Origin of the sequence: Bacillus cereus group sp. BfR-BA-01316, from assembly GCF_022664195.1 — a bacterium.
Taxonomy (GTDB): domain Bacteria; phylum Bacillota; class Bacilli; order Bacillales; family Bacillaceae_G; genus Bacillus_A.
Genome location: NZ_JAKUGX010000007.1, coordinates 57,672 through 152,623, shown reverse-complemented (window position 1 = coordinate 152,623; position 94,952 = coordinate 57,672). Strand labels below are relative to the sequence as shown.

Genomic DNA, 94,952 nt, shown 5'->3' with positions numbered 1-94,952 from the left:
GAAACTCCTAGTATAAGTGCGATAAGTAAACTCATGATTATCCCCCTCTGTTTGCAATATTCTTTTCCTTCTTATTAGTTGTAGTATATCATACGCAAAACAGAATTTTCAAAAAAAGTTCAATAAATGTTCAAAGAATATTGGAAAATACACTTGATAAAGTGGAATTGTGATTGGAGAGGTTATTTATATACAAACGAAAGCAATAAATCATTTTAGTAGATAAAAAACCAGGCTTACTTCATTTTAATGAAATAAGCCTGTTCCATAGGAGGATGTATATATGTAGAGTGAATAAAAGGTTGGAAAAGGGGGTCCAAGCCCTTTTATTCAACTAACTACCTTAATAAATTGGAACCCAGCCTTCTGTTGTAACAAAAATGCGAATAGCTACAACTTGGCGATCATCTTGCAAGGTAAAATAGTGTCTTGCATTTTCAGGTACAGATATAAGATCACCAGGCTCAAGTTCAACGTCAAAGAATCGACCATCTTTTCCTTCAATAGCGAAGATGCCATGACCGCTGACAATAAAGCGAACTTCATCGTCAGTATGATGGTGTTCTTTTTGAAAATTAATTAATAATTCGTCAAGGTTAGGTGTGCTATTTGAAAGTGAAATCACATCATATGCTTTATAACCACGACGATCTGAAACATCAGCAATTTCTTTTGAAAACAACGTTAATATTTCAGCTTTGTTTTCATCTGTTAAGGAGTAATTTTCTTTTAAATGAGTAGGAAGTTTAGAAATATTCCATTTCTCATATAAAACATCTTCTCCCTGCAAAAAGCTTGATACTTCTACTTCATTTTCAATACGAGTATTTTCCTCATGAATACGAATTTGCGCCATTAGAAACGCCTCCTTGAATTGATAATAATTTTATATGAAATTGGAATAAAAACTCATAAGCTTCTAATCTTTTTTTTGCATCAAAGCTATCACGGCCCCATACGGTAATGCCATGGTTTCGAATTAATACTGCTCCTGAATCTCCTTGTATATGCTTTCGAAATTTCTCTCCAAGCGTTGGGATATGAGCATCATTTTCGATAATAGGAATGTTAATCGTTGCACCTTCTTCCCAAATATCAAGAGCTTTAATAATCTCTTGATTTTGAAGGGTGACTTTATCACTATACAAATTTGTGATGACATTATTATCAGTTGTATGAACATGAAGTACGCACCCGGCATTCGTACTGTTATAAATATGTGTATGCAATATTGTTTCTGCTGAAGGGCGTAACTCAGTTTCTAAAACGGGAACTCCTTGATGATTTACTAATAGAAAATCATCTGGAGTGGTTTTTGTTTTATCTTTGCCACTTGCTGTAATAAGAAAAGTAAGGGGATCATGACTGACTTTTATAGAAATATTTCCACTCGTTGCTGGAAACCAATTCCGAGTTGCTAATTCTTTTTTTATTTCACTTAAGTCATACCATTGACGAAAAAGTTGTTTCATGATTTCACCTCCAACAAATGTTGTAATTCGACTTGAATATCGTGAAATGTGTTAAAGGATGTATAAGCAATATGATTTTCTTCACATTTTGTAATAAGGAAGTCACGGGCGAATACTTTATCTGCTTGTTTTGCTGCTTGTAAATCAGTAATGGAATCTCCTATCACAATATGAAAATCATCTTTAGAGCTTAGTTTACGAATTAATGATGATTTACAGAGACCGCAACTATGCTGACATTGCTCGTCACAAGGGTGCGGCCATTTAACTTCAACAAATTCTCCTGAAAAGTCAGTTGCATTACAATAAATTTGTTCTTTAGGGATTATTTCTTGTAAGAGTGGATAGACGAAGAAATCCATTCCACCTGATATAACGTAAAAGGAAATGTTATTTTCATTAATAAATTGTATGAATTCATGAAAACCTGTACGTATTTCAGCAGTTTCTTGTAAAAACTGAATAATATCATCGTGTAGATTAATAGGTATTAATCGGAATAATTGAGAAACACCTTCTTGAATAGAAAGTTCTTGCGATAAAATTTTTTGCTTAATTTCCTCTGCTTCTGGTGGTGCGAATTTTTTCATAATGGACATGATATTATCGTTATTTGTAATCGTACCATCGAAATCACAAAATACTTGAATACTCATAATTTCACCTCATGAGAAGGATTTCCCCATATTTGTAGTGCGCTATGCAAATTTATTTCATCCACTTCATGGAGTGGTTTACCTTGTAAAGTAGCTTCAATTGCAGCGCGGAAAGCTTTGCCACCACCTTGAGCTCCATTTGGATGCCCATGAATCCCGCCGCCGGCATTAATAACGACATCCTTACCAAAATCTCGTAGAATAAAGGGAACGAAACCAGGATGAATTCCAGCAGATGGAACAGAAAAACTTTTCTTGAAATAGTGGTCTTCCTCAGTTAATGCTTCTGTAATGAGAAGAGCTTCCTCTTTTTCTAATGCAACGTTGCCGTATGGTGATGGGAATAAAGAGAAATCAGCACCAGCGTAACGTAGTAATTTTCCAAGTAGTAATAGAGAAGAGAACCCGTATAGTTTCGATGACGAATAAGCGCCACTTACAGCTGGGTGTGCCATAATAGGAATTGGAATTTCATCGTCTTCTACAAGTGATTGCAGTACATCTAATCCATAAGAAAATACATTAAATAAAAGAATGTCTGCTCCAGCTACCACCGCACGTTTCGCGTTCTCTTTTAAATCATAAGTTCGCCCTGTTAAATTTACTGCGTATAAAGTTTTATGTCCGTAAGTTTCGTATACAGATTGTAAAACTTCTTTCCCAGATTCAATTCTTTTTGTAAGTGGTGTTAATGAGTTTTCAAATAAAATTTCATCATCTTTTACAATATCTACGCCTCCAATTGCCTGATCGCGTAGTTGAGTTTTTAAATATCCAATATTCCGTCCTATCATCCCTTTGAAAATACTCATTAGAAGAGGGCGATCTTGAACTTGTAAAAGGTTTCGGATGCCTTCAATTCCAAATTTCGGTCCAGGGAACTGTTTCTTTAATTCGTCTGAGAATGTTAAATCAATTAGTTTAATTTCCCCATCTAACGAAAGTTTTCCAAATGTTGTTGTCAAAATGGCTGGTAAGTCTGGGCTGAAGTTCAGCGATGGATAATGAATTTTAATGATTCCACGTGATACTTTTTTGCCAAGATAAGAGTTAATATGTTCTTGTTCGTCTAACTCTTCAATATGAATGACATTGCCTTTATGTTGTTTTAATTGTTCTTGTAATAAGTGTGGTAAATGAGTCCATGAACCAATTGTTAAACCAATTGCAATTTGTTCCGCTTTCTTTTCTAAGTTGTGAGAATCATCGTGGATTAAATATGTCGCTATAATTCCGCTCATTGTTATAACCTCCTAGTTAAATAAAAAAACCTCTCAGCTAAGGAGAGGTTTTTTTACAACCAGCTCCTTATCTGTCAGCGTAACGCTGCGAGAATTAGCACCGTGTCTACAATTGTAGATCGGTTGCCGGGTTTCGTCGGGCTCGTCCCTCCACCTGCTCTTGATAAGAAGTATTTAGAAATGTTTAAATTTTTAAGATAACTGAATTTTGTCAGATATTTTTTATGTTGTCAATGACTTTTTGAAAAAATTTAATTTATCAATTCGATTAATTGCTTCTCGTAATCTATCTTCTGTATGCAAGAGACCAACACGGACATACCCTTCGCCGTTCTCACCAAATCCAACACCAGGAGCAACTGCAACGTGTGCTTTTTCTAGTAAAATATCAGAAAATTCCTCAGATGTATATCCTTCTGGTACAGGAAGCCATGCAAAGAATGATCCTGTTGGAATGTTTACATTCCAACCAATTGAGTGACAAGCTGAAATAAGAGCGTTTCTCCGAGATTCATAACTATTAACAAGTTCTACCACACAGGACTGCGAGCCTAATAGTGCTTCGCGGGCAGCATCTTGAACTGCACCAAAAATACTAACATACATATGATCTTGTAATAGGTTAATTGTTTCGATGACACTTTCATTCCCCACTGCAAAAGCAATACGCCATCCAGCCATATTGAAAGTTTTCGATAAAGTGTAAATTTCAATTCCTGTATCTTTGGCACCGTCTGCTTGCAAGAAACTAACAGGCTTTTGACCATCAAATCCGATAGCACCGTAAGCAAAATCATGAACAACTAATATGTTATGTTTATTAGCAAAATGAATGGTTTTATCAAAGAATTCTTTTGATGCTGTAGCACCGGTAGGGTTATTTGGATAGTTTAAAAACATTAACTTCGCTCGCTGGGCAACAGAGTCATCAATTTTTGTATAATCCGGTAAAAAATTATTTTCTGCAATAAGCGGCATTGTTTCAAAGTGCGCTTTTGCTAAAGAAACTCCGGATAAATAATCTGGATAGCCTGGATCAGGAACCAGAATGGTATCACCAGGGTTTGTAAAACAAATTGGTAATTCTACTAATCCAGCTTTTCCACCAAACAAAATAGCAACTTCAGTTTTTGGATTTACTACTACATCATATTCACGCTGATAGAAGGCTGCTACGGCTTCTTTTAGGCTTTCGTGTCCGCGAAATGGCGGATATTTATGATGAATGCTCTTTTCGGCAGCATCTTGTAAAGCTTTTACGATATGCTGCGGTGTTGGTTGATCTGGATTACCTTGACCTAGATTAATAACATCGTGACCAGCTGCAACGACTTTGTTAACTTTTGCAACAAGTGAAGCGAAAAATTGTGTTGGCAATGATGTTACTACTTTGGAAGGTTGAAATAATTTCATACTTTCCACCTCTTTTGAAAGTTGTTACAATTCTAGTGACAAATGATATAATCTTTCCAGTATTTTGTAAAGAAAAAATTAAGAATGGGGCGGACAAAATGAAAGTCGCATGTATTCAAATGGATATTATCTTTGGAGATGTAGAAAAAAATATTGAGAATGCTAAAAGTAAAATAAACGAGGCGATGAAGGAAAGACCAGATATTATCGTCTTACCAGAATTATGGACAACAGGATATGATTTAACAAGGCTTTCTGAGATTGCAGATAGGGATGGATTGAAAACGAAAGAAATGTTGAAAGAATGGTCGAAACAATATGGTGTACATATTGTTGGTGGTTCCATAGCAAAGCAAACAGAGCAAGGTGTTACAAATACGATGTATGTTGTAAGCCGCGAAGGACAGCTAGTAAATGAATATAGTAAAGTGCATTTATTTCAGCTTATGGATGAACATAAATATTTAGTAGCGGGTAATGGTACGGGTGAATTTACGCTAGATGATGTAGAGTGCGCTGGCACAATTTGTTATGATATTCGTTTTCCGGAGTGGATGCGTGTTCATACTGCTAAAGGTGCAAAAGTTTTATTTGTTGTAGCAGAATGGCCATTAGTACGTTTAGCGCATTGGCGTTTGCTTTTACAGGCGAGAGCAGTTGAAAACCAGTGTTATGTTGTAGCATGTAATAGAGCCGGAAAGGATCCGAATAATGAGTTTGCAGGTCATTCTTTAATTGTGGATCCTTGGGGAGAAGTTGTAGTAGAGGCAGATGAAGAGGAATCTATTTTATTTGGGGAGCTGAAATTAGAAAAGATTAAAGAAGTTCGTAAAGGAATTCCAGTTTTTGCAGATCGCCGCCCAGAATTATATAAATAAAATATTGACAAGTGATTTTTATTCTTGGTATATTCTTCATCATAAAGTTAAAAATTCGAAAAAATTATACAACTCTTATCAAGAGCAGGTGGAGGGATTTGGCCCGATGAAGCCCAGCAACCGACCGTAATACCATTGTGAAATGGGGCGTTTATTACGCCAAAAGGCACGGTGCTAATTCCAGCAGAAAGTAAACTTTCTGGCAGATAAGAGGGGAGAAGATAAACTTCAAACCTCTTTCTTCGTGGAAAGAGGTTTTTCTGTGCTAGAAAAACCTCTGAATTAAAAGGGGGAGAAGACGATGGGATATTATTCATTAACAGAAGAAACAGCTGTACACTACGCAAAAGAACATGGATACTTTGAAAAGAAAGCGAATGTAATCTGCCATGAAATTGGAGATGGCAATTTAAATTATGTATTCAAATTAGATGATGGAGAGAAGACAATTATAATAAAACAAGCACTTCCATATGCGAAAGTAGTTGGCGAGAGCTGGCCATTGTCAATAAAAAGAGCAACGATTGAAAGTAAAGCACTGCAAATTTTTGCGAAGTATGTACCGGAATACGTTCCAGAAGTATACAGTCATGATGAGGAGTTGGCAGTGACAGTAATAGAAGATTTATCAAGACTAACGATTACAAGAAAAGGATTAATAGATGGAGAAGAGTATCCTCTTCTATCCCAGCATATTGGTCGCTTTCTAGCACATGTTTTATTTTATACTTCAGATTTCGGCGTACGTTCAGAAGAGAAAAGAGTGTTAGATAGTGAATTTGTTAATCCAGATCTTAGTAAAATAACAGAAGATTTAGTGTTTACAGATCCGTTTGGTCATTATGATACGAATGATTATGAGCCAGAGTTACAACTAACGGTTGATGAACTGTGGAGTGACAAAACTTTAAAATTAAAAGTAGCACAGTATAAGTATAAGTTTTTAACGAGAAAAGAAGCGCTCATTCATGGGGATTTACATACTGGTAGTATATTTTCATCGCCTTCTGAAACGAAAGTAATTGATCCAGAATTTGCAACGTACGGTCCATTTGGATTTGATCTTGGTCAATTTATTGCAAATTTATTATTAAATGCGTTATCGCGTGAAGAGGAAAAAAGAATTGTGCTATTTTTCCATATCGAGAAAACATGGAGTTATTTTGTAGAAGCTTTTACAAAGCTATGGATTGGAGAAGGTGTAGAAGTATATACGAAAGAGAAACAATGGTTACCAATTATTTTGCGAAATATTTTTAGTGATATTGTTGGATTTGCTGGATGTGAACTTATTCGTAGAACAATTGGTCTAGCACACGTAGCAGATTTAGATGAAATATCAGATAAAGAAAGAAGAATTCAAGCTAAAAAACAAGCACTTTATTTAGGAAGAGAACTATTAAAATATGAATCAAAGAGTGCAGATATACAACTGTTCCGAACATTATTTCAACATACAATTTCAGGAGGCGTAAAGGCATGAGTACAATCATTACTGTTCCGAGATCAGTAAGTTGGAAAGGAGATGCCATTGCGGTATTAAACCAAACAAAGTTGCCACATGTCACTGAATACAAAACATTAACGAATGTTGAAGATGTATGGAAAAGTATCATTATGTTAGAAGTACGCGGAGCACCTGCAATTGGAATTGTAGCTGCGTTTGGTTTGGCGCTTGCGGCAAAGAAATACGATGCTACAAATATCGATGAATTTCAAAAGAAGTTTAATAGAGATTGTAACTATTTAGGGACATCACGCCCGACGGCAGTCAATTTATTTTGGGCAATTGATCGCATGAGAGAAGCTATACGAGGGATTGCTACAATAAAAGAAGCACAAAAAATATTAGAAGAAGCACTTCGTATTCAGCAAGAGGATGAAAAGGTATGCCGAAGTATTGGAGAACATGCTTTAACATGTTTTAAAGACGGTGATAAAATTTTAACAATTTGTAACGCTGGAAGTATTGCAACTGCTAGATATGGAACAGCATTAGCCCCATTTTATATTGGGAAAGAGAAGGGCGTGCGTTTACATGCGTATGCGTGTGAAACGAGACCGGTTTTACAAGGTGGTCGTTTAACGACATGGGAATTGAAGCAAGCAGACATTGATGTAACGCTTATTACGGATAATACTGCAGCACATGCAATTCGAACGAAAGAAATTAATGCGATTATCGTAGGGGCAGATCGAATCGTTGAAAACGGTGATACTGCTAATAAAATAGGAACATTAAATTTAGCTATATTAGCAAAGTATTTCGGTATCCCATTTTACGTTGCAGCTCCGTTATCTACGTTTGATATTACGAAACAAACAGGTGCTGAAATTGTTATTGAAGAAAGAGATGAAACAGAAGTTACGAAAATTTTTGGGAAACAAGTGGCGCCAATTGGAACGCCTGTATTTAACCCTGCATTTGATGTAACACCGCATGAATTAATTACAGGAATTATAACTGAGAAAGGTATTTTACGTGGAGATTATAAGCAAGAAATTACATCATTATTTGAAAAAACAAGCTAATCACAAATAGCTTGTTTTTTTATGCCTAAGATTCTCTGTTCCTCTTATTTATGTAATGAAGGGAGGAGAGAAGGATGGAAGAGTGGATCTCGATGATAGGTAATGTGGGGTTTCCAATTGTTGTAACAATATATTTACTACATCGTATTGAAAGCAAATTAGACGGAGTAATTGTTGCAATTGAGAAACTCCCTCAACAATTACTAAAGTATGAAGATCCTCGCGATAGAAAGTAAAATAAAGTTTGCTCTTTGTGAGCAAACTTTATTTTTTATTGAGCAGTATATCCACCATCAATAACGACAGCTTGACCAGTAATGCCTTTTGTTTTTTCACTCGCTAAAAACATAGCATAATCAGCAATTTCTTGTACTTGTAATAAGCGCTTTTGTGGTACAAGTGGATAAATAACATCTTCTAAAACATTTTCAAGTGGTACATTTCGTGTAGTAGCTAAATCCTCTAGTTGATTACGTACAAGAGGGGTATCGACATAACCAGGACAAAGGGCATTTACAGTAATACCATGGGTAGCACCTTCTAAGGCCGCAACTTTTGTTAATCCAATTACGCCATGTTTTGCACTATTGTAGGCAGCTTTTCCAGCGAATCCGACAAGACCGTTAATAGAAGCGACGTTAATAATCCGGCCATATTTTTGTTTTTTCATAATGGGAAAAGCATGTTTGATGGCGATAAATGGAGCGATTTGCATAATTTTAATAAGAAGCTCGAATTTCTCAGTTGGAAAATCTTCAATCGGTGAAACATGTTGCATTCCTGCATTGTTAATTAATACATCTAATGAACCGAAATGACTAACTGTTTGAGAAAGTGCTGTTGTAATTTCTTCTTCGGATGTAACGTCACATTTTAAACCGATAGCTTGAAATCCTTCCTTTTGTAATTGTTCAGCAGCTTCTTTTGCACGATCTTCAAGGCGATCACTAATGACAACTTTCGCACCTTCTTTTGCAAAAGCACTACCCATTTCATAACCAATACCGCTCGCAGCACCTGTTAAAAAGACAACTCGATTTGTAACCATGATGAAAAACACTCCTTCATAATAAAAGTTCTCTTATTGCTCTATTTAGAGAGGTGATAATGAAATTCCTGCAAACATTTGGAAAAATATATTTAGCTATCTTGTTTTGCAAAATAGTCTCTGCTATACTATTTTGTAAAGCAAGATACTTATGTTTATCTATCTTGTAAAACAAGATAGTGGGAGGATTTGAATTATGTCGACAAGTCAAATGCTAAAAGGGATTTTAGAAGGTTGCCTCCTTGCTATTATTTCTGAAGGTGAAATATATGGTTATGAAATGAGTGAAAAACTAGCGAAATATGGTTTCACAATGGCAAGTGAGGGGAGTATTTATCCGTTATTAATACGAATGCAAAAGGAAGGATTAATAACAAGTGTAATGAAGGAATCTCCATCTGGCCCAAAGCGAAAATACTATACATTAACAGAAAAAGGCGAAGAAGCACTAGTTGAATTTATGGATCGCTGGGAAGCGATGCAAAGTAGTGTAGAGCGTTTACTTGAAGGGAAGGGGAGAAAAAAATAATGCTATCAAATGAATCGCGAAATTTTTTATTGGATATGAGATTGTTTTTGACGGCAAAGAGTGTGAAAGAAAGTGATATTGAAAGCTTTTTAGAAGATGCAGAGTTGCATTTAATAGAAGGTGAGAGTGAAGGGAAAAGTGTAGAAGATATTTTCGGAAGCTCACCGAAAGAATATGCAAATGAACTTGTAAAAGTAATGGGAAGGGATAGACAGGAAACGTGAAAGCAAATTGGGTTTACGGTAATGAATATCGTTTCGTTTTGGATTATTGCTTCTATTCTAGTAGTCAATAATGGCCTTCTACAGATTTCTCTGATTCAATGTGTTGGATATAGTTTTACTTTGATTCTAGCTATTATTGGTCCGAATGTTTTAATTCGTAAAATGACCTTTTTAACGAGTTTTACAAAAACATGGTTTTCTATGTGGTTTTTAGTCATGATAGCGCCAATGTTTCTGTTAGGAGCAGTTACGATATTAGATGTGATATATCCTACAATGATGTTTACGTTCACTCTAGTTCAAAGTTGTATAATGGCTGGGATAATTTTTGTCATTACTGTAGTTATAAATCTGTATTTTGAAGGATGGTTTAAAAACTTATATTTAATTATTCCGCTTTCTATTATGTTAGTGTTTAAAACATTTACATCGGAAGATCTCGTGCCAATGTTATTTCAAGTTATGTGTTTATACGGAAGTTTATTTATTTTAATTTTCGTTGAAATTATGATGAAGACGAATAGAAGAGAAACGGTTAAATAAGGGAGGGGTTATAATGAAGGTTTCTAAAGAAGGGGAAAAGTTTTTAATCGATACGAAAGTGTATTTAATAACGAAGGGGATTAAAGAAGAAGACGTGGACGCTTTTCTCGAAGATGCAGAACTTCATTTAATAGAAGGTAAGAAAAAGGGGAAGACGGTAAGTGATATATTTGGTGACTCACCAAAAGAGTATGCAGAAGAATTAGCGAATGAGATGGAGAAGGATAAAAGCGGGGGTATAAAAAGTATTTTAGGAATGATTATTGGTATTGGTGGATATTGGTTACTTACAAATATTTTATTTGAAAGCCCAAATCATGAATTTATATTAACGAATGTGCAGTTGATTGGATATCCTATCGTCTTAATAATTACGATTATTGGAACAATTATTGCGTTTAGAATGTCTTCTTTTAAAAGTAAGTTAGTAGAGTTTGGTATTATTTACATAATAGTAATGGTTCCTATTCTATTACTAGTGTTATTAATGTTTATGAATAAATGGTATGGGACACCTGTATTGCAATTAACTACTATGCAAAGTTATATACTAGCTGGAATTGTCTTATTAGTATTGTTAATTGGGGAAGCGTACATACTTGGCTGGATTGGAATATTAGCTGTCATTATACCGCTAATAATTATGTTTGTATTTAAAGAGTTAGGAAAGAAAAACCTGTATTGGGGAATGTTAGAGCCTTTACTTCTGTACGGTAGTTTATACGTATTAATGAGATGGTCTTTAAAAAATGAAGAGAGAAAAAGTGTAAACTAGAAGAATACATGATGAATATTTTAATACTTTATTAGATGATACATCAGGATATGTTTTGTTTTTCGGTTTAATAGGAAAAGGGCTGCTCTGGATATGCAAAAAAGTATTTCCAAAGAAATATTATATAGGGATTTTTAGGGGGATTACGCTTATCTTTAGTTGTATGTTTTTATTTCTCGCAGCCGGTATTTGGTTTGTTGATTGGAATATGTTGTTTTAAACAGTAACAATATCGTTACTGTTTTTTTCTTTGTAATAAAGTGCTTTGTAAAGAGAGCGCTTTTTGTTCATTTGTTAATAATGAATTGATGTGAACTTGATCAGGACGAGGGACTATAGGGTACATAAGGTTTGAGGGAGAAGGGTGGTGTTCAGAACCAGTTGGAGAGTGGGGATCTGCGTGCGTAAGTTTTCCATGAATTCGTCTTGTAAATAAAATATGACCAATTTCGTGAGCGAGGGTGTATATATTTTTCATTGGAGCAGCTGAGTTTGTTAGAACGATGTAACCAGTAAGTTGTTGTTGTTTCGCTAGAGAGTAAGCGCAAGCGATTACTGCGGTTTCTTTGAAATAATCACTGCCAATATAACAAATATAAAGGTCACATTCAGGAGATTCGTTAACACAAGTTTGAAAAAAGGATGATAATTTTTCCTGACTTTGAATGGAGTTTTTATAACTAATTTCCCGATTAGAAAAACGGAAAAGTTCGTTTAGTACAATTACTTCTTTAATTTGAAATGTAATGGGATGCCAAATTGATTCTGCAACTGCTAAATCTTTTGCAATACGGTCGTCAGAAATATCGGCGCCTGGAGTAATGCAAACACATATATTAACGTATGAATCCATAAGGAACACCTCAAATGAAAAAATTCTTTCTATAATATATGTGGGGAAAGATTCTATGTATGGATAAACGCCTTGTTTATCGCACGAATATATATAATACAAGTCGAAAAAATTTCATAGTTCTATAACGTAGTATGGTCATCTTTTTGATATAGTAAAGAAAAGGGGGAGAATATATGTATACATTAAAAATCGTTTCAGACAGAGAAGCTCTTTATCAATTTGCGAGCTATGTAAGAGTTGTGCAAGGGGTTGAAGATGTATATGTAGAGGTGGGAGAACCTTTATATGAACATCCATTAATGAAGTTTTATGTACATATTACAATTGAAGAAACATATGATCAGCATAAAGCGTTACAAGAAATAGCTAGATTAGTAGAATTAGGGCGTTTTACGTATGTCCATTATCGCAATGAGGAAATTGAAGAAGCTTTTGAAGCTGTAAAATACGAAAGTTTTAAGAAATAAAGTGAAACTTTAATCAGTGGGGGTTTTGTCCATCCCGCACTGATTATTAGTTGAACCAATCGGGCTTTTACGGGCAGCCCGACCTCCGCCTAACTTCTTTGCTTTCGCTGAATTTTGAGGTAGGGGTCTTACTGCCCGCAAATAGCGGGATAACGGTAAAAAAAGGAAGCGGAAGCTTCCTTTTTTATTGAAAATTACAGCAACAAAAGGAAGAGAATTTTGTTATGATAAGGAAGGGTGAGGAAAGGAGAGTTTACATATTGGGGTATATTGAAGAGTTACGCAAAGTAGTTGGTACGAGACCACTTATTTTAGTAGGATCAGCAATTATTATATTAAATGATAATCAAGAAGTATTGCTTCAATATCGTTCAGATACATATGATTGGGGTGTGCCTGGCGGGGCAATGGAACTGGGAGAAACGACAGAAGAAACTGCTCGTAGAGAATTATTCGAGGAGACGGGGTTAAGTGCAAAAATAATGCAATTTCTTGGTGTTCTTTCAGGAAAGGAAGTTTATTTCCGTTATCCAAATGGAGATGAAATTTTTAATGTGATTCATCTGTATCAGGCACATCATGTAAGCGGAGAATTAAAGCTCGATCATGAAGGGTTACAACTTCAATATTTTCCAGTAGATAAGTTACCGAAATTGAATGAAACGACAGAGAAGATATTACAAAAATTCCTATACGCGTTGACAGAATAGAAGGTGAATTCCTTCTATTTTTATTATATTAAATATTTTGATTTTTTGGTATGTTTATAGTATGATAACTGTAGACATACATCTTATGGAATTCCATCTAAAAATTTACTAGGGTACATAAGAGAGGGGCAAGTACAAAATGCATAATGTTGTCATTACAGCTGCAGTTCGTTCACCAATTGGAACTTTCGGAGGAGCACTAAAAAATATAACACCAGTAGAATTAGCTGTTCCTGTACTTCAGGAAGCTGTAAAAAGAGGCGGAGTAGAGCCACATGAAGTTGATGAAGTAATTTTAGGTCATTGTATTCAAAGAACTGATGAAGCAAATACGGCAAGAACAGCTGCATTAGCGGCAGGATTTCCTGACACAGTTACTGGTTATACAATTCAACGTCAATGTTCTTCAGGTATGCAAGCAATTATGTCTGCTGCAATGCAAATCCAATTAGGTGTAAGTGATATTGTTGTTGCAGGTGGAGTAGAAGCAATGAGCTCGAGCCCTTATGCATTAAAACAACACCGCTGGGGACAACGTCTACAGCACGGAGAAATTCGTGATACGGTGTGGGAAGTTTTAGAAGATCCGATTCACCATATTATGATGGGTGAAACAGCGGAAAATTTAGTTGAACAATATGAAATTACAAGAGAGGAACAAGATGAAGTTGCGCTTCGTAGTCATACATTAGCGCTGCAAGCGATTGAGTCTGGATACTTTGACGACCAAATTGTTCCTATTACAATAAAAGAACGTAGAAAAGAAGTTGTATTTGCAAAGGATGAACATCCACGTGCAGATATTACAGCTGAAAAATTAGCAGGATTAAAACCAGCTTTCCGTAAAGACGGATCAGTAACTGCAGGGAATTCATCTGGTCTTAATGACGGAAGTGCAGTTTTAGTATTAATGAGTGAGGAAAAAGCGAAAGAAAAAGGTTTACAACCGTTAGCTCGAATTGTTGGATATTCAGTAGCGGGAGTAGATCCGAAAATTATGGGTATTGGACCAGCACCAGCAATTCGCAAAGGATTAGAAAAAGTAGATTGGTCATTAGAAGATGCAGATTTACTTGAAATTAATGAAGCTTTCGCTGCACAATACCTAGCTGTAGAGAAAGAGTTAGGGTTAGACCGTGAGAAAGTGAATGTAAACGGTAGTGGTGTAGGACTTGGACATCCAATTGGTTGTACGGGAGCTCGTATTACGGTAAGTTTAATTCACGAATTAAAAAGACGTGGATTAGAGAAAGGTATTGCCTCTCTATGCGTTGGAGGCGGTATTGGAGTAGCTTTATTTATAGAAGCATTATAAAAAAGAGGCAGCGATTGCTGCCTCTTTTTTTATGACTCAAATAAGTGATGAAATAATCGATCGCGATTTTCAAAGAAAAGTTTCGTCGTTTGGTAATGCTCTGTTTCTTCTAATGTCGATTCGTGAATTCCTTCTTGAGTTAAAGAGTATATAGTAGATTCAGGATAAGCCATTAGAATGGGAGAATGGGTTGCGATAACAAATTGTGAACCTTGTTCAGCTAGCTCGTGCATGCGAATGAGCATTGAAAGTTGCCTCATCGGTGATAAAGCTGCCTCAGGCTCATCTAAAATATATAAACCTTGTCCTGAAAAGCGGTTCATAAATAATGAGAAGAATGATTCTCCATGGGATTGTTTGTGTAGTGAGATACCACCATAGGAATTAATAATTTTTTCCCCAAGTCCTTCTCGATCGTTATCCATTTCATCAATGTAAGAAGCAACATTATAAAATGATTCAGCACGTAGAAAAAAGCCGTCTTTTGGGGTATTAAAACTTTTTGAAATACGAAGGCATTCATGTAAAGATGAATGTGAATCGTACGTGTTAAAACGGAAGTTCTTCGTTCCACCTTCTGCATTAAAACCTAAAGCAACTGCAATAGCTTCGAGTAATGTTGATTTACCTGTTCCGTTTTCTCCAATAATGAATGTTACATTCGGGTGGAAAACGAGTGATTGTAATGTTCGAATGGCGGGTAAACAGTATGGATATGCGGAAAAGCTAGGGATATTTTCTTTTTGTAATGAGACGCTTTTTAAAAAGGGTGTTTCAATCAATATATAAACCTCAATTCATAAAGGATTTTGTTTCTAAAAAAGCAGCGAATACAAGTGTAAGACAGCTTGCTAATAAAGTGAAACTTTAATCAGTGGGGGTTTTGTTCATCTCCCACCTAACTTCTTTGTTCTAGCCAAATTTTGAGGTGGGAGTCTTACTGCCCGTTAATGCGGGATAAAGTTATATATTGAAGTGCACAAAAACCAAGGCCTTCCCAGCCGAAAGACATTCTCTTCCATATAAAAATGAAAAGAACACTTATAAAGCCAACGAGAGCAGGCATATATTTTATAATTTTTAAGTGCTTCCATAGAAAGAAGCCGATGTATGTACTTAAAAACAAGATAAACAGAACAAGAAAAAAGACTAGTGTTAACGACACAGGAACTCCTCCTTATTTTCTGAATATTTCATGTGGATTATAACATTTAAACTATCATATTCCAATGTGAAAATAAATATTGCATAGAGATTGTTCATATCGTTATGATAATATGTATTCTATTGGAAATATGAAAAGGAGTTAAATATGCCATTTACATTCGCGCATCCAGCAGCTGTTCTCCCTTTTGCTAAGAAACATTCTAGTTATATTTCAGTGACGGCTCTTATATTAGGTAGTATGGCACCTGATTTTGAATATTTTTTACATTTTAGGCCATACGGTATTATTGGCCATACATGGGCTGGTTTCTTATATTTGAATTTACCACTCGTTTTTTTATTAGCATATGCATATCATCGTATTTTAAAAGGACCGTTTATAACACATCTACCTAAGCCGTTTGCTACGTACTATAAATATATAGCTGATGAAAAGTGGGGGCTTTATACATGGAAAGATATTTTTGTATTTTGCTATTCTGCTTTATTCGGTATGGTGACGCATGTAGTTTGGGATGCTTTTACCCATAAGACAGGCTATTTTGTTATGAAATTACCGCTGTTACAGCAAGAAGTATATAGTATTCCAATTTATAAATTTTTACAGCATGGGAGTACTTGTTTTGGTCTACTATTACTAGTATATATACTATGGAAATATAGAAGAAGAATGGATAGAGATACTAGTTTAACTTCGGAAAAAAAGAAATATTGGGCTTCATCCATCGTTGTGGCAGCCACTATATTTATCGTTCACGCGTTATTAGACCCCTATTTTCATATTTTCCAAATAGGAGGTATAATAGTATCTGGACTGACAAGTTCGTTTTGTGGACTTCTCATTGTTTCTATAGTTTACAAAACAAGGGACTAATATAATTTTAATGAATGATAGTGTTAGGAGAAATTAAATGATGAAAGCATGGAAAAGTATTTTTGTTTTATGTAGTTTTCTTCTTATGTTAAGTGGTTGCTTCCATCAAGAAGAAAAGAAGGCAGAACCTAAAAAGAAAGAATCTATTCCTGAAACAAAAGAGTATGGTGGGCGTGAGCTTAAAAAAGTAGGGCAAAAGGTGAAAGAAAAAGGATGGGGGACTTTTGAATTAGAACAGATTCATTCTGTGAATCAGACATTTGAAGTAGCCCCAATGAAAATTCACGTACAAGACGTTAAAGTTATCTCATTATCACAAATGAGCAAAGATGCAAAAAATACATTGAAAGTGTATACTGCATTAACTCCTGAAGAAGTAAAGCGTAGATTGGGAGATAAAGTGAGTCAAGAAGATGCTGAATTATATGCATCGTTAAGTGGAACAGAGATTAGCGATACGATTCGGTATGTTGAAATTACATATAAGGTAGAAAATAGTGGGAATAAGAACATGCAATTTTTCTCTATGAATGATGTTATTATTAATGACAAACAGCATTTTAATGTAGCGACTCAAAACTTTTTATATGAAGAAGACACACTTGTAGGCACAAAGAGTGCATCAAGGGAAGATTATAAGCCTGGTGAGACACGAGAAGGAATTATCGGTTTAATACTCGATGATGGAAAAGAGAAGGTAAAGGATATTAAGTTTACAACAGATGATTTAGCAGCGGGAGATACTCATGAAGCTGTTAAAGAGCCACAAACTTTCAATATCTCATTTTCTAAGTAAGGTGTGTATTTAAACGAAAACAGTCAGCATAAAAAGTTATGCTGACTGTTTTTTTAGCTCTTTCACATATGAATCTACACTTTGAAAAGGAACTGTAATTTTAAAAGCATCTTTTTGCTCGTTAAATTGTTTTTCATTATAAGGACCAAATCGTTTATTATGCTTTACATCGATAATCCAATAATGTTCACTTTTTTTATTTGTAATTGCTGCGTCAGGATTATTTGGATCTGATTTTTCCTCAATTTGTTTTGTGATAATGTATTTATCGTCCCAAGCAATTTCTGTAATTTTTGCAGGGATGTATTGTGTAGCATATACAGCATCCTGCGATGGGAAAAGTTCAAATGCATCCCCAGAAGTATGGATGAGTTCGTATTCATCGTTAATTGTATAGGTTAAATGGTTTGTATTGCCTGTGCAACCTGCTAATAAGAGTGCGGCAAATAGGATTATCCATCTTTTCAATATGGGAACCTCCTTTACAATGCTGTTGTAACACATTGTACAAGAAAAGTAAGCGAAACGCCAGTTTACAATGTTTTTTAGAAGTGGTACGATGAAACGGGTAAAGAAGGATATGAAGGAGTCGACACAAAATGAAGTTAAAGATGCATCGTCCAGCGCTTGTAATGAATCGCATAGGTGCTTCCCTTATTGACATGTTTTTAATCTCGGTTACGTACGGTGCAGTAGTAGCTATTATTACCGGAAACTATAGTGCTATTTTCAATCGTTTTAATATAAGTTTAGGTGACTATAGATATGACCTTACACTTGTTTTCGTATTAATGGCTATAAATTTTATTGTGTTACCTTTTCTTTGGAACGGTTCTACACTTGGTAAAAAGGTAACAAGAACAAAAATAATCTCGTTAACAAGTGAAAAACTAACGTTACAAACATTAATAATACGATTTTTTGTATTACTATTACCAAGCATATTATTACTTGGAGTTCCATTAATATGCAATGTATATATGATGTTATTCCGCAAAGATAATTGTGGCTTCCATGATTTAATTGCAAAGACGAAAGTGATGAGTCTTGTATAAGTAATATTTAGATTATACGTGTTACTAATGAAATAAGACTTTTTATTGTTTGTATATAAAAAGTCTTATTTTTAATTTCGTGAAAAATGTCATCATTCTCTTGTTTTTTTGAAAAATTCGATAAATGGAATTGATATAGGGCGGATATCTCCTATATAGTACCCTCCATATTATTGATGGATGTTTAAAGAAGCGGTAGCTAATTCAAACATCCTATTTTCGTTTTAAATAGATTGAAAATTAAGAGAATGATATAATGGATATAAATAATATCGTTATATAACAAAGGGGGATTTAGAATGACGGGAGGTAGCTTAATTTTTTGGGGAATTCTTATTTTTATCGGTTTAACCTTTGATCAATATAATAATAGTAAGAAAAAAGAAGGAGTAAAAAAGTAATCGGTTACAATTTGTAACGTTAACTTTTCCTGCTTGCAGACTAATCTAATAAAGGAGTATACTGAATGACGGTAAGACTTATAGAAGGGGTAATGAAAATGAAGCTTGCAGGAAAAGTTGCCATTGTAACTGGCGGTGGCATCGGTATTGGACGTAGTACAGCTCTTTTGTTGGCTCAGCAAGGCGCAAAAGTAATTGTGACGGACATTGATCAAGAAAGTGGACAAGCAACAGTGGAGGAAATTACGGATCTAGGCGGAGAGGCACTTTTTGTATCCTATGATATGGGAAAGCAAGGAGAGTGGCAACGCGTTATCAGTTTTGCGATGGAAGCATACAGTCGTATTGATATGCTTTTTCAAAATGCTGGTTTATATAAAATAGATTCTATATTTTCTCACCAACAAGAGAACGATTCCAATGCACTTTGTATTAATGACGTTTGGATAGAGATAAAACAATTAACGTCATCTTTTATGAAACAGCAAGAAGAAGTGGTGCTCAGTGACTTACCGATTTTCGGTATTATTAGCACGAAAGGACAATCATTTCATACAATAGAAGCCCTAGTATAATAATGAAAAACCGCCCTCAATATATATGTGGACGGTTTTTTTGTGCTTGTTTTAATTCATCCTAATTTCTTATTGTATAAGTAGTAACTATACAGAATACAAGGGATTTCGAACTCGCTTTTTTCTTTTTTTAATTTAGTATGGGGCAGGAAGAGGGTTTGACCGTTATTATGCATGGCTGGATGCTCTCTGCTACTAAAAAAAGAAGGTTTTGTATTTTGCATTCATATTTAGCGAATGCGTTGTTCAGTTTGGCTATCAAAGAAATGTACTTTATTAATATCAAATGCAAGGTTAATTTGGTCACCATGCGCAAAAGTATGTCTTGCATCAACTCGTGCTGCAAAATCTTGATTTCCAAGTTTCATATATAAAATAGATTCAGCACCTAACAATTCTGCAACTTCGATTTTTGTTGTGAAAGTAGTAGATTGTGAAGCTTCTAAAAATAATAGTTCATCATGAATATCTTCAGGACGAATACCTAAAACGATTTCTTTATTTACATAGCCTTGTTCACGTAATAATTTCATTTTTCCTTCAGATACTTTAATCTTTATTGCATTGTCTATAACGAAATCAGTTTCAGTTAATTTACCACGGAAGAAATTCATTGCTGGTGAGCCGATAAATCCACCAACGAAAATGTTTTCGGGTGTTTCATATACTTCTTTTGGAGTTCCAATTTGTTGAATCTTTCCGTCTTTCATAACAACAAGACGTGAAGCCATTGTCATTGCCTCTGTTTGATCATGTGTTACATAAATTGTTGTCGTTCCAAGGCGGTGGTGTAATTTAGAGATTTCTGAGCGCATTGCAACACGTAGTTTTGCATCTAAGTTTGATAATGGTTCATCCATTAAGAAAACTTTTGCGTCTCGAACGATGGCTCTACCTAATGCAACACGTTGGCGTTGTCCACCTGATAATGCTTTCGGTTTTCGATTTAAATATTCTTCAAGCCCTAAAATTCGAGCTGCATCTTGCACACGGCGATCGATTTCATCTTTTGGTATTTTACGAAGTTTTAATCCAAATGCCATATTATCGTACACACTCATATGAGGATAAAGAGCGTAGTTTTGGAAGACCATTGCGATATCTCGATCTTTTGGAGGAACATCGTTCATTGGCTTACCATCAATTGAAAATTCTCCTTTTGAAATATCTTCAAGTCCAGCTACCATTCGTAATGTTGTAGATTTTCCGCAGCCAGAAGGACCAACGAATACGATAAATTCTTTATCTTGAATGTGTAAATTAAAATCTGTTACGGCTGTTACGTTATTATCATATATTTTATAAATGTTTTCTAATTTTAGTTCTGCCATGATATTTCCCCCTAGAAAAATTATGCAAACGTTTTCTTTGAGTTCATTATAAACGAATAGATTCAAAAAAGAAATAAAAAACACTATAAAAATAAAACGTTTTCATTTTTACTATGGATATATAGTAAGTTCCGTATGTTTTCTTAGAAAAAGAAGAATAAATATTGTAAGCGCTATTTTAAATTAGGATAGAATCTGTTATCATTCATTAATGAAAACGTTTGCGCCTTAAAAAAGAAGAATTAATTATAGATGAAATGGGGTAGCATAATGGAAAAACAATGGTGGAAAGAAAGTGTAGTATATCAAATTTATCCTCGTAGCTTTATGGATAGTAACGGTGATGGTATAGGTGATCTTCGTGGTATTATTTCAAAGCTAGATTATTTAAAAGAATTAGGTATTGATGTAATTTGGTTATCGCCAGTCTATGAATCTCCAAATGATGATAATGGTTACGATATAAGTGATTATTGTAAAATTATGAGTAAGTTCGGAACAATGGAAGATTGGGATAAACTATTACATGAAATGCATGAACGTAATATGAAACTTATGATGGACTTAGTTGTTAATCATACTTCCGATGAACATAATTGGTTTATTGAATCACGTAAATCGCAAGATAATAAATATAGAGACTATTATATATGGCGTCCTGGAAAAGAAGGAAAAGAGCCGAATAACTGGGGAGCCGCTTTTAGTGGATCTGCATGGCAGTATGATGAAATGACAGATGAATATTATTTACATCTATTTTCTAAAAAACAGCCAGATTTAAACTGGGATAATGAAAAGGTAAGACAAGATGTTTATGGAATGATGAAGTTTTGGTTAGAAAAAGGAATTGATGGGTTCCGTATGGATGTTATTAATTTTATTTCTAAAGAAGAAGGCTTACCAGCTGTTGAAACGGATGAAGAGGGATACGTTTCAGGTCATAAACATTTTATGAACGGCCCAAACATTCATAAATATCTGCATGAAATGAATGAAGAAGTATTATCTCATTATGACGTTATGACGGTTGGTGAAATGCCAGGTGTAACGACAGAAGAGGCTAAATTGTATACAGGAGAAGCTAGAAAAGAATTACAAATGGTATTCCAATTTGAACATATGGATTTAGATTCAGGAGAAGGTGGAAAATGGGATGTAAAACCATGCTCACTCCTTACTTTGAAACAAAATTTAACAAAATGGCAAAAGGCATTAGAACAAACAGGATGGAATAGTCTTTATTGGAATAACCATGATCAGCCTCGTGTTGTATCTCGTTTTGGTAATGATGGAACCTATCATACTGAATCAGCGAAAATGTTAGCGACAGTACTTCATATGATGAAGGGAACACCGTATATTTATCAAGGAGAAGAAATCGGAATGACTAATGTTCGATTTGAATCAATTGATGAATATCGAGATATTGAAACACTAAATATGTATAAAGAAAAAGTTATAGACCGTGGCGAAGATAAAGATAAAGTGATGCAATCTATTTATATAAAGGGTCGAGATAATGCTAGAACGCCGATGCAGTGGGATGATAAAGAGCATGCTGGATTCACAACGGGCGAGCCTTGGATTGCGGTAAATCCTAACTACAAAGAGATTAACGTGAAACAAGCAATCCAAGACGAGGAATCAATTTTTTATTACTATAAAAAATTGATTGAGTTACGCAAAAACAATGAAATAGTTGTGTATGGATCATATGATTTAATATTAGAAAATAACCCTTCTATTTTTGCTTATGTAAGAACATATGGAGAAGAAAAGCTTCTTGTGATTGCAAACTTCACTGCAGATGAATGTGTATTTGAATTGCCTGAAGATATTGTTTATAGCAAATCAGAGTTATTAATACACAATTATGACGTGGCAAATGGATCGATAGAAAACATGACACTACGTCCATATGAAGCGATGGTATATAAAGTGAAACTTTAATCTGTGGTGCATTTTCACTGATTATTAGCCCTCACCAATCGGGCTTTTACGGGCAGTCGATCTCCCGCTTACCCTCTTTGCTTTTGCGGACTTTTAAAGTGGGAGTCTTGCTGCCCGTTAAAGCGGGCTAAATTGAAATAAGAAAAAACCTTATGCCTAGGCGGCATAAGGTTTTTTCTATTACCACTTTAATATCGAGAATCCATATGGAGGGAGTGTAACTTGTAATACACTTGCTTCCGCGGAAAATTCTTCATTTGTATATATATTGATTATTTTCTTCCCCGTAATATGAAGCGGGAGTGGAGCTGTAACTTCATTGTTTGTGGGATTTAAAACAAAAAAGATAGTTTCATCTTCATATGTTTTTGTATAAGAAATATAATTATGTTCATCATTTGCTTCAATAAATTGAAAAGTACCATGTCCTCCAAATGCTTTAAATTGTTTCCGTAATGAAATTAATGTTTGTATATGTGTGAATAACAGAGTGTCTTGTTCTTTTTCGTCCCATACCATACATTTACGACAACCAGGGTCCATGTCACCATCCATGCCGATTTCATCACCGTAATAAATACAAGGAGAACCAATGAAAGAAAGGTGGAATACATAGAGTAACTTTAACTTATTTTTATCCCCGTTACATGTCGCTAAAATTCTTGGTGTGTCATGACTGTCTAATAAATGAAATGCCGCTTCATTTACATTCATAGAGTAGGAATGTAAAGAATCTGTAATTTGTTTCATGAATTCACTTGCTTTAATGGAATCGTTAGCAAAGTAAGAAAGTAGAGCATTTGTAACAGGATAGCTCATTACAGCATCAAATTGGTCACCTTGTAGCCATGGGAGTGCATCGTGCCAAATTTCGCCTAAAATATATACTTCAGGATTTAATGCTTTTATTTCACTTCGGAATTCTCTCCAAAAACTGTGATCAACTTCATTTGCTACATCAAGGCGCCAACCATCTATATGGAATTCCCTTACCCAATAACGACCTACTTCAAGTAAATATTCTTTTACATCTGGATGTGCCGTATTTAATTTAGGCATATATGGTGTAAACGCGAAAGTATCGTAATTAGGAAGTGGCTCAGTAATAATCGGAAATTCATGAATATGGAACCACTCTTTATAAGCTGACTGCTCGCCATTTTCTAGTACGTTTTGAAATTTATCAAAGAAGTATCCGCTATGATTAAAAACAGCGTCGAGCATTACTTTTATACCATGTTCATGACACGCCTGAACGAGTTCTTTGAAAGTTTCTTTCGTCCCGAATTGTGGATCAATTTCCATGTAATCGATTGTGTCATATTTATGATTCGAATGAGCTTTGAAAATAGGAGTGAAATATATTCCGGAAATTCCAAGTTTAACAAGGTAATCAAGGTTTTGAATAATACCAGCAAAATCTCCGCCGAAAAAATTAGTTGGAGTTGGTTCAGTACTTCCCCAAGGAAGGGTGTTTTCTGGATTCAGTGTGCGATCCCCATTAGCGAATCGTTCTGGGAAAATTTGATACCAAACTGTGTCTTTAACCCAGGACGGTGCTTTGAATACATCGTTTGCATGAATAAATGGAAAACAGAAAAAGTTACCAACATCATCATTTGGAATGTTAGAAAAAAATCCTCGTTCTGTATAAATAAGAGTTTCTGCATCATTTATTAATTCAAATCCATAACGTAAGCGTTTAAATTGTGGTTCGATGGAAATTGACCAATAATCAAATAACTCAGTAGAACCAGTTTTTTTCATCGGTGTACTCTCTGTAATCCATTTCCCATCTTGCCATTCATAAGGATCACCGTAGATGAGAGCGGCGGTGTGAATATCGTCTCTTCTTGTACGCATCCGGATGTGAATCGTTTTTTCGTCGTAAGCGTATGCATAATTATCTTTTGGCCTATGATAGATCGCTTCTTTAAGCATATAGAAAATCCCCCTTTAATATCTCTATACATATAGTTCCCGTAAACGAAATAATAAAGATTATGTTGCAAACGATTGCCTTCCACATAACTTTAATATTGCTTATAAGAGTAGTATTCATTTTATGTAAAGTCAATGAATAAAGAGTATGATAAGATTATTTTGAAAATTAATATTTGCAAAATGAATAAATGGATGTATAATGATAGACAAATAGTGCAAACGTTTTCATAGATTTAAATATTGTTTGCGCTTCTATTAAACTGTTAAATGCAAACGTTTTCAATTAAAGAGGTACATAGACAATTTAGGGAGGTTTTTGGGATGAAGAAAGCATTATCACTATTAACGATTTCAGCATTGTCAATCGGTATGTTATCTGCATGTGGACCGAAAGATTCAGGGAAAAAAGAAGCAAGTAAAGAGAAGAAAGATTATGATCTTCTCGTTTGGGAAGATGAGAAAAAAGGTGTTGGTCTAGAGCCGGCAGTGAAAAGTTTTGAAAAGAAATATAATGTGAAAGTAAAAGTTGTAGAGGTTCAGATGACGAAACAAATAGAAAAACTTCGTCTCGACGGTCCAGCTGGTACAGGACCAGATGTTGTAACATTACCGCATGATCATATTGGTAATGCGGTAACAGAAGGGCTACTTTCAGAGGTGAAAGTGGATGATACGGTAAAAAATAAATTTACAGATTTATCAATAAAGGCACAAACATACGACGGAAAACTATACGGTTTACCAAAAGCAATTGAAACACCAATCTTTATTTATAATAAAAAATTAATGCCAAAAGCACCAGAAACGATGGATGAGCTGTATAATTTCTCAAAAGACTTTACGAAAGATGACAAGTACGGATTTTTAACATTAGGAGATAACTTCTATTTTGCTAACGCATTTATGGCGGGTATGGGCGGTTATGTATTTGGTGAAAAAGATGGAAAACTGACTCCGACAGATATTGGATTAAATAATAGTGGTGCAGTACAAGGTGCTGAATATATTCAAAAATGGTATAAAGAAAAATTATTACCAAAAGGAATTATTGGTGAATCTGGCGGTTCAGCTGCAGATGGATTATTTAATGAAGGAAAAGCAGCATCTATTTTGAATGGTCCATGGGCATTCCAAGCGATGGAAAAGGCTGGAATTGATTATGGTGTTGCTCCAATGCCGAAATTACCAAATGGTCAACCGATGAAAACATTTGTTGGGGTAAAAGGATGGCATGTAACAAGCTTCTCTAAACAAAATGATTTAGCTACAAAATTCACTGAGTGGGTAACAAATGAAGAAAACGCAAAAATTCGATTTGAGAAGACAAAAGAAATTCCTCCAGTAAAATCAGTAATGGAAGATCCAATTATTAAAGATAATGAGGCTGCAAAAGCAGTTGCGACTCAATCAGAAAATGGAATCCCAATGCCGAATATTCCAGAAATGCAAGAAGTTTGGAAACCAGCTGGAGAGGCGCTTCAATTAGTTGTATCAAATAAACAAGAGCCAAAAGCAGCACTTGATAATGCAGTGAAACAAATTAAAGGTAATATTGAGGCAAACCACAGCAATAAAAAATAAGGTGAAATTCGTGCCTCTAAATATGAGAGGCACGAATTCTCTCCCTTCCAAGTAGGAAGAAAAAAGGGGGAAGGAACATGCAAACATCTATAGAACCAACGAAAGATGTGAACGGTTCAAAGCATAGGAAAATGGCGACCATGTTATCAATCATTCCAGGCATTGGTCAACTATATAATAAACAATACGTAAAAGGTCTTATTTTTCTAGTATTAACAGGCTCATTTATTGTAGCATTTGCTGATTTGTTAAATATAGGATTATGGGGAATTGTAACGCTCGGTACAGAAGTTCCACGTGACCATTCTGTCTTTCTATTAGTAGAAGGGATTTTGGCACTTATTGTTGTCGTGTTTGGACTAGGGGTATATGCATTTAACTTATATGATGCATACCAAAATGGGAAAAAACGCGATATAGGGACACCATTAAACTCAGTAAAAGAGCAATATCGCAATTTATTAGATCAAGGTTTTCCGTATTTAATGGTTTCACCAGGGTTTCTATTACTTATCTTTGTTGTCGTATTTCCAATCATTTTTGTTATCTTAATTGGATTTACAAACTATGACTTATATCACTCTCCTCCAGCTAAATTAGTAGATTGGGTGGGCTTTAAAAACTTTATTGATATTTTCACATTACCAATGTGGAGAGATACATTTTTAAGTGTATTCTCTTGGACTGTCATTTGGACATTCGTTGCAACGACATTACAAGTTGCACTGGGTATTTTTTTAGCGATTATCGTAAACCAGCCTGGGATTAAAGGGAAGGCTGTTATTAGAACAATCTTCATTTTACCGTGGGCTGTTCCAGCATTCGTATCTATTCTTGTATTTGCTGGTATGTTTAATGAAACGTTCGGAGCGATTAACAATCAAGTATTAGCTTTATTCGGGATTGAAAAGGTTGCTTGGATGACTGATCCATTTTGGTCGAAAATCGCTTTAATTATGATTCAAACGTGGCTTGGCTTCCCGTTTGTTTTTGCAATGACAACAGGTATATTGCAATCGATTCCAGGAGAACTGTATGAAGCAGCTACAGTAGATGGTGCAACAGCTTGGCAACAGTTCCGCAAAATTACATTGCCGCTCGTTCTATATGCAACAGCTCCAATTTTAATTACACAATATACGTTTAACTTTAATAATTTTAGTATTATTTATCTATTTAATAACGGGGGACCTGCTGTGTCTGGACAAAATGCAGGTGGAACAGATATTTTAATTTCATGGATCTATAAGTTAACGATGACTTCGGCTCAGTACGGAAAAGCAGCAGCTCTTACAATGATTTTATCGTTAATCGTTATTACAGTTGCGTTATGGCAATTTAAGAGAACAAAATCATTCCAAGAAGAGGATATGATGTAAATGAATATTAAACGACAAAAGATGTTACGTCTTTCATTAAGTTATTTAGTTATCTTCATAATGTGTGCGATTATTTTCTATCCATTACTATGGATAATTGGCTCATCGTTTAATCCAGGAGATAGTTTGTCTGGTTCTAGCATTATTCCGAAAAATGCCACGTTAGATCATTATCGCAAGCTACTTGATCTCGATTCAAGTAATTACTTACTTTGGTATAAAAATACTTTAAAAGTTAGCGTAATGACGATGATTTTTTCTGTGTTAGCCATTAGCTTTACTGCTTATGCATTTTCGAGATATCGTTTTGTTGGAAGAAAGAATGGTTTATTAACATTTTTAATTCTCCAAATGATCCCGAATTTTGCAGCGTTAATCGCGCTATATATATTAGCGCAGTTAACAGGATTAATTGATACACATCTTGCATTAATTTTAATTTATGTGGGCGGAGCAATTCCGATGAATACATGGCTTATGAAAGGGTATTTTGATACGATTCCGAAAGAGTTGGATGAATCAGCTCGAATGGATGGAGCGGGGCATTTCCGTATTTTTTGGCAAATTATTATGCCACTTGCAAAACCAATCGTAGCGGTTGTAGCGTTATTTACTTTCATCGGTCCATTTACAGACTTTATTTTAGCAAGTATTATTTTACGCACACCGGAAAATTATACTTTAGCAGTTGGGTTATATGAAATGGTAGCGAAAAAATTTGGTAATGAATTTACGACGTTTGCAGCGGGTTCAGTATTAATTGCAATACCGATTTCGATTTTATTCCTATCACTACAAAAATATTTTGTTTCCGGTTTAACAGCTGGAGGTACAAAAGGATGAAAAATGGGACATTACGTCCCATTTTTCTTTTCATCTCTCTATAAAAAAATTTATAGAGAGATGAAAAGAGATTTGACATCGCATATGAAAAGAAGTGAAATAAATAGTATATTATAGTATAGGAAAAAAGAGCTATATCCCTTACAATACATGGAGAGGGAGAATATGATAAGTTTTGCAAGATAGAATAAATAAATGAAAGTTTATGACTTCTCCTATTACTTGCACCGATTGCAAGATAATAATATATGAAATATGGCAGAGAAGTGAGAGGGGGGATTTTTATGACAGTTACAATTAAAGATGTGGCGAAGAAGGCGAACGTAGCACCATCAACAGTTTCCCGTGTAATTGCTGATAATCCAAGTATAAGTGAAAAGACAAAGCGCCGTGTTCGAAAAGTAATGAGTGAATTAGGATATCATCCAAATTTAAATGCAAGAAACCTTGCGAACCAAACGACGAAGACACTTGGTCTTGTTATGCCGAGTTCTGCAAGTAAAGCTTTTCAAAATCCGTTTTTCCCAGAAGTTATAAGAGGAATTAGTTCATTTGCACATGTGGAAGGGTATGCGCTTTATATGTCGACTGGTGAAACGGAAGATGAAATTTTTAATGGTGTTGTAAAAATGGTACAAGGGCGTCAAATTGGTGGTATTATTCTTTTATATTCAAGAGAGAACGATCGGATTATTCAATACTTGCATGACCAAAACTTCCCGTTTGTTTTAATTGGAAAACCATATGATCGAAAAGATGAAATTACATATGTAGATAATGACAATTATACAGCTGCAAGAGAAGTGGCAGAATATTTAATTTCACTAGGCCATAAACAAATCGCGTTCATTGGTGGTGGATCAGATTTACTTGTAACGAGAGATCGTTTAGGAGGTATGAGTGATGCTTTAAAATTAGCAGACATCGTATTACCGAAAGAGTACATTTTACATTTTGATTTTTCAAGGGAAAGTGGTCAACAAGCCGTTGAGGAGTTAATGGGACTGAAGCAACCACCGACGGCAATTATGGCAACGGATGATTTAATTGGACTGGGTGTGTTAAGTGCGCTTTCTAAAAAAGGATTCGTTGTACCGAAGGATGTTTCGATTGTAAGCTTTAATAATGCTTTATTATCAGAAATTGCGAGTCCACCGCTTTCGACAGTTGATGTGAATATATATCAGTTAGGATATGAAGCAGCAAAAGCTTTAGTTGATAAGGTGGAGCATTCTGAGTCTACTGCAAAATGTATTATCATTCCACATAAATTATTGAAGCGTCAAACTTGTGATCAGTATGCAACAAAAAGCTAAGAGTTTAACTCTTAGCTTTTTGTTGTAGAAAGGCTTCTAAACGGTCACAGCCTTCTTTTAAAGTTTCGATACTATAAGCATAGGAAAGACGAAGATAACCTTCACCATATTCAGAAAATGCGGTTCCAGGAACAACGGCTAGCCCAGCTTCTTTTACAAGATCAAGTGCAAAATCAAATGATGAAGATGTTAAATGTCCAACATATGGGAATAAATAAAATGCACCTGTTGGCTTCTCAACCGTTAAACCCATTTGAATGAGTCTATTATACACGTAATCACGGCGTTTTTTGTATTGATAGCGCATCATCTTCGGTGCATCTTTAGCAGCTGTTAAAGCTTCGATTGCAGCATATTGAGCAATTGAAGTAGCGCATGTAACATTGTATTGATGAACTTTTAAAATGTGTTTTGCTAAATAACTTGGGGCAAATAAAAGTCCGATACGCCAGCCAGTCATAGAATGTGATTTTGATAAGCCGTTAATGACAATAGTTTTATCACGCATTTCTGGGAAATGAGCGATAGATGTGTGTTTGTCTTCATATACAAGTTCGCTATAAATTTCATCGGAAAGAACGAAAATATTCTTATCTTTTAAGATAGATACAATATCTTCTAATTCTTCTTTTGATAAGGTAACACCAGTTGGATTAGAAGGATACGGTAAAACGACGCATCTTGTTCGTTCTGTAATTGCATTTTGCAGAGCTTCAGCTGTTAAACGAAATCCAGTTTCACGAACATCTATAAAAATAGGAGTTGCACCGCATAGTCGAATAATCGGCTCGTAACCAGGATAAATAGGAGCAGGTAAAATTACTTCCGTTCCTGGTTCTAAAATAGTTCGGAATGCAACATCAATCGCTTCACTAGCGCCGATTGTAACAATGGTTTCGTTTTCAGGTGAATAGTGTAAATCGTAATTATTTTTTACAAAGTTACAAGCCGCCTCGCGTAATTCTAATAAACCAGCGTTGTGTGTATAGCTTGTATAATTTTCTGTAATGGCCCGTTTAGCAGCTTCTTTTACTAAAGAAGGTGTAGGGAAGTCGGGTTGCCCAATTGTTAAAGAGATGAGATTATCATAGTTTTGAATCATGTTAGAGAACTGACGGATTCCAGAAATTTGGATGTCCTTCACTCTAGGGTTAATGAATTGTTCCATTGTATCTCCCTTTCTTCCGTTTGAAAATTAAGTTCATTTTATCATATTTTTCATTATTACGCAGGGAAATCCTACTGATATAAGTTTCACTTTATTTAAGAAGAAAGGTGGTATGTAGTGCATAAAAAAAGCCGCTGAAAGCGACTTTTTAATAACCGTATTCCCAATCTATTTCATCTTCGTTCCAAAGTACGGAAGATACTTTGCCAAGATGGACAACTGATTCATTTACAGCACATGTACAGTCTTCGTCCCCTGCTGTATGTTGCAATTCTTCGTATACTGATTTTTCAACGTTTTCTAGCACAACCAAATTTTCTTCTTTTAAAACAAGCGTAGTACCCGCCATATTTATCTTCCTCCTACTAAAGTAATGATCACTTATTTGTAAACATAGATAGTATGGATTATATGCTATATTTTGCGATAGTTGTCCGTCTAGTGAAGTGTTTTTTATTTTTCTTGTAATCCGTATTCATTGTATACTGCACGAAGGAAATTTGGTACAGGGTTTACAATCATTTCGGAAATTTGTAACATTTATTATTAGTTGTTAACAAATAATTAACAAAAGTGTTAAGAAAAATCAAAATTTTAAAACGAATAGACTTATAAAATGATATAATCATATCAAAATACATATAGGGGATGAGAGGCTATGGAGCTGATTCGTGATTTAATGATCCAAATTGCCATCATTATTTTACCACTATTTTTATATGAAGCGATTCGTTTAAATCGTTATCAAGAAATGCTTCCGAAGCCTAATCGCTACTTTATTATGTTTTTATCTAGCGTTACACTCGTTCTCTCCATGACATACTCTATTTGTTTTGGTACCGTTTGCGGATACAATTTTCATCCAATCCCAATTGTTAGTGGTTTTTTATATGGTGGGATTGTTGGGCTCATCCCTGCCATTATTTTTGTTGCATATGAATGGATTTTTAAGGGTCTCAGTTGGTTACCTATCGTAGAAGTTATATTTCTTTCGATAATTCCATTGTTTTTGTCAAAGAAATGGTCTCTTTTTTCAAGAGATAAGAAGCTAATATTAGCTTTTATGATTGCATCATTTTATGTTCTTGTTTCATTAGTATTCGGGATGTTGAATGTCCTTTTAGAAACAGGTTTTACACCGTACATATCTAATCTATATAGTGGGTATATATTTGCATCACTTATTATGGTTATGACAATGGTATTTCAAGTGTATTTGACTGAGTATTTAAATGAAAATGCATTATTGCGTACAGAAATGCAAAAATCAGAAAAACTTAATATTGTAAGTGAGTTAGCTGCAAGTGTTGCACATGAAGTTCGAAACCCTCTCACTGTTGTACGAGGGTTTATTCAATTGCTAGAGAGTACGGAAGACGTAAAAAACAAAGATTATATGCGTCTCGTATTAGCTGAACTGGATCGTGCTGAACAGATTATTTCAGATTATTTAAATTTAGCAAGGCCTCAAATTGAAAAAAAAGAACATATTTGTTTATCAGCACAATTAATTGAAATGACAACTCTTATGTCATCATTTGCAGCGATGCAGGGCGTTTATTTGCAAGTTGAGATTTCTGAGAGCCTTTATACTATCGGCGATAAGACGAAATTGAAGCAAGCTATTATGAATGTTGTTAAAAACGGTATTGAAGCAATTCAAGGAAACAAAGGGTATTTAAAAGTAACAGCTATTCAAAAAGATGAAATGATAATAATAAGAGTTAAAGATAGTGGTGTTGGAATGACAAAAGAACAGTTAGTAAGGCTTGGACAACCGTATTATTCTTTAAAAGAAAAAGGAACAGGATTAGGTCTTATGGTAACATTTAGTATTTTACAAGCGCATAATGGTACATTGGAATATAAAAGTGAAAGCGGAAAAGGAACTGAAGCTATTATTATATTGCCAGCTGTACGATATAAGGAATAAAAGTTACCGGTAGAAGGTAACTTTTTATTTTATCGTGAATTAGAAAAATATACAAAATTTCATTCATTTATTTTTTCTTGTTTTGTTCGAACGAATAAACTTTTAAATGATTGAAAGAAGCTTTGCTCTTTTGAGGCGGCGACTAATCTTTTTGTTTCTTGAATTTCGCGAATAACTTGCATAAGTTGTGCATCACGGTTGCTGTCTTTATTGTAAATTTGATTGAAAAGTTTATTCATTTTTTCTTCTTGTTTGGATTCTCGCTTATACATATGATTCATTAATAAGTCCATCTTTTCTTTTTGGAGTGCATCTGTTTCGGCGGCATGAACAACTAGCTCTTGTAACATTTTTTCCTGAGAGCCTTCTTTTACATAAACTTGTTGCATTAGTTCATCTAATTTCTCGTCTTTTAAACGATTTTGTGTAATGAGAGTAGAGTTTTGATGAATAATTGCTTCATTTAATTGAGCAAGCATTTCAAGTTTTAACATGAACTCCTCAAAGTTACGCCCATCTTCTTTTGGTTGTATCTCTTGTTTATCTTGAATAACAGGTACAGGTGGGGCCTCTTTTTCTTTTAAAATAATAGGTATTGTTTCTGAAATATCTTCTTGTAATGTAGCAGCTCTTTCATGTATAGATTTCAATAGTTTTAAATCATCCAATTTATAAATACGAGCATCAGCTGTTTTTGAAATGATATAACCGTGTTCCTCTAAGAGTTGGCTATATTTTCGGACTATATGTTTTGGGATACCTGTTTTATTTGTAACATCTTTCGTTTTATAAATAGCTTCCATGATAGTTCCTCCCCAAAAAGTATCGTATATATCATTTCAACCTTTTATGAGGACTTCCTTTGAAAAAGAATGTCGGAGGGTTATTAGTTTTCTACAGCATTAGTGAAAAGATGAGGAAAAATGAATGTTTTTGGCGGAATGGAGAGGAAGAGCTAAAATAATGTCTGAAAACATACATAGAAGAAGTTTGTTATAATAACTGAGGAAAAGAAATTGGTAGGAACACGGAGGTACACATGAAGCAATTTAAAGGTATTATCATTTCAATTATTGCAATTCTTTCTCTTTTGGTAGCGGTATATGAAGTACTTGTGCCAGAGGAGACAAGTACTAAAAAAACAACTACGTATGATCAAATTCTAGAGTTCCCGAAAGAACGATATCCAGAGACCGGGAAACATATAACGAATGCTATAAAAGAAGGGCATTCAGAAATGTGTACAATTGATCGTAATGGTGCAGCGGATAGAAGGAAATTATCGTTAGCGCCATATCCGACGAAGAAAGGTTATGATCGTGATGAATGGCCGATGGCGATGTGTAAGGAAGGCGGAAAAGGAGCTCATATTGAATATATAAGTCCAGCGGATAACCGCGGTGCAGGTTCTTGGGTAGGGAATAAGCTAGACAAATATCCAGATGGTACGCGTGTGAAATTTGAAGTGAAATAGTAATTGGCATACATTTCATAGTGGAGGAGAGGGATAGTTATGGAATTAACAATTTCATATTCGCAATTAATGATAATGAACTATGATGGTCAGCAGCCTTATGTAGATTGGACTCCTGAAGATTTTGAAAGAGGCTATGCTGAGGTGGATGGAGCTATTATTTTTGAGGCAATCTCTGACTATACTTGTGAAGTGGAAGTTACTTGTGGAAATCATATTGAGAAAGAAGAAGTGGTTAGAACGATATCAGTTCCTTTCACAGTGAAGAATGAAGAAGTATATATAACAAGTATTCTTTCTAATAAATTTCATATTCCTATTCCGAACGGGGAATATATGATAGTCTTGCAGACAACTCCTCTTGAAGAGCCAACAGACGATGAATTGTATAAAGTACAATACGACTTCTATTTTGAGAGTGTAGAATAAAAAAACGTGTTATCCTTTTTGAAGGATAACACGTTTTTTATTATGAGTTTGTTTTTAGGAGAGAACGAGCGTCTTTTGCTGCCTGAACCATGTGCTCTAAAGCAGGTATAACTTCCTCAGTTCTTCGTGTTTTTAAACCACAGTCTGGATTAATCCAGAAATATTTAGGATCACATACTTGTAAAGATTGTTCTACGATTGTGAACATTTCATCTTTACTTGGGACACGTGGGCTATGAATATCATATACACCTAGACCAATTCCCTTTTCATATGTTGTATGTTTTAATGTATTAATAAATTCTCCATGACTTCTTGATGTTTCGATAGAAATAACATCTGCGTCTAACGCTCGAATTGCATCTACAATGTCTTCGAAGTTACTGTAACACATATGAGTATGAATTTGTGTTTCATTTTCTACAGAAGATGTTGCTAAAAGGAATGATTGAACTGCCCATGTAATGTATGCATCCCAATCTTTTTCTTTTAACGGCATTCCTTCACGAAGTGCAGGCTCATCGACTTGGATTACTCTAATTCCGGAAGATTCAAGTAATTCAATTTCATGACGAAGTGCTAATGCAATTTGATATGAAACTTCTTTTCTTGAAATATCATTTCGAACGAATGACCAATTTAAAATAGTGACAGGTCCAGTGAGCATACCTTTTACTACTTTCTCTGTTAAGCTTTGTGCATATACAGTTTCTTTAATAGTCATTCCACTTATAAAGGCAACATCACCATAAATAACAGGTGGTTTTACGCAGCGAGAACCGTATGATTGTACCCATCCGTTTTTAGTAAATGAGAAACCAGCAAGTCTTTCTCCAAAATATTCCACCATGTCAGTTCTTTCGAATTCACCATGTACTAGTACATCAAGACCAATATCTTCTTGGTAACGAATCCACTTTGCAGTTTCTTTTTCAATGAATTGATTATATTGTTCATTTGTAATATCGCCGTTACGCCACTGTTTACGTGTTTGACGAACTTCAGATGTTTGCGGGAAGCTACCGATAGTTGTTGTTGGTAACAACGGTAATTGTAAAGCTACTTGCTGTAGTTCATATCGTTTTTCAAATGGAAGAGGACGTGAAAAATCATCTTCTTTAAGTGATGTACGTGCCCCTTTTACATCTTCACGATTACGTGCAGCTGATGAGCGGATTGCATGATGTGCATTACGATATGTTGTCAAATCGCTACTGATGCTTTCTACACCTTTAGTAAGAGCAGAATGGATAAGGACTAGTTCTTCTAATTTTTGATTAGCAAATGCAAGTGCATCAAATAATTCAGTTGCTAAGTGCGTTTCTTCCGTTTTATCAATTGGAGTATGCAATAAGCTACAAGAAGGTTGAACAATTAAACCTTTTGCTGTGATTTGATTTTGTAATGTTGTAAATAAAGAAAGTACATCATCAAGATCAGCTCTCCAAATGTTACGGCCATCTATACAACCGATAGCTAAAATTTTATCAGCTGGGAATCCGTATTTTGAAATAGCATTTACATTACCTTCTTTGCCATGAACAAAGTCTAATCCAATACCAGAAACAGGGAATGTAATAATTTCTTCATAGTTCTCTTCTACACTATCAAAATATGTTTGTAGAAGAAGATTAGCATTTGGAACCTCTTTATGAATAGCTTCGTAAAGTTCTTTCGCTTGATTAATTTCATCTTTTGTTAAAGATGCGAAGATTGGTTCGTCAACTTGAATAATTTGTGCTCCAGCTGCGTGTAATTCAGAGAATAATTGTACATAAGGTGCAACTAGCTCTTTTAAAATAGTGGCAAATTGCTCTTCGTTATAACCTTTTGCTAGTTTTAGGAATGTATAAGGGCCTAAAATAACTGGTTTTCCATCAACGCCTAACTCTTTTTTCGCTTCTTCATATAAACGAAGAGGACGATTGTCTTTTAAAGAGATTTGTAATCCTTCTTCATATTCAGGAACAATGTAATGATAGTTTGTGTTAAACCATTTTGTCATTTCAGAAGCAACGTGATCTTTAGAGCCGCGTGCCATTGCAAAATATACATCAAGGTAAGAGGTAAACTCTGAAAAACGTGACGGGATGAATCCTAACATGTAGGCCGTATCCAGAACGTGGTCATAATATGTAAAATCGCCAACTGGAATTAATTCAATTCCTTTTTCTTGCTGTACTTTGACGTGTTGAAGGCGAATTTCTTTCATTGTCGTTAAAAATTGTTCTTCATCAATTTTATTGGACCAAAAAGCTTCCAATGTTTTTTTCCACTTTCGTTGTAGTCCGATACGTGGATAACCTAAGTTACTTGTTTGAATTGCCATTTTAAATTCCTCCCTAATTGAAAGTAAGCATTTCCGTTTACTCGGAAATACCTATAACAAAAAGCATAAAGGCATAGAAAAATAAGCCTTCCTTTTTGTTCTTAACACCTCATCATCATCCGTGAGTCTATCAGTGTTGTTAAAATAGGCAGGTCTCCTGACTTATACTTCATATAATTTCTTCCACCTTCCCGTTTTCACAGTGGCACAAAAAAGAAATCTCAGCATTTACAGTGGCGGGACCGTGTTGGAGTTTCACCAAACTTCCCTTTTAAACACGAAGTGAAATATTCGTGTACCTATTTTCCTTTTGAAAGGAATTTAACAAGCGATATGATATTGAAATAAATTCTAACACAATTTTCGGAATTTTGTCCACTGTTTTAAAATAAGAAAATTCCAAAGTTTTTTTATTTATTTTTATTCAGAAAATAAAGAGTTTTTAACGGTTATTTATTATTAAAATGAGGGTGTTTTGAGTTGCGAAGAATAATTATAGTGTTAAGTTTTTCTAAAAGAGGAGGCACCTCTTTTAGAAAAACTTAATCATTATCTACACCTATTTCTGAAAGACGACCTGCAGTTGCATCTTGTAAGAGTGTGTTTAGCCAACGTAATTCAACATTAATATGCTCAATGACGCTTTGCAGAATATATAGTTGAGCACGAGGAACTAGTTGTTTATTATGATCGTATATCGTTTGCATTGTATGTAAATATAGCATTGTATCATCTCTCTTTTTTTCCAAAATAGGAACTAGTGCTTGTTCGTCGCTAAAGTGAGCGAAAGAGAGCGCTGAATAAATAGGTTTATATATTTGATTTTTCGCTTCAAATTGTTTTAATAATAAGGTGTGGAAAAGGGCTTTTCCTTCCTCTGTTATATGGAAGATTGTTTTATCTGGTCTATTCGTATCTCGGACAATATTGGTAACGCTAATCGCACCTTGTTTTTCTAATTGCTCGAAGGCGTAGTATAGCGATCCCTTGGCATATTTAATATAACAATCCATTTGTCTTTCTTTCATTATGTGCTGCACTTCATATGGATGTTTATCTCCTTCGAGTAACAAGCCGAGAATGACTAACTTCATGCTCATGCTGTCTCAACTCCTGTATATAGAAACTTTATATATATTATAAACGGTATATCCTCTTTCATAAAGGGATATACCGTTTCGTTTTTCTATATTAGCTTACTTGTTTTTGTTTTTGCTTTGTTTTTGGTCCTGTTAAAAGACGTTCATTTCCCATAAGTAAAATACAAATTATACTTAGCGTAGCTGGGATAAGTGCCCAGAAAAATGTATTCGCAATAGATGTTGCAAGAGCCTCTTTAATTCCGCTCAGTACTTCAGGAGGTAGCTTTTCAGTAGCATTTGGTGATAATAAAAAGCTTGTGTCTCCACCTTTAGGAGCCATTTTTTCTAGTTCAGGAGGGAAGACTGCTTTTAATTTATCAGTGAAAACATGATTTTGAATCGTACCGAAAATCGTGACGCCAAGGGTCATTCCAAGTGAACGGAAGAATGAGTTCGTGGATGTAGCAGAACCGCGATCTCTCATTTCTAGTTTGTGGATAGATGCCATACTTAAAACTGAGAAGGAGAATCCAACTCCAAGTCCAGCAAGCACCATAAACATTGTTACGAGTGTACGAGGTGTTTCCATAGTTAAAGTACTTAGTAAATAAATACCAAGAACGAAGAAAACTCCAGATACTATCATGATGTTACGATAACTTGTTCGTGAAGCTAATTGTCCACCAGTTTGACTTCCAATTACAGATCCTACCATCATAGGTGTCAAAATTAATCCAGCATTTGAGGCGGAACCACCGAGAACACCTTGAACGAAGATTGGAATATAAACTGTACAGATGATAAAAGCTGCGCCATAGAAAAAGGCAACACCTTGGCTAGCTGCAAATAAAGGTTTTTTGAATAAATGGAAAGAAATAATAGGCTCGGTTGCGTTTCTTTCTACGAAGAAGAAAATAATAAGCATAATAATAACAGTTGAAAATAAACCAATAATCACATTAGAGTCCCATGCATATTCCTTACCGCCAAGTTCTAGGGCAAACATTAAGCAAATGATACTAATGACAAGTGTAATGGCACCAGCCCAGTCAATTTTTTGTTTTCGATATTCTAGAGACTCGTTATAGTATTTAGTAATGAAGAAGAAGGAAATAAGTCCTAATGGAATATTAATATAGAAGACCCAGTGCCAACTTATATAATCTGTAATGTAAGCACCTAATAAAGGTCCAAAAACACTAGATGTTCCGAAAACAGCACCAAATAGTCCGGTCATTTTTCCGCGTTTTTCAGGCGGGAATATATCATACATAATTGTAAATGCGATAGGCATAAGAGCGCCGCCACCAATTCCTTGAATGGCTCTATAAATACTTAGTTGTTCAATACTTGATGCTGTCCCGCAAAGTGCAGAACCAAATAAGAAGAGAATTAATCCGCCAATATAAAAGCGTTTCCGTCCGTACATATCAGACAGCTTACCGAAAATAGGCATTCCGGCCATTGTTGCTACCATGTAGGCAGATGTGACCCAAACGAACTTGTCGAACCCTCCTAAGTCTCCGACAATCGTTGCCATCGCAGTTGCGACGATTGTGTTATCCATTGCTGCCATTAGAATACCAAGTAGTAAACCGGCAACAACAAATTTTGTTTTACTTGAGTCGTTTTTTGATAGTTGTGCTTCCAAGAGTAGCCCTCCTTTAATAAAAATTAAACTAACTTAAGTTTTTAGATGTAGTGCATAAAAACCTTTGTGTACAGTTTGTTTCGTTCCCTCTTTATTTACAAAAATTAATCCTACATGATATAAAGATTGGAAATCATAGAATATATTATAGTCAAATTTGACTAAAAGGTAAATGTTTTCTTACGCCAAAGTATTTTATTATATTAACCAAAAGAGAGAGTAAGAATTTATTTTTTATGTAATCAAGGAAGGAAATTGTAAAAAAATATTTAATAAAGAATAACCTGTGTCAACCTATTAAAAATGGTTTTTTCTTTATATTGTCGAATAGGATAAAAGGAAAAGAAAAATTTAAGATGGTTTGTAACAAGCTCAATATTTTTTCTAAGTGTAGTTTATTGCATCGAGAGGCAGAATACAGTTGTATAGATGATACATCTGGAATGAGGTGAATATATTATGAAAATATGGAAACGAATTTCGGATCAAGGAAGGTATTCTATACCGTTACAGCCGGTTTTGTGGATTGATGGTTCTAAAAAGGCTACGGAAGCATCCAATGTAGCAGTCACATTGCAAATCCGTAGTATGTATAAAGAAAAATTTTTATATGAGATGATCTATGATGTTAATGACATACTAATTATTCGACTTGAAGTTGAAAATAAAGGCGTTGAAATGATTTCGCGAGTAGTTGTAAGTCATATGATTCGTGATTATTTCGCATATATCCCAAACTCTTTAAAAGCAGATAAGGGAATAAGTGAGTTTTTATTTCAGCTTGTAAGGTGGCGAATCGATAATTTATCGCCGAGTGAAAAGGTAGAATTAATTTGTCAAATAAAAGCAAATAAAGATAAAGCCCCTCCCAATTCATTATTTCAGGCTACATATACATTTCAATATAAAGGAGTATCATATGGACCGCTACAAACAAATGAAGTGGTTGTCAGAAAATGATAAGAAGGAACCTGTGCGAAAGGTTCCTTCTTTAATGAAGATTGTGCTTCTTGAGTAATTTCTTTTGTTCCACTCCCTTTTTTCCAACATAGTTATTTTTGTATCCAAAATATAGAATGAATAGAAATGAAATAACATTTACTATAGCGTCAATTTGATCGTTTGTAATGAAGTTTATTCCGAAAGAGTTAAATAGTAATTTTAATGATAACAAAAAGCCAGCTAGTAAGCGCATAATATCTGATAGATTTTCTTTTTGAGGCATATAGGTCACTCCTTCCTGAAAACGATATATAGTATATATATGAAATAGAATAGAAAAGGTATACAAGCTTAAGTAGAAGTGTACATTAAATATGTACATTTTTTATTTTGTAGAAAAACATTATTGTTATAGAAACATATATTGGTATAAAAAGGGGGAGAGTATGAAACATAAAGGGAAAATTAGTGGATTATTACTTGGGAACACAGTTGCGGTTACAGAATGGATTGCACTTCAGGATGTAATTGCTAAGCTAGATTCGCGATCATTTTTTACCGTCTTTATTATTTATATATTGCAAATGATACTAAGCTATTATTTTGGACATTGGTACGATAAAAGAGCGAATACGCGTGTAAATATTGAAGTAGGAGGAATGAAGAATAACGATTTTGTCGTTGATTTTTTTGGGAAAGTAGCTGCTTTATCAGAAAGAGATTCTCGTAATATTACAGTGTATATTCTTTCCGTAAAAGAATGGGATGTATTAAAAGACACAGTGCAAGAAAAAAAGTTAGATGATCTAGTCCAAAGAGTAGAAGGTACAATTGTAAAGACAGTTCGAAAAGGCGATGTAGTTACGAGGTGGGATGAAAATAAATATGTTATCGTAGCTGTTGATAATGGCTATGAAAAGTCAACAATAACAAATCGATTAATCAAAAATATTCAAAATGAAATAGCGAATGATTTATTAAGTGTCACACTATTATTTGGGGCTGCAAGTTATCCGATAGAAGGGAAAACTTTTGAAGAGTTGTTTAGAAAGGCACAAAATCAATTGTATAATTATAGAAACTTGAAAAGTCATGAATGAAACTTTGATTTGAAGAAGTATGATATAAAGAATTTTTTGTAACATTTTTTTGTCTTTTGTTACAAGAAAACTTTTTTTTGTAACAAAAGTCTTTAAAAATATATGAAATCAGCATATAATTGTGTGTGGATGTGTCAATGCATTTTGCACAATGTTTTCAGTTTAAAAGTGTAGAGGAAAACATGCTCTACACTTTTCCTTTTTAAGAAATTAAAAGAATCTTTGTAAGAGTTGCGAGGTCACCTTTGCACTATGTAAAATGGACAAAGAGGTTATTTGATAGAAAGTGAGAAAGGGAATGATAGACGTGAAAGGTCAATGATCATCTTTTATCAGGTGAAACATTATAGTGTTTCTTGCAGTAGGTAAGATTAAGGTAAATACCTTTATGTTTTAAGACATTACATAATTTCAAGTGCGAAAATTGTACAAGCAGTATAAATAATTATTGATGATCTTCGTAAAAAAGATGCGAGCGTGAAATAGATAAAGAAGTTACATGTTTTTCATGGAATTTTTGGCACGATGGTCGTTTATTAATAGGAGGAAAAGATGTTGAAATATAATAAATTAGCAATTGTAACTGCATTATCAATGACTTTACTAGCTGGTTGTTTCGGCCCAAAACCAGAAGAGGAGCTATATGTTGCATTTGAAAATGCTGCCAAGCAAGAAAAAACAATGTTTGAAGATGCGAAAAAATTAGAGTCATTAGAGAAAGAGGGGCAAGTATTATATAATCAAATTGTCCAAGAAGGAAAAGATAATAATCAGGCTGTTAAGGATAAGCTTGATCAAGCGGTGAAAAATACAGCTGAACGAGAAAAAGTTCTTATTAAAGAAAAAGAGGCGTTAAATAAAGCGCAAGAAGAAGTGAAGTCAGCTGATAAGCATGTGAAGAAAATTGAAGATAATAAATTAAAAGACCAGGCGGATAAAGTAAAGAGTACTTATGAGAAACGACATGATTCATTCCAAAAGATGTACGATAGCTATAATAAATCTTTAAAGCAAGAAAAAGAATTATATACAATGCTACAAGATAAAGGTACAAAATTAAAAGATATTAGCGAGAAAGTAAAGTTAGTAAACCAAGCATATAAAGATATTGAGACAGAAAAAGATAAGTTTAATGAATATACGAAATCATATAATGCAGAAAAAGTTGAATTCTATAAACAAGCGAATATTAAAATTAAGGAAGATAAAAAATAAAACAGTTTGGCCTAATATGGGCCAAACTGTTTTATTTTTTTGTATAGGTACGGCTATACCATGGAACTGGTTCGCTTAATTTTTTTTCTTGTTTTAATGCTTCAGGACCAATATAATCTTGAAGTGTTTTTTTTGCTATTGTTAAAGATAAGGTTGTTTTCGGATTTCGATAGGAGGATTCAAGGTGACCAAGATGTGGTAGGGTGCGAAAATCATCTTTCGTAGGAGGGATATGGAAAAAATAATCACCTAAACGTATAAGAACATCGGATTGTTGTTGACTAAAACGTGGATTTCTAGAAAAATGTAATCCTTCTTTGATAGCCTTTTTTTCAGTAATTAAGCGTTCTAAAGCAGTCTTTTTTAACCAATATAAGTACTTAGGATTAGTTGCAGCTTTAGCATGACGATTCACAACGAAAATAGATTGAGCTAGTCTATTAATAGAATGTTGATTATGTAATTGAGATTGTGGTTGTGAAGGTTTCATATTGAATCTCCTTTCAAGTTTTCCTTATTATAGCATAAATAAAATGGGTTTTTATTATATGCAAAAAGTAATTGTATATATTTTCAATATTAAAGCAATATTGTTATAAAAAACAACTATTTTGTATAATAGTGATAGAATATGTTTCAGAAATTTGATAATGAAAGAGTGAGAAGTTTGAAAGAAATATTAAAACTACAATATGCCATTATAGACATTGGTTCTAATACAATGCGTTTAGTTATTTATGAAAAACAAAGCGGGGGTTTTTATAAAGAGATTGAAAATACGAAAGTGGTCGCTAGGTTAAGAAATTATTTAGTAAATGGTGTATTAAGTGAAGAAGGAATAGAAGTATTATTACAAACATTATTTCAATTTCAAGAAAGTACACGATTCCATAAGTTACATCATGTACTTTGTGTTGCAACGGCAACAATTAGACAGGCTGAGAATCAAGATGAAATTAAAAAACTTGTTGAAGGGCAAACAGATTTTACTCTTAGAGTCTTATCAGAATATGAAGAAGCGCGTTACGGTTATTTAGCAGTTATGAATTCTACCTCGTTTTCAGAAGGAATTACAGTTGATATTGGTGGGGGGAGTACAGAAGTTACATATTTCCGAAATAGAGAAATTTTAGAATACCATAGCTTTCCTTTTGGAGCACTTTCTTTAAAGCAACAATTTATTCAAGGTGATATTCCTACTATAGAGGAGTTAGATGAGATTAAAAGGTATTTATGGTATCAATTTCGAACATTACCATGGTTAATCGATAAAAAATTGCCTCTTATCGCAATTGGAGGTAGTGCGAGGAACATGGTGAAAATCCATCAAAATTTAATTTGTTATCCTATAGCTGGATTACATTTATACAAAATGAAAGAAGAAGATATTAAAAATGTAAAAGATGAATTAAAAGAATTGTCGTTCATAGAACTGCAAAAATTGGAAGGGTTAGCAAAAGATCGAGCAGATACAATTATTCCAGCAGTCGAAGTATTTCATATGCTTGTGAACGTGATAGGGGCACCAGCATTTGTGTTGAGTAAAAAAGGATTAAGAGAAGGTGTTTTCTATGAAGAATTAACGAAAGATTTGGGGATTTCATACTATCCGAACGTAATAGAAGAAAATTTACATTTGTTAGCACATGAATACGAAATGGATATGGAATTTGTTATTCAACTTATTAAACAAGGAACATTAATTTGCAAACAACTTGAAGGAGCTGGACTCATTTCTATGCCAGAAAAAGACTGGGAAATATTCCATCAAGCAGCAAAAGTATTTAATATTGGGAAATATATAGATGAAGAAGCAAGCCGATTACATACATTTTATTTACTAGCAAATAAAACAATTGATGGTATGATGCATAAAGATCGAATTAGATTGGCACTTATCGCTTCTTATAAATCAAAAATGTTATTTAAGCAACATTCGTCCCCATTTGAAGGTTGGTTTGATAAAAATGAACAAAAGAACATTCGGTTATTAGGGGCTGTTTTACAATTTTCAGCCGCTTTAAATGTGAGACAAAGATCGCTTATTGAAACGATATATATTACGGAAAGCAAAGAAGGCTTAACGTTTAAAATTTTATGTGAACAATCGGCATTAGCTGAAAAAGTCCAAGCGGAAAAACAAAAAAAACAACTAGAAAGAGTATTAAAAACGAATATTAACTTAGTATTTGAATTAAAACAATAAGTGGTACGGATGTCTTTACGGAAAATTAACACTTTGGAATATTGTAATTTGATAAAATAAAAGCAACTAAATTATATTAAAAAAGTTTCAAGGGGAAGTGTGAAGAGAATGGAATTGCTAAAGGGGAATTTAGTAAATTTAAATGATACAGCTTATTATAATAATCGTGAATTAAGCTGGCTAGCGTTTAACGAACGTGTACTACAAGAAGCACAAGATGAAAATAATCCACTTTTAGAAAGACTAAAGTTTATTAGTATTTTTAGTTCAAATTTAGATGAATTTTTCATGGTGCGCGTAGCAGGTTTGAAAGATCAAGTAAGTGCCGGATTTAACCAACCAGAAAATAAAGCCGGTTTAACACCCAAAAAGCAGTTAAATAATATTGCGATAAAATCCCATGAGCTAATGACTGTACAATATGAGACGTTTAATAATTATGTATTGCCAGCACTTGAGCTAGAGGGGATTGAGCGTTTAACATTCCATGATTTGACGAAAGAGCAGCGGGAGTTTATCGAAGAGTATTTCGATGAAAAAATTTTTCCAGTTTTAACTCCTGTAGCAATCGATGCGTATCGTCCATTTCCGATGTTATTAAATAAAAGTTTGAACTTAGCTACTATTTTATATGATGAGAAGCAAGCTGAGGAAGAAAATCGTACGAAGTTAGGAATTGTACAAGTACCTTCTTTACTAGAGCGTTTCATATTTTTACCGAGTGAAGGACAAAGGCATAAATTTATTTTATTAGAAGATGTAATTAGTGGCTTTACCCATAAATTATTCACAGGATATAAAGTATCATCTGTTACTCGTTTCCGTATTACACGTAATGCAGATTTAACAATTCATGAAGAAGGTGCACGCGATTTATTAAAAGTAATTGAAAAAGAATTGAAAAAGCGTAAGTGGGGTGCTGCCGTTCGTTTAGAAATTGGTAAAGAACACATCGATGAAAGAGTATTGGCTTTATTGTATGAGGTGTTGGAAGTAAAAGATGAAGATGTGTACATGATGGATGGACCGTTAGATTTAACATGTTTATTCTCTTTATATAAAAAATTAGCACCTTTATATGAGCACCTTGTATATCCGGCGCTTATTCCTCAGCCTCCTCAAGATTTAGGAGATGAGGAAGATGTATTTGAAAAAGCGATAGAACATGATATTTTATTACACCATCCCTTTGAGTCATTTCAGCCAGTTGTTGATTTTGTTCGTGATGCGGCAGATGACTCGAATGTACTTGCGATCAAACAAACGTTATATCGTGTAAGTGGGGATTCTCCAATAATTCAGGCGTTGAAGGTAGCAGCTGAAAAAGGAAAACAAGTGACGGTATTGGTTGAGTTAAAGGCGAGGTTTGATGAAGAGAATAATGTTCATTGGGCTAAAGAATTGGAACAGGCCGGATGTCACGTTATTTACGGAGTAAGTCACTTGAAAACGCATAGTAAAATTACGTTAGTTGTAAGAAGAAGAAACGGAAAAATTGAAAGGTTTGTACATCTTGGAACCGGAAATTATAATGATGCAACAGCGAAGTTATATACCGATTTTGGATATATTACATCGCGAAAAGACTTTGGTATAGATGCAACAAATTTCTTTAATTATTTGAGTGGCTATACAACGAAACCGCATTTTCATCATTTATCTGTTGCACCATTTGATATAAGAGAGCAATTTATGGATTTAATAGATGAGGAAATCCGTTACCATAGACAATATGGAAATGGATATATTATCGCTAAGATGAATTCGTTAACAGATAAACCGTTAATAAAAAAAATGTATGAAGCATCGCAAGCTGGGGTAAGGGTAGAGCTCATCGTTAGAGGGACATGTTGTTTAAGACCTGGGATTCCAAATGTAAGTGAAAATATTCGTGTAGTTAGTGTTGTGGGAAGATATTTAGAACATAGTCGGATTTATTATTTCCATCATAATGGAGATGAGAAAATATACTTATCTTCAGCTGATTTGATGACGCGAAATATGGAAAAACGAGTAGAAATATCCTTCCCAATTTTAGATATTGAAATGAAAGCGAGAATAAATTCAATTTTACAGCTTATTTTAGCTGATAATGTGAAAACACGTGAACAAAATAAAGATGGTGACTATTATTATATAATTAATAGTAGTACACAAGAAATTGATAGCCAATTGAATTTATTTAAGATGGCGTATCAAAATACAGACGCTGAATAATGGAAATATAGTAAAAACCTCTTATTGAAATTAAGAGGTTTTTACATTTTTCTCTAAATCATATGTTCCGCAAATGGAAGAATGAATAGAGAGAATAGTTTTTATCATAGGCGTGTGATGATTCGGTTAATTGCGAGAATAATATTGGAAGAATCGTTGTTTTAATTAGTAATAGAATGGTTGTTGACAAGGTCCTCCGTAACAAGGATAAGGTGCTGGTGGTGGATAAGGTGGATAGAAGGGTCTAGGACCGAAAGCTAATGCTCCACCGAGCAATCCTCCAGCAATTCCAGCTAGAAATGGAACGCCGAAAAATGGAAAGAAGCGTGAGTCGCCTACTGGGCCAATAGGTACTGAACGAACTGGGATTGGTTGATAATATGGATACATGAACAAACCTCCTTTATTGGACTCACTTTTATCATATGGTGGACCAAGTGTGGATGAGCGCGTACAAGAAAGGATATGTACGAAAATAGGCAAATACATGTTACGAATTTTGTAGGGTAAAAAGCGTAATTTCAGGTTTAGCCATAAAGCGGAATGGGACGCGTGTTCTTCCAAGACCTCGATTGACATAGAGAGTCAAATCTCGAATAGTATAGAACCCCTCAATGTAGTGTTTTGCAAGAGCTGGGGTAATAATGGCACCTAAAAAAGGAAGTTGTACTTGTCCGCCGTGGCTATGACCAGAAAGCTGGAGATTGATTGGGTATTTAGCAATTTGTGGTGCGATATCTGGTTCGTGAACAAGGACAATTGTATAAATATTTTGCTGTGCACGTCGTAACGTTTCCTCTATTTTTGGTTTGCCGAGTAATATATCATCGATTCCAAAAATGGAAATTTCGCTATTATCTAGTAAACGAATTCGTTTTTCTTTATTTTTTAAAAGTTGAAATCCAGATTCAAGCATGATGTGATCGTAGTATTCAGTTCCATATCCACCATGGTCATGGTTTCCATAAATGGAGAATTTCCCGAAAGGCGCTTCTATATTTCGTAAAATGGATGCGACAAAAGGGGTCTCAGTATATGTTTGGTAATTATCAATGAGGTCACCAGTAAAAAGGACAATATCTGGTTTTTCGGCATTGATTTTGAAAACAATTTGAGATAAGTGTTGAAGAGAAAAATAGTAACCTAGATGTAAGTCGCTAAATTGAATGATTTTCATACCATGAAAACTTTTTGGTATGAGTGGTGATTTGAGTGTGTGTTGCACAACAGAGAGACAATGTGGCTCTATATATTTCGCATAATAGTAGCCGATGCTAGTGGTTATAAGTGTATAGAGACAAGTGCGTATTCCAGTCTTTAAAAAATTTCTTCTTGTCATTTGCTTCATAGAAATGTGAGTACACCTATTAGACCTATATCAAATATATTTGTCCTATATACAGGTTACTCGAATCTCCTTTCAGTATATTTTTAAAAATATATTTTAGAGTATAAAAAAGTAGTATAGATTACGAAAAATATGAGAAAAAAATTTCTTCACACTAAAATATCAGAAAAGTTTAAAAATATAAAGATTTCTATCAAATAAAATGATAAAATGAACGTGTATTCATTTTTAGGAGGGGATGTATTTGAAAGAAAAGGTAGTTATTATAACAGGTGGATCGAGTGGAATGGGAAAAGGAATGGCGACTCGTTTTGCAAAAGAAGGGGCACGTGTTGTCATTACAGGGCGTACTAAAGAAAAGCTAGAAGAAACAAAGCTAGAGATCGAGCAGTTTCCAGGGCAAGTATTACCTGTGCAAATGGATGTGCGAAATACTGATGATATTCAGAGAATGATTGAACATATTGATGAGAAGTTTGGACGAATTGATATTTTAATAAATAATGCAGCTGGAAATTTTATTTGTCCAGCAGAGGATTTATCTGTGAATGGCTGGAATTCGGTCATTAATATTGTATTAAATGGGACGTTTTATTGTAGCCACGCTGTAGGGAAATATTGGATTGAGAAAGGTATAAAAGGAAATATCATTAATATGGTAGCAACGTATGCATGGGATGCAGGCCCAGGGGTTATCCATTCAGCTGCAGCGAAAGCTGGTGTATTAGCGATGACGAAAACTCTTGCTGTTGAGTGGGGACGTAAATATGGGATACGAGTTAACGCTATCGCACCAGGACCAATTGAACGTACAGGTGGTGCCGATAAATTATGGATTTCAGAAGAAATGGCTAAGCGTACAATACAAAGTGTCCCACTTGGTAGGCTAGGGACACCAGAAGAAATTGCGGGTCTAGCTTATTATTTATGTTCAGATGAAGCTGCATACATAAATGGAACTTGTATGACAATGGATGGTGGCCAGCATTTGCACCAATATCCATTTTAAAAGGGATGAAAAATGAATGATTTATTAATTTTTCTTTGGTTAAATGTGACGAAGCTGTGACATGTGATAGAAATGTGTTTACAAAGGGGAATATATACGTTATATTTAAGACCTCTTTTTTCTTCATAGTAGAATTGCTAATTCCCCTTAGCATTTTACCCCTCTAATCCCTTCAGGAAAACTGAAGGGATTTTTTATTATTTTTCCGTAAATATCGTGTTATAATTTTTGAAAAGTAAAGGGAGGGAAGCACGTTGATAGATGCATTAGATGTAATGAGTAACTTGGATAAAGTCCTTCCTTATTATCAAGCTATTTTTAGTGCTGATGAGCATACAGTAATTGGATATGAAGTTGTAGGACGTATTCAAACAGAAGAGGGCATACAAAGTTTAGCATCTTTCTTCCATGATGATTCTATTCCGAGTGAGTTCCAACTTGAAGCGGATAACATCATTGTAGAAAAAGCGTTAAATAGGTATTTAGAAACGGATCAAAAATTATTATTATTTATACATCGGAATGCTAATGTATTAATGAATGATGAAGATGAAAGTTTACTTCAACTTTTGCTGATGTATGAAGAACAAGGTTTGAACTTACAACGCATTGTTCTGGAAATAACAGAACATGAATGTAAAGAAGATATAGAACAATTTAATCATTTACTTATGTATTATCGTACATATGGTATTCAAATTTCGATTAATAAAGTCGGAACGGGTACAAGTAATTTAGAGCGTATTAGCGTGTTAGCACCGGATATTTTAAAAGTAGATTTAACAAATTTAAGGCAAACTGCACTTTTACAATCTTATCAAGATATTTTATATTCCTTATCTTTACTTGCTAGAAGAATTGGTGCGACATTGTTATATGAAGAAATTGATGCTTTTTATCAACTACAATATGCTTGGAAAAACGGTGGTAGATATTATCAAGGTAATTATTTGAAAGAATGTTTACCTGATTTTATTGAAACGAATGTTTTAAAAGAGCGACTTGGTAATGAATGTCATCAATTTATTCTGCATGAGAAGAAGAAGTTGCAAAAAATTTATAATTTAACAGAGATGTTACGTGATCGAATTGGTGATGTTCTGTCAAAACAAAAAAAGAATGAAGATATAAATGATTGGTTATTACAATTTAGCCAAAGCATATCACAATATAGTTTTCGGATATTTATTTGTAATGAAGATGGTTTTCAACAATCTGGTAATATTATGAAAAAAGATGGTGAATGGATCATTATGCCAGAGTATTATATGAAGAACTGGAGCTGGCGCCCGTATTTTCTAGAAAATATAATGAAAATGCGTTTTGAGAATAAGGCAAGACTTTCAGATTTATATGCTGATATCGAAACTGGTGAAATGGTACGAACATTTTCATTCCCGATTGATGATGAAAACTTTTTATTTATAGATTTATCGTACGAATATTTATATGAAGAAGATGTTTTATTTTAATGCACGAAGAGATTCGTGCATTTTTTTTGTTTGTTTTTATCATAAATTGGTAATAGTGAAAATGATGATGAAAATGCTGTCTATCGTTGTAAAGATTTTACGAACGAAATCATCCCTTTCTTTGCATAATCATTGTTACAATGAATACTACAAAGACAAGCTCTTTTAAAAGGAAGGTGAAAAAATGAAGAAATATGGAATATGGTTTGTTCTATTTATATGTGTTGCCTTTCTAGTTAGCTATAGTGTCACAACTGTTTTAGGAAAAGAAGAAGTGAAAGTGGATCGGAAAGAAGTGTTTACAACGATACAAAAAGGTTATGAGACGCAATTTTCAATTCGCGGGAAGCAAATATCTATGAATAAGATGATAGAGACGTTATCACCATATTTTACAAATAATTTCCTTCAAGTTTTTACAGATGAAAACAGTAGAAATGAAAAACAAAGTGGTGAATATTTACTTCCAGCAAAAGAAGCCCCGTTTTCTTTTAATTCAGAAACAAAAATGTCTTATGATGAAGAACATAAAAATTTATATGTCTACGAGCGGGCAAAGAGTGGACAATATCAAATTGTGACATTGCAAAAGGATAATGGAAAATGGAAATTAGCAGGGTATCATGAAAGTCAGGAACTATTGACTGAAATAAAAAGGTTACAACAATTATGAGAATAGGAATAGGTGTCCCCTATTCCTATTCTATACCGAGTAGCTGTTGTAATTTTTCAATTTGAAAACCTGCGACAACTTCTCCGTCAATTACAACTGTTGGAGTTGAATAGGATTCATAGTCATATAAAAGACGATTGCGTGCAGCAGCGTCTTTTTTTATGTCAAATTCTTCATATACAACGTTATTATGTTTCAAAAATTCTTTTACAATGGTACAAGGTGGACAATCGGGTTGTGTATAAACCTCAATTTTTTTCATTGTAATTCCTCCCTTTTTCTGTTTTTTATTATATTCTGCTAGTATAAAAAGCGCAATAAAGAAGTAAAAAGATGCTCTTTCATCTTTTTACTTCGTATTTCGACAAATTTTAGTTGAGTTTCTGGCCAAGAACCTTTATCCTAGATTGTGGAACGTTTTTTCTGTTATGACGGATAGAATGAGTATAGCTGTAAAACCTATTGGTAGGAAGATCAGAGAAAGGAGAGATTTCATGTCTCTACTCCAAGGAATTTTAACTCGACTTGTTAGTCTACAAGAACAAGCTGAAAGCGGTGAAGTAGCACAACGCTATTTTGAAGTGAACGGTGAGCGCAAATGTAGCGTGAAATTTTTCGATAAAAGTGAAATGTATGAGTTAGAAGTGTATCAACAAGGTGAAAAACCTCAAGTGTATCAATTCGATAACATCGATATGGTTGCAATTGAGATTTACGATATCATTTCTTGATACATATAAAAAAGGTACTGCCAAATGGCGGTACCTTTTTTAGTTATATTAATTAATGGGCTATATAGGTAGTAGAAGTTGTAATTTAAGTCGCGATTAAATAAAAGAGTTTTTACAAATGTATATGTATAGGAATTTTTCATTTTTCCTACAATGATAGTAAATATTAATAGGAGGTGCAAAGGATGGAACGCTTACCGATTGTTATTTGTCCTAATTGTCACAGTCATGCTGAAATTAATCATGTATTAACCGCCCAGTCTAATCAAAATGTAATTTATACATGTAAGTTTTGTAATTATGTAATTCGAAATATTGAAACGAATAAAGGGTAGTAAGTTATAATTTTTGTTTTTGTCCCATACAATGAGAATACGAAAAGTCTGTCTAATTGAAAGGACGTGACTATGTGGACGGTGAGTATACATTTTATAATGTTTCAGAGAGACATTTGAATTTTGATATGGTATTTAACCGTATTTGTAGTTTCATTGAAAAGGATCCACGAAATTTATATCGATTATCTATTGGGACAGACTCACAAGCGCATCAAAAGGATACGAGGTTTATTACAGCGATACATATTCATCGGGTTGGAAAAGGAGCATGGGGATGTTTGCATCATAAATCAGTGAAAAATAAGCCAGCAACGTTGCGAGAGAAAATATATTTAGAAACACAGTTTAGTCAAGAAATCGCCTATCTATTTACTCCCAATCATATACAAGCAATATGGGATTTATTGCACCCATACGCTCAAGATGGAGCAGGATTCATAATGGAAATTCATTTAGATATCGGGAATGATGGTTTAACAAAAGAATTTATTTTAGATATGACGATGAAAATTCAAGCAATGGGATTAACAGCAAAAATTAAACCAGATGCTTATGCGGCATTTAGTTATGCGAACAGATATACGAAATAATGTGAAATGATGTCTATATATTCGCAGTCGTTAAGTATTTTTAACAAAAACTGAATATTACATCTATCAAATAAGCTGAAAATTTTATATGATGCGAGTGCAAGGAGAGGAGCATATGGAAAAGGAATTTGTTTTAACAAGAGAAGAAGAAAATTTATTGTTGGATATTCTGTTTCAGCAAAATTACGCGAGCGAAATTTTAGCGGTGGAGCTTACAGACATTGAGAATGGTTTAAAACAGACAGATGTGACGCAATATAAAAAAATCACAAGATTGTTTTACCGATTAAAAAATAAAGGGTATTAAGCGCTACCGGAATGGTAGTCTTTTTTTTATGTTGTATGCTAAAATAGCTGTGTATCTTTATTTTTATTAGAAGAATGTTAGGACAAAATAATAATATGAAAACGCCATCATAAAATGTGGATAGGATTGGAGAATATAAGCAGGGGAAATGGGGGATGTAACATGATTAGTATTCCGAAAGATGAGTTTCAACAAATTCTTGTGAAGGATTTAATGATTTCATCAGAAAAAGTAGCACATGTCCAAATAGGGAATGGTTTAGAACATGCTTTACTCGTTCTTGTGAAATCTGGATATTCGGCGATTCCTGTTTTAGACCCTATGTATAAATTACATGGGTTAATTAGTACTGCTATGATTTTAGATGGTATTTTAGGATTAGAGCGCATTGAGTTTGAAAGACTTGAGAATATGAAAGTGGAACAAGTGATGAAGGAAGAGATTCCAGTTCTTATGTTAGAAGATTCTTTTGCAAAAGCTTTGGAAATGACAATTGATCATCCTTTTATTTGCGCTGTCAATGAAGAAGGTTACTTCGAGGGTATTTTAACACGTCGGGCTATTTTAAAATTGTTGAATAAAAAAGTGAGACAGCATAATCGATAACGTAGGGAAAGTGACTTCACAGAAAAGGCGAAGTCACTTTTTTTCGTGCATATCAGTTGTGTATGTATTATATTTAAAAAGACATGAAACATAAGAAAAGTTTGAACTAACAAACCGTTCTAATGTATAAAAGTATTCAATTAAATTAAGGATGAAATGCTTATTAAAATTAGGTGTATGGAAGCTAAGGAAAGAGGGAAAAAGTTGCAAATTGATGATTTTCAAATGATGGTTGTGTTAGCTCAGGAATCAAATATGAGAAAAGCGGCGGAACGTTTATTTGTTTCCCAACCTGCGCTTAGTCAACGATTACAATCTATGGAGAAACAATGGGGAATGAAATTTTTTATTCGTTCACAAAAAGGATTAACAATTACACCTGAAGGGGAAAAAGTTGCAAATTATGCAAAAGAAATATTACAACGGGAAGAGGATATTAAAAGTGAACTGGCTCTTTTTAGAACGGAAACATACGGTACGTTAAAAATAGCTGTTGCATCAGTCATTGGGCAATATTGGCTTCCGCCTGTTTTGAAAAAATTTGTGCATAAGTATCCTTCTGTGAAGATATCTCTGTTTACTGGCTGGAGTAGTGAAGTGCAAAAGCAATTTTATGAAGGAGACGTTCATGTCGCCATATTAAGAGGAACACAAGAATATAAAGGTCAGAAGCAACAATTATTTGAAGATGAATTATATTTAGTTGATAAAGAAATAAAAGATATTTCGATGTTAAAAGAGACAAATAGACCATTTATTCAATTTAAAAGTGATTCGACCTACTATGGACAAATACAAAATTGGTGGTATGGATTATTTTCAAATCCACCTAAGCGAACGATTGTAGTTGACCAAATTGAAACGTGCAAACAGCTTGTTTTAAATGGAATAGGTTATGCTCTTTTACCTTCTACTGTTTTAAAAGAAGTGCAGGGAAATATGTATAAAACACCTGTTCAATTAACGAGAGAAACATGGTTATTGACGAGTGACTCGGCAAGGCAGTTGAAGCAAGTGCAAGCATTTTTAGAGATTATAGAAGAAATTCAAATGGAAAAATAAGATTATTGTCTTGCTACTCGCTCTATCGTTTGGTAGAGTAACATTATAAATGGATTTAGGAGGCAACAAGAATGAAAATGATGGACGCTAACGAAATTATTTCGTTTATTCAAAACAGTGAAAAGAAAACTCCTGTAAAGGTATACATAAAAGGGGATTTAAAAGAAGTAACATTCCCTGAAACAGTACAAGCATTTGTAAATAAAAAATCTGGTGTATTATTCGGAGAATGGTCTGAAATTAAGACAATTCTTGATGAAAATAACACGCACATTGTTGACTATGTAGTTGAGAACGACCGTCGTAATTCTGCAATTCCAATGCTTGATTTAAAAGGTATTAAAGCTCGTATTGAGCCAGGCGCGATTATTCGTGACCATGTAGAAATTGGTGACAACGCTGTTATCATGATGAATGCAACAATTAACATCGGTGCTGTAATTGGTGAAGGTACTATGATCGACATGAACGCAGTGCTTGGTGGACGTGCAACAGTTGGTAAGAACTGTCACGTAGGTGCAGGTGCTGTACTTGCAGGTGTTATTGAGCCACCTTCTGCAAAACCAGTTATCGTTGAAGATGATGTTGTAATTGGTGCAAATGTAGTTGTTCTAGAAGGCGTTACAGTAGGTAAAGGTGCAGTTGTAGCAGCAGGAGCTGTTGTAACAGAAGATGTGCCTCCATATACAGTTGTTGCGGGAACTCCGGCACGTGTAATTAAAGAAATTGATGAGAAGACAAAAGCAAAAACTGAAATTAAACAAGAGCTTCGTCAATTAAACCCAGAGAAATAAAAAATAAAAAGCGTAAGAGCACGAATGTGCTCTTACGCTTTTTATAGATAGAGGTGCAAAAATGACAGTAAGCAAATTTGTTCAAGTTCGTAGAGAGTTACATAAAATTCCGGAAATCGGATTTAAAGAGTGGAAAACACAACAGTATATTTTAGATTATATAGGAACGCTTCCTAATGAATATTTGGAAGTGAAAACATGGAAAACAGGTGTAATTGTTAAAGTAAATGGAAAAAATCCAGAAAAAATAATAGGTTATCGTGCAGATATAGACGGTCTACCAATTACAGAGGAAACGGGATATGAATTCTCTTCTGTCCATGAAGGAATGATGCATGCATGTGGGCATGATTTGCATACAACAATCGGTTTAGGACTTCTAACAGCGGCTGTAAGCGAAAGAATAGATGATGATCTTGTGTTTATATTCCAACCAGCTGAAGAAGGTCCAGGTGGTGCACTTCCTATGTTAGAAAGCGATGAGTTAAAAGAATGGAAGCCTAATATGATTCTTGGACTTCATATTGCGCCTGAGTACTCTGTGGGAACAATTGCTACAAAAGAAGGTTTATTATTTGCGAATACATCAGAGTTATACGTTGATTTAAAAGGAAAAGGTGGACATGCTGCATATCCGCATACAGCAAATGATATGATTGTTGCAGCGAGTCATCTCGTTACACAACTTCAATCAGTTATTAGTCGTAATGTGAACCCTCTTGACAGTGCGGTAATTACAATTGGGAAGATTACAGGTGGTACAGTTCAAAACATTATCGCAGAAAAGTCTCGTTTAGAAGGAACAATTCGAACGCTATCAGTGGAATCAATGAAACGTGTTAAAAGCCGAGTTGAGGCAATTGTTGCGGGAATAGAAGCTTCTTTTCAATGTGAAGCTGTTATTGACTACGGAGCGATGTATCATCAAGTGTATAACCATGAAGAGTTAACGAGAGAGTTTATGCAATTTACACGTGAACAAACGAATATGGACGTAATTACATGTACGGAGGCAATGACAGGTGAAGACTTTGGTTATATGCTTCGAGAGATACCTGGATTTATGTTTTGGCTTGGAGTAAATTCAGAATATGGTTTACATCATGCGAAATTAAAACCAGACGAAGAGGTTATTGAGAAAGCAATTGTATTTTTAAATCAATATGTGAAGTGGAAGGGAAATAGAAAGTGAATTTACTCGCTAATTGTGCAACAGTTTAGAGTGAGGACTTCTTAGTTCAGAGACGAAAACATCTTTCGTATTTGTTAGTGTTAGACATCTTCATACAAATGAGTAAAGTTAAATTTGACGTATTAATAATGAGCAGGGGGTTTTTAGCCACTGCTCATTATTAATTATTGCTAATAGGGAAGATAATTATTTAACTACCCTATATATGTTTACTTTTAGTATGAAAAGTGTGTAAAATCAATGTGATACATAGAAAAAAGGGTGGGGAATTACGTGCAAATTAGCAGTGCGATTTTATGTTTCGTCTTATATGCATATGTTATTATTGCGGCGGTTTATTTTGGGATAAGTTTTTACGCCTATCGTTTAGCAAATAATAGTGAATATGAAGAAACATACAAATGGGTGAAAAGATATTTGTCACCTGTACTAGAAATTATGAATGGATTTGTTCTTTTTTTATTTATTGGATTAATTGCTTTCTCAACGAGTTTAGTAGGGAATAAGACTACATTATTTGTACTAGGTATCATTATTTTTATGCTATTAGGAATTCGGATTGGTAATACGGTGTTTTGGAACGAAAGAAAAATAGATGGTTGGACAGGGATGTTTATTCCATGTATGTTAGCTGCAATCGTGACGAATATAGAACATGAATATTATCAATTACATTTTTGGCTTATCATTGTTTTAACAATCCTCTCTGTTTTGTATATAAGTACTGTCGTGCTAACATACATTGCAAATGAAAAAGGAGATGCAAAAGGTGCGCGCTTCTTTAGAGGGCGTGCATTATTATGGAGTGTACCGACGATGGCAGTTATAGGAATTATTGCGATATTAGTAAATGGATATCAATTTACTAATTGGCAACTGTTTTTAGAAACTTGGTGGATTTTTATTGTTTCGCTTATAGCTTTTTTAGGCGCAACACATTATTTATTCCATCAACATCATTACATATTGGCACTGTTATTCGCATTTACACAACTTTTATTTGCTTTTTTCGGACAAGAAACGCTATTGTTCGTTTTTGAAACATTTAGTTCATTTGGAAATATATTTGTATTTGGTATGTTAATTTTCGGTATCGCGTTTTATTTACAACAGTATTTTTATATGCAAAAACAAAAATAAGAATTATATACGGGTTTTTGTAGCAAATCTAAAGTATGTTACAATAAAAGTACATAGTACTTGATGTTATTGGAGGAATTCCTGTGGGCGAAAAAGAGAAAGAATTTGCTGTTATTGGGCTTGGCCGTTTTGGTGGAAGTATTTGCCGTGAATTAGCTCAATTAGGTATGGAAGTAATGGCAATTGATTCAGATGAGGATAAAATTAATGAGTTTGCAAATATAGCTTCGCATGCTGTAATTGCAGATTCAACAGATGAGATGGTATTAAAAAGTCTTGGTATTCGTAATTTTGATCATGTAGTCGTTGCTATTGGAGATAATTTGAATTCAAGTATTTTAACAACGTTAATTTTGAAAGAATTAGGTGTGAAAAATATTACTGTGAAAGCTCAAAATGACTATCATGAAAAAGTGTTAAGTAAAATAGGGGCAGATCATATTGTGCATCCAGAACGAGATATGGGAAAAAGGATTGCTAATAATATCGCATCAAGTAATGTGTTAGATTACCTAGAGCTTTCAGATGAGCATAGTATTGTAGAGATTATCGCAAATAAAAAAATTGATGGGCACTCTTTAATTGAATTAGATATTCGTGCGAAGTTTGGTTTGAACATTGTAGCAATTAAACGTGGGAAAGAAGTTATCGTATCTCCTCGAGCTACAGAAAACATTCAGGCGGGAGATATATTAATTGTAATTGGTCATGACGATGAAGTAGATCGTTTTAAGCATTTTTTAAGATAAGAGAAAAGGACAATGCCGAGGAGGCATTGTCCTTTTTCTTATATTTCCATAATGATTGGTAAAATCATTGGACGACGTTTCGTTTTTTCGTATAGGAATGGTGCTAATGTGTCTGTAATCTCATTTTTAATTTCAGACCATTGTGTTGTTTTTCGCTCCATTACTTTTTCTAAATGTGTTGTAATTAATGTTTGAGCATCGTTGATTAAATCGCTGCTTTCACGCATATAAACGAAACCACGCGAGATGATATCAGGTCCTGCTGCAACTTTAAATTCTTTCATATCAATGCTTACAACTACAATAACAAGTCCTTCTTCAGAAAGAATGCGACGATCACGTAATACGATATTACCGATATCTCCAATACCATTTCCATCGATATAGACAGAGCCAGATGGGATTTTCCCAGCTACGCTTGCTTCATCTGAACGTAAAGCAAGAACATCTCCATTATCCATGGTGAAACAGTTTTCTTCTGGAATACCACAATCATTCGCTAATTTCATATGCATACGTTGCATACGATACTCACCATGAATTGGCATGAAATACTTCGGTTTCATTAGACGTAGCATTAGTTTTTGCTCTTCTTGTCCACCGTGTCCACTCGTATGAATATTTGAGAGTTTACCATGGATTACATCAGCGCCAGCACGATACAACATGTTAATTGTACGGCTTACACTAATTGTATTGCCTGGGATTGGTGAAGAAGAGAAAACAACTGTATCGCCAGGGATAATTTGAATTTGACGATGTGTACCATTGGCAATACGTGAAAGTGCTGCCATTGGCTCCCCTTGACTACCTGTACATAAAATAACAACTTTATTAGTTGGTAGGCGGTTTAGCTGAGATGTGTCTATGAATGTATCCTTTGGACACCGGATATAACCAAGGTTTTGTCCGATTTCAATAGCTGCCTCCATACTGCGACCGAATACAGCTACTTTACGATTGTTTTCAACAGCAGCCTCAACGACTTGTTGTAAACGATGGATATTCGATGCAAAGGTTGCGAATATAATACGACCGTCTACTTTGCGGAATACATCTTGAATACTATCACCAACGCGGCGCTCAGACATCGTAAAGTTTGGCACTTCACTGTTTGTACTATCAGATAAGAGACAAAGTACACCGTCTTTTCCGATTTCGGCCATTTTTGTTAAATCTGCTGGCTCACCGACTGGTGTGAAATCAAATTTGAAATCACCTGTATGAACGACTTGTCCTTGAGGTGTTTTCACAACAACTCCGTATGAATCCGGAATACTGTGAGTTGTACGGAAGAAGGAAACAGATGTCTTTTTAAATTTAATAACATCATCTTCTTGAATTTCATAAAGTTTTGCTTTACGAAGTAATCCGTGCTCTTCTAATTTGTTTTTTATTAGGGCAATTGCTAATTTTCCGCCGTAAATTGGAATGTTTACTTGACGTAATAGATAAGGAATTCCACCGATATGATCTTCGTGACCATGTGTAATGAATAACCCTTTAATTTTATCTTCGTTTCGCACAAAATAAGTGTAATCTGGTATTACATAATCGATCCCGAGGAGTTCGTCTTCTGGAAATTTAATTCCAGCGTCAATTATAATAATTTCATCTTGAAATTGAACAGCATATGTATTTTTACCGATTTCACCAAGACCACCGAGAGCAAAAACGGCAACTTGATCATTTTTTAGGAATTTCATATGACTATACGATCTCCGCTAATATTAAATCAGCGTTTTGTTTTTCATATTCAAGATGAGCTCCAGTAACAGACTGAACGAACTCGATATTATATGCGAACTTCTGTAATTTTTTACGAACATCCTTTTGAGACGTAGCCTCTAAATATAAAACTTTTGTATTTTCACGTACTGGGACCTCAGTTAATTTTTCTTGATAAAATACTTTAAAAATCATTGGGGAAACCTCTCCTTGTCTATGTTTTGCATTATCTGTTACTTATTATAAAGCAAACAGTCACGATTTTCATGTTTTTTCGAATGAGAATGAAGAAAAAGCCCGAAATGGGCACAATTTAAGCGATAGTCTTCTTACGGACTAAATCGTTTAAATAACGCTTGAGCTTTTTCTTCAGCTTCTTCAGCATGATTACTCCTTCCTTTCCTTATTTTAAACATGCATATTACTAATGATAACTCCGTCTCCCGTATAAGAAAGAAGATTAGAAGTGAATAGTGAATCTTGTTCTTTTTAGTATAGTGTAAGTTATCCTATAGTAACGATTAGTAGCCGTTAGTTATAGATATAGTATGAGGAAGAATAGAAAAGAAAATTCATCCGAACAAGTATCCACATTTTTTTACTAATAGTATATGCACATTTCATAAATAAGGTCAGAAAGTGAACGCTTTCTTCACAGATGTTTAATATGTTATACTTTTTTTTGAAATTTGAAAAGTGATAATCAAAATAGGAATATAGAGTGCCAGAAAGGATTTTGACAAATGAATGATAAAATTGTCTTTTTTGATATTGATGGAACATTATTAGATCATGATAAAAAAATTCCGCAATCTACAAGAGATGCAGTAAGAGACTTACAAGAAAAAGGTGTGCATGTAGCGATTGCGACAGGGCGTGCGCCATTTATGTTTGAAGATATTCGTGAGGAACTCAATATACATAATTATGTTAGTTTTAACGGACAGTATGTTGTATTTGAAGATGAGGTAATATTTAATAATCCGTTACACCCAGCTGCTCTACATAAGTTTACTCAGTTTGCAAAACAAGAAGGATATCCACTTGTATATCTTGACCATCAAGAAATGAGAGCGTCAGTGGAATATCATGATTATGTAAAAGAAGGTTTTGGAAGCTTACAATTCGAGCACCCGGCATATGAACCTGATTTTTATGAGAAACGCGATATTTATCAAACGCTTCTTTTTTGTGAAGTAAACGAAGAAGAAAAGTTTATTCATCATTATCCAGATTTTCATTTTATACGCTGGCATGCATATTCAATGGATATTATTCCTAATGGTGGTTCTAAGGCAAAAGGGATTGAGAAGTTTATTGAGAAAATAGGATTTAATCGTGAACAAGTATATGCATTTGGGGATGGATTAAATGATTTAGAAATGATTGGAGCAGTAGGAACGGGTATTGTGATGGGGAATGGTCATGAGGATTTGAAAAAACTTGCTAATTATGTGACAAAAGATGTTAATGAAGATGGTATTTATCACGGATTAAAGTGGGCTGGCTTGTTATAAGTAAGTGTGGAACCCATTTCATATAATAAAAAGGCGGAAGGTTAACTTCCGCCTTTTTATTATTATCGCTCTAGAGGTTTTGAATCATCGGGAGCCACAAATGGATTGTCTTTATTAATATGATCATAGAACATAACACCGTTTAAATGGTCGATTTCATGTTGGAATACAATTGCTGGTAAACCTTTTAATCGCAGTTTTACGTCTTCACCGTTAATCGTTGTTGCCTTTACTGTAATTCTTGTGTAACGAGGGACATAACCAGGTACTTCACGGTCTACAGATAGACAGCCTTCACCATTTTGTAAATATGTACGTTCAACAGAATGACTAATGATTTTTGGGTTAAATAATGCGTAGCTATATAACGTACCGTTCGTATCAGTTACATGAACCGCAATCATTTTCTTTGAAATACCGATTTGTGGAGCCGCTAATCCGATTCCGGGGCGTAAATTATATTTTTCAGCCATTTCAGGGTCCTGGCTATTTATTACAAATTCAATCATTTCTTTAAGGGTATTTGTATCTTCCTCGCTAGCAGGTAAGGAGACCTCTTCTGCGACGTCGCGCAAAATAGGATTTCCTTCACGAATTACCTCATTCATTGTAAGCATATGTAATCTCTCCTTTCTTCTTTAGTCTACCAAAGGAGATAAAAAAAGTCATCGGCAAGTAAGGAAGAGCTACTTGGAAACAAATCTTCTACAGATAAGTTATGTACTAAAAAGAAAAGACGGCAAAGCCGTCTGTTTCTTTCCATAGTTGTTTCATTTTACATTAATTAGCGAATGCAAGCAGCGCCAACGATAATTAAAAGGATAAACAACACAACGATTAAGGCGAAGCCGCTTCCAGATCCGCCATAAGAACCGCCATAACCGTAGGAAGGATATGAACAAGTTGTTGGATAGCAATATGAGTATCCGTACATGAGATGACCTCCTTTATCATTTCCCGCTAATACTGCGGTTACTATAATGTATGGAGGAATGATCAGAAATGTATAGGTATTTACCTAAAAAAGGAAGAAGTGTTTGTATAATTTTATTGAGAAGAGAGAAAAACTAAAGAGAATTAAATCGTTTACATATTATTCTAAGAGAAAAAACAAGTTAAAAAGGGAATAATATAACAGTAGGTTATTGCTTACTAATACAGATGTGAAAAATAAAAACACGTTTGTGTAGAGGAAACCTGCATATTATTTATAAAAAAACGTATTCAAAGTAATTGACATCGTAATTAGAATAGTTGTAAACTAAAAAACGTGATCAAGATTGTATTAATATGTTTTTGAAAAAACATTAGTACAGATTGTTAGGTACACAAAATTATTCTCAACCGACAGACAAATTTGTTGGTTTACATTGTTGCGCTTTCAGTCTAGTTAATAGATAGTGAAAGCGTTTCAGAATATGGTTCAAGAGAGGAAGAGGTGAACGGAATGGGTACTAAAACAAAAAAGACCCTATTTAATGTTGATGAGCAAATGAAAGCTATCGCAGCTCAATTTGAAACATTACAAATTTTAAATGAAAAAGGCGAAGTTGTGAATGAAGCAGCTATGCCTGAATTATCTGATGATCAATTAAAAGAATTAATGCGCCGTATGGTGTATACTCGCGTACTAGATCAACGTTCTATTTCTTTAAACCGTCAAGGACGTTTAGGTTTCTACGCACCAACTGCTGGACAAGAGGCTTCTCAATTAGCAAGTCATTTCGCACTTGAAGCAGAAGATTTCATCTTACCAGGATATCGTGATGTTCCACAATTAGTGTGGCACGGTCTACCGTTATATCAAGCATTCTTATTCTCTCGTGGACATTTCATGGGTAACCAAATGCCTGAGAATGTAAATGCACTTGCTCCACAAATCATTATCGGTGCGCAAATCATCCAAACTGCTGGTGTTGCGTTAGGTATGAAACTACGTGGTAAAAAATCTGTTGCAATTACTTACACTGGTGACGGTGGTGCTTCACAAGGTGACTTCTACGAAGGTATGAACTTTGCGGGCGCATTCAAAGCTCCAGCAATCTTCGTTGTACAAAACAACCGTTATGCAATCTCTACTCCAGTAGAAAAGCAATCTGCAGCTAAAACTGTAGCACAAAAAGCAGTAGCAGCAGGTATTTACGGAATTCAAGTAGACGGTATGGATCCATTAGCTGTATACGCAGCAACTGCATTCGCTCGTGAGCGCGCAGTAAACGGCGAAGGCCCTACTTTAATCGAGACTTTAACATTCCGTTATGGTCCACATACAATGGCTGGTGATGATCCAACTCGTTACCGTACAAAAGATATCGAAAACGAATGGGAACAAAAAGATCCAATCGTACGCTTCCGTACATTCTTAGAAAACAAAGGCCTGTGGTCTCAAGAAGTAGAAGAGAAAGTAATCGAAGAAGCAAAAGAAGATATCAAACAAGCAATTGCTAAGGCTGACCAAGCTCCAAAACAAAAAGTTACTGATTTAATGGAAATCATGTACGAAAAAATGCCTTACAACTTAGCTGAACAATATGAAATTTACAAAGAAAAGGAGTCGAAGTAAGCCATGGCTCAAATGACAATGATTCAAGCAATCACTGATGCTTTACGCGTTGAAATGAAAAATGACCCTAACGTACTTGTGTTTGGTGAAGACGTTGGTGTAAACGGCGGAGTATTCCGTGCTACTGAAGGTTTACAAGCTGAATTCGGTGAAGATCGTGTAATGGACACGCCACTTGCAGAGTCTGGTATTGGTGGACTTGCAGTTGGACTTGCACTTGAAGGCTTCCGTCCAGTTCCAGAAATCCAATTCTTCGGTTTCATTTATGAAGTAATGGATTCAGTTTCTGGTCAATTAGCTCGTATGCGTTACCGTTCTGGTGGACGTTGGACTGCTCCAGTAACAATTCGTTCTCCATTCGGTGGTGGCGTTCATACTCCAGAACTACATGCTGATAGCTTAGAAGGATTAGTGGCTCAACAACCTGGTCTAAAAGTTGTTATTCCATCTACTCCATACGATGCAAAAGGTCTTTTAATCTCTGCGATTCGTGACAACGATCCAGTTATCTACTTAGAGCATATGAAATTGTACCGTTCATTCCGTCAAGATGTACCAGAAGGCGAATACACAATTGATTTAGGTAAAGCTGATATCAAACGTGAAGGTACAGATGTATCTGTTATCGCTTATGGTGCTATGGTTCATGCTGCATTAAAAGCTGCTGAAGAACTTGAAAAAGAAGGTATCTCTTTAGAGGTTGTTGACTTACGTACAGTTCAACCATTAGATATCGAAACAATCATCGCTTCTGTTGAAAAAACAGGCCGCGTAGTTGTAGTTCAAGAAGCTCAAAAACAAGCTGGTATTGCAGCTAACGTTGTAGCGGAAATTAACGACCGTGCAATCTTAAACTTAGAAGCTCCAGTTGTACGTGTTGCAGCTGCTGATACAGTATTCCCATTCTCTCAAGCTGAGAGCGTATGGTTACCAAACCATAAAGATATTGTTGAAGCTGTTAACAAAGTAATGAACTTCTAATTTTTAGTTTTTCATGTGCAGAAGAAATCAGCACATGCTGGTTTCTTTTGTACATATTCCATAATAATGAAATGAATCAGGGGGCTGAATTCCGTGGCATTTGAATTTAAACTACCAGATATCGGTGAAGGTATCCACGAAGGTGAAATCGTAAAATGGTTTATTAAACCAGGCGATGAAGTTAATGAAGACGATGTACTTCTTGAAGTGCAAAATGATAAAGCAGTAGTAGAAATACCTTCTCCTGTTAAAGGTAAAGTACTTGAAGTACTTGTAGAAGAAGGAACAGTTGCAATAGTAGGAGATACATTAATTAAATTTGATGCTCCTGGATACGAAAACCTTAAATTTAAAGGTGACGATCACGATGAAGCTCCAAAAGCTGAAGAAGCAGCAGTAGAAGCTCCAGCAGCAGCTACTCCAGCAGCAGCAACTGCAGAAGTAGTAAATGAGCGCGTAATCGCTATGCCATCTGTTCGTAAATATGCTCGTGAAAAAGGTGTAGATATTCATAAAGTAGCTGGTTCTGGTAAGAACGGCCGTGTTGTGAAAACTGACATCGATGCATTTGCAAATGGTGGACAACCAGTAGCAGCAACTGAGGCTCCAGCAGCAGTAGAAGCTACTCCAGCAGCAGCGAAAGAAGAAGCACCAAAAGCACAACCAATCCCAGCTGGTGAATATCCAGAAACTCGTGAGAAAATGAGTGGTATCCGTAAAGCGATTGCGAAAGCAATGGTTAACTCTAAGCATACAGCTCCTCACGTAACATTAATGGACGAAGTAGATGTAACAGAACTTGTTGCTCACCGTAAGAAGTTCAAAGCTGTTGCAGCTGACAAAGGTATTAAATTAACTTACCTTCCATACGTTGTAAAAGCTTTAACGTCTGCATTACGTGAATTCCCAATGTTGAATACTGCTTTAGACGATGCTTCTCAAGAAATCGTTCATAAACATTACTTCAACATCGGTATCGCAGCTGATACAGACAAAGGTCTATTAGTACCAGTTGTTAAAGATACAGATCGTAAATCTATCTTTACTATCTCTAACGAGATCAATGAACTTGCTGGTAAAGCACGTGACGGTCGTTTAGCTCCAACTGAAATGAAAGGTGCTTCTTGCACAATTACAAACATTGGTTCTGCAGGTGGACAATGGTTCACTCCAGTTATCAATCACCCAGAAGTAGCAATCCTTGGTATCGGCCGTATCGCTGAGAAACCAGTTGTGAAAAACGGTGAAATCGTTGCAGCTCCAGTATTAGCATTATCTCTAAGCTTTGACCATCGTTTAATTGACGGCGCAACTGCTCAAAAAGCATTAAACCAAATTAAACGTCTATTGAATGACCCACAATTATTAGTAATGGAGGCGTAATAACAATGGTAGTAGGAGATTTCCCAATTGAATTAGATACAGTCGTTGTTGGTGCAGGTCCTGGTGGATACGTTGCGGCAATTCGTGCAGCACAATTAGGTCAAAAGGTAGCGATTATTGAAAAAGCTAACCTTGGTGGCGTATGCTTAAACGTTGGATGTATTCCTTCAAAAGCGTTAATCAATGCAGGTCATCGTTATGAGAATGCAATGCATTCTGATGACATGGGTATCACTGCAGAGAACGTAAAAGTTGACTTTACAAAAGTTCAAGAATGGAAAAACGGCGTAGTTAAGAAATTAACTGGCGGTGTTGAAGGCCTTCTTAAAGGTAACAAAGTTGAAATCATTCGCGGTGAAGCTTACTTCGTAGATGCTAACACATTACGCGTAATGACTGAAGATGCAGCACAAACTTATACGTTTAAAAATGCTGTTCTTGCAACTGGTTCTACACCAATCGAAATTCCTGGATTCAAATACTCTAAACGTGTTATCAACTCTACAGGTGCATTAAGCTTACCTGAAATTCCTAAAAAACTTGTTGTAATCGGCGGCGGTTATATCGGTATGGAATTAGGAACTGCATATGCTAACTTCGGTACAGAAGTTACTGTAGTAGAAGCTGGCGATGAAATCTTAGCTGGTTTTGAAAAAGCAATGAGCTCTGTTGTTAAGCGTGCACTTCAGAAAAAAGGTAACGTAAATATCCATACAAAAGCTATGGCTAAAGGCGTTGAAGAAACAGAAAACGGTGTAACAGTTAGCTTCGAAGTTAACGGTGAAGTGAAAACTGTTGAAGCAGATTACGTTTTAGTAACTGTAGGTCGTCGTCCAAATACTCAAGAAATCGGTCTTGAGCAAGTTGGAGTTAAAATGACTGACCGTGGCATCATCGAAATTGATGAGCAATGCCGTACAAATATTTCAAACATCTATGCAATCGGTGATATCGTTCCTGGACCACCATTAGCTCACAAAGCTTCTTACGAAGGTAAAGTAGCTGTTGAAGTAATTAGTGGCCATGCATCAGCAATCGATTACATCGGAATTCCTGCAGTATGCTTCACTGATCCAGAATTAGCATCTGTTGGTTACACTAAGAAACAAGCTGAAGAAGCAGGAATGACAGTAGCTGTATCTAAGTTCCCATTCGCTGCAAACGGTCGTGCGTTATCATTAAACAGCACTGACGGTTTCTTACAACTTGTAACACGTAAAGAAGATGGTCTTCTTGTAGGTGCACAAGTTGCAGGTGCAGGTGCTTCTGATATTATCTCTGAGATTGGTTTAGCTATCGAAGCTGGAATGACAGCTGAAGATATCGCTCAAACAATTCATGCTCACCCAACATTAGGTGAAATCACAATGGAAGCAGCTGAAGTTGCTCTTGGAATGCCAATTCACATTGTAAAATAATTTAAGTAATGTAAATAACCCATCTCTTATTTAAAGAGATGGGTTATTTTTATTTTCATAAAATGACTCGCAAGGTCTTTATATGTACTTGTCGAATGAATATATAATACTTTAAATGAACGGTTAGAATATATGCCGTTATATAATATGTAATTGATTCAAACTTAATCCCATATATTAATAAAATAGAGCATGTCAAAGGAGAAGGTTCCATGAGAATATTACATGTTATATTTTATCATTTTCTATTATGGAGTGGTTTTTCCATTGTATTAACATTATCGAATGGTGATAAGTTTCATTATAAAGTAATTCTCTTTTTCGTATTTCTTTATTTGGCATATGTGATTGCATGTTTTGTATTACACGTAAGAAAGCAAGCATTATTCCTTACGTGTTCAAATTGCATACTTTTTTTAATCATATTCTCTATTTTTTAAATTAACGTTTATAGAAATACATTGTTCTTCCATTAAATAGTTGTAACTCTCCTTCTAATTTCTTCGCTAAAAAACGGCTAAATTCATTTGCTTTTCCTTTATCACCAAATGTTGCTGTAGTAGGTAAAGAAACCTGAATGAAAGATTGTTCCTTTTCTATTCCAATCCCAACATAAATAGAATCATATCGATCGTGACTCGATTGGAGTTTTAATGTTGTTGCTGATGTATCTAATATTTCATAAGGAAAAGCTGTACCTGTATAAGCATAATTAATTTGATCACCAGTCTTGGAAGTAACGGTTTTATAGTTATGAAAAAGGTGTTTAACATCCTCTATTGAAACAGATTGTTGATTGGATTTAGGTACAAGTGTGATAAAGGCGTGTTGCATACAAATTCCCCCTTAGCTTAGTAGAATAATATCATTCTACATCCTACTGAATTTTTTGACAATTAAAAGGAGTATTGCTTTTTTTGTTTAATATATTAATTGAGTAGGAAGTGTTATTTAGAAAGGTGGAAACTGATGTTTGAAAAATTGTATGATGAGCATGAAAGTGTGAAGGTACGATTTTTAGGATTTATGACGCATGATACACGTTATGATTTTGGAGTTATTTATACAAATATGTTTTTTGGAAAGCCACTTATTGTTTGTATGCAAACAGGGAGATCTACTTTGCTTGGGCGAGATGATGTAGAAAATGTTCCATATATACAAGAAACTTTTAAGTTAGGATCAGAAGAGGAGGCGGAGGAGTTAGCTCAGTTTTTTAAATTTCTTGTTCCGTCTACTTCTTTGCATGCGGAGTATGAAGAATAATTAACAAGAAACAGTCGTACGTATGAGATATGGCTGTTTTTTTGTGTTAATATCGCATACTAATTTAATTTTAAAATATTTAATGTGTTATACTAAAAACCTATTGACGTAAAAAGTATAACATATTAAAATAAAGACAGAAAGTTAAGCGGTTACAAAAGTTTTTGGGATTATAAACTTAGGGGGAAATGAAAAATGGGAACAATCGTATGTCAAGATTGTGAAGGTACAATTGCACACTTCGAGGATGAGAAAGTAACGGTACTTTACGGGAAATGTGGATCTTGCGGATGTGATCACACAGAACATACAAAAGCCCAATAATTGATAGGAAATTGACAGCTAAAAGTTTTTAGGACCATAAACTTAGGGGGAAATGAAAAATGGGAACAATCGTATGTCAAGTTTGCGAAGGAACAATCGGACATTTTGAGGATGAGAAAACGACAGTACTTTATGGGAAATGTGGTTCAAATTGTGACTGTGCTAGTAGAGACAATGCGAAAGCTTAATCATATATAAGTAGATTATTCTTAAAACTCAGGGGGGAAATGAAAATGGGAACAATCGTATGCCAAGTTTGTGAAGGAACAATCGGACATTTTGAAGATGAAAAATCAACAGTACTTTATGGGAAATGTGGATCTCATTGCGAATGTGACCATAAAGAACATTCAAAAGCTTAATAATTAAGAAAAAACGCCTACACATGTAGGCGTTTTTTTAATAGATTGTAGTTGTATGTCCGACTGTTGCAACGATTGCATCATCTCTAATAGGAATAAATCCTATTGATGTTTGTGGCGTGTTAGGAGAGGTATATTGACTCATCATACGGCTATCAATACGAGTAATAAAATCGGTTAAATAAGCTGAAATAAAAGCATAAGGAATCCTTCGTTCATTTAATGAATAAATAATTTCCTCTTTCGTTTTTACGCCTACGCCATGTCCGTAAAAAAAGAAGTTTCCTAGATAGATTGTATTTTCTCCTTGCCACTCAATCGTAGCTGGATTAACTTGTGGGTTTTTAAAGTAAACGAGGTCACCTGGAACGATATCGCCACTCGTTTTTGTTATGAGCTTTAAGTCGCGATCGTACTCCCATGTATAAAGTAAGAGGTTTGCGAATAAACGGTTGAAAGTTTTTTCCTCATATAATGATAGTAATGCTTTGTAAAAAATGATAATCATTGCGGTGGCACATTCAGTTCCATATAGTTTTCCGTTTTTAAAAATATCTTGGATGGCAATAGAGGGTGGTACGTTTGGGAGTAGTTGAAATCCGCCAAGTGATGTTCTTTCCCAAAACTGAGGGTTGCAAAAAGATTGTTGAAATGTACGAAACTGAAATCCACTTTGAAAAAGTTCTAGCGCGGAAGTAATAATATTAACTCGTAAATTAAGATCAAAGCTGAGTTCATCGGCTGTTCGGAAGGAATGAACTTCTTGATTTCCCGCCATTATGGATAAAATCTGTTGTTTTTCAGCTGCAAATGGCTCATATTCATTTGTGATATAAGGGTGTACAATAGAACGACCTATCACAATCATAATGGTATCCCCACCTATACGTTACAGATTTCGCGATACGGGAAAGCCCATATTGGACTTTAGTCCGCCTTTAGACATAGGATGAAAGTATCGCTTTTTCATAGAAAAACATTTATCCCGCTATTTGCGGGCAGTAAGACTCCCACTTCAAAATTCGGCTGGAGCGAAGAAGTTAGGTGGGAGGCGGGCTGCCCGTAAACGCCCGATTGGTGAAGGCTAATAATCAGTGAGGGATGAACAAAACCCCTACTGATTAAAGTTTCACTTTATATTTTGGTAGACTTTAACTACAGACAAGTACAAGTCTTTAAAATGCCAATGTGTTCCTTGAAAAAAAGATATCATAGGGAGTTCGATAGCCGAATTCAAGCTATCGGTAAAATGATATGTGTCGTCAAGAACAAGACGCTAAAACACCTGAACACGAATCTGTACGGTATGGTATAGAGTACCGTAGCACACGAACCTATACGATTTGTTGTGAGAGTGGTGATGGCACACCGCAATCTTGCACGTCAGCGATACCAGAAATGGACTTCGCCTTTGGTAGCAAGAATCCCACTGATGTTAGTCAGCTTGCCCCATTAGGGGTGAGAATGTCAAATTCTTTAGTATCGTATGAAAAAAAGAGAAAAAAGGTGAAAGAAAAGCCTATCAACTGATAGGCTTGTACTCTTTAATAACACGTAATGTTTGTAATGTCATATCTTCGGGACCTTGTACAGGTAACCCAGCTTTTAAATTTTTACGAATATACTCTAAGTTATCTTGTGTAATAATTTCCCCCGGAGTAAAGATTGGAATCCCTGGCGGATAAACCATAACAAAATCAGCTATAATACGACCTGCTGCGTTTTCAAATGGAATGACTTCTGTTTCTGAATAAAAAGCATCTCTAGGAGAAAGTGCTAGCACAGGTATTTCTGGAATTTCTACGTGTACTTGAACACCTTTATCTGCTCTATTTCTGTATGTTGCTGCTAAATCTTGTAATGCTGTAATAAGTGTATCTGTTTCACTTGCTGTATCTCCAAATGTGATAAGACAAAGTATGTTATATAAATCAGAGAGTTCTACTTCAATGTTGTAATGTTCTCTAAGCCATACTTCAGCCTGATGGCCTGTAATACCTAAATCTTTTACAGATACAATTATCTTTGTAGGATCATAGTTAAAAGTAGCATCTGTACCTAGCATCTCTTTTCCAGGACAATAAAGATGCTCAATAACATTTATAGCATCACGAACATGTTCAGCTAATTGTATTGTTTGTTCTATGAGAGCTTTTCCTTCTGTAGCAAGACGTTTTCTGGCAACATCAAGAGATGATAACAAAATGTAAGAAGTTGATGTAGTCGTAAGCATGCTAATAATGGATTGAACATGTTTTACATTAACAAGACCCTCTTTTACATTAAGAATAGAGCTTTGGGTTAAAGACCCTCCTAATTTGTGAACACTTGTTGCTGCCATATCTGCACCCGCTTGCATAGCTGACATCGGCAGTTCATCATGAAAATGGATATGAACACCGTGAGCTTCATCAACAAGTACAGGAATATCGTAAGCATGAGCTAATTCTACAATCTGCTCTAAATCTGCAGCAAACCCAAAATATGTTGGATTTATAACAAGTAAGCCTTTCGCATCTGAGTGCTCTTCAAGAGCCTTTTTGACAGATTGAATTGTGATCCCATGTGAAATACCGAGCTTCGGATCAATCTCAGGATGCATGAAAATTGGTTTTGCACCTGAGAAAATAATAGCTGACATTACTGATTTATGCACATTCCGTGGCACGAGGATTTTATCCCCAGGACCGCAAACGCTCATCACCATTGTCATAATTGCACCACTTGTACCTTGAATAGAAAAGAACGTATGATCTGCACCGAAAGCAGCGGCTGCTAAATCCTGTGCTTCTTTAATCATACCCTTTGGATGATGTAAATCATCGAGCGGCGCAATATTAATTAAATCAATTGCTAATGCATTATGCCCAATAAATTCGCGAAATGTAGGATCCATGCCCTGTCCTTTTTTATGACCAGGAATATGGAATTGAACTGGATTTCGCTTACTGTGCTCAACTAAAGCGGTAAACAATGGTGTTTCGTATTGGGACAATCTATACACCCCTTCTTCTTCGTAATATTTATTAGAGTTTGTTTTATATGATTTCATCTCATTCTAAAAGCAAATTAAGATGGCAAACTTTTAGAACTTGACTTGTTTTTCTGCCATTCGCAAAAGCCTTTTTGGGGATGGTAGTCTCACTTTATTCTCTATAAAACAAAAGCATTATATCACCAATAATTATAGATGTATAGAAAAATCGCATTTTCAAGGTGAGTATGTTTAATAGTTATATTTTAAATACCGCAAAGAGGAAGACAATTCCATTGAAATGGATAAATGGTGTATAATGCAGAGTGGCTATAGTGAAGAATAAAAGGTTCTCTTAAAGGTAGCATAATAGAAAAAGAAAGAATACTGAATGAGGTGCAAAAATGGAATATCAATATCCACTTGATTACGATTGGTCAAATGAAGAAATGGTAGCAGTTGTAAAGTTTTATGAAGCGATTGAAAAGGTATATGAAAAAGGAGTTTTGAGAGAAGATTTGATGGAATTATATCGTCGTTTTAAAGAGATTGTGCCATCGAAGGCAGCGGAGAAAAAAATTGATAAAGAATTTCAAGAAGTAAGTGGATATTCTATATATCGTACGATTCAAAAAGCAAAGGAAGTAGCGGAAAAAAAGATTGTTAAAATGTAAAAATATTTTGAAAAATAAAATACGAAGTGCTATAATGTGATAACAACTAAAAACGGACAATATAAATTGTCCGTTTTCTACTATCGATTACAAAGTGCATATAAAGGAAGGAGTGGTTGCATCGTAGATTCAATCTTAGCAAGGAATTGTTCGTTGGTCATTGCTGAAAACTCCTCTGGTGATATATGAATACCGACTAATAACTCTGCTTTTTTCACAGTAGCTAAACGTTCAATCATCTTTTGTAAGTCTTCTGTTTCAAGCGTTTTATGTAATTTTACACCTGGTTTAGTATGGTCAATGGACCAAACGAAGTTATTTGGAATATTTGTTTTTAAATCATTTAAATGTTCTAAGAAGGCGTGAGCCGTCTCCACTTTTTGTGAACACTCATAGATTAAACCAAAGTATATAAAGGCATGAGTACCCCATAAACCAATTTGAAAGTGTGGTAACATTTTATATCCACGTTTATTTGTTGAAAAAGCAACCCAAGTATCGTTTGGTGGATTGACTTTGCGGCGTGCATGTTTTGCTACATGGTAGAAAAAGTTTTCATCAGTTTGTTGTGATAAATATTCTGCAAACTGTTCCCCTAAAGCGTCTAGCTTAGGATGAATATTCGTTTTAATTGCGCTCATTCGTTCTTCAAGACCATCAACAGTAAAGACTTCAAAATCAGTGGATGTGAATGTTTGTAGTGTCATGATTGTTCCTCCAACTCCTATTTTGTTTTAATTTTAGCATAGCTTGTACTATTCATAAAAAAAACAGCACAAAAAAATTTAAATAAAAAAATATAATTTTGTTGCATAGATGATTTATCCAACATAGTATAGTATAAAACAAAAAATCAGAAAATTAAATCAATTCTAGTCCGAGGGCAGACGAATATTGGGAGGAGGCAAAAAAATGAGACAGGTGATTAATGCGTTAAAGAGAACAGATGCTGAAAAGAGAATTCCGGTGCTACGTTTGGAGCTAGATTATGAATTAGCAACTTTATATGATGCGATGATGGATAACGACAAACAGAAAAAAGAAGAGTGCGTACAAAAATTAGAAGTGTTAAGACTTGAAATGATCCGTTTAGAAGCGTAATAATAGTATATGTATAAATAATTAGTTGGTGCGAACCTTATAAAGGGTTCGTTTTTTCTGTGAACAGTATAGATCGGAGTGTTTAAACATGCAAGAAGTATGGAAAGACATCGATACACACGCGAAACAGTGGATTCGAGAAGCCGGAGAACATTTAATGGCGTCACTGAAAAAAACACTTATTATAGAAACAAAGTCAAATGCAGCTGATCTAGTAACAAACATGGACCGAGAAACGGAGCAGTTTTTGATTGGGAAAATTAAAGAAACATTCCCGGCTCATAATATTTTAGGAGAAGAAGGCTACGGAGATGAGATTACCTCTTCTAATGGGGTTGTTTGGTTAATTGATCCAATTGACGGCACGATGAACTTTGTTCATCAAAAAAGGAATTTCGCAATCTCAATCGGGATTTATGAGAACGGTATCGGAAAGATTGGTCTTATTTATGATCCGGTTCATGATGAACTATATCATGCGGTAAAGGGAGAAGGGGCTTTTTGCAATGATTTAGCTATTCCCATGCTGGAAAAAGGAACGGTAGAGCATGGAATTATAGCTTTGAATGCGATATGGCTTACCGATAATCCATTGCTTAATATGGAAAAAATGATGATGCTCGTTAAGAAGGCGAGAGGTACGAGGTCATATGGTTGTGCAGCGTTAGAAATGGTATATGTTGCAACGGGAAGATTAGATGCATATGTAACACCGCGCTTATCGCCATGGGACTTTGGCGGGGGACAGATTATTGTAGAAGAAGTTGGGGGTAAAGTGACAACGTTCTTGGGAACGCCCCTTTCTATTGTAGAGAAAAGCAGTGTGTTAGTTGCAAAACCAGGAGTATACGAAGAATTATTACCATTTGTATCGCAATAATGAAAAAAAGTAAGAGGCATAAAGAAGCTTCTTACTTTTTAATGTTATTGCGATTTACGCATTTTTCTTTTTGTTACAAAACCGTATCCAACTGTAACAAATGTGCCGATAATGCAAATAATAATGCCGATGGGACTATTTTCAGCAATCATAATTCCGATACCAATTAAGAAGATAACACCGATAATTGCTGTTAATAAAAAGCGATATTGAATGTGTTCCATTTCTTCACCCTCCAATCTTATTTTACTTTCACAAAAGTAAGAATACAACTATATTTTCATTCTTGATTTTATTTTGATTGCCATTGTATCCCCTTCGCTCTTATAATAGAGAAGGATTAAAAAGACATTAGGAGTTGGACATGTTGAAAAAACGACAAGATTTACGAAATATAGCAATTATTGCCCACGTTGACCATGGTAAAACAACACTTGTTGACCAGTTATTACGTCAAGCGGGGACGTTCCGTGCGAATGAACATATTGAAGAACGCGCAATGGACTCAAATGATCTAGAAAGAGAACGTGGTATTACAATTTTAGCGAAGAATACTGCGATTCACTATGAAGATAAAAGAATTAACATTTTAGATACACCTGGTCACGCTGACTTCGGTGGAGAAGTAGAACGTATCATGAAAATGGTTGATGGTGTTCTACTTGTTGTTGATGCATATGAAGGTTGTATGCCACAAACACGATTTGTTTTAAAGAAAGCTCTGGAGCAAAACTTAACTCCAATCGTTGTTGTAAACAAAATTGACCGTGACTTCGCTCGCCCTGATGAAGTAGTTGATGAAGTAGTTGACTTATTCATCGAACTTGGTGCAAACGAAGATCAATTAGAGTTCCCAGTTGTATTTGCATCAGCAATGAACGGAACAGCAAGCTTAGATTCGAATCCAGCAAATCAAGAAGAGAATATGAAATCATTGTTTGACACGATTATTGAACATATTCCAGCACCAGTTGATAACAGCGAAGAGCCACTTCAATTCCAAGTAGCACTTCTTGATTACAATGACTATGTTGGTCGTATTGGGGTTGGACGCGTATTCCGCGGTACAATGAAAGTAGGACAACAAGTTGCATTAATGAAAGTTGACGGAAGTGTAAAACAATTCCGTGTAACTAAATTATTTGGTTACATTGGATTAAAACGTCAAGAAATTGAAGAAGCAAAAGCTGGAGATTTAGTAGCTGTTTCAGGTATGGAAGACATTAACGTAGGTGAAACGGTATGTCCGGTCGAGCATGAAGAGGCTTTACCATTATTACGTATTGATGAGCCAACATTACAAATGACATTCCTTGTAAATAACAGCCCATTTGCAGGTCGTGAAGGTAAATTCATTACATCTCGTAAAATTGAAGAGCGTCTTCGTTCACAATTAGAAACAGATGTAAGTTTACGTGTAGATAATACAGATTCTCCTGATGCATGGATCGTATCTGGACGCGGGGAATTACATTTATCTATCTTAATTGAAAACATGCGTCGTGAAGGGTATGAACTACAAGTATCTAAGCCTGAAGTAATTATTAAAGATGTCGATGGCGTAAGAAGTGAGCCTGTAGAGCGCGTACAAATCGATGTGCCTGAAGAATACACTGGTTCTATTATGGAATCAATGGGTGCACGTAAAGGTGAAATGTTAGATATGGTGAATAACGGAAACGGTCAAGTTCGCCTTACTTTCATGGTTCCAGCACGTGGTTTAATTGGTTACACAACAGAATTCCTAACATTAACTCGTGGTTACGGTATTTTAAACCACACATTTGATTGCTACCAACCAGTACATGCTGGACAAGTTGGTGGACGTCGCCAAGGTGTTCTAGTTTCACTTGAAGCAGGAAAAGCATCACAATACGGTATTATGCAAGTTGAAGATCGTGGTGTAATCTTCGTTGAACCAGGTACAGAAGTATATGCTGGTATGATCGTTGGAGAACATACACGTGAGAATGATTTAACAGTTAACGTTGTAAAAATGAAACAACAAACTAACATTCGTTCTGCGACGAAAGATCAAACTTCAACAATGAAAAAACCACGCTTAATGACTTTAGAAGAGTCATTAGAGTACTTAAACGATGACGAGTTCTGTGAAGTAACTCCAGAATCAATTCGTTTACGTAAAAAGATTCTTGATAAGAGTGAGCGCGAAAGAGCTGCTAAGAAAAAGAAATCTGTTGAAGCATAAAATAATAGAACAGCTACCTTTTATAAAGGTAGCTGTTTTTTTGTTTTATGTTTATTTTTTTAGAATATTTACTCTTTTTTTGTGGACAGTATTTTTTTTGCGAGTTACTCTTGTATTAAGTACATAAAGAGAATTTGTTTCATGAGAAGAGGTGAAAGATAGTGTTAGAAAGGATGTCATTTTTCGCGAAACTTTGTAAAGTTGATGAAAATCCAGAGTTAGGGATGTGGTTGCTTTATGGAACAATAATTTTATTAAGTGCACTTGTATATAATTTAGGATTTGCAAGGAAGCTATCGGTGCTAAAAAATATAGTGATATATACATCTTTAGCAATTGGATGCACGGTATTAACTTTTTTTGCAGTTTTTTTACCCGTTGGAGAGGGGCTAGTTGTAGCGGCAATTGTACTTGGAATTTATAGACTGCGTTTACGTCAAGCTAAACAACAAAAAACAGGGTGAAAAAAGGAGGGGCTTTCATGCGCTCAGTACAAGATGCACTATATAATTGGTTAACAATTAAAACGGTTGCGGAAGCACGTCCAGATGATAGCGCTGCACAAGAAACGTATGTATTATTTCAAAATATGATATATGAAGAGCATAAATTACGAAATGTAGAAGTTGAAAAGAATGAGGAAATGTATTTGATTACATATGAAATTGATGGAGAAATAAGGTGTGCAAGATTTCCGGTAGAAGCCATTGATTGTTTTTTGGATCAGATGAATCGTGAACCAGAAAAATACAAATAAGTCCTTATCTATATGATTAAGGACTTATTTCCGGTTTACCAATCGTCTTCTACTTTTTTATCACGATATAATCGGAAATTACCACTCGCATGGCGTTCCATAGTACGCTCTGCAATTCGTTCCGTACATTCCATGCACATATATGTATGAATAGGGCGATTACGCAGTTTTTTTGCCATAGGATTTTCGTCATCTAACATATCTTTTTTATCACAAATCATACATTTGACTCTCATTTCGTCACCTCAATACGAATTCTATCAGTATAAGTATATCATGGAAGTATAATGTTTTTGAATAATAGCGGGAAAAAATAATATTTTCGCAATTCGAAAAATAGGTTATGATAAGGATATATAAAGAATATTTGGAGGTGGAAATATGGCGAATGTAGTTGAGCCTACATTGACAGATGACTTAGTACAATCTTTGCGTAAAGAATGTATCGTTATGATAGCAACAACAGATTTCGAAAAACAAATCCCTAACGTAAGTGCTATTTCTTGGGTATATGCAGTGAGTGAAACTAGTATTCGATTTGCGGTAGATCAACGCTCACGTATTGTGGGAAATATACGGCATAGTGCAGGGGTTGTATTGACTATAATGGCGAATGAATCCGTATTTTCCATAAGTGGTGAAAGTGAAATTTTAACAGATAGAATGGAAGGGATTCCTCTAAAATTAACGGTAGTAGAAGTGACTGTGCAAGAAGTTCGTGATGTTATGTTTTATGGTGCGAAACTTGCTACTGAACCAACATATGAAAAAACATATGATCTTCGTGCTGCTAAAAAGCTTGATAATCAAGTATTAGTAGGAATGAAAGAATTATAAAGAAGATGAATAGGAACATCGTTCATAAACTTTTACAAGTGAGTATTGTGATTTAATGTGAAAAATTATAATTAAAAGTAATATATTGAATAGAAATGAATAAAAAATAAAGAAAAGGTTTAATTTCTATGAATTTCGATTCTACCTCGTTTTTACGGTACATATAATTATAACAATGGTTCGTCCATATTTATATGGATGAAACCCTTGTTCTACAAATTTAAAAGTGGAGTCAGGGGGTAACAGGTTGGATAAAATTTATGTGTTAGATACGAATGTACTTTTGCAGGATCCTTTATCTATTTTTTCATTTGCAACAAATGAAGTAGTGATTCCAGCAGTTGTGTTAGAAGAGGTTGATTCGAAAAAACGTTATATGGATGAAGTAGGACGAAATGCTCGCTATGTATCTAAGTTAATAGACAAATTTCGTGAAATAGGAAAGCTGCATGAAAGTATTCCGTTAGAAAACGGAGGTACATTCCGTATTGAATTAAATCATCGCTCATTTGTTCAACTACAAGATATTTTTGTAGAAAAAACAAATGATAATCGAATTTTAGCGGTAGCGAAAAACTTAGCTTTAGAAGAACAAGAAAAAGAGGACGGGAAATCAGTTATTTTAGTAAGTAAAGATGTACTCGTAAGGGTAAAAGCTGATGCAATCGGATTGCAGGCCGAAGATTATTTAAGTGACCGAGTAATCGAAGTGGAAAATATATATTCAGGATTTTTAGAAGGGTATATATCAAAAGAACAGTTAGATTATTTTTATGAAAAAGGTGAACTACCTTTATCTGAAATCGCAAATCATCCTTTTTATCCAAATCAGTTTGTTGTAATGAAAGATGCACTGGGGGGTTCTAGTTCTGCACTTGGGATTGTGGATCATTTAGGTAAGAAGGTAAAGAAACTTATTTTTCACAATGAGCAAGTGTGGGGGATACGTCCACGAAACGTGCAGCAAATTATGGGGTTAGAATTGCTACTTCGGGAAGATATTCCACTTGTAACGTTAACAGGGAAAGCCGGTACAGGAAAAACGTTACTTGCATTAGCTGCGGGACTAATGCAAACGGAAGATTTAGGGTTATATAAAAAACTACTTGTCGCGAGACCGATTGTACCGGTAGGAAAAGATATAGGTTATTTACCAGGAGAGAAAGAGGAAAAATTAAGACCGTGGATGCAGCCGATTTTTGATAATCTAGAGTATTTATTCAACACGAAAAAGCCTGGGGAGCTAGATGCTATTTTAGCTGGGATGGGTTCGATTGAAGTAGAAGCGCTTACCTATATACGCGGGAGAAGTATTCCAGACCAGTTCATTATAATTGACGAGGCACAAAATTTAACGAAGCATGAAGTGAAGACGATATTAACAAGGGTAGGCGAAAAAAGTAAGATTGTATTAATGGGGGATCCTCAGCAAATTGATCACCCGTATTTAGATGAATATAATAACGGTTTAACATATGTTGTAGAGAAGTTTAAAGAACAACGTATTAGTGGTCATGTAAAGTTTGTTAAAGGAGAGCGTTCTAATTTAGCACAACTAGCAGCGGATTTATTATAAAAAGGAGTGAGCCTAAGCTCACTCCTTTTTTGCCTTTTAATTATACAATTTAAATGATTGTAAATTTACGGATGTTACGAATCGGATTTTGTCTATTAGATCCATCATGGAAATATAGATGAACAGGCCCGTCTTCTCGTAATGGTTTACCTTCTTTTGAAAAACCGAGAATAGCTTTATGGGCTGTTTCTAACGGAAGTGTAATTGTATTGTCTGTGGTTTCAATTTCGACTTGAGTAGCATCTTCTAAAATTTCAGCATTTTTAAGAAATGGATGAAGTGGTATGCCAAATGTCCCGTTAATAAGCTGTTCTTTTTTATATTTCTTTACACTTTGTTGTATTGGCGGGAAGGCAGCACCATCACGGATTTCGCGATCCCAATGCTCTGAAGTATGTTTTAAGTATGTTTCTAATTCGGATGATTCTTCTCTAGTTTCATCAAAGTAAGTTGTCAAATCTATTTTTCGATCATCGAAAATCCATACAGTTGGATCGATAGTGATTGAAAAACGAACTTTTCCATTAATAAATAAAATTTCGCTCATTGTTGTTCCCCCATTTGTGTTATACTCCCACTTTTCAGTATAATAGTATTAGACACTGTTGTCACAAAAAATGTTTCTATTGCAATTTATTAAAACTATCGCTAATATTAATAGATATGAGAGAGTAGGACGGAAACGGAGGGAATCAATTTGGCGTCTGAGACAGTATCAAATCATCAGGAAAAGGCACTAGCCCTTCTACAAGCGGATGCAGAGAAGATTTTAAGACTTATTAAGGTACAAATGGACAATCTTACAATGCCGCAATGTCCATTATATGAAGAAGTATTAGACACACAAATGTTTGGACTATCCCGCGAGGTCGATTTTGCGGTTCGCCTTGGTCTTATTGCAGAAGAACAAGGGAAAGCAATGTTAGGAGAGCTCGAACGTGAGTTGTCTGCACTTCATGAAGCATTTACAAACAAACAACAATAACGGGTTCAAATAAGGGGGCTCAAACTGAAATAGTTTGGGCTTTTTATTTGTATAATAAAGAAGGAAGAACCTATATACATATGGAATACAACAATAATTAAATTGAAACAGAAAGAGGAAATGAAATGAAAAAAGTATGGAAATCGATGGATTATTCATTATTACTTCCTCTTGTTATCTTATGTGTGTTGGGAGTTATAATGGTATATAGTTCTAGTTCCATTGTTGCGATTTCGAGGCATAACTGGCCAGCAAATTACTTTTTTAAAAAACAATTAATTGCTTTAGCTATTGGAACGATAATGTTAGCGATTATCGTTGCTATTCCTTATAAGTTGTGGAGAAAGCGAATAGTTTTGATCGCAATGGGAATAGGGAGTATTGGTCTATTATTAGCAGCCTTGATTTTCGGTAAGGACGTAAATGGTGCAAAAGGATGGATATTAGGTATACAACCAGCTGAGTTTGTGAAAATAACGGTTATTATTACGTTAGCAAACTTTTTTGCTAAGAAACAAGAAACGCAAACAGCTTTTGTACAAGGGATAATTCCTCCTCTAACTGTTGTCGGTGGAGCGATGGGATTAATTTTACTTCAAAATGACTTAGGGACCGATATACTAATAGGTGGAACTGTACTGATTATGTTCTTTTGTTCAGGAGTTAATGTTAATTTAAGTATAAAGCGATTCCTCTTAACGTCTATAGTATGGATTCCAGCGTTATATTTTATTGGGAACTATAAGTTAAGTCCGTACCAAAAAGCTCGGTTTTCAGTTTTTCTTGATCCATTTAACGATCCTCAAAATGATGGGTTCCAATTGATAAATTCTTTTATTGGAATTGCTTCAGGAGGGCTAAATGGTCGAGGGTTAGGGAATAGTGTGCAAAAATATGGATACTTACCAGAACCGCAAACAGATTTTATTATGGCAATTATATCTGAAGAGCTTGGTTTTATAGGTGTAGCTGTCATTTTAATCTGTTTGTTACTTATTATTGTTCGGGCATTTAGGGTTGCACAAAAGTGCAAAGATCCGTTTGGAAGTTTAATAGCAATTGGAATTGCAAGTTTGTTTGGAGTTCAAACTTTTATAAATGTCGGTGGTATGTCTGGGTTAATACCGCTTACAGGGGTACCATTACCGTTTGTAAGTTATGGTGGTAGTTCTTTATTGGCTAATTTACTTGCAATGGGTATACTGTTAAATATTGCTAGTTATGTAAGACGACAAGAGAAACAACAAAACGAATTGACTAACGAAATAGAACAAGGTGGACCGCATCTTGTTGTTGTAAAATAAAAAACACATTGAGCTCTAGAGTTCAATGTGTTTTTTATTTTGTTATGTTTTAAATGTGATATAATATTGATTCTTTTAAAATAAAAAGTATATTACATTTAAGTGAATGTGATATACAATAGTGTTGTTAGAAAAGGAAGAGGTATGCTATACTATTTTTGTGAAACAAATTGATCAGAAAACTTATCATTTGTTGAAAAATAAGGTATGATGGATAAAAATAAAGTGAAGCTTTCTAAGTATAATATAATGTAGAAAGTGAAGAACTTCACGCTCTTTAGAGTGTGTATGTATTTTATCTCTAGAGTGGTAGGAAAATAGAGGGGGAAAATCATGACAAAGCTGCAACGTATTCAAAAAGTATTGGTAGCTAACCGTGGAGAGATAGCAATTCGTGTGTTCCGAGCATGTTCAGAACTTGGATTAAACACAGTTGCAATCTATTCTAAAGAGGATAGCGGTTCTTATCATCGCTATAAAGCCGATGAGTCCTATTTAGTTGGGGAAGGAAAAAAGCCAATTGATGCTTATCTAGATATTGAAGGCATTATTGAGATTGCGAAAAGTAATCATGTAGATGCAATCCACCCTGGATATGGTTTCTTGTCAGAAAATATTCAATTTGCAAAACGTTGTGAAGAAGAAGGGATTATCTTTATCGGTCCAAAAAGTAAGCATTTAGACATGTTTGGAGATAAAGTTAAAGCAAGAACACAAGCGCAGCTAGCACAAATTCCAATTATTCCTGGTAGTGATGGTCCAATAGATTCAATAGAAGAAGTTGAAGAATTTGCTGAAAAGTATGATTACCCGATTATTATTAAAGCATCCCTTGGTGGTGGCGGTCGCGGTATGCGTATTGTACGTGCTAGTGAAGAATTAAGAGAATCGTATAATCGCGCGAAATCAGAAGCAAAAGCAGCCTTTGGTAATGATGAAGTGTACGTTGAAAAATTCGTTGAAAAACCTAAACATATAGAAGTACAAATTTTAGCAGATGAAGAAGGTAATGTTGTTCATTTGTATGAGCGTGATTGCTCTGTACAACGACGCCATCAAAAAGTAGTTGAAATTGCACCGAGCGTGTCGCTTTCAGATGATTTGCGTCAGCGTATTTGTGATGCTGCAGTAAAGTTAACGAAAAATGTAAATTATTTAAATGCTGGAACAGTTGAATTCCTAGTGAAAGATGATGAATTTTACTTTATTGAAGTAAACCCACGTGTTCAAGTAGAACATACAATTACAGAAATGATTACAGGAATCGATATTGTTCAATCACAAATTTTAATTGCAGATGGACATGCTTTACATAGCAAGATGGTAAGTGTGCCGAAACAAGAAGAGATTATTGTGCATGGTTATGCAATTCAATCTCGTGTAACGACAGAAGACCCACTTAATAACTTTATGCCTGATACAGGGAAGATTATGGCGTATCGATCAGGCGGTGGTTTTGGTGTGCGTCTTGACACAGGTAATAGTTTCCAAGGTGCAGTTATTACACCGTACTACGACTCTTTACTTGTAAAAGTTACAACTTGGGCGCTTACTTTTGAACAAGCTGCTGCAAAAATGGAACGTAATTTAAAAGAATTCCGTATTCGTGGCATTAAAACAAATATTCCATTCTTAGAGAATGTAGTAAAACATAGAAACTTCTTATCGGGAGAGTATGATACTTCATTTATTGACGCGTCACCTGAACTATTCCTATTCCCGAAACGTAAAGACCGCGGAACAAAAATGTTAAATTACATTGGTTCAGTTACAGTAAATGGCTTCCCAGGAGTAGGGAAAAAAGAGAAGCCAATTTTCCCAGATGCTCGTATACCAAGTTTGAAACATTCAGAAACGATTCAAAATGGAACGAAACAAATTTTAGATGAGCGCGGGGCGGATGGATTAGTAAAGTGGGTTCAAGATCAAAAACGTGTACTTTTAACGGATACAACATTTCGTGATGGGCATCAGTCTTTACTTGCAACGCGTATTCGTACAAAAGATTTACATCAAATTGCAGAGCCGACCGCGAGAATGTTACCAAATCTATTCTCAGCAGAAATGTGGGGCGGTGCAACATTTGATGTTGCGTATCGCTTCTTAAAAGAAGATCCATGGGAACGATTACTAGATCTTCGTGAAAAAATGCCGAATGTTTTATTCCAAATGTTACTTCGTTCTTCAAACGCAGTTGGATACAAAAACTATCCAGATAATTTAATTCGAAAATTTGTAGAATGTTCCGCGCAAGCCGGAATTGATGTGTTCCGTATTTTTGATAGCTTAAACTGGGTAGAAGGCATGAGAGTTGCAATTGATGCTGTACGAGATACTGGTAAGATTGCAGAAGCGACAATGTGTTACACAGGAGACATTCATGATCCGTTACGTAGTAAATATGATTTGAGTTATTATAAAGGTTTAGCAAAAGAGTTGGAAGCATCAGGAGCTCATATTTTAGGAATTAAAGATATGGCGGGCTTATTAAAGCCAAACGCAGCATATGATTTAGTTTCAGCACTAAAAGAGACGGTGTCGATTCCAATTCACCTGCATACACACGATACGAGCGGAAATGGTATTTTAACGTATACGAAGGCGATTGAAGCAGGTGTTGATATTGTCGATGTAGCGGTGAGTTCTATGGCTGGTCAAACATCACAACCGAGTGCGAATACACTATACTATGCGTTAGGTGGAAACGAAAGACAACCAGATGTTAATATAGACTCATTAGAAAAACTATCTCATTATTGGGAAGATGTACGTAAATACTATGCACCATTTGAAAGTGGTATGAACGCTCCTCACACAGAGGTATATATGCACGAAATGCCAGGTGGACAATATAGTAATCTTCAACAACAAGCGAAGGCGGTTGGTTTAGGAGATCGCTTTGATGAAGTTAAAGTGATGTACCGTCGTGTTAATGACATGTTTGGGGATATTGTAAAAGTAACACCGTCATCTAAAGTTGTGGGTGATATGGCATTATTTATGGTTCAAAATCATCTGACAGAGCAAGATATTTTAGAACGTGGACATGCTATGGACTTCCCAGGATCTGTTGTTGAAATGTTCTCTGGAGATTTAGGACAACCATATGGTGGTTTCCCGAAAGAATTACAAAAAATTATTTTAAAAGGGAAAGAGCCATTAACAGTAAGACCGGGTGAATTATTAGAACCAGTAGATTTCGATGCTTTAAAAGAAGAGTTATTCCACAAACTTGGACGCGAAGTAACAATTTTTGATGTAGTCGCATATGCATTGTATCCAAAAGTATTTATGGACTACGAAAAAGTTGCTGGGACTTATGGAAATGTATCTGTGCTTGATACACCGACATTCTTCTATGGTATGAGACTTGGTGAAGAAATTGATGTGGAAATCGAGCAAGGTAAAACATTGATGGTTAAACTAGTTTCCATTGGGGAGCCACAGCCAGATGGAAATCGTGTGCTTTACCTGGAATTTAATGGACAACCTCGTGAAATCGTAGTGAAAGATGAAAGCGTGAAAGCAACTGTTGCACAGCGTGTGAAGGGGAATCGTGAAAATCCAAATCATATTAGCGCAACGATGCCGGGAACTGTTATTAAAGTAGTTGTAAAAGAAGGCGATGAAGTGAAAAAAGGTGATTCCATGGCAATTACAGAAGCGATGAAAATGGAAACGACGGTTCAAGCGCCATTTAGTGGTAAAGTGAAAAAAGTATATGTAAATGATGGGGATGCAATTCAAACGGGAGATTTACTCATTGAATTAGATCATTAAAATAAAGAAAAAGAGCTGTGCGAAAGCAGCTCTTTTTTGTGTGTAAATAATACCTTGCCGAATTGGCAAGGTATTAAAGTTTTACTTTATTTTGTTTGCTTAGAAGTTGATTCAGTTTCTTTTGCATTGACTGTACTTCTTGTACCTATCATAACTAAATAGCATAGTACAGCAAACAGGCAAGAAATGAAGAGCGAATGTAATAATGCCATTGCTAAACTAGCATTTGTAAATACGACTAAAATCCCTACTATAGCTTGAAGTGTAACAAGGATAAATGAAATAATCCATCCCCAGTATACTACACGCTGCTGCTTGTAATGACGAATAGCTATAAACATTGCGTATAGTATCCAAACGAATATTAACATAGCTGCAACTCTATGCCCCATTTGGACCCACTCATGTAGTTGAGTTGGCATAGGTCTATTTTTACTGCATAAAGGGAAGTCTGGACAGGCTAAGGTAGCTCGTTCGTGACGTACTAAAGCTCCTGTGTAGACAACGATATAACTGTAAATTGTTACACCATAAATATGAAATTTCATTTTTTTGTCCATAATAAGTGAACGTGCATCAAATTTCTGATCAATTTCAAAAATAAGACACGTTAACAAGATGACAGAAGCAAATGAAATTAAGGAAATACCGAAATGAATAGCTAATACAGCAGGCATTTGACCCCAAACAACCGCCGCCGCCCCCATTAATGCTTGTGCAACTAAAAATACGAAGGATAAAATTGCTAACGTCTTTGTTTCGCGCACATGTTTATAATATTTCCAGGACAAGATACAAAGAAGAGTAACAAGGATTCCTGCTGATCCAGATGTTAAGCGGTGACTTAGCTCAATAATAGTTTCCATTGATAAATTAGATGGAACAAATTCACCGTTACAAAGAGGCCATGATTTGCCGCATCCTTGGCCTGAACCCGTTTTTGTAACTAAAGCGCCTCCTAGTAAAACTACTAATAAATCGAGACTTGTAATGACTGCTAACCATTTAATAAAGCGTTGCAATCTCTTTCACCATCTTTCTGCTATGAAGTTATTGCGAAATATTTTCATTCCATTATGTATAGAATAAAACGTGCTACAGTCCTATGATATATAAAAAATAATAAAATAGCAAAGAAATGGAGAGCGAGGACAACGTACGTATTATAAAGAAAAAAATGGGATTTCAAATACATATTTTAGGAGGAATTCAGGCTGTTTTGAAAAGAAATGGGGAGAATACATGCTAAATATGACAAAATAGTTTATTATAGAAGATAACATCATGTTATGATAAGGATAAATTAGAATAAAGTTTTTTAATGTTCGACACAAAAAGTTCATGTTTTCTTCACAAAAAGTTCAGGAAATGTGATTTAATATATTGGAGTATGGGCGTAGATTAGTAGTAGAATGGGTTAATAATATTTCTACTGTAATAATATTGCTATATAGAAGCGAAATATTTCACATGAAATATGTGCTTAGAAAGATGATAGGTTTAAGAGGGGGTTAAAGTGATGAACCATGCAACAAGTGAGCTGCATGATGAGTCAGCTGTTTCAATTGTACCGGAAACAACTCGGTTACAAGATTTATCAGCGCTCGTTAAAATGGGGATTGTAAACTCAAATACACTTACTGTATTTACAGGATTTTGGTTGGCTTTACATTTTAATGGATTGAGTGTTATGGACAATCTAGATAAGCTATTTTTCACAATCGTTGGTTCTGCATTAATTATGGCTGGGGTATGTTGTTTAAATAACTACATTGACCGAGATATCGATCCATTAATGGAAAGAACAAAAAACCGTCCAACGGTAACAGGTAAATATAAACCTGGCTTTGCACTTGCATTTGGACTTGTAATTTTACTTCTTGGCTTTGCATTTTTATTACTTACTACACCGATGGCAGTGTTAATTTCATTTATTGGTGCCTTCACATATGTTGTTTTATATACGTTATGGACGAAGCGGAAATATACGTTAAATACTGTTGTAGGTAGTATATCAGGAGCAGTTCCACCTTTAATTGGATGGGCGGCAATTGATCCGTCTTTAAATCATCCAATTGCTTGGATGTTATTTTTAATTATGTTTATTTGGCAAATCCCACATTTCCTCGCATTAGCGATGAAGCGTGTTGATGAATATCGAAATGCAGGAATCCCAATGCTTCCTGTTGTACAGGGATTTGATATTACGAAACGTCAGATTATGATTTGGACAGTATGTTTATTACCACTACCATTTTATATGAGTGGGCTTGGAATAACATTCATGGTAATTGCAACATTGCTTAACATCGGATGGATCGCATTAGGGTTTTATGGCTTCCGTAAGCAAGATGACATCAAATGGTCCGTAAAAATGTTTGTTTATTCCCTGAATTACTTAACAATCTTATTTGTGTCAATGATTGTAGTTACATTCTTCTAAGACAACGACATGATTGGATTTCTTTACGTTGAGATTTACTTTACTTAACTATAAAGTACAATCTAATTCACAAAGAAAGTGGGGGTTGTTTGTATGAAGAAACAGTGGCGACTGCTTTCGTTCGTTTCACTGCTGGCTTTACTGTTAGGGGGATGCGGTAAAGCTTTTCAGTCTACTTTAATTCCGCAAGGGGAAGTAGCAAAAATGCAATATGATTTACTCTTGCTAGCGAGTGCAATCATGGTAGGAGTAGTACTTGTAGTTACTATTATTTTCTTATATGTAATTGTGCGTTTCCGACAAAAAAAGGGTGAGGAAGATTATATTCCAGAGCAAGTTGAAGGAAATCACAAACTAGAAATTATATGGACAGTTATTCCGATTATTCTTTTGTTAATCTTGGCTGTTCCGACTGTTACATATACATTCAAGCTTGCTGATGTAAGTGCGATGGAGAAAAAGAATATTGATAAAGATACTATCGTTGTTGATGTAACAGCGAATCTTTATTGGTGGGAATTTTCTTATAAATCAGAAAAAATAGTAACTTCTCAAGATTTAGTTATCCCCACAGGTAAGAAAGTGTATTTGAATTTGAAGGGTGCCGATATTAAACATTCGTTTTGGGTTCCATCTTTAGCTGGGAAAATGGATACAAATACAGATAATGTAAACAAAATGTGGTTAAAGGCAGATAAATCGGGCACTTATAATGGTTTTTGTACAGAATTTTGTGGCCCATCACATTCTTTAATGCAGTTCAAAGTGAAAGCTCTGGATGAAAGCGAGTACAAAAAGTGGCTTGCTGACATGAAGAAGATTGATGGGAAAAAAGAAGTAGCTTCTACAAAGGCGCAAGAGGGTCAAGAAATATTTAATAAAAGCTGTATTGGTTGTCATGCAGTTGGATCAAATGATAGTAGACCACCTTCTGCTCGTATCGCACCGAACTTAGCAAACTTTGCAGATCGCGATATGGTTGCTGGTATTGCCGAAAATAATGAAGAGAACTTAAAAAAATGGCTCAAAGATCCTGAAAATATGAAACCAGGTAATAAAATGACTGGTAAATATGGCAACTTAACGGATGATCAAATTAATGCATTAAATGCATATTTACAAACGTTAAAGATTGAAAAGTAAAGAGGGATCATTTGCGAAGGGGAGGTTGAAAACGTGAGTTCTGTAGCAAAAAAACAGGGGATGGGTGCTGTCATATGGGATTATTTAACGACAGTAGACCATAAAAAGATTGCCATTCTCTATTTAATTGCAGGTGGATTGTTTTTTGTAATAGGTGGAATAGAAGCACTATTTATTCGCCTGCAGTTAGCGATTCCAAACAATGCTTTTCTTGTTGGGGATGCTTATAATCAAGTATTAACGATGCACGGTACAACAATGATTTTCCTCGCAGCTATGCCACTCGTGTTTGCATTTATGAACGCCGCTGTACCACTTCAAATTGGAGCACGTGATGTGGCGTTCCCGTTTTTGAATTCGCTCGGATTTTGGTTATTTTTCTTTGGTGGATTATTTTTAAATTTAAGTTGGTTTTTAGGAGGAGCGCCTGATGCAGGGTGGACATCGTATGCATCTTTAGCTTTAGCCTCTAAAGGACATGGTGTTGATTTTTATGTACTCGGCCTGCAAATATCAGGTATTGGTACATTAATTGGAGGTATTAACTTCCTTGTTACAATTATTAATATGCGCGCGCCAGGGATGACGTACATGCGCATGCCGATGTTTACATGGACAACATTTGTAACATCTTCACTTATTTTATTTGCATTTCCACCATTAACTGTAGGATTAGGACTTTTAATGTTAGATCGTTTATTTGGCACAAGTTTCTTTAATCCGGCACTAGGTGGGAACACGATTATATGGGAGCATTTATTCTGGATCTTCGGTCATCCGGAAGTATACATTCTTATACTCCCAGCTTTCGGAATATTCTCAGAAATCTTCGCCACATTTTCGAAAAAACGATTATTCGGTTATTCCTCGATGGTGTTCGCGACAGTATTAATAGGGTTTTTAGGATTTATGGTATGGGCGCATCATATGTTTACTGTTGGTCTTGGGCCTGTTGCAAATGCTATCTTCTCAGTTGCAACAATGGCGATTGCAGTTCCGACGGGTATTAAAATATTTAACTGGCTCTTTACAATGTGGGGTGGAAGTATTAGGTTTACAACACCAATGATGTGGGCGGTAGCTTTTATTCCATCCTTCGTTATGGGTGGAGTTACAGGCGTTATGCTTGCTTCTGCACCAGCTGATTATCAGTTTCATGATAATTATTTCGTAGTAGCACACTTTCATTATGTAATTGTTGGTGGTGTTGTATTTGGTTTACTTGCAGGTGCGCATTATTATTGGCCACTTATGTTTAATAAAGTATTAAATGAAACGTTAGGAAAGATAACATTTTGGTTATTCTTTATCGGTTTCCATTTAACGTTCTTTATTCAGCATTTCCTGGGTCTAATCGGTATGCCGCGTCGTTACTACACATATCTAGAGGGGCAAGGATTGGAAATGGGGAATATGATTAGTTCCATTGGAGCAGTGTTTATGGCTCTTGGAACGATTGTTCTTTTATTCAATGTAATAAAAACAACGGTATCAAAAGAAAAGGCTGGTCGTGATCCGTGGGATGCGCGTACGTTAGAGTGGACAATGCCAGCGCCTACACCGGAATATAATTTCAAACAGTTACCATTTGTTCGCGGATTAGATCCGTTTTGGATTGAAAAACGTGAGGGTAATAAAGAGATGACAGCAGCGGAACCGGTCGGTGATATTCATATGCCAAATTCTTCATTTTCACCGTTTATTATTTCTCTAGGTCTATTTATAGCTGCTTTTGGTGCAATGTATATGCAGGGTGGTAAAGATAAATTTTGGTTATTGGTAGCAATTATCGGTTTAATCATTACGTTTGGTACAATGTTCCTTCGTTCAGTAATTGACGATCATGGATATCATATTCATAAGGAAGATTTAGATGATAAGGGGGGCAAGGCGTAATGCATGTAGATGAGAAATTAACGAATGAAACATTTCCAGCAGAGCCTGAAAAAGCAACCCTTGAGGGGAAAAATAAGTTTGTTGGTTTTTGGTTATTTCTTGGAGGCGAAACAGTGTTGTTCGCTTCCTTATTTGGCACATATTTAGCGTTAAAGAACTCTACAAATGGTGGACCAACATCTCAAGAGATGTTTCAAATGCCGCTCGTTTTCATTATGACGATGCTTTTGTTAACAAGTAGTTTAACGAGTGTATACGCAATGTATCATATGAAAAATTTCAACTTTAAGAAAATGCAACTTTGGTTACTTGTAACAGTGTTGCTTGGCTTAGGATTTTTGGGGTTTGAAATATATGAGTTCTATCATTATACGCATGAATTTAAGCATACTATGAGAAGTAGTGCATTTGGTTCTGCATTTTATGCTCTTGTTGGTACACACGGGCTCCACGTGTTGTTTGGATTATGTTGGATTTTAACATTAATCTTTAGAAACGCGAAGAGAGGCTTAAATTTATACAACGCACCAAAGTTTTATGTTGCATCAATTTATTGGCACTTTATTGACGTAGTTTGGGTGTTTATTTTCACTGTAGTATATTTGATGGGAATGGTGGGATAAACAATGGCGGTTAAGCAAACGAATAATCCTAAGGTGGATCTTGTTTATCGGAAGAGAAAAAGTGCAGAGGAAATGAAGCACCAAGTTATTACATTTTCACTAATGATTTTTTTAACATTAGTTGCATTTGCAGCGGTGGCATATCCGAAAACATTTAGCCCGATTTTTTCGGTTCCATTTATATTATTGTTAGCAGTCGTTCAAGTTATATTTCAGTTATATTATTTCATGCATATGAGTCATAAAGGGCATGAAGCGGCGAGTTTCTTCTTATACTCTGGATTGTTAATTGGTTTATTAACAATATTAGCCTTTATGACAATTGTGTGGATTTAAACAGTGATAGTAGGGGGCTCTGATTTATCATAGCCCTCTTTGTATATGAAATATAAGGATTTTGAAAAGGTAGGTGTGGAAATGGAAAATTTATGGGTATTTGGTTTTCAAGCTTTATGGAGTCCGATTTTTTTATTATTTATGATCTCGATTCTTATTAGTTATTTTTTAGTTATTGGACCATATAGAACGCGATTTGAAAATGCGACGAAGGTAAGTAAGAAGCAAATTTTTTATTTTACGACCGGGATTGTTCTTTTGTAT

103 protein-coding genes, 1 pseudogene and 3 riboswitches (1 of these 107 only partly in view) are annotated in these 94,952 nt (G+C 35.0%); of the genes and pseudogenes, 69 read left to right on the top strand and 35 right to left on the bottom strand.

Annotation, left to right across the window (positions count from 1 at the left end):
* Positions 1-343: 343 nt before the first annotated feature.
* From MR071_RS08825 to MR071_RS08805, 5 genes are all read right to left on the bottom strand, one after another.
* Positions 344-856, bottom strand: a complete 513-nt coding sequence (locus tag MR071_RS08825; RefSeq protein ID WP_105584654.1) for a 1,2-dihydroxy-3-keto-5-methylthiopentene dioxygenase — start codon at positions 854-856, stop codon at positions 344-346.
* The gene (locus MR071_RS08820) at positions 834-1,472 is read right to left on the bottom strand and encodes a methylthioribulose 1-phosphate dehydratase (RefSeq protein WP_242235723.1); all 639 of its coding nucleotides are present in this window, start codon (positions 1,470-1,472) and stop codon (positions 834-836) included. The genes MR071_RS08825 and MR071_RS08820 overlap by 23 nt, the downstream gene beginning before the upstream one ends.
* Positions 1,469-2,128, bottom strand: coding sequence for a 2-hydroxy-3-keto-5-methylthiopentenyl-1-phosphate phosphatase (locus MR071_RS08815; protein ID WP_105584655.1), 660 nt, complete (start codon positions 2,126-2,128; stop codon positions 1,469-1,471). The genes MR071_RS08820 and MR071_RS08815 overlap by 4 nt, the downstream gene beginning before the upstream one ends.
* Positions 2,125-3,369, bottom strand: coding sequence for a 2,3-diketo-5-methylthiopentyl-1-phosphate enolase (gene mtnW / locus MR071_RS08810; RefSeq protein ID WP_105584656.1), 1,245 nt, complete (start codon positions 3,367-3,369; stop codon positions 2,125-2,127). Before mtnW ends, MR071_RS08815 begins: the two co-directional genes overlap by 4 nt.
* 64 nt (positions 3,370-3,433) lie before the next feature.
* A riboswitch (SAM riboswitch) is annotated at positions 3,434-3,539 on the bottom strand.
* A gap of 52 nt (positions 3,540-3,591) precedes the next feature.
* Positions 3,592-4,782, bottom strand: coding sequence for a pyridoxal phosphate-dependent aminotransferase (locus tag MR071_RS08805; RefSeq protein ID WP_242235722.1), 1,191 nt, complete (start codon positions 4,780-4,782; stop codon positions 3,592-3,594).
* A gap of 14 nt (positions 4,783-4,796) precedes the next feature.
* Between MR071_RS08805 and MR071_RS08800 the strand changes: the two genes are divergently transcribed.
* From MR071_RS08800 to MR071_RS08785, 4 genes are all read left to right on the top strand, one after another.
* Positions 4,797-5,660 (top strand): carbon-nitrogen family hydrolase, encoded by an 864-nt coding sequence (locus MR071_RS08800; RefSeq protein WP_142395769.1) that lies wholly within the window; start codon positions 4,797-4,799, stop codon positions 5,658-5,660.
* Positions 5,661-5,732: 72 nt separating this feature from the next.
* A riboswitch (SAM riboswitch) is annotated at positions 5,733-5,873 on the top strand.
* An 88-nt stretch (positions 5,874-5,961) separates the two neighbouring features.
* The gene (gene mtnK, locus MR071_RS08795; protein WP_105584658.1) at positions 5,962-7,143 is read left to right on the top strand and encodes an S-methyl-5-thioribose kinase; all 1,182 of its coding nucleotides are present in this window, start codon (positions 5,962-5,964) and stop codon (positions 7,141-7,143) included.
* Positions 7,140-8,192 carry an S-methyl-5-thioribose-1-phosphate isomerase gene (gene mtnA / locus MR071_RS08790; RefSeq protein ID WP_242235720.1) on the top strand — a complete coding sequence of 351 codons (1,053 nt, stop codon included), beginning with the start codon at positions 7,140-7,142 and terminating at the stop codon, positions 8,190-8,192. The genes mtnK and mtnA overlap by 4 nt, the downstream gene beginning before the upstream one ends.
* A gap of 74 nt (positions 8,193-8,266) precedes the next feature.
* Positions 8,267-8,428: a YvrJ family protein gene (locus tag MR071_RS08785; RefSeq protein WP_219919914.1), complete on the top strand. Its 162-nt coding sequence runs from the start codon at positions 8,267-8,269 to the stop codon at positions 8,426-8,428.
* 35 nt (positions 8,429-8,463) lie between these two features.
* Here MR071_RS08785 and MR071_RS08780 read toward each other — a convergent pair whose 3' ends face one another.
* On the bottom strand, positions 8,464-9,240 hold the full coding sequence (locus tag MR071_RS08780; RefSeq protein WP_105584660.1) for a 3-hydroxybutyrate dehydrogenase: 777 nt from the start codon (positions 9,238-9,240) through the stop codon (positions 8,464-8,466).
* A gap of 196 nt (positions 9,241-9,436) precedes the next feature.
* Between MR071_RS08780 and MR071_RS08775 the strand changes: the two genes are divergently transcribed.
* The 4 genes and pseudogenes from MR071_RS08775 (at position 9,437) to MR071_RS08760 (ending at position 11,531) form a co-directional block, all read left to right on the top strand.
* The gene (locus MR071_RS08775; protein WP_105584661.1) at positions 9,437-9,769 is read left to right on the top strand and encodes a PadR family transcriptional regulator; all 333 of its coding nucleotides are present in this window, start codon (positions 9,437-9,439) and stop codon (positions 9,767-9,769) included.
* Positions 9,769-10,536, top strand: a pseudogene (locus tag MR071_RS08770) (DUF1129 domain-containing protein). Before MR071_RS08775 ends, MR071_RS08770 begins: the two are co-directional and overlap by 1 nt.
* A 13-nt stretch (positions 10,537-10,549) precedes the next feature.
* Entirely contained in the window at positions 10,550-11,311 is a 762-nt protein-coding gene (locus MR071_RS08765) for a DUF1129 domain-containing protein (protein ID WP_242235718.1), read from the top strand.
* A 4-nt stretch (positions 11,312-11,315) separates the two neighbouring features.
* Positions 11,316-11,531, top strand: a complete 216-nt coding sequence (locus MR071_RS08760; protein ID WP_105584662.1) for a DNA-binding protein — start codon at positions 11,316-11,318, stop codon at positions 11,529-11,531.
* A gap of 15 nt (positions 11,532-11,546) precedes the next feature.
* Here the strand turns inward: MR071_RS08760 and MR071_RS08755 are convergent, their stop codons facing one another.
* Positions 11,547-12,164 carry an ImmA/IrrE family metallo-endopeptidase gene (locus MR071_RS08755; RefSeq protein ID WP_105584663.1) on the bottom strand — a complete coding sequence of 206 codons (618 nt, stop codon included), beginning with the start codon at positions 12,162-12,164 and terminating at the stop codon, positions 11,547-11,549.
* Positions 12,165-12,340: 176 nt separating this feature from the next.
* Between MR071_RS08755 and MR071_RS08750 the strand changes: the two genes are divergently transcribed.
* The 3 genes from MR071_RS08750 to MR071_RS08740 all read left to right on the top strand — a co-directional run bounded on the left by MR071_RS08750 (position 12,341) and on the right by MR071_RS08740 (position 14,659).
* On the top strand, positions 12,341-12,634 hold the full coding sequence (locus MR071_RS08750; protein WP_242235716.1) for a DUF3928 family protein: 294 nt from the start codon (positions 12,341-12,343) through the stop codon (positions 12,632-12,634).
* Positions 12,635-12,894: 260 nt separating this feature from the next.
* Positions 12,895-13,344: an NUDIX hydrolase gene (locus tag MR071_RS08745; protein ID WP_002145954.1), complete on the top strand. Its 450-nt coding sequence runs from the start codon at positions 12,895-12,897 to the stop codon at positions 13,342-13,344.
* A gap of 139 nt (positions 13,345-13,483) precedes the next feature.
* Positions 13,484-14,659: an acetyl-CoA C-acetyltransferase gene (locus tag MR071_RS08740; RefSeq protein WP_105584666.1), complete on the top strand. Its 1,176-nt coding sequence runs from the start codon at positions 13,484-13,486 to the stop codon at positions 14,657-14,659.
* A gap of 29 nt (positions 14,660-14,688) precedes the next feature.
* On the opposite strand, the gene MR071_RS08735 is transcribed toward MR071_RS08740, so the two are convergent.
* Together MR071_RS08735 and MR071_RS08730 are read right to left on the bottom strand one after the other, a co-directional pair.
* On the bottom strand, positions 14,689-15,441 hold the full coding sequence (locus MR071_RS08735) for an AAA family ATPase (protein WP_105584667.1): 753 nt from the start codon (positions 15,439-15,441) through the stop codon (positions 14,689-14,691).
* A gap of 155 nt (positions 15,442-15,596) precedes the next feature.
* Positions 15,597-15,824 (bottom strand): hypothetical protein, encoded by a 228-nt coding sequence (locus MR071_RS08730; RefSeq protein ID WP_105584767.1) that lies wholly within the window; start codon positions 15,822-15,824, stop codon positions 15,597-15,599.
* A gap of 147 nt (positions 15,825-15,971) precedes the next feature.
* Between MR071_RS08730 and MR071_RS08725 the strand changes: the two genes are divergently transcribed.
* Together MR071_RS08725 and MR071_RS08720 are read left to right on the top strand one after the other, a co-directional pair.
* Positions 15,972-16,700, top strand: a complete 729-nt coding sequence (locus tag MR071_RS08725; RefSeq protein WP_242235714.1) for a DUF4184 family protein — start codon at positions 15,972-15,974, stop codon at positions 16,698-16,700.
* A 37-nt stretch (positions 16,701-16,737) separates the two neighbouring features.
* On the top strand, positions 16,738-17,496 hold the full coding sequence (locus MR071_RS08720) for a hypothetical protein (protein ID WP_105584669.1): 759 nt from the start codon (positions 16,738-16,740) through the stop codon (positions 17,494-17,496).
* 36 nt (positions 17,497-17,532) lie between these two features.
* On the opposite strand, the gene MR071_RS08715 is transcribed toward MR071_RS08720, so the two are convergent.
* Positions 17,533-17,964, bottom strand: coding sequence for a DUF3997 domain-containing protein (locus MR071_RS08715; RefSeq protein WP_105584670.1), 432 nt, complete (start codon positions 17,962-17,964; stop codon positions 17,533-17,535).
* A 131-nt stretch (positions 17,965-18,095) separates the two neighbouring features.
* Here MR071_RS08715 and MR071_RS08710 point away from each other — a divergent pair, with 131 nt between their 5' ends.
* The 3 genes from MR071_RS08710 to MR071_RS08700 all read left to right on the top strand — a co-directional run bounded on the left by MR071_RS08710 (position 18,096) and on the right by MR071_RS08700 (position 19,527).
* Positions 18,096-18,551, top strand: coding sequence for an RDD family protein (locus MR071_RS08710; protein ID WP_242235712.1), 456 nt, complete (start codon positions 18,096-18,098; stop codon positions 18,549-18,551).
* A gap of 299 nt (positions 18,552-18,850) precedes the next feature.
* Complete coding sequence (locus MR071_RS08705; protein ID WP_105584672.1) at positions 18,851-18,952, top strand: flagellar motor protein; 102 nt, start codon at positions 18,851-18,853, stop codon at positions 18,950-18,952.
* A gap of 65 nt (positions 18,953-19,017) precedes the next feature.
* The gene (locus tag MR071_RS08700) at positions 19,018-19,527 is read left to right on the top strand and encodes an SDR family NAD(P)-dependent oxidoreductase (protein ID WP_105584673.1); all 510 of its coding nucleotides are present in this window, start codon (positions 19,018-19,020) and stop codon (positions 19,525-19,527) included.
* 230 nt (positions 19,528-19,757) lie between these two features.
* On the opposite strand, the gene MR071_RS08695 is transcribed toward MR071_RS08700, so the two are convergent.
* Positions 19,758-20,858, bottom strand: coding sequence for an ABC transporter ATP-binding protein (locus tag MR071_RS08695; protein WP_105584674.1), 1,101 nt, complete (start codon positions 20,856-20,858; stop codon positions 19,758-19,760).
* A 270-nt stretch (positions 20,859-21,128) separates the two neighbouring features.
* Between MR071_RS08695 and MR071_RS08690 the strand changes: the two genes are divergently transcribed.
* Positions 21,129-22,808, top strand: a complete 1,680-nt coding sequence (locus tag MR071_RS08690) for a glycoside hydrolase family 13 protein (RefSeq protein ID WP_242235710.1) — start codon at positions 21,129-21,131, stop codon at positions 22,806-22,808.
* Positions 22,809-22,988: 180 nt separating this feature from the next.
* Here the strand turns inward: MR071_RS08690 and MR071_RS08685 are convergent, their stop codons facing one another.
* The gene (locus MR071_RS08685) at positions 22,989-24,749 is read right to left on the bottom strand and encodes an alpha-glycosidase (protein WP_242235707.1); all 1,761 of its coding nucleotides are present in this window, start codon (positions 24,747-24,749) and stop codon (positions 22,989-22,991) included.
* A 324-nt stretch (positions 24,750-25,073) separates the two neighbouring features.
* Here MR071_RS08685 and MR071_RS08680 point away from each other — a divergent pair, with 324 nt between their 5' ends.
* The 4 genes from MR071_RS08680 (at position 25,074) to malR (ending at position 29,871) form a co-directional block, all read left to right on the top strand.
* Positions 25,074-26,333 (top strand): extracellular solute-binding protein, encoded by a 1,260-nt coding sequence (locus MR071_RS08680; RefSeq protein ID WP_242235705.1) that lies wholly within the window; start codon positions 25,074-25,076, stop codon positions 26,331-26,333.
* Positions 26,334-26,410: 77 nt separating this feature from the next.
* A complete protein-coding gene (gene malC, locus MR071_RS08675; RefSeq protein WP_242235703.1) occupies positions 26,411-27,712 on the top strand; it encodes a maltosaccharide ABC transporter permease MalC in 1,302 nt (433 codons plus the stop codon).
* Positions 27,713-28,555, top strand: coding sequence for a maltosaccharide ABC transporter permease MalD (gene malD, locus MR071_RS08670; RefSeq protein WP_105584679.1), 843 nt, complete (start codon positions 27,713-27,715; stop codon positions 28,553-28,555).
* Between the two features lie 284 nt (positions 28,556-28,839).
* A complete protein-coding gene (gene malR, locus MR071_RS08665; protein ID WP_105584680.1) occupies positions 28,840-29,871 on the top strand; it encodes a maltose operon transcriptional repressor MalR in 1,032 nt (343 codons plus the stop codon).
* A gap of 4 nt (positions 29,872-29,875) precedes the next feature.
* Here malR and MR071_RS08660 read toward each other — a convergent pair whose 3' ends face one another.
* Both MR071_RS08660 and MR071_RS08655 read right to left on the bottom strand, forming a co-directional pair.
* Entirely contained in the window at positions 29,876-31,039 is a 1,164-nt protein-coding gene (locus MR071_RS08660) for an aminotransferase A (protein WP_105584681.1), read from the bottom strand.
* Positions 31,040-31,187: 148 nt separating this feature from the next.
* Positions 31,188-31,388, bottom strand: coding sequence for a hypothetical protein (locus MR071_RS08655; RefSeq protein WP_105584768.1), 201 nt, complete (start codon positions 31,386-31,388; stop codon positions 31,188-31,190).
* A gap of 309 nt (positions 31,389-31,697) precedes the next feature.
* Here MR071_RS08655 and kinB point away from each other — a divergent pair, with 309 nt between their 5' ends.
* Entirely contained in the window at positions 31,698-32,972 is a 1,275-nt protein-coding gene (kinB, locus tag MR071_RS08650) for a sporulation sensor histidine kinase KinB (RefSeq protein WP_105584682.1), read from the top strand.
* Positions 32,973-33,031: 59 nt separating this feature from the next.
* Here kinB and MR071_RS08645 read toward each other — a convergent pair whose 3' ends face one another.
* Positions 33,032-33,775, bottom strand: coding sequence for a DUF3967 domain-containing protein (locus MR071_RS08645; RefSeq protein ID WP_242235701.1), 744 nt, complete (start codon positions 33,773-33,775; stop codon positions 33,032-33,034).
* 236 nt (positions 33,776-34,011) lie between these two features.
* Here MR071_RS08645 and nucA point away from each other — a divergent pair, with 236 nt between their 5' ends.
* Positions 34,012-34,446 (top strand): DNA-entry nuclease, encoded by a 435-nt coding sequence (nucA, locus tag MR071_RS08640; RefSeq protein WP_105584684.1) that lies wholly within the window; start codon positions 34,012-34,014, stop codon positions 34,444-34,446.
* A gap of 39 nt (positions 34,447-34,485) precedes the next feature.
* The gene (comJ, locus tag MR071_RS08635) at positions 34,486-34,875 is read left to right on the top strand and encodes a competence protein ComJ (protein ID WP_105584685.1); all 390 of its coding nucleotides are present in this window, start codon (positions 34,486-34,488) and stop codon (positions 34,873-34,875) included.
* Positions 34,876-34,915: 40 nt separating this feature from the next.
* On the opposite strand, the gene metE is transcribed toward comJ, so the two are convergent.
* From metE to MR071_RS08620, 3 genes are all read right to left on the bottom strand, one after another.
* Positions 34,916-37,204: a 5-methyltetrahydropteroyltriglutamate--homocysteine S-methyltransferase gene (gene metE, locus MR071_RS08630; protein ID WP_242235699.1), complete on the bottom strand. Its 2,289-nt coding sequence runs from the start codon at positions 37,202-37,204 to the stop codon at positions 34,916-34,918.
* Between the two features lie 130 nt (positions 37,205-37,334).
* Positions 37,335-37,522: riboswitch (cobalamin riboswitch) on the bottom strand.
* A gap of 224 nt (positions 37,523-37,746) precedes the next feature.
* The gene (locus MR071_RS08625) at positions 37,747-38,304 is read right to left on the bottom strand and encodes a PadR family transcriptional regulator (RefSeq protein ID WP_142395762.1); all 558 of its coding nucleotides are present in this window, start codon (positions 38,302-38,304) and stop codon (positions 37,747-37,749) included.
* 91 nt (positions 38,305-38,395) lie between these two features.
* Positions 38,396-39,937 (bottom strand): MDR family MFS transporter, encoded by a 1,542-nt coding sequence (locus tag MR071_RS08620; RefSeq protein WP_105584687.1) that lies wholly within the window; start codon positions 39,935-39,937, stop codon positions 38,396-38,398.
* 459 nt (positions 39,938-40,396) lie between these two features.
* Here MR071_RS08620 and MR071_RS08615 point away from each other — a divergent pair, with 459 nt between their 5' ends.
* Positions 40,397-40,897: a hypothetical protein gene (locus MR071_RS08615; RefSeq protein ID WP_105584688.1), complete on the top strand. Its 501-nt coding sequence runs from the start codon at positions 40,397-40,399 to the stop codon at positions 40,895-40,897.
* A gap of 31 nt (positions 40,898-40,928) precedes the next feature.
* Here the strand turns inward: MR071_RS08615 and MR071_RS08610 are convergent, their stop codons facing one another.
* A complete protein-coding gene (locus MR071_RS08610) occupies positions 40,929-41,162 on the bottom strand; it encodes an SPP1 phage holin family protein (protein WP_105584689.1) in 234 nt (77 codons plus the stop codon).
* A gap of 163 nt (positions 41,163-41,325) precedes the next feature.
* Here MR071_RS08610 and MR071_RS08605 point away from each other — a divergent pair, with 163 nt between their 5' ends.
* Both MR071_RS08605 and MR071_RS08600 read left to right on the top strand, forming a co-directional pair.
* Positions 41,326-41,979, top strand: coding sequence for a diguanylate cyclase domain-containing protein (locus tag MR071_RS08605; RefSeq protein WP_242235697.1), 654 nt, complete (start codon positions 41,326-41,328; stop codon positions 41,977-41,979).
* Between the two features lie 552 nt (positions 41,980-42,531).
* Positions 42,532-43,194 (top strand): YkyA family protein, encoded by a 663-nt coding sequence (locus tag MR071_RS08600; protein ID WP_105584691.1) that lies wholly within the window; start codon positions 42,532-42,534, stop codon positions 43,192-43,194.
* Between the two features lie 31 nt (positions 43,195-43,225).
* Here the strand turns inward: MR071_RS08600 and MR071_RS08595 are convergent, their stop codons facing one another.
* Positions 43,226-43,684, bottom strand: coding sequence for a YkyB family protein (locus MR071_RS08595; RefSeq protein WP_000804854.1), 459 nt, complete (start codon positions 43,682-43,684; stop codon positions 43,226-43,228).
* Between the two features lie 141 nt (positions 43,685-43,825).
* Between MR071_RS08595 and MR071_RS08590 the strand changes: the two genes are divergently transcribed.
* Both MR071_RS08590 and MR071_RS08585 read left to right on the top strand, forming a co-directional pair.
* On the top strand, positions 43,826-45,400 hold the full coding sequence (locus MR071_RS08590; RefSeq protein ID WP_105584692.1) for a Ppx/GppA family phosphatase: 1,575 nt from the start codon (positions 43,826-43,828) through the stop codon (positions 45,398-45,400).
* Positions 45,401-45,508: 108 nt separating this feature from the next.
* Complete coding sequence (locus MR071_RS08585) at positions 45,509-47,617, top strand: polyphosphate kinase (RefSeq protein WP_105584693.1); 2,109 nt, start codon at positions 45,509-45,511, stop codon at positions 47,615-47,617.
* A 165-nt stretch (positions 47,618-47,782) separates the two neighbouring features.
* Here MR071_RS08585 and MR071_RS08580 read toward each other — a convergent pair whose 3' ends face one another.
* Both MR071_RS08580 and MR071_RS08575 read right to left on the bottom strand, forming a co-directional pair.
* Entirely contained in the window at positions 47,783-48,007 is a 225-nt protein-coding gene (locus tag MR071_RS08580) for a hypothetical protein (RefSeq protein WP_142395763.1), read from the bottom strand.
* Positions 48,008-48,107: 100 nt separating this feature from the next.
* Positions 48,108-48,965: a metallophosphoesterase gene (locus MR071_RS08575; protein ID WP_105584695.1), complete on the bottom strand. Its 858-nt coding sequence runs from the start codon at positions 48,963-48,965 to the stop codon at positions 48,108-48,110.
* Between the two features lie 244 nt (positions 48,966-49,209).
* Between MR071_RS08575 and fadH the strand changes: the two genes are divergently transcribed.
* The 3 genes from fadH (at position 49,210) to MR071_RS08560 (ending at position 52,119) form a co-directional block, all read left to right on the top strand.
* Positions 49,210-49,974 carry a 2,4-dienoyl-CoA reductase gene (fadH, locus tag MR071_RS08570; RefSeq protein ID WP_105584696.1) on the top strand — a complete coding sequence of 255 codons (765 nt, stop codon included), beginning with the start codon at positions 49,210-49,212 and terminating at the stop codon, positions 49,972-49,974.
* Between the two features lie 254 nt (positions 49,975-50,228).
* Entirely contained in the window at positions 50,229-51,446 is a 1,218-nt protein-coding gene (locus tag MR071_RS08565; protein WP_002111513.1) for an EAL domain-containing protein, read from the top strand.
* A 184-nt stretch (positions 51,447-51,630) separates the two neighbouring features.
* Positions 51,631-52,119 (top strand): DUF3993 domain-containing protein, encoded by a 489-nt coding sequence (locus tag MR071_RS08560; RefSeq protein WP_105584697.1) that lies wholly within the window; start codon positions 51,631-51,633, stop codon positions 52,117-52,119.
* Positions 52,120-52,144: 25 nt separating this feature from the next.
* On the opposite strand, the gene MR071_RS08555 is transcribed toward MR071_RS08560, so the two are convergent.
* The gene (locus MR071_RS08555) at positions 52,145-52,381 is read right to left on the bottom strand and encodes a glutaredoxin family protein (protein WP_105584698.1); all 237 of its coding nucleotides are present in this window, start codon (positions 52,379-52,381) and stop codon (positions 52,145-52,147) included.
* A 232-nt stretch (positions 52,382-52,613) separates the two neighbouring features.
* Between MR071_RS08555 and MR071_RS08550 the strand changes: the two genes are divergently transcribed.
* From MR071_RS08550 to MR071_RS08505, 10 genes are all read left to right on the top strand, one after another.
* Positions 52,614-52,850, top strand: a complete 237-nt coding sequence (locus MR071_RS08550) for a YkuJ family protein (protein ID WP_000055151.1) — start codon at positions 52,614-52,616, stop codon at positions 52,848-52,850.
* A gap of 185 nt (positions 52,851-53,035) precedes the next feature.
* Entirely contained in the window at positions 53,036-53,185 is a 150-nt protein-coding gene (locus MR071_RS08545; RefSeq protein ID WP_002160670.1) for a hypothetical protein, read from the top strand.
* A 74-nt stretch (positions 53,186-53,259) separates the two neighbouring features.
* Entirely contained in the window at positions 53,260-53,778 is a 519-nt protein-coding gene (locus tag MR071_RS08540; protein ID WP_002088343.1) for a ribonuclease H-like YkuK family protein, read from the top strand.
* Between the two features lie 115 nt (positions 53,779-53,893).
* Positions 53,894-54,085: an antirepressor AbbA gene (abbA, locus tag MR071_RS08535; RefSeq protein ID WP_002145987.1), complete on the top strand. Its 192-nt coding sequence runs from the start codon at positions 53,894-53,896 to the stop codon at positions 54,083-54,085.
* A gap of 162 nt (positions 54,086-54,247) precedes the next feature.
* On the top strand, positions 54,248-54,691 hold the full coding sequence (gene cbpB / locus MR071_RS08530) for a cyclic-di-AMP-binding protein CbpB (protein WP_098779339.1): 444 nt from the start codon (positions 54,248-54,250) through the stop codon (positions 54,689-54,691).
* Positions 54,692-54,868: 177 nt separating this feature from the next.
* Positions 54,869-55,753 (top strand): LysR family transcriptional regulator, encoded by an 885-nt coding sequence (locus MR071_RS08525; RefSeq protein WP_242235695.1) that lies wholly within the window; start codon positions 54,869-54,871, stop codon positions 55,751-55,753.
* 71 nt (positions 55,754-55,824) lie between these two features.
* Positions 55,825-56,547 (top strand): 2,3,4,5-tetrahydropyridine-2,6-dicarboxylate N-acetyltransferase, encoded by a 723-nt coding sequence (gene dapD, locus MR071_RS08520; RefSeq protein ID WP_105584700.1) that lies wholly within the window; start codon positions 55,825-55,827, stop codon positions 56,545-56,547.
* Positions 56,548-56,608: 61 nt separating this feature from the next.
* Positions 56,609-57,739: an N-acetyldiaminopimelate deacetylase gene (locus MR071_RS08515; RefSeq protein WP_242235693.1), complete on the top strand. Its 1,131-nt coding sequence runs from the start codon at positions 56,609-56,611 to the stop codon at positions 57,737-57,739.
* 273 nt (positions 57,740-58,012) lie between these two features.
* Positions 58,013-58,879 (top strand): cytochrome C oxidase assembly protein, encoded by an 867-nt coding sequence (locus MR071_RS08510; protein WP_070144675.1) that lies wholly within the window; start codon positions 58,013-58,015, stop codon positions 58,877-58,879.
* Between the two features lie 83 nt (positions 58,880-58,962).
* On the top strand, positions 58,963-59,628 hold the full coding sequence (locus tag MR071_RS08505) for a potassium channel family protein (RefSeq protein ID WP_000504032.1): 666 nt from the start codon (positions 58,963-58,965) through the stop codon (positions 59,626-59,628).
* 38 nt (positions 59,629-59,666) lie between these two features.
* On the opposite strand, the gene rnjA is transcribed toward MR071_RS08505, so the two are convergent.
* The gene (rnjA, locus tag MR071_RS08500) at positions 59,667-61,334 is read right to left on the bottom strand and encodes a ribonuclease J1 (RefSeq protein ID WP_105584702.1); all 1,668 of its coding nucleotides are present in this window, start codon (positions 61,332-61,334) and stop codon (positions 59,667-59,669) included.
* 4 nt (positions 61,335-61,338) lie between these two features.
* Positions 61,339-61,551 (bottom strand): DNA-dependent RNA polymerase subunit epsilon, encoded by a 213-nt coding sequence (locus tag MR071_RS08495; RefSeq protein WP_000576437.1) that lies wholly within the window; start codon positions 61,549-61,551, stop codon positions 61,339-61,341.
* Between the two features lie 548 nt (positions 61,552-62,099).
* Here MR071_RS08495 and MR071_RS08490 point away from each other — a divergent pair.
* A complete protein-coding gene (locus MR071_RS08490; protein WP_105584703.1) occupies positions 62,100-62,873 on the top strand; it encodes a Cof-type HAD-IIB family hydrolase in 774 nt (257 codons plus the stop codon).
* 62 nt (positions 62,874-62,935) lie between these two features.
* Here MR071_RS08490 and def read toward each other — a convergent pair whose 3' ends face one another.
* Together def and MR071_RS08480 are read right to left on the bottom strand one after the other, a co-directional pair.
* Positions 62,936-63,490 (bottom strand): peptide deformylase, encoded by a 555-nt coding sequence (gene def, locus MR071_RS08485; RefSeq protein ID WP_105584704.1) that lies wholly within the window; start codon positions 63,488-63,490, stop codon positions 62,936-62,938.
* A 167-nt stretch (positions 63,491-63,657) separates the two neighbouring features.
* Entirely contained in the window at positions 63,658-63,807 is a 150-nt protein-coding gene (locus tag MR071_RS08480; RefSeq protein WP_242235690.1) for a YjcZ family sporulation protein, read from the bottom strand.
* A gap of 513 nt (positions 63,808-64,320) precedes the next feature.
* On the opposite strand from MR071_RS08480, the gene pdhA reads away from it, so the two are divergent.
* The 5 genes from pdhA (at position 64,321) to MR071_RS08455 (ending at position 69,658) form a co-directional block, all read left to right on the top strand.
* The gene (gene pdhA / locus MR071_RS08475) at positions 64,321-65,436 is read left to right on the top strand and encodes a pyruvate dehydrogenase E1 component subunit alpha (RefSeq protein WP_097904475.1); all 1,116 of its coding nucleotides are present in this window, start codon (positions 64,321-64,323) and stop codon (positions 65,434-65,436) included.
* Positions 65,437-65,439: 3 nt separating this feature from the next.
* Entirely contained in the window at positions 65,440-66,417 is a 978-nt protein-coding gene (pdhB, locus tag MR071_RS08470; RefSeq protein ID WP_088097569.1) for a pyruvate dehydrogenase complex E1 component subunit beta, read from the top strand.
* 93 nt (positions 66,418-66,510) lie between these two features.
* Complete coding sequence (gene pdhC, locus MR071_RS08465) at positions 66,511-67,800, top strand: pyruvate dehydrogenase complex dihydrolipoyllysine-residue acetyltransferase (protein ID WP_105584705.1); 1,290 nt, start codon at positions 66,511-66,513, stop codon at positions 67,798-67,800.
* A 5-nt stretch (positions 67,801-67,805) separates the two neighbouring features.
* Entirely contained in the window at positions 67,806-69,218 is a 1,413-nt protein-coding gene (gene lpdA / locus MR071_RS08460) for a dihydrolipoyl dehydrogenase (RefSeq protein ID WP_105584706.1), read from the top strand.
* Between the two features lie 212 nt (positions 69,219-69,430).
* Complete coding sequence (locus MR071_RS08455) at positions 69,431-69,658, top strand: hypothetical protein (RefSeq protein ID WP_002088334.1); 228 nt, start codon at positions 69,431-69,433, stop codon at positions 69,656-69,658.
* A 1-nt stretch (position 69,659) separates the two neighbouring features.
* Here the strand turns inward: MR071_RS08455 and MR071_RS08450 are convergent, their stop codons facing one another.
* A complete protein-coding gene (locus MR071_RS08450) occupies positions 69,660-70,052 on the bottom strand; it encodes a DUF1885 family protein (RefSeq protein ID WP_242235688.1) in 393 nt (130 codons plus the stop codon).
* Between the two features lie 135 nt (positions 70,053-70,187).
* Between MR071_RS08450 and MR071_RS08445 the strand changes: the two genes are divergently transcribed.
* From MR071_RS08445 to MR071_RS08430, 4 genes are all read left to right on the top strand, one after another.
* Entirely contained in the window at positions 70,188-70,484 is a 297-nt protein-coding gene (locus MR071_RS08445; RefSeq protein ID WP_000462037.1) for a DUF3055 domain-containing protein, read from the top strand.
* Positions 70,485-70,679: 195 nt separating this feature from the next.
* Positions 70,680-70,808: a GapA-binding peptide SR1P gene (locus MR071_RS08440; protein WP_000536778.1), complete on the top strand. Its 129-nt coding sequence runs from the start codon at positions 70,680-70,682 to the stop codon at positions 70,806-70,808.
* Positions 70,809-70,867: 59 nt separating this feature from the next.
* Complete coding sequence (locus MR071_RS08435) at positions 70,868-70,996, top strand: GapA-binding peptide SR1P (RefSeq protein ID WP_002033839.1); 129 nt, start codon at positions 70,868-70,870, stop codon at positions 70,994-70,996.
* A gap of 45 nt (positions 70,997-71,041) precedes the next feature.
* Positions 71,042-71,170 carry a GapA-binding peptide SR1P gene (locus MR071_RS08430; protein WP_000536795.1) on the top strand — a complete coding sequence of 43 codons (129 nt, stop codon included), beginning with the start codon at positions 71,042-71,044 and terminating at the stop codon, positions 71,168-71,170.
* Positions 71,171-71,207: 37 nt separating this feature from the next.
* On the opposite strand, the gene MR071_RS08425 is transcribed toward MR071_RS08430, so the two are convergent.
* Positions 71,208-72,038, bottom strand: coding sequence for a protein-glutamine gamma-glutamyltransferase (locus MR071_RS08425; RefSeq protein WP_105584708.1), 831 nt, complete (start codon positions 72,036-72,038; stop codon positions 71,208-71,210).
* A gap of 654 nt (positions 72,039-72,692) precedes the next feature.
* Positions 72,693-74,165 (bottom strand): arginine decarboxylase, encoded by a 1,473-nt coding sequence (gene speA, locus MR071_RS08420; protein WP_242235686.1) that lies wholly within the window; start codon positions 74,163-74,165, stop codon positions 72,693-72,695.
* Positions 74,166-74,548: 383 nt separating this feature from the next.
* Between speA and MR071_RS08415 the strand changes: the two genes are divergently transcribed.
* Positions 74,549-74,818, top strand: coding sequence for a UPF0223 family protein (locus tag MR071_RS08415; protein ID WP_002111491.1), 270 nt, complete (start codon positions 74,549-74,551; stop codon positions 74,816-74,818).
* Between the two features lie 80 nt (positions 74,819-74,898).
* Here MR071_RS08415 and MR071_RS08410 read toward each other — a convergent pair whose 3' ends face one another.
* A complete protein-coding gene (locus MR071_RS08410; protein ID WP_105584710.1) occupies positions 74,899-75,525 on the bottom strand; it encodes a YktB family protein in 627 nt (208 codons plus the stop codon).
* Between the two features lie 205 nt (positions 75,526-75,730).
* Here MR071_RS08410 and MR071_RS08405 point away from each other — a divergent pair, with 205 nt between their 5' ends.
* Positions 75,731-75,919: a hypothetical protein gene (locus MR071_RS08405; protein ID WP_002121995.1), complete on the top strand. Its 189-nt coding sequence runs from the start codon at positions 75,731-75,733 to the stop codon at positions 75,917-75,919.
* 88 nt (positions 75,920-76,007) lie between these two features.
* Positions 76,008-76,799, top strand: coding sequence for an inositol monophosphatase family protein (locus MR071_RS08400; protein WP_078181626.1), 792 nt, complete (start codon positions 76,008-76,010; stop codon positions 76,797-76,799).
* A 44-nt stretch (positions 76,800-76,843) separates the two neighbouring features.
* Here MR071_RS08400 and MR071_RS08395 read toward each other — a convergent pair whose 3' ends face one another.
* Complete coding sequence (locus MR071_RS08395) at positions 76,844-77,023, bottom strand: DUF5325 family protein (protein WP_000400127.1); 180 nt, start codon at positions 77,021-77,023, stop codon at positions 76,844-76,846.
* 140 nt (positions 77,024-77,163) lie between these two features.
* Between MR071_RS08395 and typA the strand changes: the two genes are divergently transcribed.
* The 3 genes from typA to MR071_RS08380 all read left to right on the top strand — a co-directional run bounded on the left by typA (position 77,164) and on the right by MR071_RS08380 (position 79,765).
* Positions 77,164-79,008, top strand: coding sequence for a translational GTPase TypA (gene typA, locus MR071_RS08390; RefSeq protein ID WP_002111487.1), 1,845 nt, complete (start codon positions 77,164-77,166; stop codon positions 79,006-79,008).
* Between the two features lie 161 nt (positions 79,009-79,169).
* Entirely contained in the window at positions 79,170-79,472 is a 303-nt protein-coding gene (locus MR071_RS08385; RefSeq protein ID WP_002066917.1) for a YlaH-like family protein, read from the top strand.
* A 17-nt stretch (positions 79,473-79,489) separates the two neighbouring features.
* Positions 79,490-79,765 (top strand): hypothetical protein, encoded by a 276-nt coding sequence (locus tag MR071_RS08380; protein WP_002146008.1) that lies wholly within the window; start codon positions 79,490-79,492, stop codon positions 79,763-79,765.
* A 35-nt stretch (positions 79,766-79,800) separates the two neighbouring features.
* Here the strand turns inward: MR071_RS08380 and MR071_RS08375 are convergent, their stop codons facing one another.
* Positions 79,801-80,001, bottom strand: a complete 201-nt coding sequence (locus tag MR071_RS08375) for a YlaI family protein (RefSeq protein WP_002111485.1) — start codon at positions 79,999-80,001, stop codon at positions 79,801-79,803.
* Between the two features lie 145 nt (positions 80,002-80,146).
* Here MR071_RS08375 and MR071_RS08370 point away from each other — a divergent pair, with 145 nt between their 5' ends.
* On the top strand, positions 80,147-80,602 hold the full coding sequence (locus MR071_RS08370; protein WP_002121984.1) for a pyridoxamine 5'-phosphate oxidase family protein: 456 nt from the start codon (positions 80,147-80,149) through the stop codon (positions 80,600-80,602).
* A 247-nt stretch (positions 80,603-80,849) separates the two neighbouring features.
* A complete protein-coding gene (locus MR071_RS08365; RefSeq protein ID WP_105584712.1) occupies positions 80,850-82,178 on the top strand; it encodes a PhoH family protein in 1,329 nt (442 codons plus the stop codon).
* Positions 82,179-82,227: 49 nt separating this feature from the next.
* On the opposite strand, the gene MR071_RS08360 is transcribed toward MR071_RS08365, so the two are convergent.
* Positions 82,228-82,725, bottom strand: coding sequence for a hypothetical protein (locus MR071_RS08360; RefSeq protein WP_105584713.1), 498 nt, complete (start codon positions 82,723-82,725; stop codon positions 82,228-82,230).
* A gap of 150 nt (positions 82,726-82,875) precedes the next feature.
* On the opposite strand from MR071_RS08360, the gene MR071_RS08355 reads away from it, so the two are divergent.
* The 3 genes from MR071_RS08355 (at position 82,876) to pyc (ending at position 88,247) form a co-directional block, all read left to right on the top strand.
* Positions 82,876-83,163, top strand: a complete 288-nt coding sequence (locus MR071_RS08355) for an Fpa/YlaN family protein (RefSeq protein ID WP_000135698.1) — start codon at positions 82,876-82,878, stop codon at positions 83,161-83,163.
* A gap of 125 nt (positions 83,164-83,288) precedes the next feature.
* Complete coding sequence (gene ftsW / locus MR071_RS08350) at positions 83,289-84,467, top strand: putative lipid II flippase FtsW (RefSeq protein ID WP_242235684.1); 1,179 nt, start codon at positions 83,289-83,291, stop codon at positions 84,465-84,467.
* 333 nt (positions 84,468-84,800) lie between these two features.
* Entirely contained in the window at positions 84,801-88,247 is a 3,447-nt protein-coding gene (pyc, locus tag MR071_RS08345) for a pyruvate carboxylase (protein WP_105584715.1), read from the top strand.
* An 86-nt stretch (positions 88,248-88,333) separates the two neighbouring features.
* Here the strand turns inward: pyc and ctaA are convergent, their stop codons facing one another.
* Complete coding sequence (gene ctaA, locus MR071_RS08340) at positions 88,334-89,269, bottom strand: heme A synthase (RefSeq protein ID WP_105584716.1); 936 nt, start codon at positions 89,267-89,269, stop codon at positions 88,334-88,336.
* Positions 89,270-89,766: 497 nt separating this feature from the next.
* Here ctaA and ctaB point away from each other — a divergent pair, with 497 nt between their 5' ends.
* From ctaB to ctaG, 6 genes are all read left to right on the top strand, one after another.
* Positions 89,767-90,690, top strand: coding sequence for a protoheme IX farnesyltransferase (gene ctaB, locus MR071_RS08335; RefSeq protein WP_070144659.1), 924 nt, complete (start codon positions 89,767-89,769; stop codon positions 90,688-90,690).
* A gap of 93 nt (positions 90,691-90,783) precedes the next feature.
* Complete coding sequence (gene coxB, locus MR071_RS08330) at positions 90,784-91,833, top strand: cytochrome c oxidase subunit II (RefSeq protein WP_002088304.1); 1,050 nt, start codon at positions 90,784-90,786, stop codon at positions 91,831-91,833.
* 60 nt (positions 91,834-91,893) lie between these two features.
* Complete coding sequence (gene ctaD, locus MR071_RS08325) at positions 91,894-93,729, top strand: cytochrome c oxidase subunit I (protein WP_171903074.1); 1,836 nt, start codon at positions 91,894-91,896, stop codon at positions 93,727-93,729.
* Entirely contained in the window at positions 93,729-94,352 is a 624-nt protein-coding gene (ctaE, locus tag MR071_RS08320; RefSeq protein WP_000557861.1) for a cytochrome c oxidase subunit III, read from the top strand. Before ctaD ends, ctaE begins: the two co-directional genes overlap by 1 nt.
* Before the next feature lie 3 nt (positions 94,353-94,355).
* Positions 94,356-94,688 carry a cytochrome c oxidase subunit IVB gene (ctaF, locus tag MR071_RS08315; RefSeq protein ID WP_002121961.1) on the top strand — a complete coding sequence of 111 codons (333 nt, stop codon included), beginning with the start codon at positions 94,356-94,358 and terminating at the stop codon, positions 94,686-94,688.
* A gap of 81 nt (positions 94,689-94,769) precedes the next feature.
* On the top strand, positions 94,770-94,952 hold the 5' end (the start) of the coding sequence (gene ctaG, locus MR071_RS08310; protein WP_105584770.1) for a cytochrome c oxidase assembly factor CtaG. The gene runs 723 nt beyond the window's last position; the window shows 183 of its 906 coding nt (coding positions 1-183); the start codon lies at positions 94,770-94,772; the stop codon falls past the right edge of the window.

Excerpts from the sequence above, each read along its gene's own strand:
- MR071_RS08815 (WP_105584655.1), bottom strand. The coding sequence starts at position 2,128 with ATGAGTATTCAAGTATTTTGTGATTTCGATGGTACGATTACAAATAAC.
- MR071_RS08750 (WP_242235716.1), top strand. The coding sequence starts at position 12,341 with ATGTATACATTAAAAATCGTTTCAGACAGAGAAGCTCTTTATCAATTT.
- MR071_RS08410 (WP_105584710.1), bottom strand. The coding sequence starts at position 75,525 with ATGACACTACAAACATTCACATCCACTGATTTTGAAGTCTTTACTGTT.
- lpdA (WP_105584706.1), top strand. The coding sequence starts at position 67,806 with ATGGTAGTAGGAGATTTCCCAATTGAATTAGATACAGTCGTTGTTGGT.
- coxB (WP_002088304.1), top strand. The coding sequence starts at position 90,784 with ATGAAGAAACAGTGGCGACTGCTTTCGTTCGTTTCACTGCTGGCTTTA.
- MR071_RS08805 (WP_242235722.1), bottom strand. The coding sequence starts at position 4,782 with ATGAAATTATTTCAACCTTCCAAAGTAGTAACATCATTGCCAACACAA.
- pdhA (WP_097904475.1), top strand. The coding sequence starts at position 64,321 with ATGGGTACTAAAACAAAAAAGACCCTATTTAATGTTGATGAGCAAATG.
- MR071_RS08480 (WP_242235690.1), bottom strand. The coding sequence starts at position 63,807 with ATGTACGGATACTCATATTGCTATCCAACAACTTGTTCATATCCTTCC.
- MR071_RS08585 (WP_105584693.1), top strand. The coding sequence starts at position 45,509 with ATGGAATTGCTAAAGGGGAATTTAGTAAATTTAAATGATACAGCTTAT.
- MR071_RS08685 (WP_242235707.1), bottom strand. The coding sequence starts at position 24,749 with ATGCTTAAAGAAGCGATCTATCATAGGCCAAAAGATAATTATGCATAC.
- MR071_RS08705 (WP_105584672.1), top strand. The coding sequence starts at position 18,851 with ATGACGGGAGGTAGCTTAATTTTTTGGGGAATTCTTATTTTTATCGGT.
- MR071_RS08660 (WP_105584681.1), bottom strand. The coding sequence starts at position 31,039 with ATGGAACAATTCATTAACCCTAGAGTGAAGGACATCCAAATTTCTGGA.
- MR071_RS08785 (WP_219919914.1), top strand. The coding sequence starts at position 8,267 with ATGGAAGAGTGGATCTCGATGATAGGTAATGTGGGGTTTCCAATTGTT.
- MR071_RS08440 (WP_000536778.1), top strand. The coding sequence starts at position 70,680 with ATGGGAACAATCGTATGTCAAGATTGTGAAGGTACAATTGCACACTTC.
- MR071_RS08405 (WP_002121995.1), top strand. The coding sequence starts at position 75,731 with ATGAGACAGGTGATTAATGCGTTAAAGAGAACAGATGCTGAAAAGAGA.
- MR071_RS08680 (WP_242235705.1), top strand. The coding sequence starts at position 25,074 with ATGAAGAAAGCATTATCACTATTAACGATTTCAGCATTGTCAATCGGT.
- MR071_RS08710 (WP_242235712.1), top strand. The coding sequence starts at position 18,096 with ATGAAGTTAAAGATGCATCGTCCAGCGCTTGTAATGAATCGCATAGGT.
- malC (WP_242235703.1), top strand. The coding sequence starts at position 26,411 with ATGCAAACATCTATAGAACCAACGAAAGATGTGAACGGTTCAAAGCAT.
- MR071_RS08395 (WP_000400127.1), bottom strand. The coding sequence starts at position 77,023 with ATGGAACACATTCAATATCGCTTTTTATTAACAGCAATTATCGGTGTT.
- rnjA (WP_105584702.1), bottom strand. The coding sequence starts at position 61,334 with ATGAAATTCCTAAAAAATGATCAAGTTGCCGTTTTTGCTCTCGGTGGT.
- cbpB (WP_098779339.1), top strand. The coding sequence starts at position 54,248 with ATGATTAGTATTCCGAAAGATGAGTTTCAACAAATTCTTGTGAAGGAT.
- MR071_RS08580 (WP_142395763.1), bottom strand. The coding sequence starts at position 48,007 with ATGTATCCATATTATCAACCAATCCCAGTTCGTTCAGTACCTATTGGC.
- ctaF (WP_002121961.1), top strand. The coding sequence starts at position 94,356 with ATGGCGGTTAAGCAAACGAATAATCCTAAGGTGGATCTTGTTTATCGG.
- MR071_RS08455 (WP_002088334.1), top strand. The coding sequence starts at position 69,431 with ATGAGAATATTACATGTTATATTTTATCATTTTCTATTATGGAGTGGT.
- MR071_RS08740 (WP_105584666.1), top strand. The coding sequence starts at position 13,484 with ATGCATAATGTTGTCATTACAGCTGCAGTTCGTTCACCAATTGGAACT.
- MR071_RS08625 (WP_142395762.1), bottom strand. The coding sequence starts at position 38,304 with ATGAGCATGAAGTTAGTCATTCTCGGCTTGTTACTCGAAGGAGATAAA.
- MR071_RS08725 (WP_242235714.1), top strand. The coding sequence starts at position 15,972 with ATGCCATTTACATTCGCGCATCCAGCAGCTGTTCTCCCTTTTGCTAAG.
- MR071_RS08360 (WP_105584713.1), bottom strand. The coding sequence starts at position 82,725 with ATGAGCGAAATTTTATTTATTAATGGAAAAGTTCGTTTTTCAATCACT.
- MR071_RS08490 (WP_105584703.1), top strand. The coding sequence starts at position 62,100 with ATGAATGATAAAATTGTCTTTTTTGATATTGATGGAACATTATTAGAT.
- MR071_RS08600 (WP_105584691.1), top strand. The coding sequence starts at position 42,532 with ATGTTGAAATATAATAAATTAGCAATTGTAACTGCATTATCAATGACT.
- ctaD (WP_171903074.1), top strand. The coding sequence starts at position 91,894 with ATGGGTGCTGTCATATGGGATTATTTAACGACAGTAGACCATAAAAAG.
- MR071_RS08380 (WP_002146008.1), top strand. The coding sequence starts at position 79,490 with ATGCGCTCAGTACAAGATGCACTATATAATTGGTTAACAATTAAAACG.
- MR071_RS08375 (WP_002111485.1), bottom strand. The coding sequence starts at position 80,001 with ATGAGAGTCAAATGTATGATTTGTGATAAAAAAGATATGTTAGATGAC.
- mtnW (WP_105584656.1), bottom strand. The coding sequence starts at position 3,369 with ATGAGCGGAATTATAGCGACATATTTAATCCACGATGATTCTCACAAC.
- def (WP_105584704.1), bottom strand. The coding sequence starts at position 63,490 with ATGCTTACAATGAATGAGGTAATTCGTGAAGGAAATCCTATTTTGCGC.
- kinB (WP_105584682.1), top strand. The coding sequence starts at position 31,698 with ATGGAGCTGATTCGTGATTTAATGATCCAAATTGCCATCATTATTTTA.
- MR071_RS08545 (WP_002160670.1), top strand. The coding sequence starts at position 53,036 with ATGGAACGCTTACCGATTGTTATTTGTCCTAATTGTCACAGTCATGCT.
- MR071_RS08775 (WP_105584661.1), top strand. The coding sequence starts at position 9,437 with ATGTCGACAAGTCAAATGCTAAAAGGGATTTTAGAAGGTTGCCTCCTT.
- ctaB (WP_070144659.1), top strand. The coding sequence starts at position 89,767 with ATGAACCATGCAACAAGTGAGCTGCATGATGAGTCAGCTGTTTCAATT.
- MR071_RS08400 (WP_078181626.1), top strand. The coding sequence starts at position 76,008 with ATGCAAGAAGTATGGAAAGACATCGATACACACGCGAAACAGTGGATT.
- nucA (WP_105584684.1), top strand. The coding sequence starts at position 34,012 with ATGAAGCAATTTAAAGGTATTATCATTTCAATTATTGCAATTCTTTCT.
- MR071_RS08445 (WP_000462037.1), top strand. The coding sequence starts at position 70,188 with ATGTTTGAAAAATTGTATGATGAGCATGAAAGTGTGAAGGTACGATTT.
- MR071_RS08755 (WP_105584663.1), bottom strand. The coding sequence starts at position 12,164 with ATGGATTCATACGTTAATATATGTGTTTGCATTACTCCAGGCGCCGAT.
- ftsW (WP_242235684.1), top strand. The coding sequence starts at position 83,289 with ATGAAAAAAGTATGGAAATCGATGGATTATTCATTATTACTTCCTCTT.
- MR071_RS08595 (WP_000804854.1), bottom strand. The coding sequence starts at position 43,684 with ATGAAACCTTCACAACCACAATCTCAATTACATAATCAACATTCTATT.
- MR071_RS08825 (WP_105584654.1), bottom strand. The coding sequence starts at position 856 with ATGGCGCAAATTCGTATTCATGAGGAAAATACTCGTATTGAAAATGAA.
- metE (WP_242235699.1), bottom strand. The coding sequence starts at position 37,204 with ATGGCAATTCAAACAAGTAACTTAGGTTATCCACGTATCGGACTACAA.
- MR071_RS08690 (WP_242235710.1), top strand. The coding sequence starts at position 21,129 with ATGGAAAAACAATGGTGGAAAGAAAGTGTAGTATATCAAATTTATCCT.
- MR071_RS08450 (WP_242235688.1), bottom strand. The coding sequence starts at position 70,052 with ATGCAACACGCCTTTATCACACTTGTACCTAAATCCAATCAACAATCT.
- MR071_RS08765 (WP_242235718.1), top strand. The coding sequence starts at position 10,550 with ATGAAGGTTTCTAAAGAAGGGGAAAAGTTTTTAATCGATACGAAAGTG.
- MR071_RS08700 (WP_105584673.1), top strand. The coding sequence starts at position 19,018 with ATGACGGTAAGACTTATAGAAGGGGTAATGAAAATGAAGCTTGCAGGA.
- MR071_RS08555 (WP_105584698.1), bottom strand. The coding sequence starts at position 52,381 with ATGAAAAAAATTGAGGTTTATACACAACCCGATTGTCCACCTTGTACC.
- ctaE (WP_000557861.1), top strand. The coding sequence starts at position 93,729 with ATGCATGTAGATGAGAAATTAACGAATGAAACATTTCCAGCAGAGCCT.
- MR071_RS08615 (WP_105584688.1), top strand. The coding sequence starts at position 40,397 with ATGAAAATATGGAAACGAATTTCGGATCAAGGAAGGTATTCTATACCG.
- abbA (WP_002145987.1), top strand. The coding sequence starts at position 53,894 with ATGGAAAAGGAATTTGTTTTAACAAGAGAAGAAGAAAATTTATTGTTG.
- MR071_RS08415 (WP_002111491.1), top strand. The coding sequence starts at position 74,549 with ATGGAATATCAATATCCACTTGATTACGATTGGTCAAATGAAGAAATG.
- MR071_RS08560 (WP_105584697.1), top strand. The coding sequence starts at position 51,631 with ATGAAGAAATATGGAATATGGTTTGTTCTATTTATATGTGTTGCCTTT.
- MR071_RS08435 (WP_002033839.1), top strand. The coding sequence starts at position 70,868 with ATGGGAACAATCGTATGTCAAGTTTGCGAAGGAACAATCGGACATTTT.
- MR071_RS08525 (WP_242235695.1), top strand. The coding sequence starts at position 54,869 with ATGGAAGCTAAGGAAAGAGGGAAAAAGTTGCAAATTGATGATTTTCAA.
- MR071_RS08820 (WP_242235723.1), bottom strand. The coding sequence starts at position 1,472 with ATGAAACAACTTTTTCGTCAATGGTATGACTTAAGTGAAATAAAAAAA.
- mtnK (WP_105584658.1), top strand. The coding sequence starts at position 5,962 with ATGGGATATTATTCATTAACAGAAGAAACAGCTGTACACTACGCAAAA.
- malD (WP_105584679.1), top strand. The coding sequence starts at position 27,713 with ATGAATATTAAACGACAAAAGATGTTACGTCTTTCATTAAGTTATTTA.
- MR071_RS08495 (WP_000576437.1), bottom strand. The coding sequence starts at position 61,551 with ATGATTTTTAAAGTATTTTATCAAGAAAAATTAACTGAGGTCCCAGTA.
- MR071_RS08425 (WP_105584708.1), bottom strand. The coding sequence starts at position 72,038 with ATGATTGTGATAGGTCGTTCTATTGTACACCCTTATATCACAAATGAA.
- MR071_RS08575 (WP_105584695.1), bottom strand. The coding sequence starts at position 48,965 with ATGAAGCAAATGACAAGAAGAAATTTTTTAAAGACTGGAATACGCACT.
- pyc (WP_105584715.1), top strand. The coding sequence starts at position 84,801 with ATGACAAAGCTGCAACGTATTCAAAAAGTATTGGTAGCTAACCGTGGA.
- MR071_RS08590 (WP_105584692.1), top strand. The coding sequence starts at position 43,826 with ATGTTTCAGAAATTTGATAATGAAAGAGTGAGAAGTTTGAAAGAAATA.
- MR071_RS08550 (WP_000055151.1), top strand. The coding sequence starts at position 52,614 with ATGTCTCTACTCCAAGGAATTTTAACTCGACTTGTTAGTCTACAAGAA.
- dapD (WP_105584700.1), top strand. The coding sequence starts at position 55,825 with ATGAAAATGATGGACGCTAACGAAATTATTTCGTTTATTCAAAACAGT.
- MR071_RS08605 (WP_242235697.1), top strand. The coding sequence starts at position 41,326 with ATGAAACATAAAGGGAAAATTAGTGGATTATTACTTGGGAACACAGTT.
- malR (WP_105584680.1), top strand. The coding sequence starts at position 28,840 with ATGACAGTTACAATTAAAGATGTGGCGAAGAAGGCGAACGTAGCACCA.
- MR071_RS08655 (WP_105584768.1), bottom strand. The coding sequence starts at position 31,388 with ATGGCGGGTACTACGCTTGTTTTAAAAGAAGAAAATTTGGTTGTGCTA.
- comJ (WP_105584685.1), top strand. The coding sequence starts at position 34,486 with ATGGAATTAACAATTTCATATTCGCAATTAATGATAATGAACTATGAT.
- pdhB (WP_088097569.1), top strand. The coding sequence starts at position 65,440 with ATGGCTCAAATGACAATGATTCAAGCAATCACTGATGCTTTACGCGTT.
- mtnA (WP_242235720.1), top strand. The coding sequence starts at position 7,140 with ATGAGTACAATCATTACTGTTCCGAGATCAGTAAGTTGGAAAGGAGAT.
- MR071_RS08720 (WP_105584669.1), top strand. The coding sequence starts at position 16,738 with ATGATGAAAGCATGGAAAAGTATTTTTGTTTTATGTAGTTTTCTTCTT.
- typA (WP_002111487.1), top strand. The coding sequence starts at position 77,164 with ATGTTGAAAAAACGACAAGATTTACGAAATATAGCAATTATTGCCCAC.
- MR071_RS08370 (WP_002121984.1), top strand. The coding sequence starts at position 80,147 with ATGGCGAATGTAGTTGAGCCTACATTGACAGATGACTTAGTACAATCT.
- MR071_RS08515 (WP_242235693.1), top strand. The coding sequence starts at position 56,609 with ATGACAGTAAGCAAATTTGTTCAAGTTCGTAGAGAGTTACATAAAATT.
- MR071_RS08780 (WP_105584660.1), bottom strand. The coding sequence starts at position 9,240 with ATGGTTACAAATCGAGTTGTCTTTTTAACAGGTGCTGCGAGCGGTATT.
- MR071_RS08430 (WP_000536795.1), top strand. The coding sequence starts at position 71,042 with ATGGGAACAATCGTATGCCAAGTTTGTGAAGGAACAATCGGACATTTT.
- MR071_RS08645 (WP_242235701.1), bottom strand. The coding sequence starts at position 33,775 with ATGGAAGCTATTTATAAAACGAAAGATGTTACAAATAAAACAGGTATC.
- MR071_RS08610 (WP_105584689.1), bottom strand. The coding sequence starts at position 41,162 with ATGCCTCAAAAAGAAAATCTATCAGATATTATGCGCTTACTAGCTGGC.
- MR071_RS08695 (WP_105584674.1), bottom strand. The coding sequence starts at position 20,858 with ATGGCAGAACTAAAATTAGAAAACATTTATAAAATATATGATAATAAC.